The following is a 113,546-nucleotide window of genomic DNA, read 5'->3' as shown; positions in this document are numbered from 1 at the left end:
CGCTACGGTGCGAGGCATGCCGGACGCCGAAGACGTACGCCGTGTCGCCCTTGCTCTGCCGGACACGACGGAGAAGATCGCCTGGAACATGCCCACGTTCCGGGTCGCGGGGAAGATGTTCGCCACAGTGCCCGAGGACGAGACCTCCATCGCCGTGCGCTGCCCCAAGGAGGAGCGCGACGAACTGGCTCTCGCCGAGCCGGAGAAGTTCTGGATCGCCGACCACGAGGCGCAGTTCGCGTGGGTGCGGGTGCGGCTGTCCGCGCTGGAGGACGAGGGCGAACTGCACGACATCCTCGCCGACTCCTGGCGCCAGGCGGCCCCGCCTCGACTGCTCGACTCCCACCCCGAGTTGGGGCTGCCGACCGCGGACTGAAAACCCCTCGGGCGTTGTCGGTGCCGCGTGGCATGATCCGGAGTTGTTCGTGGTGGGCAGGCAGGCGGGTAGGTGGGCGGGGAGGGGAACGCGAGGGGATGGCAGGGGTGTCGTCGCAGCCGGGGTCGTCGGCGGACTCGGCGGGGGAAAGTGGTTCGTCGGGGGAGATCGGCTCACCGGGGTCTACTGGTTCATCGGATCGGTCCGCGACGGCTAGGGGGCAGCGGCCTGTCTGGTCGCGGGACTTCGGGTTGTTCTTCGTCGCCCGGGCCATTGCCCGTCTCGGCGACACCATGCTGCCGGTCGCTCTCGCGGCGGGCCTGCTCCAGCACGGGTACGGGGTGGGCGCGGTGGGTCTGGCGATGGCCTCGACGGCCGCCGCCTTCGCCGGGCTTGTCGTCTTCGGCGGGGTCATCGCAGACCGTTTCGACACGCAGAAGCTGATGATCGGCGCCGACCTGGTGCGCCTCGGCACACAGGCACTCGCGGCCGTGCTGTTCTACTCCGGTCACGTCGTCCTGTGGGAGGTCTGCGCGATCGGCTTCGCCAACGGCGTTGCGGGAGCCGTCTTCCAGCCCGGCGTCGCGAGCACGGTGCCCCGGCTCGCCTCCGACATCCAGGGCGCGAACGGCGCCATCCGCATCGCCGAGGCCGCCGCCCAACTCGCCGGCCCCGCCGCCGCTGGCCTGTTGGTCGGCTTCGCCTCGCCCGGTGGAGTCTTCGCCGCCCATGCCGCCACGTACGCGGTCAGCGCACTGTGCCTGCTGCTGCTCCGGCTGCCGCCGCTCGCCCCGGACAGCGGTCCGACCGGGCACGGCGGCAGCGCCTTCCGGGCCGATCTGGTCGAAGGCTGGCGGGAGTTCAGGTCGCGTACGTGGCTGTGGGGCGTGATTGCCGTCTGGTGCGTGTACATGATCGCCGTGTGGGGGCCGTCGGTTCCGCTGGTGGCGACGGAGGTGGTGCAGCAGCACGGCCCGCGCGCGTACGGCCTGGTCAACTCCGCGCTCGGTGCGGGCACGGTCGTCGGCGGACTCCTCGCCCTGCGCCTGAGACCCCGTCGCATGCTGCGGGCCGGCGCGATCTCCCTGTTCGTCTTCGCGTGCTTTCCGGCGAGCGTAGGGGCAGGCTTCGGCGTCCCCGCCATGGCGGTCGGCGCGGCCGTCGCCGGGGCCGGGATGTCGTTCTGGAGCGTGATGTGGGCGACCAGCGTGCAGACGCAGGTGCCGCCCGACGTCCTCAACCGCATCCACGCGTACGACGTGGCCGGCTCCCTCGCGATGATGCCGGTCGGCCAGGCCCTCGCGGGCCCCGCCGCCGCGGCACTCGGCGTCGGCCGGGTACTCCTCGTCGCCGGCGCGATCAGTCTGGCGATCCCGGTGGCGCTTCTCGCCGTACCGGCGATTCGGAACCTGGTGCGGGCGGATGCGCCGAGGGCGGGGGCGGGCATGCGGGGGACCCATGAGATCCATGAGACCCACGAGCGGGAGTGTCCGCAGCCGGGTTGATACGGGGAGGGGGCGGAAGGAGAGGGCTGGGTTCGTAGAGGGCTGGGTTCGTAGAGGGCTGGGTTCGTTGAGGGCTGGGTTCGGAGAGGCGAGGGCGGAGTTGGAGACGGCGGGCGTGTTCCTGTGTCCGGCGTCGGCGGCCGACCCCCTGAGTCCTCCCGTCCCGCCGCCTCAGGCGCTCACGCCCACCACCCGTCCCCCTCCCACGAACTCGCCGATCCGCTCCCGCAGCGACCGGGCGTCGAGCCCGTGCGCGGCCACGTGTTCCTCGGTGTGGCCGTAGCGCCGCAGTTCGCGGCGGCCGACGCCGAGGCCCAGCACGCGGTGGGGTACGTCGGTGAGGGCGTCGTTCGCCGCCGCCGTGGACGTACCGGCCAGGTACGGCTCGACGAGGACGACATCCGTCCCGGCCGTCTCCGTGGCGTGGCGCAGGGCGGCCGCGTCGAAGGGGCGGACGGTCGTGGCGTACAGGACGGTCGTGTCGAGCGCCTCGGTGGCGGCGAGGACGGCGTCCAGCGTCGGCCCGACGGCGACGACCACGCCGGACCTGCCCTCGCGGACGGTGTGGAACCGCGCCCCGTCGACCGCGCGCCCCACGGCGTTGGCCTGCACGGAGAGCCGGACGTACACCTTGTCGTCGCCCGCCGCGACCGCGTGCCGCAGCAGCGTCTCGGCCTCGTCCGGATGCCCGGGTACGTGCACGGTCCAGCCGTCCAAGGTGTCCAGCAGGGCGACGTCGCCGGGGGCCATGTGCGTGTAGCCGCCCGCTGGCCAGTCGAACGAGGCCGCCGCGCTCACCAGTACCGCGCCGACGTCCTGGTGCCCCAGGTCCAACTTCACCTGCTCGAAGGGCCGCTCGACGAGGAAACTGGCGAAGGTGTGCACGATCGGCCGCAGCCCGGTCAGCGCCAGCCCCGCGCCGGTGCCGATCAGCAACTGCTCGCGGATGCCGACGTTCACGACCCGGTCGGGGTGCCGCCGTTGGACCTCGGCGAAGGCGTCCCAGCCGATCTCTGCAAGGACGACCGCGACCCGCGGATCCTCGTCCAGCAGGCGGGAGACGACGGGGGCGAAACGGTCACGCATGGTGTCCATGGGAGCGGAACCCTTCTGGAGAATCAGGCGGCTGGAGCGGCTGGAGCGGCTGGAGCGGCTGGAGCGGCTGGACTGGTTGGGACGGCTGGACTGGTTGGGACGGCTGGGGCGGCGAATCAGGTGTTCTCGTTCTTCGGCTCCACGCGCGCCACGACCACGTGCGGTCGGCCGGGATGCGGAGCGGTGAACGCGGCGTACAGCGCTTCGTGATCACGCCCGTCGACGGTGACGGCGGACCAGCCCGCGGCCTCGAAACGGGCGGCGATACCGCCGGGCCTGGCATGGCTGGCGGAGGAGTTGTCGACGACGACGGTGTGCAGCCGCTCCAGGCCGGCGGGGCCGGCGAAGGCGATGGCCTCGTGGTTGCTGCCCTCGTCCAGTTCGGCGTCCCCGATCAGCACCCAGACCCGCGGCTCGTCGAGCCCTTGGGCGCGCAGCCCCAGTGCCGTACCGACGCCGATGGGCAGCCCGTGCCCGAGCGACCCGCTGCCGATCTCGGCGCCGGGCACGAGTACGCGGTCGGGGTGATGGCCGAGCGGGGAGTCGTACGAGCCGAACCCCGGCAACCACTCCACGGGTACGAAGCCCTTCGCGACGAGCACCGCGTAGTACGCCATCGGCCCGTGCCCCTTGGAGAGGAGGAAGCGGTCCCGTTCGGGGTCGTCCAGCTGTTTGGGTCCCACCCGCAGGACCTGGTCGTACAGCACCCACAGCACATCCAGCGTGGATGTCGCGGCAGGGCCGTGCTTCTCGTCGCCGGTCATCAGCCCCATGAGGTGGGGTAGGTCTGCGTATCCGTATGTACGCCGGTGTTCCTCGGTGATCGTCATGTGGACGATCGTGCAACCTCGACCAAACTTCAGGTCAAGCGCCCGCCGTTGTGCCGGGACAAAAGGCGTGCGCGACCACCGACCCGAGTGCGGTATTGTTTCCATGCGTGTTCGGCCGGGGGAAACCCCCAGGTCAGACGGGCACCGGGACGTGGCGCAGCTTGGTAGCGCACTTGACTGGGGGTCAAGGGGTCGCAGGTTCAAATCCTGTCGTCCCGACCAGCTTTGTTGCAGGTCGGAAGCCGTTCTCTCATTTGTGGGAGGGCGGCTTTTCGCGTTCTTGGAGGGCTGGTGGTCGCAATGTGGTCGCGGGCCGGGTTCGGGACTGGCTGGCGGTGGTGCAGAAGCCGGATGGGGCGGGGGAGCAGAGCCGGTTGAGGACTTCGCGGAGGCGTTGGATGTGGTCGCGTGGTGATCGCAGTCGCTTCAACCGGGCCTGCCGGTCGGCTTTGCGTTCGATCCGGGTGAGGGTGTGCTCAATGGTGTCGACGGCTTCGCGGGCGGCTTGCTGGGTGAGGTGGCTGTAGACGTTGGCCGTGGTGGACAGGATGGAGTGGCGCAGGGTCTTGGAGACCACGGTGAGCGGCACGCCGGCGGTGATGGTGAGGGTGGCGGCCAGGTGCCGCAGATCGTGAACGGTCACGCGGGGGACGCCGGCTTCTTCGGACAGGTGCCGGAGCCGGTCGAGGACGGTGCTGGGCCGCAGCGGCCGGCCGTCGGGCCGGCAGAAGACCAGTCCTCTGAAGGGGGCGCCCGGGTTGCTGTGGGTGCGGGCGCTGGAGCGCGCGCGGTGCCGGAGGACGGCGGCGACGCGGGGTGAGATGGCCACCCAGCTTTTGCTGGAGCGGGTCTTGGGCGGGGTGATGACGAGTTGGTTGTTGTCGATCGCGGAGAGCGTGCACCGCACGTAGAGAACCCGTTCGGTCAGGTGGACGTCGTCCCAGTGCAGGCCGAGGGCCTCGCCTTTGCGCAGGCCGGTGCCGATGAGGAACTCGAACGGGTCGGCCATGTCCGGGTCGGTCTGGTGGCAGTGCTGGAGGAAGCGGACCGCCTCGTCGGCGGTCCAGATCCGGCGTTCCGGCGCGGGCGGCCGACGCAGGGCCGGTGGGCTGGCCGGGTTGTGGGCGAGGCGGCGTTGGCGGACCGCGTCCCCCAGCGCGCTGGACAGGGTGGCCAGGCACCGGTAGAGGGTGGTGCGGCCGCGGCTGGCGGAGAGCTGACTGGTGACGAACGCGCTGATGTGCCGGTGCCTGAGATCGTCGAGCCCGAGGCTGCCGAAGGCGGGGACGAGATCGTTGTGCACGTAATCGCGGTAGCGGGCCATGGTCGTCGGCTTGAGCATCAGCGCCTTCGCCGCCAGCCAGGCGTTCAGGTAGTCGGCGACCGTCTGGTTCGGGTCGGCGTTGAACCCGCCGGTCTCGCCCTCCAGGAACGTCCGCAGTGCGGCCTGGGCGGCGTCGTGGCTGGTGAAGCCGCCTCGCCGGCCGGTGGTGCGGCGGTGTTGTGGGGCGGGGATGTCGACGGCGAAGGTCCACGTCCCGTGGTGAGTGCGGCGGCTCGGAAGCCTTCACCTGGATCACCTCTTCCACCTGACTCACCTTGATCGCCAAAGGGGCAGATGAAGGTCACAAGTGGGTCAGATTCGAGCGACGCCGATCGGCTGAGGAAGATGAGAGCGACGGTTCAGGGGGAGCAAGACGCCGCCAGTGGTGGCGCAGAGCGCGAGGCAGACGCGGGCCCGGATGTCGCGGACGCGGCAGGACTGTCGGCGGAACCCGCCCCGGACGATTACATGGAGCCGAACTGACATGGCCATGGGTTCGGGATGCCAACGCTATCGTGGGGATACGGCGCGGTGGAGAAGCAGCGGCCATGACCTCGGCGTACGACTACGGAGAACTGCACGAGCTCATCGATCGTCTGGAGCCCGAGCAGGCGGAGGTGCTGCGTCGTCACGCTCTGCGTCTGGTGAAGCCCGCACCGAGTCGGTTTCGGATACTGCGGAGCTTCGATGGCCCGGCGACCGATCTCGGTGCCCGGGCAAAGGACATCGCGCGGGCGGAGATCGGCGAGGACGATGCTGATCGTTGACACCGGACCACTTGGCGCCTTCCTCAACCGCAACGACCCTGATCACGAGCAGTGCGCCGAGCTACTGGAGTCGTACGACGGCGATCTCCTTGTCACTCCGTATGTGCTGACCGAATGCTGCTATCTGGTCGGGAAGCATCTGGGGGCCGAGGCTGAAGTCAACCTGGTGGAGTCTGTGGTCGGCGGTGATCTGGTGCAGGTGTTTTCCGACGCGCGGGACATGGCCCGGATCGCTGAGTTGATGTACCGCTACCGTGGCTTTCCGCTGCGTGTCGCGGATGCTTCGGTGGTCGCTGTGGCGGAGCGGCTGAAGCTGACGGATGTCGCGACGCTCGACCACCGGCACTTCCGGGCACTCGTGCCCGAGCACGTTCCTGCGTTCACGCTGCTTCCCTGAGGAGCTCTGCCTGGGCTTCCTCGCCCCCGTGGCCTGGGGGCGTTACCGGAGGCTGTGGCGGTCGAGGCGGTGGATGAGGCCGGGGCGGCGTTGGTGGTCCTCGCGCAGGCGGGTCAGGCGCTGGTCGAAGTCCATGTCACGTCCGGTGTGGGCGTAGGCGTCGCGCAGTTCCGCGAGGAGGGCGACGGCCTGGTCGTAGGCGTTGGTCTTTTTGGTGGCGATGTGTGCCTCGATCTGCTGCCAGGCGGACTCGGCTTCGCTCGCGAGGGCGGTCAGGTGCCGGGTGCGGGCTTCGGCTCGTTCGTGTTCGGCGTGCTGTCGGCGTTCGGTGCGCAGGGTGTGGGCGGCGTCCAGGAGGTGGGCGGCGGGCCGGCGTCCGGGAATCGCAGTGGGGATAGTGGTGCCGCGCAGGCGGTGCAGGAGTTCGGCGCGCACTCGCGGTTCGGGGCCGAGGGCGAGCCTCAGAAGCAGGGCGTCCTTCTCCTGCTCCGGGAGGGCGGCGATCAGCGGCGCGAGTTGCTTCTTCGTGGGATTGGCCGACTTCTTGGGCGCGGCGGGACTGGCCTGGGCCGCGGCCGTGAGCAGGTCGGCGTCGACGCGCAGGAAGTCCGCGAGCGCGCGTTGCGGGGCGGTCAATTCGCCGAGGCCGGCCGGGACGGGCGGTTCGGGGCAGGTCTCGTATTCCTCTTCTTCGTCGTCTTCGAGTTCCCAGGCGGCGAGCGCGGAGAGCCAGGCGAGGTAGAGGGGGCGCAGGTCGCCGGTGGCGAGTTCGTCGCGTACGCCGATCAGGGCGGCCAGTGAGTCGTCGGCGCCCTCGATCCAGTCGCCGCCTTCGTCCTCGCTGGTGAGATCGAGCAGAAGGTGGGTGCGGGTGGTCCAGGCGTCGATGTGGTGGTCGAGGCAGTACGGCTTCACCGTGGGCAAAGCCAGGGCCTGTTTGGGCAGGCGGAGTATCAGGCGGTGGGTGCCCCAGTTGGTGACGTACAGGTGGGCGTCGAAGTAGCGCTCGACCATGCGGCGCGGGTTCCCGCTCAGGTCACCCCAGTTGTAGGTGTTGGTGAAGCTGGTGGCGGTGATCCGGGCCCGGGTGGAGACGGCCCGCAACTGGTCCTGTTCCTCGCGGCTGAGCGGACGGTCGAGGGCCTGGAACTCGTAGTACTGGTACTCGCTCACACGGCGGACTTTATCGCCGCCGCGGGTGGGTGGGCTCGGACGGATAGTGGGCAAGGCGGCGGGAGCTGACCGGACGTCATGTCCCAGTACGACCACTCACCGGGCGCTGCCGTATGAGGTCACGGCTCCGGGCCGAACGTCGGCGGCCGACGCTTGGAAGAGGACTCGTCTGCCGTGGTCACCAACGCAGTCTCGCACCGGAGACGGTGGCGCTCGCAGTGCGTCATGGGGGTCACCTGGTCGAGTGCACAGCCGAGAACCTGGGGTAGTAGCCTCGCGGGCACGGCCGAGGCATGGACCGACCACGCGCTGAAGGCACTCCGCGCCGCCTGCCACACCGCCAACGGCCCGTCCCTGCTCGCCCTGCTGCGTATGCATGACCCCACCGGCGTGCTGCAGCAGTGCGGGGACGCACTCACCGCGGTCATTTCCCGGTCAGTGCCCGGCGCCCAGGAGACAGCGACCGAGTGCACCACCACCCTGCGCGAACGGGGCTGGCCCGGCGACGAGGTCCTCGCCCGGCAACTCGACACGGCGGTCGACGAGCGCGGCCTGCTCGTGGTCCGCCCCGATCTTCGCGTGGGCACCGACAGCGAACCTGTGCCGGACGCCCAGCACGCCGTGCGACAGGGCAAGCGCCTCGCCAAGAGCCTCGTGGCCAGTCTGCGCGGGCGGCGAATCCGGAACTACCGCCGCAGCAGTCTGGGAGTGGTGGCGACGCTGGGGCTGGGGCGGGGCATTTTCCAGTACAAGGGCATTGTCATCAAGGGACTTCCCGCCTGGCTGATGCACCGGGGCTATCACGTCCTGGCCGTGCCCACCTGGGAGCGCAAGATCCGTGTTCTGGCCGTCTGGCTCACCGCCGCCCCCTTCGGCCGGGATCTCGTCTCCCCCGCCTCAGTACAGCAGCCGCGGGACGCCTTCGTCACGAGCGACGAGGCGCAGGGCTTCGGCGCAGCCGGGCGAGTGAGGACACGGCGGCATGAACATGTGGGGTTCTTGTTTCCTGGGAACGTCGGGCTGACCACTGAGGGCCCGCTGCAGAGGGCCGGCTCGTCTTGCAGGCTCGTGCATGAGCGCCGATGGTGGGGCTTCCAGGCTCCGACAAAGTTGTGGCCCCAGTTCTGTCACAGGCACGGGGCGGCCCCGGTCCATGAAGCAGATGGAGCGGAGCAACGGAGGCCAAAGGATCATGTATCTCGAACGGTCTGCCACGGCACGTGACGACCTTGACGAAGCTGTTTCTGTCTTTGTGCAAAATCGGAGGCGTCTCTTCGGGATCGCCTACCGCATGCTCGGCAGCGCGGTCGAGGCCGAAGACGTGGTCCAGGAGGTGTGGCTGCGCTGGCAGAAAACCGATCGCTCGGTGGTGGTCAACCCGGTGGCCTTCCTCTCGAGCACCACGACCCGCCTGGCCATCAACGTCGCGCAGTCGGCGCGCGTGCGCCGGGAGACCTACATCGGACCGTGGCTGCCGGAGCCCGTCGACACGAGTTCGGACCCGGAGGTGGGGGCCCAGCGCGCGGAGGCCCTGGAGCTGGCTCTGCTGCTGGTGCTGGAGAAACTGACCGCCACCGAGCGCGCCGCATACGTACTGCGCGAGGCGTTCGACTACGCCTACGCCGAGATCGCCGAGATCCTCGAACTCAGCCCTGTCAACATACGGAAGATCGTGAGCCGTGCTCGCAGGCATCTGTCGCAAGAGCAGCGGGAGAGCGTGGACGCAGCCGAACACCGGCGCCTCCTCACCGTCTTCGTCTCAGCAGCTCAAACGGGCGATGTGGCATCACTGGAGGCCCTCCTCGTCCCCGATGCCGTCAGCCTGTCCGACGGCAACGGCATGCGGGGCTGCGCTCGCGTACCTGTGCTGGGCCGTGCACGTGTGGCCAAACTGTCGACCTATCGGCGGTTGTGGCGGGGAGCGGAGCCCCGGCTGGTCGACGCCAACGGCTGTACGGGAGTGATGGTCTACCGGGATGGCCAACCCACCGCGTTCATGACGGTGGCCGCCTCGAAGGAAGGCGTCTACAAGCTGATGTGGGTGTTCAGTCCGAGCAAGATTGCCGCCTTCCTCGACTCGCGTTCCCTCTTCGCAACTGCCACTGTCCCTGCGTCGGATGGTTCGTGACTGCGGCAGTGTGACGCTGTCTTTGCTGCTACGGACGGTTCCAGGACCGCAGTTTGTCGGGGTTGAGGATGACCCAGACCTGGGCGACGTGGTCGTCCGCGACGTCGAGGCTGATGACGGCGGCGACCTGGCGGTCGTAGCGGGCGACGAGGCCGGTGCGGCCGTTGACGGAATGGGTGGTCAGGCTGGTGCGGGGGCGGCGGGCCAGGAGTGTCAGCAGGCTTTGGGTGACCTGCCGGCTGCCATGGACCGGTCCGGTCAGCGCCCGCACCTTGCCACCACCGTCGAAGAACGCCGTGACGTCCGAGCGCAGCAACGAGGCGAGCCGTTCACCGTCCCCGGTGACACAGGCCTCGCGCACGGCGCGGGCGAGGGCGTCCTGCTGTTGTGCTGTCGTGGGCCGGGAGCGCTGCATGCGCAGCCAGTGCCGGGCCCGGTCGGCGAGTTCGGCGACCTCCGGCTCTGTGCGGCCCACGATGTCCGCGACGGTCCCGGGGGGCATCCCGAACGCGTGAAGCACGAATACCGCCCGCTCGGCCGGCGACAGCGACTCCAGCGCGTTGAGCACGACCCGGCCTGCCTCCTCCTCCGCGTCCGCCGGCTGTGTCGGGTGACCCTCCTCGTGCCCGGTCCCACTCCCGCCGGGCAGCACGAGGCGGCCCAGACAGATCCGCCCCGCGGTCTTCGTCAGCCAGGACCGGGGAACGGTGATCTGCCGACGTGCCGTGTCGGACAGCTCGTACCAGCGGCGATAGGTCTCATCGACAACGCTCTCCGCCGCACCCGGGCTGCCCAGCATCCAGTAGGCGACATCCAGCAGAAACCGACGCTCCTCCAACAGTTCCGCGATCGGCACCGCATCGCCCTGGTCCATACGGCACCCTCCCTCTCGCACGACCCTGCACGCATCAACGCCGACGACGTCGGCTCAACCCGTTAGACCGGGGACTCGCGGATCTCGTGACATGGGTCGGCGTGCCGGCCGCGCTGCTGCTCAGCGGGGTGTCATCGGCGTTCTCTGCGCGGAATGCGGCTGCGTGTCACACATGCACGGGTTGCCCGGTCTTGCCTGACAGCCCCCGCACTTCTTTCCCATGACTGCCGAACGAGGTGACCATGCCATGCATTGGCGCGAACGGGCAGCTTGCCTGCGCGTAGACCCTGAACTGTTCTTCCCCATTTCCAGCAGCGGTCCGACGCTTCGACAGGTCGACGAAGCCAAGGCCGTTTGCGGGCGTTGTCCTGTCATGGAGCAGTGCCTCGACTGGGCTGTGCGGGTGGGACAGGTGGAAGGCATATGGGGCGGAACGACGGATCGTGAACGCCGTGCGATGCGACGACGTAACCCTCTGCAAAAGCAAACCTGTTTGAGTGAGCTCTGATGGGAGGCAAAGGGGAAAGGGTTGCAGAGTGGGCCGACGGACGCCTGGGTGTGTACAGCCTGGTCAGAGCAAAAGTGCGCAGGGCTTTCCCGGATCACTGGTCGTTCATGCTGGGCGAAATCTGTCTCTACAGCTTCATCATCCTCATCATCACGGGTGTGTATCTGACGTTCTACTTCCATCCGTCGATGAAGGAGGTGGAGTACAACGGCAGCTACGCACCGCTGCGCGGCCAGATGGTGTCGGAGGCTTTCAATTCGACGATGCACATATCCTTCGACGTTCGTGGCGGTCTGTTGATCCGGCAGGCCCACCACTGGGCGGCACTGGTCTTCGTCGGCGCCATACTCGTCCACATGATGCGGGTGTTCTTCACGGGCGCCTTCCGCAAGCCTCGCGAACTCAACTGGCTGACCGGATTCCTGCTGCTGATCCTCGCCATGTTCGGAGGGTTGACGGGGTACGACCTTCCGTACGACCTCCTGTCCGGGACCGGCCTTGCTGTCGTGAACGGCACGATCCTTTCCATTCCGATCGTCGGAATGTACCTCTCGATGTTCCTCTTCGGAGGCGAGTTCCCGGGGAGCGAGCTCGTGGCACGCTTCAACACCATCCACGTGCTGGTCATCCCTGCCCTCATGGTGGGACTGCTTGCCGCCCATCTGATCCTGATGCTCTACCACAGGCACACGCAGTGCCCGGGTCGGGGACGGACCAACGAGAAAGTCGTGGGCCTGCCGATCGGGGTACGCGCAGTCAAGTCCGGGGGTATTTCTTCCTGGTCGCCGGTGTCATATTCGTCATCGCTTCAGTCGCACAGATCAACCCCGTCTGGCAGTACGGCCCCTACCGTCCCGACCAGGTTTCGGCCGGGTCGCAGCCGGACTGGTACATGGGCGTGGCGGACGGGATGCTGCGGGTGATGCCCGGCTGGGAAGTCGGCTTCTGGGGCCACATGCTGGCCCTGGACAACCTGATTCCGCTGGCGACAGGTGTTGGTCTCTTCCTTGCCCTGGGCGCATACCCGTTCATCGAGTCCTGGGTGACCGGCGACAAGCGGGGGCAGCACCTGCTTGACCGACCGCGCAACCGTCCGGTGCGAACGGCACTCGGTGTCGCAGGGTCAGTTTCTATCTCGTCGCCCTGATCGGCGCCGCGAACGACATCATTGCCATCCGCTTCCATGTCTCGGCCGAATCAGTGACGTGGGCGGTCCGTATCGGTCTTTTCGTCGTGCCGGTCATGGCCTACGTCATAACGAAACGGTGGGCGCTCGGCCTTCAGCGCAGTGACCGCGAAAAGGTGCTGCACGGCCGTGAAACCGGCGTCATCAAGCGCATGCCGAACGGCGAATTCGTCGAGGTGCACGAGCCGCTCAGCCAAGAACAACTCCACGCTCTTGTACAGCACGAGCAGTACAAGCCGATCGGTCCCGGCGCTGTGGATGGAGCGGGGGATCTGAACGCCGTGTTCCGCCTTGCTCAGCACCTGCGTGCCCGGCTCAGCGACAGGCTTTACGGCGAAGGCACGCAGATCGCCAAGCCAACTGCGCAGGAATACAAGGAGATCACCGACAAGCACCGGAACTGACCCGCCTTGCAGACGTGCCAAATGATGTGAAGGTGTGTCACACCTTCGGCGGTTGCCCGGTCATACAGGTGAGAAGCAGGCAAGAAATTCCGACCAAGGGAGTGCAGTGATGACCAAGCCCGTTCTTGAGCCCGCAGCGCAGGAACTCGCGGACGCGACGGCCAATCCGCCGTTTCTCTACGAGCTCGGCCCGGTGGGCGCCCGTAAGGTCCTGGACGATCTGCAGGCGGCGCCCGTGGAGGAGCCGGACGTGGAGGAGAAATGGATCACCGTGGCCGCCGAAGCAGGCGATGTGCAGGTGCGCATCGTCAAGCCGGTCGGCAGTCAGGGCCCACTGCCGGTCGTCCTGTACGTGCACGGGGGCGGCTGGGTCATCGGCAACGCCGGCACGCATGACCGTCTGGTGCGTGAGCTGGCTTTCGGGACGAACGCCGCCGTCGTGTTCGTCGAGTACGACCGTTCGCCGGAGGCCAAGTACCCGGTGGCGATCGAGCAGGCGTACGCGACCGCTCGGTGGATCACCGCGAAGGGCGCCGACGAAGGCCTGGACGCCTCGCGTCTGGCGGTGGCCGGCGACTCCGTCGGCGGCAACATGACGGCGGCACTGACCCTCATGGCCAAGCAGCGCGGTGACGTGACCTTCGTGCACCAGTCGCTGTACTACCCCGTCACGGACGCGGCCCAGGACAGCGAAAGCTACCGGGAGTTCGCGAACGGGCCCTACCTCACGGCGAAGGCCATGGCCTGGTTCTGGGACTGCTACACCACCGACCCCGCCCAGCGGGCCGAGATCACCGCCTCGCCGCTTCGGGCGAGCCTTGAGGAGTTGCAGGGGCTGCCGCCCGCGCTCGTCATCGTCGACGACCACGACGTACTGCGGGACGAGGGCGAGGCGTATGCGCGCAAGCTGATCCAGGCCGGGGTCTCCACGACGAGCGTCCGTATCAACGGCACCCTGCACGACTTCATGATGCTCAACCCCCTCCGGTCCACGCAGGCCACAACTGCCGCGGTCGAGCAGGCCGTTCAGACCCTGCGCGCCGCTCTGCACGGCAACTGACCGTCACGTACAGCGTTGTGCCGCACTCGCCTCGTCCGTCTGTCCGGACACGGCTGAATCCGCTGCCTCGAAAGGGCCCTTCATGAATCGTCGTTCGCTGTTCCGACGTGCTCGCACTCCTCTCTCCCTCATGGCAGCCGTCACGGTCGCCGCCGGCCTCCTCGCCGCGTCGGTCGGTCCGGCAAGCGCCGGCAAGGCCACTTCCTCGGCGCACCGCAAGCCGACCGTCGTCCTCGTTCACGGCGCCTTCGCCGACTCCACCAGCTGGAACGGTGTCGTCGAGCAGTTGAAGCGGCACGGCTATCCCGTGGTGGCCGCGGCCAATCCGCTGCGCGGGCTGAGCAGCGACGCCGCGTACATCAAGGACCTTCTGGCGAGCATCGACGGCCCCGTCGTGCTCGCCGGGCACTCCTATGGCGGATCGGTCATCAGCAACGCCGCGTACGGCGCCGGAAACGTCAAGGCCCTCGTGTACATCGCCGCCTTCGTACCCGAGAAGGGCGAGAGCGCGGGGGAGCTCGCGGCCAAGTTCCCGGGCAGCACGCTCGGCGAAGCTCTGCGCCCCGTTCCGGTCTCCCTCCCGGACGGCTCCGAGGGAACGGACCTTTACATCGAGCAGAGCAAGTTCCACTACCAGTTCGCCGCCGATGTCCCCGAGAACACCACGGACCTCATGGCGGTGACCCAACGTCCGGTGACCAGTGCCGCTCTGGAGGAGGGTGCCTCCGAACCGGCATGGAAGACCATCTCCTCCTGGGTGCTGGTGGCCACCGAGGACCTCAACATCCCGCCGCAGGCACAGAGGTTCATGGCCGAGCGCGCCCATGCGCACACGGTGGAAGTCCGGGCCTCGCACGCCGTGAGCGTCTCCCACCCCGACGCCGTCGCCGACATCATCGAGAAGGCGGCGCGGACGGTCCGCTGAGCGGCGTACACCACAGGGCGGGACGGCGAAAAGGCCGCCCCGCCCGTACGCCGCCCAGAGAGTGGGCTCGACGCAGATGGCGCCCGCGTCGCGGAGATGGTGGTGTACGGCTGCCTGGCCGGAGAAGTGAGTGCGGTGCGCTCGATCAGCTCGCGGCGAACGTACGAGGCGGCCGGAGTGCCGCTCTCGTGGTGCGTGGCGGAGCAGGCATCGGCAAGACCGCCCTGCTGGACCACCTCGTGGAGCGCACGGGCGGCGATTGCCGGGTCAATCGAGCCGGCGGCACCGAGGCCGAGATGGAGCTTCCGTTCGCCGGGCTGCACCAGCTCTGCGGATCCTTGCTCGACAGCGTCGACCACCTTCCCGGCCCACAACGCGACGCGCTCGGCGTCGCGTTCGGTCTTTCCAGAGGCGGGTCGCCGAACAGGTTTCTGCTCGGTCCGGCGGTACTCAGCCACTTGGCCGTCGTGGCCGAGGCACGGCCGTTGATCTGCCTGGTCGATGACGCCAATGGCTCGATCGGGCTTCGGCACAGGTTCTCGGATTTGTTGCGCGACGCGTTGTGGCGGAGTCGGTCGGCCTCGTCTTCGCGGTGCCAGAGCCGGAGGAGGGGCGTGCGTTCGAAGGGATTCCCGAGCTGATCGGCGGCGGCTTGAACGAGCGCGACGCTCGCTCCTTGCTGAACTCGGTGATGCCCGGGCCGATCGACGAGCGAGTCCGGAGCAGGATTCTCGCCGAAGCCCGAGGGAACCCTCTCGCTCTTCTGGAGTTGCCGCGCGGGTCGACGGTGGCCGACATGGCCGGTGGGTTCGCCCCGCCGGACGCGCAGCCGCTGGCGAGCCAGATCGAGCAGAGCTTCCTCGCACGGGTCCAGGCACTTCCGGCGGCGACGCAGCGAGTGCTGCTGATCGCCGCTGCCGAACCACTCGGGGATGTCACCTTGCTGAGGCGTGCTGCGGAGAGACTCGGGATCGGAACGGAGGCGGAGTCCCCGGCCCTGGCGGCGGAACTGATCGAGTTCGGTACGCGCGTACGGTTCCGTCATCCGCTGGTGCGCTCGGCGTCCTACCGCGCCGCGACCCTGACCGACCCGGAACGAGGTACACCGCGCCCTGGCCGAGGCCACCGACCCGGACTCGGATCCTGATCGTCGGGCCTGGCATGGCGCCCACGCGACAGTGGCCCGTGACGAGGTGGTGGCCGTCGAGTTGGTTCGATCGGCGGACCGGGCCCGAAACCGTGGCGGCGTCGCTGCGGCGGCGGCTTTCCTCGAGCGTGCGATGGAGCTGACACCCGACCCTGCTCTCCGCAGCACACGATCGCTGGAGGCCGCGGAGGCCAAGTTCGAAGCGGCGGCACCTGAAGCGGCGTATCAGCTGGCGATGGTTGAGGAGTTGGGGCCGCTCGACGACCTCCGGTGTGCCCGGCCGGCGCGGCTGCACGCTCAGATCGTTTTCGCCCGCAGCCGCGGCAGTGCGGCCACGCCCCTCTTCCTCGATGCGGCCAAACGCATCGAGCCACATGACGCTGTCCTTGCACGTGAGACCTATCTCGAGGCGCTCGCCGCGGCGATCTTCGCCGGCCGGCTCGACGGCGGGCACACCGTCAGGGAGGCCGCTGAGGCTGCCCAGGTCGCGCCCCGCGGACACAGCCCGCCGCGGCCGATGGATCTCCTCCTGGACGGGGTGTCGACACACTTCACCGGGGGCTACGCAGCGAGCGTGAAGCTGCTCCAGAAGGCCCTCCGGGCCTTCTGGACGGACACTTGGGGCGGGGAGGACGACATCGCACGCTGGCTCTGGCCGGCGTGCCCGGTGGCGCCCGAGCCCGTGGCGCCGGAGCTGTGGGACGACCAGGCGTGGCACGAGCCGACGAGCCGTGCGGTCCAACTGGCCCGCAATGCCGGCGCGCTCGGCGTCCTTCCCGTCGCGCTCGCCCATCGTGCGGGCGTACATCTGCAGGCCGGAGAATTCGCCACCGCGGCAGCCCTGATCGACGAGGCGGATGCGATCGCCCGGGCGACGGGCAGTGCCCCGATGAATTACACCTCCCTCATGCTCGTGGCCTGGCGTGACGATGAACGCCGGGCAATGAAGTCGATCGACGCCGGTATCCGCACTGCGACGGCCAAGGGAGAGGGACGGGCCCTGGGACTGACCGGCTATGTCACCGCTGTGCTGTACAACGGTCTGGGCCGGTACGACATCGCCCTCGACCATGCCCAACGGGCGTGTCAACACGAGGACCTGGGCTTCTTCGGCTGGTATCTCGTCGAGGTGGTGGAGGCGGGAGTTCGCAGCGACAACCGCGATGCGGCACTGACGCCGGGGCAACGTGCTGCGTACGTCCTGAGAGATGGTTTCGGCTACCCGTACGAGCGGATCTCCGAGCTCCTGCACGTCAGCGTCGTCAATGCGAGGCAACACGTCACACGCGCCCACACGCGTCTCACCGCCAGCCGTCGCAGGCAGCCGGTCGACTCCGCAGCGCATCGGCGACTCGTGCAGGAGTTCCTCGCGGCCGCTCGCTCCGGTGACCTCGCGCATTTGGAAAAAGTGCTGGTCACCGGGGCGAGCCACCAACGGTGACCTCTTACGACAAGTGTTCAGACTGTCTGGTCGGTCGGGCGGATCAGGATCTCGTTGACGGCGACGTGCTCGGGCTGGGTGACGGCATACAGGACTGCGTCGGCGATGTCCTCGGGCCGGAGGGTCCGCATGGACTCGGCCAGGTTCTTCGCCATGGCCTGTATGGACGGATCGGTGATGTGGCTGGTCAACTCCGTTGCGACGAACCCGGGTTCGACGACGATGACGCGTACGCCCTGCGCCGTGACCTCCTGCCGCAACGCCTCCGAGAAAGCGGTGATGCCGAACTTGGTGGCCGCGTACACGCCGCTTGCGGCCGTTGCCATACGTCCCGAGGTCGAGGAGACCTGCACCACGGCCCCCTTGCGCCGCAGCAGGTGAGGCAAGGCGGCATGGACCGCGTACATCGACCCGAGGAGGTTGGTGTCGACCATGCGCGTCCACTCCTCGGTGTCCGCGCCCAGGATCGGGCCGCTGAGCATGACGCCCGCGTTGTTCACCAGGATGTCGAGGGCTCCGAAGCGCTCGACGGTCGCAGCGACGGCGTCGCGCACCGACTCAGGGTCGGCGACGTCCAGTTGGAGGACCAGCATCTCGCCGGGGGCGTCCTGTGCGAGGGAACGCAGCCGGTCGGCCCGCCGGGCTGCGACGGCGACCCGGGCGCCCGCCTTCGACAGGGCGACTGCCGTGGCCTGGCCGATACCCGAGGACGCGCCGGTGACCAGGACGACCTTTCCTTCAAGGGTGTCGCTCACGTGTTTCTCCTAGGAATCCGTAAAAAAGGGAATGGGGAGCACCCGGCCGATCGTGTCGTCGGCCGGGTCGGAAAGAGCGGGGTGGCGCCTCTCCCGCCGGAAAGGGGCCACCCCGAGGGTCTACTTCTGCTGTGCGAGCCAGTCGGTGAACTTGGTCCCGGCGATGTGCGCGTCCGGTGCCGGCAGAAGCGTGTTCTCCTGCAACTCGGCGCCCCAGTACGTCGCCTGCGGGTCCGTGACGATTTTGCGGGGGTCGTTGTGGGCGGCGAGTCCCATGCGGATGAACTCCTCGAGCTCGAACGCCTCGGGACCGGCCACCTCCACCACACCGTTGACCGGGGCCCCGACAGCGGTGCGGCCGACAGCGGCGGCCACGTCGTCGGAGACGATGGGCTGGATCTTGGCGGCGGGCAGGCGCACGGTGTCGCCCTCGGTGACCCCGTCGGCGAGTCCCTTCGCGAACTCGAAGAACTGCGTCGCGTGGACGATGGAGTAAGGGATGCCGGACGCCTTGATCAGCTCTTCCTGGGCCTGCTTGGCACGGAAGTACCCGCTCCCCTGGAGGCGGTCGGTGCCGACCACGGACAGCGCCACGTGGTGCGTGACGCCGGCCTCGGTCTCCGCCTTGAGGAGGTTGGTCGTGGAGGTGCGGAAGAAGTCCATGACGGCCTCGTCCTCGAACGAGGGGGAGTTGGACACGTCGATCACGACCGATGCGCCCTGCAGGACGTCGGCCAGCCCCTCACCCGTCAGCGTGTTGACGCCGGTGTTGGGTGCCGCCGCGACCGCCTCGTGTCCGTGCTCGCCGAGCTTTGCGACCACCTTCGAGCCGATGAGCCCGGTTCCACCGATCACTACGACCTTCATGACGGATTCCTCTCGGAGTTTCCTGGAAAATTTCGGCCTTCATGAGAAGAGACCGGGCAGCGGACCTTCTTGTGACACGCGGATCGCGGAATCCGGCCTATTCGGCAAGTTTTCCTTCGGCCGAGACCTCTTCCATCAGAGAGAAAATCTCGTCGGGGACGGCCGGAATGCTCTCGCGGGTGATACCCGCCGTCGGGGACCACACGAGATTGACCTGCAGATCGGAATCCAGGTCGGGGTAGTCGCTGCGGTTGTGGCAGCCGCGGGTCTCGCGACGCTCCAGCGCCGCTTCGAGGGTGGCCCGGGCCGCCAGCGCGGCCGACTTGAGATCGAAGGCGTGCGCGAGGTCCTGATAGCCCGCGATGTCCGGGTGTACGCCGACGTCCTCCATCCTCTTCTCGATCCCCTCGAGTTCCGCCAGCCCGGCGCGCAGGCCCTCTTCGTCGCGTACGACTCCGGCATGCTCGGTCATGGTGTTGCGGATGGCGCGCTGCAGGGCGCGGACATTCTCCGCTCCGTCGGCCGCGAGTAGGCCGTCGACCTCCGCGCGGGCCTGCGCAACGGCCAACGCCGACCGCGGCTGCGCGGTGAGGGACTGCGAGTGGGCGGCGGCCGCCCGGCCGGTGAGACGGCCGTAGACCAGCAGCTCGATGAGGCTGTTCCCGCCGAGGCGATTGGCGCCGTGCAGCCCGCTCGACGCCTCACCGATGGCGTACAGGCCGCGTACGTCGGTGCTGTGGTCCTCGGGACGCACCCACACTCCGCCCATCGAGTAGTGCGCGGTGGGCGCGATCTCGATCGGTTCGCGGGTGATGTCCAGCATCTGCAGGTCCAGCAGGGTCTGGTAGACGCGGGGCAGACGCGTCATGACCGTCTGCCGGGGCAGGTGCGAGACGTCGAGCCACACACCTCCCTTGGGCGTGCCGCGCCCCTCCTTGATCTCCGTGTACGCGGCCAGGGCTACGCGGTCGCGGGTGGAGAGTTCCATGCGCTCGGGGTCGTAACGGGCCATGAAGCGCTCCCCGAGCGCGTTGCGCAGGATGCCGCCCTCACCGCGGGCGGCCTCGCTGACCAGGGTGCCGGCCGCGTTCTCCGGTTCGATGATGCCGGAGGGGTGGAACTGCACCAGCTCGGCGTCCCGCAGGCGGGCTCCGGCCTCCACGGCCAGGCGGAAGGAGTCGCCCGTGTTCTCGTCGCGCCGCGAGGAGGTGCGCCGCCAGATGCGGGTGTGGCCGCCCGCCGCGAGGATGACGGCGTCGGCGTGGATCAGGTAGCGCCTTCCGTTCGTGAGGTCGAAGCCGTAGGCACCGAAGACGGCGCCGTCGTGCACCAACAGCCGCGTGATGTAGACACCGTCGAGCACCGGGATGTGGAGCTGGTCCGCGCGCCGGATGAGCGTGCGCTGGATCTCCAGACCGGTGTAGTCGCCGGCGAAGGCGGTGCGCCGGAACTTGTGCGCGCCGAAGAAGCGCTGGGAGATCCGGCCGTCCTCTTCCCTGGCGAAGGCCATGCCGTAGCGCTCCAGGTCGTCTATGCCGCGGGCGGCGCCGTGGGTGACGATCTCCACGGTGCGGGGATCGGCGAGGAGGTAGCTCTCCTTGAGAGTGTCGGCGGCGTGTTGCTGCCAGCTGTCCTCGGGATCCATGGTGGCCAGCGCCGCGTTGATGCCTCCGGCCGCGAGTGCCGTATGGGCGTCTTCCCTGGGGCGTTTGCCGACGGCGAGGACGTCGATGCCGGCCTCGGCCAGTTCGATCGCCGCGCGCAGCCCGGCACCTCCGGTGCCGATCACCAGCACCATGGTGGCAATGCGTTGTTCTGTGACAGCCACGGTCCACTCCGATCGCCTGGGTCGTCACTCAGTACGACCGGGCGGTCCCGCGATCTGTGACAGCGTGGTGGTCGTCGGCGTTCCGCGCCGGGCCATCCTCGCGTAAGGGCAGAGCGAGGCGGCCTGCTCCAGGAGCGGCGCGGCGATCGCAGGGGCGACGCCCGGCCACCTGACCACCAGGTCGACGTGCAACAAGTAGCCGCCGTCTTCCGGATTCCGGCCGAACACCACGGTTGCCCCGACGGATATCCCGGTGGGGTCGAGCACCGCCTGCCGTGCCACGAGACTCAGCGCTCCGTGGAAGCAGGCGGCGAAGGCGGCGGCGAACAACTGCTCGGGGTTGGTTCCCCGACCGTCTCCTCCCAGTTCGGCAGGCATGCGCAGGTCGAGATCGAGACCTCCGTCGTCCGAGCGAGCTCTGCCCGAAGCCCGCCCGTGTGCCACTGCTCCGCCGGTCACCGTCACCGTCGTGGTGTAGAGGGGGGTGAAGGCCTCTCCCTCGAAGTCCTTCTCGGCGGACAGACCGGGCGGTCGGATCGGCTCGGTCACCGGGAGACTCCGTTGGTGCCGCAGCCCGCTGAACCGACTGTGCTGAATGCCATGTTGTGCGCGCCTTTGCGAAGTGGGGGTATCGGATCCGGGACGACCGGTTGACCGACGAGCACCCCTTCTTGTGACGCCGAGGGCGAGCTCGCTCCCTCAGTCGGCCAGCGAGGCCACGTAAGGCTTCAGTTTCGCCGGATTCATTACCCACATGATGCGTTCGACGCCTCGTGCCGAGACCTCGACGGACAACAGGGCCACAGCGTTTCCGTCGGCCGAGACGAGGACGGCCGGCCGGCCGTTGGCGTCCACCCAGCGAACGTCCGACTGAGGCCAGAAACGGGGAGCGAAGGCGGCAAGGTACCGGGAGACACGCAGACGTCCGACGACCGGAATCCTGCTTGCCCCGCGTATCCCGTTGCCGTCGGAGTAGCTGACTACGCCCGCCGTGAGAACGTCCTCGAGCACGGACAGGTCGCCGGTCTGTGCCGCGGCGAGGAACACCTCCATCAGCCGCCGGTGCGCAGCAGGGCTGACGGGCTCCCGGCGTTCCGCCGACAGGCGCTTGCGGGCACGGCTCACCAGCTGGCGCGTATTGGCCTCGCTCGTCTCCAGCATCTCCGCGATCTGCTGGTACGGGTAGTCGAAGGCTTCCCGCAGAATGTAGGCAGCCCGTTCCACGGGGTTCAGCTTCTCGAGAAGGAAGAGAACCGCCAGGTCGATTGCCTCGGCCCGCTCCGCGCCCAACTGCGGATCCGCCCTGGTGTCGACCGGCTCCGGCAGCCAGGGCCCGACGTACGACTCACGCCGCACCCTGGCGGACTGGGCGACGTTGATCGCCAGACGGGCGGTGGCCGTGGCCAGGAACGCCGCCGGCTCGCGAACGGCGGCGCGGTCGGTGTTCTGCCACCGCAGCCACGCCTCCTGGAGGATGTCCTCGGCCTCCACAGCGCTGCCGAGCACGCGATACGCGATGCCGAAAAGCCGGGGACGCGCCGCCAGGAAAACCCTCGCTGCCTCGTCGAGGGAGTTTGTGTCGTCCCCGGCGCCCATACGTGTCCTCCAGCTGAACGTCCCCCATGCTGCAAGCGCTTGCCCGCGGTGCAGCGATGGCCGACGCTAGCAGTCGGCCCGTGTCATCGCCGGTGAATCGTGCTGCCAGGACGGTGGCATCGGCCCGTTCCGGCAGCGGGGGAAAGCCGTACTCCTCCAGTTCGCCGATCACCTTCGCACGGGAGGCCGGCCAGGGCGCATGACGCGACCTGGGGTCGAGACAGGCAACGGTGTTGTGGCATATGGCCACGTCGGATACCCGGTGCAGCCCCGCCTCGTCGAGCAGATGAGGGTGCACGGTGACCCGCGACCTCAGGTCGGCGCTCAGGGACGCGAGGCGCGTCATCAGCGGAGTACGCATGGCACGTGCGGGCTCGACGGCGCGCACGGGAACCTGTGACTCCATGAGGCTCATCAGCGCATGGCGGCCTTCCTGGAGATGGGAGGAGGGGAGGAGGTCACCGCGGCGCGAGCCGCTGGGCGGGTCTCTTCCCGTCCGTTGCCGTCCATCGCCCCTTCACCCAGGACAGTGGGCGCGCCGATGTTGTGACACCGCCCAACGACGCCCCGCACGTTGAGCGGGCTTCGCGAAGGTGTGGATGCGGTCCGTTCGTGTCACAGATCCACCGTGCACTCGGTCATCACTGGGAAACGGTCATGGGACCTGGACGCGCCACCACGCGTGTGGCCAACGGTGTGCCGATCCCATGACGCTGTGGACTCATGGAGGTGGAACACGGTGTCGAACAAGGACTCAGTGCGCGGGACCGGCGTGGAGCCACGGTCGGAGGGGTGGAAGACGGCGGCGAAGATGTTGCAGGACGCCGCACCGATCTCCATCCCCGAGGGTGCCTCGGCGATGACCATTCATGTCGAGTGGGAGCCCGGAGACCCGGGAACTCCGCCGCACCGCCACTCGGGGCCGGCGTTCGGGTACGTCATCGAGGGTGCGGTCCGTTTCGAGCTCGAGGGCGAGCCCGAGCGCGTGGTCGAGTCCGGCGGGACGTTCTGGGAGCCAGGTGGCGACGTGATCCATTACCAGGACGGCAACGCGCTGACTGATGCGCGGACCCGGTTCGTCGTGACCATGATGTGCGCGCCGGGCAAGCCCATGCTCGAACTGGTCGATGAGCAGGAACTGGCCCAGCGGGCCCACCTGCGCGCCCCGCGGCCCACCGACTGACTTCCTGCTGCCTGCCCCCTCACAGGCCGGTTGTGAACGGTGCCCATCCGCTCCGTGGGAGGGCGTGCCAAGGCATGAGTGCCACCGATGTTGTGCACTGCATTGCGCGCCACTGACCGCCCTCACCATCCGGACCGCGCATGATGCGGCCGAATCAGCCGGGAACATCGACATGGGGTGGCCTCGGGCGCCCGGAACTGTCACGGATCGCATGGCTGCACGGTCTTGGTCGGTGACCGGACATCACCGTGTGTCCCGGCGGACGAAGCGGTGTCATTGCCGTCATCACCGCGAGACAACGCTCACTGGAGTCCCACGGCATTGACCGCCTGTCGGGGCGTGCCTCAGCTGTTGATTCGCCGCGAACGGGTCTGGACACCACCGGACCATGCGGTCAGCCGCTCAGCGCATCGAACGCCAAGAGGCCGGTCTCCGCACTTCTCGCTCGCGCCCACCCTCTTCGACAACCGAAGTGAGAACGTCTATGAATAACCCAGAACAGCTCGACATCGCCGAGGCGCCTTCGACCCCACGGATCGCGACAGTTGAAAGCCTTCGCGAGCACTTTCAGTGGGCGATCGAACTGGAACACGCCACTCTGCCGCCCTATCTCTGCGCCCTCTACTCGCTCGACCCGTCGCGGAACCCGGACGCCGTTCAGGTGGTGGCCGGCGTCTTCATCGAGGAGATGATCCACCTGGCGCTCGCGGCGAACCTCCTCAACGCGGTCGGCGGGCAACCTCGCCTGGACACACCGCAGGTGCTGCCGCCCCATCCCCGACCCCTGCCGCATGGCGACCGCTCGCTGGAGTTGTCACTTGTTCCGTTCGGCTCGGAGGCATTGGAGATGTTCCTCCGTCTCGAACAGCCGGCGCAGCCCGGTGCCCCGGCCGAGGGCGACAACTACGAGACGATCGGGCAGTTCTACGACGCGATAGAAGAAGGGCTGCGGCACCTGTGCGCTGAACTCGGCGAACGGGAGGTCTTCTGCGGTGACCCGGCTCGTCAGATCACCGCCGGGCCTTTCTCCCACACGGGCGGACAACTGAACGCGATCACCGATCTCGCTTCTGCCCTGGCGGCACTGGAGGAAATCGTCGAGCAGGGCGAAGGCACGGCACGCGGCCAAGTCTGGGACGGTGACCAGGACATCTTCCACCCCGACCGCGATGAGGTTTCCCACTACTACCGATTCCAGGAACTCAAGCTGGGCCGGCGATACCGGCGGGGTGACACGCCGCAGTCCGGCCCGACGGGTGAAGCGGTCGCAGTCGACCTCGCCGGTGTCCGTCCGATGCGCCCCAATCAGCGGATGGCGGATCACCCGGCGGGCAGTCCGATCCGTACGGCCCAGGAGGACTTCAACCGGGCGTACTGCGGACTGCTCCATCTACTGGAGCAGTCGTTCAACGGCAGTCCGAAGAAGCTCGGAGCCGCTACCGGCATGATGTATGCGCTCAAGGCACAGGCGCAGGGCCTGATGGAGATGCCCGACGGAGACGGCACAACAGCCGGACCGACCTTTGAGTACGTCGAACCCGAGTCCGACGTGTAGAGGCGCGACGGCAGGGTCAGACTGACACCGATCAGCCTGCCCCTGCCGTCGGTTCCTGGTCACGGAGTCCGCAACAGGAACGCGACCTTCGGTTACTCGACGAAGTAGGAGCGCCCTGCAACACCTGCAGGAAGTCACGAGGCCTGGCGAATGGCGTCCTTGTCGGCTTCGCCGATATTGATCGCAGTACGACGGCGTGGGTGGGGTTCGGAGAGTTGGCGACGGCTACCACCGCACGCCGTTCCAGGGCCGCAGCTCCTGCTCGGCCAGTTCCCGGAAGATCCAGCGGGTGCCCGCGCCGGCCGCCACGTCGAGGACGGCGCGCCCCACCGCCACGTGGTCCGGGGCGTTCCAGACAGGATGTGACCCGTGTTACTGAAGTCGGCCGTCACATTCCGATGGTCCGTCTCCGCGCCACGGGTCGGGGCGGCGCGGAGACGGACCGTACGGGGTTGGCCCGGGAGGCGCCGACTAGCCGAACTGGCCGGGCTGGTAGTCCCCGGCAGGCTGCTGGTTGATGACATTGATGCGGTTGTAGGCGTTGATGACGGCGATGAGGGAAATCAGCGCGACGAGCTGGTCCTCGTCGAAGTACTTGGCGGCGTTCGTCCAGGCCTCGTCGGTGACACTACCGGCTGCGTCGGCGATGCGGGTGCCCTGCTCCGCCAGCTCCAACGCGGCGCGCTCGGCGTCGGTGAACACCTTGGCCTCCCGCCACGCCGCGACCAGATGGAGGCGTTGCGGCGTCTCCCCGGCGGCCGCCGCGTCCTTGGTGTGCATGTCGGTGCAGAAGCCGCAGCTGTTGATCTGGCTCGCTCGAATCTTCACGAGCTCCTGGATCGTGGCCGGCAGCGATGAGTCCGAAACCGCTTTGCCGGCCGAGTTGATGTGCCTCAGCACCTTTCCCGCGAGGGGGTGGCTGAAGTAGTTGAGACGCGATTCCACGGTGATCTCCTTGCCGTGATTGCGGGATACACACCGTTGACCGGTTGCCTCGGTGATGTGTGACAGGAGGCTGCCGGGTATGACGCGCGTCTCATCCCACCCGCTCGTTGCCAGCGGCTCCAGTGAAGGCGAATTCCCCGGCAGGAGCTCAACGTCACGCGCCTCGCACTCGAAGCACTGACCAACCAGGCATCGGCGCACGGTGGTTCAACACCGCGCACACCGCCGAGAACCACCTGCGCACCCTCTTCACGAAGCTCGATATCAAGAGGCGCACTGAGCTGAACACCGAGCTCGCCGAGCTCACCGGAATCACGGTCATCAGCGGAAGGCGCCTCGTACGGTGACGAGGCTGCCCAGCGGAGGCCAGAGTTCACAGACTCCTTTACTCGGCCGAGTACGCTGAACACTGACCTCGAACTGGGGGTCAAGGGGTCGCAGGTTCAAATCCTGTCGTCCCGACGGTGTGAAGGGTCTTCACAGGCGAGAGCCTGCGGGGGCCCTTTCGCATGGGTCGGATTCCGGCTTCGAGGCTGAGCATGCCGCTCATCGGCAGTTTTACTCGAAAGCCGACGAAGAGGCCGTTGCTGGGTTTGGAGAAGATGACCGCAGGTCCGTCGGAGGCCTGGTCGCGGTTCCTGCGCCGAAAGCTCCTCTGCGACTGCGTACGTCACTTCAAACCACTCACGTGGCGGAGGACTCTTTGGCCAGCAGCGCCTGGGGGGCATACCGCAGCACGGTCTCGACCGCCTCGTGGCCCAGACGCCGACGCAGCCGCGGGACGAAGTCCCTGCCGAGCACGTCCATGCCCGGCCCGCCACCGTAGGCGCTGAGGGAGGACTTGCGTCCGACGTCGGTCCCCAAACAGATCTGGCCCAGTTTGCCGGCCTCGGCCATGCGCTCGATGAGGCCGAGGACAACCGAGTCCGGCCGGTACTTGATCCGCCCGATCGTGTCGTAGACGAGGTACGCGCCCCGGGCGATCAGGTCGAGGTGGAGTTCCGGATCGGGGTTGCGGTCGGTGTGGGCCAGCAGGACCCGTCCGGCCGGGACGCCGTGCTTGTCCAGGAGGTCCAGGGCGGCGTGCGCGGCGGTCCCGATCTCGGTGTGCACCGCCACGGGCACTCCCGTGCTCCGAGCCGCCGCCGCTCCCGCGGCGAACCAGCGCTCCTCGTGGCGGTCGATCCGGTGGTACGAGGCTCCGAGTTTGATGATGCCGGCCTTGTGGGGGCTTGGTATGGGGCGCGGAAAGGCCCAGTCGTGACTGTCCATGCCAACCCGCAGGTCGTCCAGGAGTACGTCGAGAAGCGTCTCGTCGTCGGCGTGGCGGGCCCAGTGGGCGGCCGGATAGTGCGCGCTGCGGTGGAAGCCGGTCGCGGCGACCACGTGGATCCCGCTCGTGCGGGAGGCCTCGGCGAGTTGGCCTGGGTGGCGTCCCAGGCCGACCGGTGTCAGGTCGACGACGGTACGAATGCCGCTTGCCGCGACACGCAGAAGCTCGGCCGCCGCCTTGTCCGTGTCGAGAAACTCGTCACCCGGGTTGACCGGGGTGCGCAGGAAGACGTGCTCGTGAGCATCCACCTCGCCGAGTTCGTGAACGGCGACAGGCCCCAGGACGGTCTCGACGACAGGCAAGGCTGTTTCTCCTTTCGGGTACCGCCCTCTTCGGTGCCCCTGCGAGGGGATCCGGCACGCGACCGGTGGTCCGAGCCGAAGCGGCTAGGCCAGTTCGATGTGGAACACGAACCGGGAACCCGCGTAACGGGATTCGGTGAGTTCGACGGGTGTGCCGTCAGCGGTGGTGATCAGTCGGCGCTCGACAAAAATGGGCGCACCGATGGGCAGGTCCAGGAGGGCGGCGTCGTCTTCGGTGGCGATGGCCGCTATCTGCGTTCCGGTCGCGCGCGTGGGGGTGAAACCCTTGTCGGTGAGCGCCTGATGGAGCGAGCCACGGGCCAGATCCTCGCCCAACAGCCAGGCGCAGGACGGTGGCAGGACGACGTTCTCGATCGCCATCGGCTGGTCGTCGGCCAACCGCAGCCGTCGTACATGAACGACGTTGGACTGGGGCGCGAGCCTGAGCGCGGTGATCTCCTCCTGACTGCCCACGCGCAGTTCACTTGTCAGGACAGTCGATGACACGGTCATGCCGCGCAGGGCCATCTCCTCGGTGAAGGAGCGCAGTTGGCCCATCTGGCGGTGGACCTGCGGTTCCCCGACGAAGGTGCCGACGCCGGAGATCCGGTAGATCACGCCTTCGCCGACCAGGCGCTGGGTCGCCTGCCTGACGGTCATCCGGCTGACTTGGAACAGATCGCACAGTTCCGCGTCGGACTCGATCTGGTCTCCGGGGTTCAGCCCCGCGATCCGACTGCGGATGTGCCGTTCGACTGCTTCATGTCGCGGCATGGGCCGCCGAGCCACGATTTCTCCTTTGTCTATACCGGTATACGCCTTGCAGCATAGGCCGTCTCTCGGTATGCGTCCACACCTGCCGCGCTCGATCGGAAGCGAAGATCAGCAAGTTCTGATGCTTGACGTGGTGCCGGTCGTCACCCTAGCGTCCGACTTGTATTACCTGTCTAGACATACAGCGACCTTCACTTCATACCCAGGGCCCCGCATCGCGTCGGGCCCGTCTCTTCCCTCGCACCGAGAGGTTTCCGCACGTGCCATCGTGGATCCGTACCGCAGTCGGGATCGTCGAGCAGATTGCCGAGTCCCAGGCCGGCGCCATCGAGGCCGCGGCCCAGATCGCCGCCAGGTCGATCGCCGACGACGGCGTCGTCTACACCTTCGGCACCGGTCATTCGCGCATGCCGGTGGAGGAGTTCTTTCCCCGCTACGGCTCCTACCCCGGTTTCCAGCCGTTGGTCGAGCTCTCGATGACGTTCCACACCCAGGTGGTGGGGGCCAACGGACAGCGGCAGGCGATGTTCATCGAGCGTGTCGAGGGGCTCGCCGACCAGATCTTGGCCAACTTCCGACTGCGCCCTTCGGACAGCATGTTCATCTTCAGTGTCAGTGGACTCAACGCCGTCCCCATCGAAATGGCGATGGGCGCGAAGAAGGCGGGCCTGCCGGTCATCGCGGCCACGTCGCTGCAGGAGACGCATGCCGCAGAGGCGCGGCATCCGAGCGGATCCCGGCTCGCCGACCACGCCGATGTCGTGATCGATCTGGGCTCGCCGGTCGGCGACGCCATCTGCCGGGTCCCCCGCCTGGACGTTCCGGTCGGCCCGGTCAGTACCTTCACCGCGATCGCCGTGGTCAACGAGATCAAGGTCCGGGTCGCCGAGCTGCTGGCCGAACGGGGCGCCATGCCGCCGGTCATCACCAGTTCCCGCCTGGTCGGCGCGGACCGCAGCAACGAGCTGTTCGAGGGCGCCTACCTCGAATTCGCCCGCCGCTCCGCCGCCGCTCTACGTACCGCGGACGGTGCACGGTGAAGCGCCTGCTGGTGGCCGGCGCTCAGGGCGGAATCGGCGCCGCGTGCGTCAACGCGGCGCGGGCCGCCGGTGCCCAGGTCTTCGAGGCCGACCGCGACACGTACGACGTCACCGTGTCCGCGGGTGCCGACGCGGCTGTGGCGCGAGCAGCCGAGGCACTGAACGGGCTCGACTGCATCGTGCACGCGGTGGGCATGTCCGGCCGGCGTCTCGGAGACGGGCCGGTGGACGAGTGCAGCGACGAGGCATGGCACGAAGTGCACCGGGTCGATCTCGACTCGGTGTTCTATCTGCTGCGCGCAGGCCTACGGCAGTTGTCCGGCTCGGGCGGGTCGATCGTCGTCATCGGCTCGGCCCTGGCGAGCACACTGGACGAGGACTTCCTCACTGCGGCCTACGCCAGCGCGAAGGGTGCCCTGGTCCCCCTGGTGCGCTCGGCCGCGTTCACCGGAGCCCCCAAGGGTGTGCGCGTCAACATCGTCGCGGCCGGCCTGGTGGACACCCCGATGGCCGCACGCGCCATGACCGATCCCGCGATCCAGGACCGGATGCCGCGGCTGATGCCGCTCGGTGCGCGGGCCTGCAGCCCCGACGAGATCGCCGACACCGCCCTGTGGCTGCTGTCGGACGCCTCCTCCCGCACCACCGGTGCGGTGGTCCCCGTAGACGGAGGGTGGCACCTGCGGTGAACAGCGCACGCATCGGTCAGGCGGAGGCCGAGCGGCATCCGCTGCTGTGGGACGGCGATGTGGTGGTCGTCGGCGGCGGGTCGGCGGGCTCCGCGGCAGCCGTCGCGGCCGCCCGTCGGGGCGCTTCCACCCTGCTCGTGGAGAGCGCCGCTCACCTGGGCGGCACCGGGGCAAGCGTCCTGGACACTTTCTACGGTTTCTACGCACCCGGCACGGGCGATCGCGTCGTCGGCGGCGTCGGCTGGGAGGTGTGCCAGGCGCTCACCGATCGCAAGGCGGCCTTCGAACGCCCCAACACCTACGGCGCGGGCACCGGCATCACCTACGATCCCGAGACGCTCAAACTCGTGTGGGACGAACTCACCGGCTCTGCCGGGGTGCGGGTCCTGTTCCACGCCCGTGCGTCACGGGTGGTGATGGAGGGGGAGAACGTCCTCGGAGTGGTCGTCGAGACGGTCGCCGGCCCCGGGCACATACGCGGCAGGGTGGTCGTCGACGCCAGCGGCGACGCCGACATCGTCTGGCGCGCGGGCGCGGCGCTGGAGCGGCCCGCCGAGGACCGCGTCGTGCAACCGCTCACCCAGACCTTCCGGCTCGCCGGTGTCGACGCCGCGGCGACCCCGACGGCGGAACTGCACCGGCTGATGTCTCTGCACGCGGACTCGGGAGCGTACGAACTGCCCCGGCGCGAAGGGTCCGTCCACCGGACCACCGAACCCGGGGTCGTCCACACCAACGTGACCCGTGTGAGCGGCGTCGACCCGACCGACCCGTGGCAGCTTTCGGCAGCCGAGCAGGAGGGACGCCGCCAGGTCGTCGAGTACACACGGTTCCTCAGAGAACAGGTCCCGGGGTATGAACGGGCTTTCCCCATCGCGTCCGCACCGCGCATCGGTGTGCGGGAGAGCCGCCGCCTGATCGGCGAGTACGTCCTGGGCAGGGAAGACGTCCTGACGGCGCGTCAGTTCGAGGACACCATCGCGCTCTGCGGCGCTCCGATCGAGGACCATGCCGCCGGGCAGCGGACGATCTGGCAGTACGTCGGCTCCGGTGACCGGACGCCCACCGGCCGCACCTACGGTGTGCCCTACCGATGCCTGCTCCCTCGCGGGGTCGACGCTCTGCTCGTTGCGGGCCGGTGCCTGTCGGCCACCCATGACGCCCACGCCTCGGTCCGTTCCATCGGGCAGTGCATGGCGATGGGGCAGGCCGCGGGGACGGCGGCGGCGCTGACGGTCGCCGCCGGATCCCGGCCCCGCGATGTGGACGCCGTCGAACTGCGTGAGCACCTCACAGCCGACGGCGCCCTGCTCTCACCCGGCTGAACCCCACTTCCGAGTCAAAAGGCTAGACAGGTCGTTGGCCTCCGCTGACGGCCCAGTCGAGGGCATCGTCGCATCGAACCAACCGCCAGGCTTGCAAATTCTTTACGTCCCGACTGATTGACTGAACGATTCGCGGCGGCCTAGCTTCCAATAAGTCTATACAGGCAGTACTGATCAGGGAGATCGCAATGGTCGCGACCGGGAGCGGTCCTCGCCCCGCAGGGTCCGCCCTGGGGGTGGACATCGGGGGCACGAACATCAAGTGGGTGCACCGCGCCGACGCGGCCGTCGTCGCGCGGGGCACACTGCCCACCCCGGCCGCCGGGCCGGCGCAGGTCGCCGCCGCCATCGCCGAGATCGCCGCCGCGCGCACCGTCGAGGCCATCGGCGTAGCACTGCCCGGCCATCTGAGCCCGGACCTGCGCTCCACCACCACGATCCCGAACATCGACGGCGACTGGCAGGGCTTCCCGCTGGCCGACATGCTCGAGCGCGCGACCGCGAAACCCGTCCTGCTGATGAATGACGCGCGCGCGTTCGCCTCGGCGGAACTCGCCCTGGGCGCCGCGCGCGGCCACAGCGACGTGGTGTTCATGACCATGGGCACCGGGATAGGCGGTGCGATCGCCCTGGGCGGCACCGTCCTGCGTGGTCCCGGGGACAGGATCGGCGAGATCGGGCACATGACCGCCGCGCCCGGCGGTGACCGTTGCGGATGCGGGGCCCGCGGCTGTCTGGAGACGGTGGCGGGCGGCCGGGCGCTGGCGACCGCCTGGTCCCGGGCCCTCGACTCTCGCGGGACCGGGAACCAGGACCGGTCGGCAACACCCGAGGACCTGGTCCAAGCCGCCCGGTCGGGCGACACCACGGCCCGGAAGATCCTCGACACCGCCGCCACGGCCGTGAGTACGGCGCTGGGGAGCGTACTGGCCCAACTCGGCCTCTCGACCGTCGTCGTGGGCGGCGGGGTCGCGCCCGCCTTCGACATGATGCGGCCGGCCGTCGAGCCGGTCCTGCGTGACCGTTGGCGACTGATCGGGCCGGTGACGCTCCTGGCCGCCGCGCTCGGTCCGTACGCCGGCGCAATGGGGGCGGCCCTGAACGCCACGGCGCAGCCCCTCGTCGTGCCTTCGGCGCCACCTCGGTTATCGGCGATCTGACGGCCTTTCGCACCCGTCAGCGGGCGTCGCCGCCCCGCGAAACGGCCTTGCGTCCCCGCCGGCGGGCGGTCCCGTCCGTCGACGCGGCGGCGACACGGCTCCGCCCACCGAAGGAATTCGTGCCCCTCAGCTCCCTCGCCCCTCCTGCCAAGCCGCCTCCCCACGCGCCTTCCGTGGCGCAGGATCCGGCGCTCTGTCCTCCGGCCGTCGTCCGCCCCGCTCGGCGGCCGGTTTCCATCACGCCCATCCCAGGACGGTTTCCCGATGATCGACGCGTTCGTCGACGACGGCCCGGTACAGAACGAACCGCGCCCCTCCGAGCGGTCCGAGCACACCGCGCAACAGCAGTGGTGGCGCACGGCCGTCATCTACGAGGTGTACGTCCGTAGCTTCCTCGACAGCACCGGGGACGGCATCGGTGACCTGGCCGGTGTCCGTGCGGGCCTGCCGTACCTCAAGCGACTCGGTGTCGACGGCATCTGGCTCAACCCGTTCTATCCCTCGCCGCAGTACGACCACGGCTACGACGTCGCCGACTACTGCGACGTGGACCCGGTCTACGGAGACCTGGCGGAGTTCGGCCGCCTGGTGGACGACGCGCACCGCCAGGGGTTCAAGGTGCTCATCGACATCGTCCCCAACCACTGCTCCAGCAAGCACCCGTGGTTCCTTCAGGCCCTGGCCGAAGGCCCGAAGGGCCAGGCCAGATCCCGCTTCCACTTCGCCGAGGGCCGCGGCACAGGTGGCGAACTGCCGCCCAACAACTGGCACTCCATGTTCGGCGGACCCGCCTGGACCCGGGTCACCGAGCCCGAGGGGACGCCGGGCCAGTGGTACCTGCACCTGTTCGGGCCGGAGCAACCCGACCTGAACTGGCGTAACCCCGAGGTCGGCGGCTACTTCGAGCAGGTGCTGCGGTTCTGGCTGGACCGCGGTGTCGACGGGTTCCGCATCGACGTGGCCACCGGCCTCTTCAAACATCCCGAACTGCCGGACTCCCCGGACCCGGCAGCCGACGCGCGGGCCCGCGACACGGTCAACCCCCTGGCGTGGAACCAGCCGGAGACGCACGGTGTCTGGCGCACCTGGCGCGCCGTCTGCGAGGAGTACACCGCACGGGACGGCATCGACCGGCTGCTCGTCGGGGAGGTGTCCGTACGTACCCCGGCCGAGCAGGCCGCCTATGTCCGCCCGGACGAGCTCCATCAGGCGTTCTTCTTCCACATGTTGACGGCCCCATGGGACGCCGCCGTCTTCCGCCGGGTCATCCAGGACGCCCTGCGGGACATCGCCGACACCGGCTCGACCATCACCTGGGTGCTCAACAACCACGACCAGGTCCGCACCGTCACCCGCTACGCGGCCGCGGCCCGCGCCCGCGCCGCCGCGCTGCTGATGCTCTCGCTGCCCGGCGCCGCCTACATCTACCAGGGCGAGGAGCTCGGTCTGCCGGAGGTCGTCGACCTGCCGGACGAGGTGCTCACCGACCCGATCTTCCACCGCAGCGGCAGCCGCGTGGGAATCCGCGACGGCTGCCGCGTACCACTGCCGTGGTCGGGGCACATGTCCCCGTTCGGTTTCACCTCGGGCGAAGGCGTCGCCAAGCCGTGGCTGCCCCAGCCCGCCTGGTTCGCCGCGCACACCACCGAACGGCTCATGGCCGACCCCGGTTCCTTCTGGCACCTCTACCACGACGCGCTTCGGCTGCGCGCGAGCCTGCCGTCGCTCGGCAACGGGACGCTGCGCTGGCTGGAGTCCCCGTCGCAGGTCCTGGCCTTCGTCCGCGGTGACGGGCTGGTGTGCGCCGTCAACTTCGGCGCTGTCCCTTGTCCCGCCCCGGTCCCCGGCACGCCGCTGCTCGCGAGCGGTCCCTGCTCGCCCGGGACCCTCCCCGGCAGCACCGCCGCCTGGTGGGCGGCCGACAGCCTCACGGGCTGACCCCGCTGTCCCTCGCCACAGGTTCCGTCCGTCGTCACATCTTCCGTTTCCGTCGCTACATGTTCCTTCCGTCTTTCACAAAGGAGTGACCCGATGAATGGCAGAGCGGCAGCACTGACGGCCGTGGCCGTCCTGGTGATGGGGGCCGCCGGGTGCGGCTCCTCGGACAACGGCGCCTCCGGCACCCCGGCGACCACCGGCGCCAAAGACGCCTCCACACTGAACCTGCCCGATCTCCACGGGCAGGAGGTGGAGGTGGCGGGCGTCTGGACCGGCGCCGAGCAGAAGAACTTCCTCAAGGTACTGGCCCGGTTCGACAAGCTGACGGGAGCGAAGACCACCTTCGTGCCCACCGGCGACAACGTGTCGACCTTCGTCGGCAGCAAGATCCAGGGCGGCTCTCCGCCGGACGTGGCTCTGCTGCCCCAGCCCGGCGTGCTCCAGCAGTTCGCCAAGGCCGGCTGGCTCAAGCCGCTCCAGCCGGCCGTGACCAAGGAGTTGGCCCAGAACTACAGCCAGGCCTGGCGCGACCTGGGCACGTACAAGGACAACCAGTACGGCGTGTTCTTCAAGGTCACCAACAAATCCCTGTTCTGGTACAACACCGCGGCCTGGGAGCAGGCCGGACTGACCGACACCCCCACCACCTGGGAGCAGTTGCTCAAGGACGGTCAGACACTCTCCGACTCCGGCACTCCTCCGTTCTCCATAGGCGCCGCCGACGGCTGGCTCGTCACCGACTGGTTCGAGAACATCTACCTCAGCCAGGCCGGCCCGGCCATGTACGACAAGTTGACGAAGCATCAGATCAAGTGGACCGACCCCTCGGTGACCAAGGCGCTGACCACGCTGGGCCAGATCTACGGCAGGCCCGATCTGATGGCTGGAGGCACACGGGGCGCGCTGCAGACCGACTTCCCCACTTCGGTCGACCAGGTCTTCGCCAAGCCGCCCAAGGCCGCGCTGGTCTACGAGGGTGAGTTCATCGCGACCAACATCACCCAGGAGACCACGGCCAAGGTCGGCACCGACGCCAAGGTCTTCCCCTTCCCTGCCGTGGACGGCGGTAAGGCACCAGTGCTGAGCAGCGGCGACGTCGCGGTCGCTCTCAAGGACGGCGAAGGCGCCCGGGCGCTGATGCGCTTCCTCGCCTCCCCGGAGGCGGCAGAGATCGCCGTTCAGCAAGGCGGTTTCCTGTCACCGAACAAGGCAGTCGGCTTCTCCAACTACCGCGACGCCACGGTACGGAACATCGCGAAGAACCTGATCAAGGCCGGCGACGACATCCGGTTCGACATGTCCGATCAGGCACCGGCCGCCTTCGGCGGAACGAAGGGGCAAGGAGAGTGGAAGGACCTGCAGGACTTCCTGGCCAAGCCCTCCGACGTCGCGGGCGCGCAGAAGCAGCTCGAAGCGGACGCCGCGAAGGCGTTCGCCAAAGCGGGCTGAGGCAGCCGTCATGTCACAGACCCTTACCCCTCCGTCCCCCGCCGCCCCCGCGGCGGCGGGGGCACCCGCCCACCGCGGGAGGAGGACGCCCCGAGGCCGTACGTGGATCGCGGCGCTCTTCCTACTGCCCGCGCTGATCCTGCTCGGCGCGCTCGTGGTGTATCCGATCGTGTGGTCGGTGATACGCAGTCTCTTCGGCCCCGACGGCTTCACCCACTACGTCGGACTGTCCAACTACACCGGCATCTTCACCGACCACCAGACCCTCGTCGCCATCAAGAACAACGCGATCTGGGTCGTGGTCGCACCCGTCGCGGCCACCGGACTGGGCCTGATCTTCGCCGTGCTCACCGAGCGGATCCGCTGGGGCACCGCCTTCAAACTGGTCGTCTTCATGCCAATGGCCATCTCCATGCTGGCCGCCGGCATCATCTTCCGGCTCGTCTACGACCAGGACCCCGGCAAGGGCGTGGCCAACGCGGTGGCAACCGGCGTCCACGACACCTTCTTCAAGGCATCGGCATACCCCGGAGCGCACCCCAGGGTGGCAGGCCCCGGCAGCACCCTGACCGGCCCGGTCGGCGGCCCCTACACCGGCAAATCCGTCAGCCCCGGTGACGGTCCGGCCGCGCTGGCTCTGGTCGGAGTCCAGCCCAGTACTCTGACCGGCGCGACGCAGGCCGCCGAGCCGAGCGCCTGCCCGTCGGGAGCCTTGTGCGGCACGGTCTGGCTGGACTTCCAGCCGGGCGGCGGCACCCCCGGGAAGATCGACCGGGGAGAGAAGGCGCTGGCCGGCGTGCGGGTCGAGGCTGTGCGCGACGGGCGCGTCCTCACCACGGTGACCGCGTCCAACGACGGCACATTCACTCTGCCCGCTGCCCGTATAGGCGCCTCGCCGATTCAACTCCGCCTGCCCGCGACGAACTTCACCGCCCAGTACGCGGGCGTCAACTGGCTCGGCCCTACCCTCGTCACCTGGTCGATCATCGGCGCCTACGTCTGGATGTGGACCGGCTTCGCCATGGTCCTGATCGCTGCCGGGCTGGCCGGGATCCCCCGCGAACTGCTGGAGGCCGCGCGTGTCGACGGCGCGAGGGAGTGGCAGGTCTTCCGCCGCATCACGGTGCCGCTCCTGGCGCCGGTGCTGGGTGTCGTACTGGTCACGCTGGTGATCAACGTGCTGAAGATCTTCGACCTGGTGTACGTCATCGCACCCGGCGCCAGTCAGCAGGACGCCAACGTGCTCGCCCTGCAGCTCTACCTGTCCTCCTTCGGCGGCGGCAACGACCAGGGTACCGGCAGCGCGCTCGCCGTACTCCTGCTCGCCCTGGTCGCGCCGGTCATGTTCCTCAACATCAAGCGGTTCCGAAAGGAGAAGTCACGGTGACAACCCTTCAGACCGCCCGGGCCGCGCAGACCGCCCGGTCAGCCTCCGGCCGCACGGGACCGGGCGCTGCCACCCGTGCGGCTCGCCGGCTCGCCGGCGGATCCACACGGCTGGTCCTGCTGGCTGTCGCCCTGTTCTGGCTGCTGCCCACCGTCGGTCTGCTGCTGTCCTCGCTGCGCGGGCCGCTGGACATCCAGTCGTCCGGCTGGTGGACGGTCCTCACCAAGCCCGCGCAACTGACCCTGCACAACTACACCAACCTGCTGGACAACTCGACGATCACGCATTCGTTCCTGAACAGTCTGCTGATCACCGTCCCTGCCACGCTACTGGTCGTGGTCGTCGGCTCACTCGCCGGATATGTCTTCGCGTGGGTCGAATTCCCGGGCCGGGACTGGGTTTTCCTGCTCATCGTCGGCCTGCTCGTGGTCCCCCTACAGGTCGCGCTGGTGCCCATCACCAGCCTGTTCGGGAAGCTCGGGATCTTCGGCAGCATCATCAGCGTCGTCCTCTTCCACGTCGCTTTCGGCCTGCCGTTCGCGATCTTCCTGCTACGGAACTTCTTCGCGGGTATCCCACGCGAACTGCTGGAGGCCGCCCGTCTCGACGGGGCGGGCGAGTTGTGGCTCTTCCTCCGAGTGGTGGTTCCGCTGGGCGGGCCCGGGATAGCTTCGCTCGGCATCTTCCAGTTCCTGTGGGTCTGGAACGACATGCTCGTCGCGCTCATCTTCGCCGACCCCGGCTCGGCCCCACTGACCGTGGCCCTGCAACAGCAGACCCGCCAGTTCGGCACCAATATCGACGTCCTGTCCTCCGGCGCCTTCCTCTCCATGATCATCCCGCTGGTCGTCTTCTTCGCCTTCCAGCGGCAGTTCGTCAACGGCGTCATGGCGGGAGCACTGAAGTAACCTGTGCCGCTCGAAAAGGCATCGCCGCAGGTGGAGGAGAACGGTGCCGACTCCGCCGAGCCTGTCACGTCTGTCGACGGCTTCGAGATTGGGGAGGGGGAGGACCCCTGGTTGCTGACGATCAACGTCACCATGATGCGCCTACGACAGGGATAAGGATCCCGACAACCCACCAAGCCCATCTGGGCTGTTGAGGCTCAGGGGGAGTGGGCAGGGGTGGCGATCTCCGACTTGCTGGCTCTTGGCCGAAGCGAGACGTTGGGAAGAGTCAGAGTTCGTTGCGATCCCCCTCGACGAGGGGGAGGCGGTGCGTGAGGCGACGAGGCTGTCCGGCGGAGGTCTGAGTGCGCAGACCCCTTTACTCGGCCGAGTACGCTGGGCAGTGACCTCGAAGAACGACCTTTCGCACGCCGCTCACGGATCACCCAACTGGGGGTCAAGGGGCCGCAGGTTCAAATCCTGTCGTCCCGACGGTGCGAAGGGTCTTCGCAGGCGAGAGTCTGCGGGGGCCCTTTTCGTGTGGGTCGGGCAGGGCCCGTCAGGTCAGTCGCCGAGGTGCTGTCACGATGTCGCCCATGACTTCCTGGGTCGACCACTTGAGGCCGGCCTTGGGGTCGCCGCCCATGAACGACAGGTCGCCGTGGTTCGCGCCCTTGAGGACGTAGCGGGTGCTGTCGACGCCCTTGGCGCGCAGCGTGTTGTACAGGGTCAGGGTCTGGCTGGGTGAGACCAGGCGGTCGTCGCTGCCGTGGAGGATCACGAAGGCGGGGTCGGAGGAGTCGGCGTAGGTGCTCGGGTCGGCTGCCGCGACGGCACCGGGGTCGTCCTTGAGGGGCTTCTTCGTGTCGAAGGCCTGGATCTCGCAGGCCTTCTCCAGGTCGACCTCGTCAAGACCGCGGAAGGCCTGGGCGCCCGCGCGCTGCGCGCCACGACCGCCGACGAGGTGCGTACCGCGCTGGCCGACACCCGTGACCACGACGGCCCGGTCGTTCTCGTCGTCCCCGTGATCCCGTACGCCGACCTGCCCGGCGCCGGCGTCTGGTGGGACGTGGCCGAGGGCGTCTTCGCCATGGCCCTGCACCTGACCAAGCGGCTGAAGCCGCTGACCGAGCTGGTACGGGACGGTCAGTGGGCGAAGCGCAACGCCGTACCGGTCGGCGATCTGGGCGGGGCCACCCTCGGCATCGTCGGCTACGGCCGTATCGGCCGTCGGGTGGGCGAGCTCGCCGCCGCCTTCGGGATGCGGACGCTCGCGTACGACCCGTTCGGCCCGCCACCGGCCGAGCTCGCCTGTGCCGACCTCGGTGAACTGGCCGAGTCCAGCGATGTGCTGACCCTGCACGCGCCGCTCGTCGAGGAGACCCGGCATCTCGTGGACGAGCGGCTGCTGGCCCGGATCAGGCCGGGAGCGATCCTGATCAACTGTGGTCGCGGTGGCCTGCTCGATGCCGATGCCGCCCTGGCCGCTCTGGAATCCGGACGGCTGTCCGGGGTAGGAATGGACGTGTTCGACCCCGAGCCGGCCCTCTACCACCCGCTGTTCGACCACCCGGACGTCGTCCTGACCCCGCACCTGATGGGCATGACGCGCCGGGCCATGACCCTCACCTTCGTCGACGCCGCCCGCGGTGTCGCGGATGTCCTCGCGGGCCGGCCACCGGCCGCGGTCGCCAACCCTGACTGGAACCACCGAAAGGCCACGGCATGACCACCTCACCGCTGAACCGGATCGCAGGCGCGCCCATCTCCTGGGGTGTCTGTGAAGTCCCCGGCTGGGGCTACCAGTTGACGCCCGAGCGGGTGCTCAACGAGATGCGCGAAGTCGGCCTGGCCGCCACCGAGTTCGGCCCCGAGGGCTTCCTGCCCGGTGAGCCCGACGCCATGGCCCGCACCCTCGCCGACCACGACCTGCACGCGGTGGGCGGCTTCACCCCGCTGCTGCTGCACGTGCCCGGACACGACCCGCTGCCCGAGGCCGAACAGCTCCTGGCGGGCTACGACGCCTCGAAGGCCGAGGTGCTGGTCCTGTCGGCCGTCACCGGCCAGGACGGCTACGACTCCCGCCCCGAGCTGGACGCCGACGGCTGGAAGCTGCTGCTGTCCAACCTCGACCGGCTGGCCGCGCTGGCCGCCGAACGCGGCGTACGCGCCGTCCTGCACCCGCACGTCGGCACGATGATCGAGAACGGCGACGAGGTCCGGCGCGTCCTGGAGCACTCGGCGATCTCGTTCTGCCTCGACACCGGCCACCTGCTCATCGGCGGCACCGACCCGGCGGAGCTGACCCGGCAGGCGCCCGAGCGCATCGCCCACACCCACATGAAGGACGTGGACGCCTCCCTCGCCGCCAAGGTGCAGGACGGACAGCTCAGCTACACCGACGCCGTGCGCAAGGGCATGTACCGCCCGCTGGGCGCCGGAGACGTGGACGTCGAGGCCATCGTCACCCACCTCAGCGCACGCGGCTACGACGGCTGGTACGTCCTGGAACAGGACACCATTCTGACCGAGGAGCCCACCGCGAAGGGGCCCGTCGAGGACGTGTGGGCCAGCGCAGAACACCTGCGCGCGGTGTTGCGCGGGGTCGCGTAGCCCGTATACGGGCCTGATGCGTTTTTTGATGTCTTCTGAGGGATTGACCGCCCTGTGCGGGGCACCCAAGAATGCCGAGGCTATTGGGTGCCGGGTCCTTTCCAAACATGAGGAATCCAGCAAACAGAAATGATGGCTGACGAATTTCTGGCCACGTGTTGGACCACCGCGGGCGACGCCGCTCCCGACCGGAAGGACCAGCGCAGTCCGCTGAACCTGCGGGAGCGCGTGGAAGCGGCGCGCGACGCCGGATTCACCGCCTTCGGGCTGCTGTACGTGGACCTGGTGGAGGCCGACCGGGAGTACGGGCTGGCCGGCCTCCGGTCGCTCTTCGCGGACAACGGGATCCAGCACATCGAGTTGGAGCTGCTGACCGACTGGTGGGCCGGCGGGCCCCGGCGGGCCGCGTCGGACGTCGTCCGCACCGACATGCTGGGGGCCATCGAGGCGCTCGGTGCACGCACCTTCAAGATCGGTCCCGACGTGACGGGCGAGCCCTGGGACCTCGACGTCTGGGCCAGGGAGTTCGCCGTGCTGGCCGCGCAGGCGGAGGGGGTGGGCGCCCGGCTCGGGGTCGAGCCCCTGCCCTGGTCCAACGGACCAGCCGGACCACCTGGTAGCTGCCGCCGACCGCCCAGTCCGGCTCGTCCGTGCCCCGGCCCACCCACACCAACCGACCCATCTCGCGGGCGCTGTCCGTGTCCGGGTTGGCTGTGCCGTCCTTGAAGCCCAGCAGGTTGCGCGGGGTGCCGGAGGCGCGCGGCGGGCTGGTGAAACCGTCCATGCGCCAGCGCACCTGCATGCCGCCGCGCGTGTGCCGGGCCATGTCCCGCAGGGCGTGCAGCACGGTGCCGGTGTCGTCGGCGTGCAGGTGCAGGCTCAAGTCCCCGTGGCACCACTCGGACTTGAGGTCGTCGTCGGGGAAGACCGGCATGGCGGTCAGGCGGCGCGGCTTGGACTTGCCGAGCCCGAACCGGTCGTCGAAGAGCGAGGCGCCCGCCCCGACGGTCACCGCCAGCGCGCCGGACGGGAGTTGGGCGCCCAGGATCCCGGAGTCGGCGGGCGGTCCGGTGACGCCCACCGGGTCGGGGGTGCCGCCCGCGGTCAACAGGCGTGCCCGGTCGGTGAGGGTGCGCAGCAGGTCGGCCAACTCGGTGCGGTTCTCCGCGGTCACGTCGAAGGAGGTGAACACGGTGCACCGGCGCGGCTTCGCTGTCGCGGACTGCTGGTGGGTGCCGTGGAAGGAGGCGACGGCGGAGGTGTCCGTCCCGGTGCCGGTCGCGGCCGTGGGCGAGGCCGCGCCGCCGGCGGCCAGCCCGGCACCCGCGAGGGCCGCGCCGCGCAGGAACCGGCGCCGGCCCACTCCGGCCGTCACCTCGCCCGTCTTGTCGCCCGCCTTCTCGCCGAACTCCTCGTGCGTATTCACACCGTCCTCCGCGGATCGAACAGGGTCGCCACCGAAGCCAGCCGCTCCACCAGATCGCCAAGGACCGCGTCGACGTCCTCGCGCCGCGTACGGCTCAACCGGTCCAGCGGAGTCCAGGCGCCGCCCCGGCGGAAGCCGTCGAGCGTGTCCTGGGCGCGGTCCAACTGCCCTTCCAGGGAGGGCAGTTCGGGGTACCGGGTAGCGAGGAGCGGGCGCAGTCGGGAGAGCACCTCGCGGGTGCCGTCCAGGTTGGCGCGGGCGGTGGCGAGGTTGCTGCCGCTGCCGTAGTCGGTCCGGCCGGTCAGCTCGAACTGCACGGCGTTCTCCAGGATCTCGTGCGCCCGCAGACCCAACTGCGCCGGGTTCATCCGGGTCTGCGCCCAGCTGTCGCGCAGCGCGGTCACCGCCTTCGCCAAGGCGGTCGCCGGGACTTTGAGCGCGCCGGCCGACCGGCCGTGCCACAGCCCGTACTCGACGCGGTGGAAGCCGACGAAGTCCTTGTCGTGCACCCCGTCGGGCAGCCCCGCGTCGGTGCCGTTGATCTCCCCGTCCGCGTCACCGAACGCGTCGTGCGCCGCCCCCAGCCGCTCGTACTCCAGATGCGCCGGCAGCCAGGCCGTCCGGGCGCCCGCGAGGTCGCCGCGATCGCGATCGCATCCCGCAGCTTCGCCGTCAGCCGTACGACGTCCGTGAGACCGCCGCCGATCCACTTCTGGTAGGCGAGGGCGGGTGGGATCAGGTCGTGCTCGGTGACCGGCGCCGCCGCCGGACCGCTGCGTCCCGTGCCGAGACGGACGGCCTGGTGACCGCGTCGGCGTCATCGGGCACGCACTTGAAGGCGTACGCGCCCTTGCCGAGGCGGACGGTCAGCGCACGGGTCGTGCCGGGGCCGATGTCCTCCACCTCGCCGTACACGGCCTTGCTGGTGGGGTTCTCCAGGTACACCTCGGCGGGACCGGCGGAGGTGTTGTGCAGGTCGAAGACCTGTTCCCCGGACGCCGGGTCGGTCCAGCCGCGACCGCAGTGGCCGGCGGACACCTCGACGGTGGTGTGCCGCAGCCCGTCATCGGCCGCGCGCGCCTGGCCCGGACTGTGCCGGGCCACCAGGACACCGGTCAGCGCGAGCACGAGAACGAGGACGAATGCCCCGGTCAGCCGGAGCGGGGTCACCTTGAGGCCGGAGAACGGCACCCGGACCTCCGAGGGTCGTACGTACGTGATCACCTCATGCTAGGAAGCAGATCGCGTCCGAACGGACGTCCAAAGGAATCCATGACCAAGAGTTCCCGCCCGGTTCACTCGGCCCGCGCGCGCACCTAGTCCCAGGACTCGAAGCCGGGGAGCGTGCCGGCCGGTACGGACAGGGACAGCGTGGTGGAGTCGACGTCGACCGCGGGCTCGGGGGCTCCGTGGATGATCGTCCGGGGCAGCAAGACCAGCGCGGTGGTGCCGGTCTCGGTCGCGGCCGGGCGCAGCTGGGCGCGGATGCCGTGCCGGTCGGCGAGCCGGCCGACCACGAACAGGCCCATGCGCTGGGAGATCGACACGTCCACGGTGGGCGGATTGGCCAGGCCGTGGTTGAGGTCCGCCAGCTCCGCCGGGGGCAGCCCGATGCCCTCGTCGTGGATCTCGACCATGGTCATGCCGTCGGGGAGCCCGGCCGCGGTGACGCGGACCTTCGAGTGCGGGGAGGAGTAGATCGTCGCGTTCTCCAGGAGCTCGGCGAGCAGGTGCACGAGGTCGGTCACGGCGGGGCCGTTGATCTCGGTCTCCGGGACGCCCGACAGCTCGATGCGCTCGTACTGCTCGACCTCCGCGGTCGCCGCCCGGATGACGTCGACCAGCGGGAGGGGGCGGTTCCACTGCTGGGTCGGTTCCTCGCCGCCGAGCACGAGGAGGTTCTCACCGTTGCGGCGCACCCGGGTGGCGACATGGTCCAGTTTGAAGAGGTTGGCCAACTGGTCCGAGTCGGTCTCCTTGCCCTCCAGGTTCGTGATGAGGGCGAGCTGACGCTCGATCAGGGATTGGTTGCGGCGGGCCAGGTTGGTGAAGATCGTGTTGAAGTTGCCCCGGACGATGGCCTGTTGGACGCCGATCCGGACGGCTTCGCGGTGGACGTGGTCGAAGGCGCGGGCGACCTCGCCGATCTCGTCCCGGGTGGTGATCGGAATGGGCTCGACCTGCCGGTCGACGCGCTCGGGGACACTCCGGGTGAGCCGGGCGAGTGTGGCCGGCAGCCGCTGCTCGGCGATGTCGTTGGCGGAGGCGCTGAGTTGGCGCATGCTCCTGCTCATCGTCCGGGCCACCCAGGAGGCGAGGAGCAGGGCGACCAGGATCGAGACGAGCACGAGTACGGCGTTGGTGATCGCCTCGCTGCGCGCGTCGTCGGCGATGTCGTGGGCGCCGGCCAGGGCGGTGTCGGTGAGGTTGACCTCGATGCCGCGGTAGGCGTCGAAGCCGAGGGTGGAGGCGGCGAAGAAGGACTCGGGTGTGATGCCCTGCGCGGCCAGCTCCGCGGCCGACTTGCCCGACCAGATCTCGCTGTTCATCTGCGCCAGGCTCGGCGGTGCGACGAAGGCCTCCCCGGCCGCCCGGGCCCGCTGGGCGGCCTGGGCGGTCTGCGCCTTTCCGCGCTGCTCGGCCGCGGCCAGGGCTTCCCGCAGCCGGGTCATGTCGTCGGCGGTGCCGGCTCCGGCGTACTCCTGGAGCGCGACCTGTTCGAGATAGACGTACGAGCTGAACGAGCCGAGCTGGGCCTGGAGTTCACCCGGGGCGAGGGTGCTGCGGTCCTCCACGAGGAGGTGGGTGCCGATGGAGCGGATCAGGGACTCGGCGGCCTGGGTGAGGGAGATGGCGTAGAGGGTGCGGCCGAAGCTCGCCTGGTTGCTGCTGCCGAAGCCCAGTTCGTTGGAGATCTCCATGAGCGGGTGCTGGAGGGCGTGGTAGCTCTCCTCCGTCCGCACTCCCTTGAGCTTGGAGGTGAAGGCGTCCGCGCGCACGGTCGGGAGCAACTGTTCGCCCGCGCGCACCAGTTGGACCCGACGGAGCAGTCCTGGGGTCTGCGGCATGCGGGCCACCGCCCGGTCGAACGCCACCGCGTCCGCGTCGGTGACCCGGCGGGCCCGGGTGACCGTGCTCGACGTCCTGTCGCCCTTCAGCAGGGGCGCGACCGAGACGTCCCGCTCGTTGATCGCGTCGCTCGCGTACCTGTTCGCCGTCTGGACCAACTCCGCCACCCGGACGGCGTCGTCGGCCGCCTGCCAGGTGTCCACCGAGTGCCGCACCCGGAGGCCGCCCAGCACGAGGGCGACGAGCACCGGGACGAGCAGGATGGCGTGCAGTTTGTGGGCCACGCGCCAGTTGCGGACGAAGAGCAGTCGACGGGCGGGGCGTGAGGTGGTGGGCAAGGTGGTCCTATCGGGTGCAGGATCGCCGGTGCGAGATGGTGCGGTCGGTGCGAGTCGATGCGGGACCGGCGCTGCGCGCACGGGCCTGAGCGATTTCTAGCACCGGGGGATCGTTTCTGAATGCGCTTTCTACGAAGTGGGGCGTCCGGCCTCCGGTCAGGACCAGGTCCATACCTGGTTGACGCTGCCCGCGCAGGCCCAGCCCTGGACCGGTTGGCCGTCCCGGCCGGAGGAGGCGGCCACCGCGTCCAGACAGGAGCCGCCCGCGGCGGTGACGAGCGTGTGGCCGCTGCCGAGCCGCCACCGCTGGGCGCTCTGTCCGTCGCAGTTCCTGGCCCGGACCCGCTGGCCGTTGCTGCCGATCGAGCCGGCGTCGGCGTCCAGACACAGGTGCGTGCCCCGATTGACGACCGTGTACTGGGAGCCCTGACCCGGCACGCGGTACAACGCCCACTTCTGCGTGGCCGCGCCCTCGCATCCCCATACCTGGACGCTCGCGCCGCGGACGTCCAGACACCGGGCGACATCAACGGTGTTGACGCTCTCGGTCACCGTCACGGCGCCGGTCCTGACGGGTCCGCGCGTCCCGGCGTACAGCAGCTTCTTGGTCCGCGTACCGACCTTGCCGTCGGCGGTGAGACCCACTTCGCGCTGGAAGGCCCGCACCGCGGCGACGGTCGACGCCCCGAACCGCCCGTCGATCGTGACGTGCAGTCCGTAGCCGTCGAGGAGGGTCTGGAGGGTCTTGACGCAGCCGCCCTGGCCGCCCGACACGATCTCGGCGAGACAGGCGGCGGCGCGTAGGTCCAGTGACCCGGGTTTCTGTGAGGGCGAGGCGCTCGGTGACTTGTCCACGGCCTGGTCGGCCTTCTGATCCGTTGCCGAGGGACTGGTCTTGGGCGCGCTCGGCGAACCGGCGGGCGGCGCGGCCGGGTCGTCCGGCGCGGCCGACGACGTGTCGGAGCCGGGGCCGGCCGCCACCGAGGGGCTGCCGCCCTGCTGGAGCAGCGCCGCGGCGGTGCCCCCGGCGACCAGGACGGCCGCCGCGGCGGCGCCCACCAACAGCTTGCGGCGCTTTCCGGGCGCGCCCGAGACCTTGGGCGTATCGGCGGCCTCCGGCGCGGCGGGCGCACCCGGGGGAGGCGCGGACGCCAAGGCGGCGGGCATGTCCCGCAGGGGCGCTCCCTTCGGCGTGGACCGGGGCGGTCTGCCGTCCGGAGCGTGTAACTGGTGGCCGATGGCGGTCCTGAACACCATGTCCGGTGACGGCCGCCGCTCCGGATCCTTGTCCAGGCAGGTGCGGATGAACGCGGCCAGCTCCGCGTCGACGGCCGCGACTTTGGCGAGGACCTTGTCCCGCGGCTCCTCGAAGGCCACCCGGTGCAGGATGTCCACGCCCGTGCCGTCGCCGAACGGCGCCTTCCCCGTGACGGCGAAGGTGAGCGCGGAGGCCAGCGAGAAGACGTCGGAGGCGGCGGTCACCTCCTGGCCCCTGACCTGCTCCGGGGACATGAAGGCGGGGGTTCCCACGTTCTGCCCGGTGGCGGTGATCGTGGTGCCGTCGGTGGCCTGGACGACGCCGAAGTCGATGACGCGGGCGCCGTCGGACGCCAGGATCACGTTGGACGGCTTGAGGTCACGGTGGACGATGCCCGCTCGCCAGATCGCCTCGACCGCGCGGCCCAGGTCGGCGAAGAGCCGCCAGGCCGCCGCCGCGTCGATCGGCCCGCGCGCCTCGATGGCCTCCGCGAGCGTGGGCCCGGGCACGAACTCGGTCGCGACCCATACGAGGTCCTCGTCGACGCCGCTGCCCAACAGCCGGACGATGTGTGCCCCTTGGACCCGGCCGAGCGACCCGACCTCGCGCTCGAAACGCTTCCGGAACAGCGGGTCCTCGGCGTACTCGGGCCGGATCACCTTGACGGCGACCGGGCCGCCCCCTGTGGTGTTCCGGCCCAGATAGACCCGGCCCATGCCGCCGCTGCCGAGCACGGACACCAGTTGATAGGGGCCGACCCGCCGGGGATCGTTCTTCCGCAGGGGCATCACGGGCGGCGGGTCCATGCCGGCCGCCGCATAGGCCAACTTCTCCGACCGGCTGCGGTCTTGGTCTGGCATGGGGTTCCTGGTCTCTCGCGTTACGCGTGGGACCGCGAGAGTAGCGCAGAAAATGTGTATCAACTGCACTTGTTATAAGGGTTGGTCGATGGGTCGGCCGGCACCGGTCCGCACCGGTGCCGGGGACCCCGAACCCTACGAGGAGCGCGCCTACTCGGCGTCGCGCGGCTTGTCCTCCTTGGCGGCGTCGCCCTCCGCGTCCGGCGTGCGCAGGTAACCCTGCAGTTCCAGCAGGCCGTTGGCGGGGCGGCCCTCGGAGTTCTGGCCGTTGAGGTTCTGGCGGACCGAGTCCAGGATCGTCAGACCCTGGGCGACCAGACCGGCCGCGATCTCGCCGAGGCCGTCCGCGCCGTTGAGGACATTTACGTTGGCGCCGGCCAGACCGCCCGCGGCCTCCTTCACGATCAGCGGGAGCTGGTCGATCAGCATCCGGTCGAGCGCGACCCGGTCGTACGAGGACGCCGCCTCGGCCTGGATCTTCATGCGCTCCGCCTCGGCGATGGCGAGCAGCTTGATCCGCTGGGCCTCGGCCTCGGCGGGCTTGACGATCTCGGCGACCAGCTGCTGCTGACGCAACTGGGCCTGGCGCTGGGCCAGTTCGGTCTGCGCGGCCAGCACCTCCTGCTGGGCGTGCGCCTGCGCCAGCGGACCCGCCTGGGCGGCCTGCGCCTGCGCACGGTCCACCTCGGCGGAGTACTCCGCCCTGACGACCGCGGTCTGCCGGGCGTACTCGGCCTGGTTGCGGGCCGCGACCTGCTCCGCCTCGACCGAGGCCTGCGTGGCCTGGGCCTGGGCGATCTGCGCCTGGCGCTGGATGGCCGCCTTGTGCGGCGCGGACATGGCCTCGATGTAGCCGACCTCGCCGTCGTCGATCGACTGGATCTGCAGCGAGTCCACGATCAGACCGATCTTCGCCATCTCGACCTTCGAGGTGTCCAGCACCTCCGCGGCGAGCTTCTGCCGCTCGGTGACGATCTCCTCGACCGTCATCGAGCCGATGATGGAACGCAGGTGGCCGGCGAAGATCCGGCCGGTCAGCACCGACATCTGGTCCTGGTCGGACAGGAAGCGCTGACCCGCGTTGATGATGCTCTCGGTGTCGTTGCCTACCTTGAACGCGATCACGGCGCGCACGTGCAGCGCGATGCCCTGCCTGGTCACACAGGTTTCGGTGACCTCGGCCTCGCACATCGACAGTGTGAGGAAGCGAGTCTTGCGGAAGACCGGGAGCACGAACTTTCCGTGCCCCGTGACCACCCGGAACGGCGCGCCCCCCAGACCCCGTCGCCCGCCCGAGATCAACATCGCCTCGTCGGGGGCGGGAACGCGGTAACCGAACATGTTGTACTCCTCAACCTGCGCCGTCGGCGTCGCCGTCCAGCGCGTCCAGTGGATCGACCCACTCGATGACGTCGACCTCGCGGCAACCGCGGGACTCGACCACGAGTACGGTGGCCCCCTTCGGAAGGGGCTGGGAGGACCAGGCGAGGAAGGTCTCGGAGCCGCCCCTGACCCGCACCAGGATCTCGCCGGGCCCCGCGGCTCCGCGCGTAGGGAGGAGCAACTCCCCGGTACAGCCGATCACGGCCTCGTCCTGCTGCATCGACGGCGGCCTCCCCTCGTTCTGGCCCTTGACCTCCGACGATAGTCCTCTCTCGGCCGGGGGCCTACGCCCCGGTAGGTTCCACCGTCATGGACATCCGCCGCACGCCTCGGCCGGAGCTGGCGGCGGATGTCGGAGCGGCCTGTGGCTTACTGGATCCATGCGCGACCACAGCGAGGCCCGACCGACGACTTCCGCGACGCCACCGGCCGTGCCACCGGCGGATCCCGCGACGCCACCGGCCGGATTTCCGCTCGGCTCCGCCACTACGATCGCGGAGCTGGAGCACGATCCGCACCCGCGTCTCGCGCTGCTGAGGGAGCGCGAACCGGTCTCCTGGATACCGGAGTTGGGCGGCTGGACGGTCACCCGCCGGGACCTCGCGATGCGCGTCATGCGCGACCCGGTCACCTTCACCGTGGACGACCCCCGCTTCTCCACCGCCCAGGTCGTCGGACCGAGCATGCTCTCGCTCGACGGGCCCGCGCACAAACGCCACCGGGAGCCCTTCACCGACCCCTTCCGGGTCCGGGACGTGCACACCCGCTTCAACGAGTTCGTCGAGCGGGAGAGCGGCCGCCTCGTCGACGCGATCAAGCCCCGGGGCAGCGCCGAACTGCGCCGGGAGGTCGCCGGGCCGCTCGCCGTCGCCGTCGTCGCCGAGTCCCTCGGCCTGCTCGGCGCGGACCCCAAGGAGGTCCTGACCTGGTACGACGCCATGGTGGGCGCGGTCTCCGACCTCACCGTGGGCGAACCGGCCGACCCCGCGGCCGGTGCCGCCTTCGCGCAGCTGGAAGCCAGCGTCGGGGCCACGGTCGCCGCCCGGAACGAGGGCTCCGTGCTGGTCGAGGCGGCCCGCGACGGGCGCCTCGCGCTGCCCGAGGTGGCCTCCAACGCGGCGGTGCTCATGTTCGGCGGGATCGAGACCACCGAGGGCATGATCACCAACGCCGTGCTGCACCTGCTGCGCGACCCGGCCCAACTCGCCCTCGTGCGTGCCGATCCCGAACTCGTCGACGCGGCCGTGGAGGAGTCGCTGCGCCTTGAACCCGCGGCGGCCGTGGTGGACCGCTACGCCACCGCCGACGTCGAACTCGGCGGCGCCCGCATCCGCCGCGGCGACCTCGTCAGCGTCTCGATCGCCGGCGCCAACCGCGACCCGGCCGTCTTCACCGACCCCGACCGCTTCGACCTGCGGCGCGACAACGCCCGCCTCCAGCTGGCCTTCGCCCACGGACCGCACTTCTGCCTCGGCGCGCACCTGGCCCGCCTGGAGACCACGGTCTGCATCCGCCACCTCCTGGACCGCCTGCCCGACCTGCACCTGGACCCGTCGGCGCCGGCCGAGGCGCGCGGCCTGGTCTTCCGCAAGCCGCAGGAGCTGCGGGTGCGCTGGACGGCGTAGGCATGCATAGGCAGGGGGCAGCACAGGGCGTCTCCCGAGAACCGTGTGATTGACTTACCGCCGTGTTGCACGAGTCGGTCTTCCGTACCGAGGAACTGCCGGTCGGCGACCGGTTCGAGGCGTGGACCGAGCGGTTGGGCCGCACCCACGCGCCCATGGAGCTGGACAGCGACCGCGCGGCCGACTACCGCGGACACCAGCGCCTGATCGGCCTCGGGGACGTCACGATCTGGCCCGCCACCTTCGACCAGCTCGTCTTCCGCCGCACCCCGAAGCTCGTACGGCAGTCCGACCCGGAGGTCTACCACCTCTCCCTGCTGCATCGCGGGGTGGGAGCGGCCAGTTGGGGCCGGGAGCACATCGCCTACGAGGTCGGCGACATCCACACCAACTGCTCGTCACGGGCGTACGAGATAGCCACCGGCTCCGAACCGGTCAGCATCGTCGGCATCGAAGTCCCGCGCACGCTGGTGGCGTTGCCCGCGCGCAGTGCGGACCGGGTGATCGGGTCCCGGATCTCGGGCCGGGAGGGGCTGGGCGCGCTACTGGCCCAGTTCCTCGGCCAGTTGGCCGCGGACACGAGTCCCTACGGGCCGTCGGACGCACCCCGGCTGGGCAACGTCGTCACCGATCTGGTCACCGCGCTCTTCGCCCACGCCCTGGACGCGGAGAGCCAGTTGACGCCGGAGACGCACAGCCGCGCGCTGACCCTGCGGATCAAGGACTTCATCCGGCGCCACCTCGGCGACCAGGACCTCACGCCCGCCCGGGTGGCCGCCGCGCACCACATCTCGCGCAGCTATCTGTACCGCCTCTTCCAGGCCGAGGGCATCGCCGTGTCCTCGTACATCCGCGACCGGCGCCTGGCCGGTGCCCGCCGCGACCTCGCCGACCCGGCGCTGAGCGCGCTGCCGGTGCATGCCGTGGCGGCCCGCTGGGGCTTCCCGCGGGCCGCCGAGTTCAGCCGCGCCTTCCGTACCGCGTACGGCGTCACACCGGGCGCCTTCCGCGACCAGGCGAGGTGCGGGGAGGACGGAAGCGCAGGCGGTGGACCCGGTGCCAACTAGATGTGGACCGTGGGCCAACGACAGGCGAGCCGCTGCCCACGCATGCTGGTGATCACCGCGGTGGACGTGCGCGGGACCGGGAACGTGCCAGGACCGTGGGGGAGTCCTGGCACCTCCCGCCCCGGACCGTGCGAGTCGGCCCTTGCCGAACGCGTCAGCCGGACAGACCCGTCACGCGTGAGTGCAGAGCGGCGCCGTATCGGGCGTAATCCTCGGTGAGTTGGCCGAGTGCCGGGACGAGGTCGGTGGCGGCGGGGCCGAAGAACTCCTCGGAGTCGGTGAGTTCGGTGCTGCCGTCCGGCTGAGGGTCGAGCACGAACGAGTGCCTGCCGAGGACCGCGTCGAGCGAGCCGCCCTCCCAGACCAGCCGACGCGGGGCCTCCGCATCGACGATCCGCATCGTGACGTGCTGTTCAGCGCCGTCGCCGCCCGAGACGCGGGCCGGAAGGTCCGCTCCGACCACGGCCTGTTGATCGGGCTTCGTGTCGAAGGCCAGCACCGGGTGCCACCGCGCGTACTCGTCGAACGCCACGAGCACGCGCCACACGTCCTCCACCGGAGCGGAAATCCTGGTCACCGCCGTGACGACAGGGGCTTCCATCACGGCACCAGCACGATCCGGCCGCGCAGGCCGCCCCGGGCCAGCCGGGCGTGGGCCTCGGCGGCCTGCGACAAGGAGTAGATCTGGCCGACCCGCGGTGTCAGCACGCCGACCTCGGCGAGTGCGGAGAGGTAGGCGAGACGGGTCGCGTCGGGGCCGGCGAAGGTGTGGCGTACGACCACGCCCCGCTCCGGCGCCGGCAGCACGTCGACCCGCACGCTCACGTAGATGCCGCCGTCGCGGACGGCCGCCAGCGCGGGGGCGCCGAGGGCCGCCGCGTCGAGCACGCCGTCCACGCCCTCCGGTACCAACCGGCGTACCGCCGCGCTCAGTTCCTCGTCGCGCGACACGAACCAGGTGGCGCCGCGATCGCGGAGGAACTCCTCGTCCTCCGGCCGCCCCTGCGCGACGATCCGCACGCCCCGCGTCCGGGCCAGCTCGACGGCGTAGCCGCCGACGGCACCCGCGGCGCCGGTGACGAGCAGGGTGCCGCGAGGAGGCAGGGGGAGATGGTCGAGGGCCAGGGAGGCGGTCATCGCGTTGAGCGGGATCGTCGCCGCGAGCGTCAGGGCCATGCCCTCGGGGGCGGGGGCGATGGAGTTGAGGTCGGTCACGAGGTATTCGGCCTGGGCCTTCGTGGGACGCACCACTGGGGCGTCGAACACGATCACCGGGGTTCCGACCTTGAGGAGGACGCCCGTGCCGACCGCGTCGATCGTCCCGGCGGCGTCCAGACCCAGACCGATGTACTCGACCTCGTCCAACGGCCCGAAGAATCCGCCCCACACAGCGGCGTCGGCGGGGTTGAGCCCGGCGGCCGCGACCTTGACACGGACCTCGAAGGGACCCGGTTCCGGGAGCGGGACCTCCACGATCTCGACGGCCTCGGGTCCACCGATCTTCTTCACGACTGCTGCGCGCATGATCTTCGCTCATCCCTTTGCATATCCGAACACTGTGGATGCTACGAACGCTAGGGGAGTTACGATCGATTGGTAAGTAGGCACTTTTTAGTGCGTTGCGCTCCTGACAGGAGAGATCGATGACCACCAAGGCGAAGCCGGCCCGCGAGATCGAGCCCGGCTCGTACGAGGCGTACATGCACGACTGTCCCGCGGTGGCCCTGCTCTCGACGATCAGCAACCGGTGGGTCAGCCTGACGATGTGCACCCTCGGGTCGTACGGGGATCCGATGCGGTACAGCCACATCAGCCGTGAGATCCCGGGCGTCAGCCAGAAGATGCTCACCCAGACCCTGCGCATGCTGGAGCGCGACGGCATGGTGAAGCGGACGGTCACACCGACCGTGCCGGTGCGCGTCGACTACGAGCTCACCCCGCTCGGGCAGGGCCTCTACGGCCTGCTGTCCCAGGTGCGCGACTGGGCCGCCGACAAGACCGACGAGGTCGACGGGGCGCGTGCGCGCTACGACACCCGGAAGGCCGATCCGGCAGGGGTGTAACGCACTTAAAAGTGCCTACTTACCAATCGACCGTAGCTCCCCTAGTGTTCGTAGTATTCGGCTCTCCTGTCGTTCAGGTTTGCAAAGACCGGCCGCTCGCTCAGGCCCCGTCGGACTCCCCGTCGGTCGGCCGGACCCGGTGCGGGATGCCGAGGGCGCACACCGCGCCGGTGAGGACCACCGCGACGCCGACCCACACCGCGGGGTGCAGCCCGTCGACGAACTGCCCGGGATCCCGCGTGCTGCCGTGCGCGACGAACACCGTGCTGAGTACGGCGATGCCGAGCGCGCCGCCGATCTCCCGGACGGTCGTGTTGGCGCCGGACGCCTTGCCGGCGTGCTCCTTGGCGACCGAGCCGAGGACGACCGCCGCCGTGGGCGCGAAGACGAAGCCCATGCCGATGCCGGCGACGATCATCGGGCCGATGAGGGACGAGTACGGGGTGTCGGTGTCGGTGACCAGGTTGATCCAGCCCAGGCCCACGCCCTGGAGGAAGAGGCCGAGTGCCATCAGCCGGCCGCCGCCGACCCTGTCGGTGAGCAGTCCGGCGACGGGGGCGACGAACATCGGCATCAGTGTCCAGGCCAGGGTGCGGACACCGGCCTCCAGCGGCGTGCGCGGCGGCACGATCTGGAGGTACTGCGCCAGCAGGAACAGGGAGCCGAAGACGCCGAAGTACATGGTCGCCGAGACGACGTTGGTAAGCGTGAAGGCCCGCACCCGGTAGAAGGACAGCGGCAGCATCGGCTCGGCCACCCGCGCCTCCCGGACCGCGAAGCCGGCCAGCAGCACGGCGCCGCCCGCGAACGTGCCGAGCACCTTGGCCGACGTCCAGCCATCCGGCTCGCCGTGCACGATCGCCCACACCACCGCGCACAGCCCGGTCGCCGCCAGCACGACGCCCACGAGGTCGAGCCGGGCCGCGGGCAGGGAGCTCTCCCGCAGGGCGAACAGCGCCAGCGGGATGGCGACGAGACAGACCGGCACGTTGATCCAGAAGATCCACTGCCAGTCCAGTCCCTCGACCACCGCACCGCCGACCACCGGGCCCATCGCGACGGCGAGTCCGCTCACCCCGGACCAGACGCCCAGCGCGAGCCCGCGCAGCCGGTCGGGCACCGCCTGGGAGAGCAGGGTCAGCGACAGGGGCATCACGGCCGCGGCGCCGAAGCCCTGGACCGTGCGGAAGGTGATCAACTCGGCGCTGGTGTCGGCCAGTCCGCAGCCGACGGAGGCCAGCGTGAACAGGGCGATGCCGATGACGAAGACCCGCCGTCGGCCGAACCGGTCGCCCAGCGCGGCACCGGTCATCAGCAGACAGGCGAAGCTGAGCACATAGGCGTTGACGAACCACTGCAGTTGCTGCGTGCTCGCCCGCAGGTCGACGGCGAGGGTGTGCAGGGCAGTGGAGACGACGAGGTTGTCGAGCGCGACCATGAACATGGGCACGCTGCAGGCCAGGATCGCGAGCCACAGCGGGGTGCGCCGGATGTCGGCGCGGGGCGGTGCGGTGACCGGCTCGGTGCGGGCCGGGTTCTGCTCGGACAGGGACATGGCAGGGGAATCTCCTAGCGCACGTGAAGACCGAGGGCCTACTTGTACAGAGGCTCGTTGCGGCTTCAACCGGACAGGGAGGACGTGCCTCGGCCGGAGAATCCGCCGGGACGGGGAAGCCGTCCCTCCGCCATGCATCCGTTGCGGGCCCGCCCGTGACCCCCGAGTCTTGGAGCGATGCCCGAATGCGAGGAGGCGGTCCAAGATGGCGGACAGCGGTACGACGGGCGCCGAGCGACAACGGCTGGCGGAGGCCGACGCGTCCCGGGCGCCCTGGCGCCGTTGGGGCCCCTATCTCAGCGAACGTCAGTGGGGGACCGTCCGCGAGGACTACAGCCCCGGCGGCGACGCCTGGTCGTACTTCACCCACGAGCAGGCGCGCTCCCGCGCCTACCGGTGGGGCGAGGACGGCATCGCCGGCGTCAGCGACGACAAACAGCGGCTGTGCTTCGCACTGGCCCTGTGGAACGGCCGCGACCCGATCCTCAAGGAGCGCCTGTTCGGCCTGACCAACACCGAGGGCAACCACGGCGAGGACGTCAAGGAGTGCTACTTCTACCTCGACTCGACGCCCACCCACTCGTACATGAAGTACCTCTACAAGTACCCCCAGGCCGCATACCCCTACGACGACCTGGTCGACACCAACCGCTCCCGCGGGCGCCGCGACTTCGAGTACGAACTCCTCGACACCGGCATCTTCGACGAGGACCGCTACTTCGACGTCTTCGTCGAGTACGCCAAGGCCGGCCCCGAGGACCTGCTGGTCGAGATCACCGCCCACAACCGCGGCCCCGACGAGGCCACCCTCCACCTGCTGCCGACCCTCTGGTTCCGCCACACCTGGTCCTGGGCCGGCGGCACGGCCGTCCCGAGCCTCGGCCTGGACGGGTCCGCGATCCGCGCCGAGCACGAGGAACTGGGCACGCGGCGCCTGTACTTCAGCGGCGGGACGCAAACCCTGTTCACCGAGAACGACACCAACAACGAGCGCGTCTTCGGCAGTTCGAACACCACCCCGTACGTCAAGGACGGCATCGACCGCCACGTTGTCCACGGCGAGACCGACGCCGTGAACCCGGCCCGGACCGGTACCAAGGCCTCCGTCCACCACGTGCTCAGCGTCCCCGGCGGCGAGAGCGTCACCGTCCGGCTGCGCCTGACCGACGCCCAACTCGACGACCCCTGGGCCGGGTTCGAGGACGTCATGGACGCGCGCCGGTCCGAGGCCGACGAGTTCTACGAGGACGTCCTGCCCGACGGCACGAGCGAGGACGAGCGACGGGTCGTCCGGCAGGCCCTCGCCGGAATGCTGTGGAGCAAGCAGTACTACTACCTCGACGTCGAGCGCTGGCTCGCCGAACACGGCGTCGACCCGCTCGGCGCCGACCCCGCCGTCCGCAACAGCGCCTGGTACCACATGGTCAACGACGAGGTCATGTCGATGCCGGACGCCTGGGAGTACCCCTGGTTCGCGGCCTGGGACCTCGCCTTCCACACCATCGCCCTGTCCATGGTCGACATCGGCTTCGCCAAGTCCCAGCTGGACCTGCTGCTGCGCCGCCTGTACCTGCACCCCAACGGTCAGATCCCCGCGTACGAATGGAACTTCGGCGACGTCAACCCGCCCGTGCACGCCTGGGCCGTGCTCTTCGTCTACGAGCTGGAGAAGCAGCGTACCGGCCGCGCCGACCGCGCCTTCCTGGAGAACGCCTTCCAGAAGCTGATGAAGAACTTCAGCTGGTGGCTCAACCGCAAGGACGTCGACGGCAACAACGTCTTCCAGGGCGGCTTCCTCGGCCTCGACAACATCGGCGTCTTCGACCGCAGCGCCCCCCTGCCCACCGGCGGCCACCTCGACCAGGCCGACGGCACCGCCTGGATGGCGCTGTACTGCCAGAACCTGCTGGAGATCGCGATAGAACTCGCCGTGGAGAACCCGGTCTACGTCGAGCAGGCCCAGACCCTCTTCGAGCACTTCGCGTGGATCGCCGTCGCCACCAACCGCATGGGCAAGGACAACGAGAGCCTCTGGGACGAGGAGGACGGCTTCTTCTACGACGTCCTGCGGCTGCCCGACGGCACCGCGACCCGCCTCAAGGTGCGCTCCCTCGTCGGCCTGATCCCGCTCGCGGCGACCAGCGTGGTGGGCGCCTGGTCCGACCGCCGCTTCCCCGAACTGGCCGCCGGAGCAAAGGAGTTCATAGAGCGCCACCCGGCCGTGGCGGCCATCGTCTCCGCCCAGCAGAACGTCGGCCCCGGCCAGGGCGGCCGATATCTGTTCGCGCTGTTCGGCGAGGACCGGCTGCGCCGCGTGCTGGCCCGCATGCTCGACGAGGACGAGTTCCTCGGCCCGCACGGCATCCGCTCACTGTCGAAGTACCACGCCGAACACCCCTACACCTTCGAGGTACATGGCGAGACGTACGGCGTCGGCTACCTCCCCGCCGAGTCCGACTCGGGCATGTTCGGCGGCAACTCCAACTGGCGCGGCCCGGTCTGGTTCCCCGTCAACATGCTGCTGATCCGCGCCCTGTTGAACCTGTACGCCTACCACGGCGACGACTTCACGGTGGAGTGCCCGACCGGCTCCGGCAAGCACCTCACCCTCTACCAGGTCGCCCGCGAGATCTCCGACCGCCTCACCTCCACCTTCCTCCAGGGACCCGACGGCCACCGACCGGTGCACGGCGCACAGGCCAAGTACGCCAAGGACCCGCACTGGAAGAACCTGGTCCTCTTCTACGAGTACTTCCACGGCGACAACGGCGCGGGCCTCGGCGCCTCCCACCAGACCGGCTGGACCGGCCTCGCCGCCGTCACCGCGACCCTGTTCCACGTCGTCGGTGAGGGCGACTGGGGCGCCCTGCGCGAGGAGCCGCTGTCATGACGGTGATCTACGAGATCAACGTCCTGATCTGGCTGGGCGAGTTGAGCGGACGGTACGGCCGCCGGATCACCCTGGGCGAGGTCCCCGGCGAGGCCTGGGACGAGGTCGCACGGCCCGGCGTCGACACCGTCTGGCTGATGGGCGTATGGGAACGCAGTCCCGCCGGCCTCGCCGTCGCTCTGCGCGACGAGTCCCTGCTCGCCTCCTTCCGAGACGCCCTGCCCGACCTCACCGAGGCGGACATCGCCGGATCCCCGTACTGTGTACGGAACTACGTGGTCGACGAGTCCCTCGGTGGGCCGACGGGCCTGGCCGAGGCCCGCGCCCAACTGGCCTCCCGAGGCCTGCGGTTGATCCTCGACCACGTCCCCAACCACGTGGCCCCCGACCATCCCTGGCTCACCGATCGCCCCGACTGCCTGGTCCGGGGCACCCCGGACGACCTCACCCGCTCGCCCGAGGCGTTCATCGAGGCAGGCGGACAGATCTACGCCCGCGGCCGGGACCCGTACTTCCCGCCCTGGCCGGACGTGGTCCAACTGAACGCCTTCAGCGACGCGTTGCGGGCGGCGGCGGTGGAGACGCTGGTGGCGATCGGCGATCAGGCGGACGGCGTGCGCTGCGACATGGCGATGCTGCTGATGAACGACGTGTTCGCCAAGACCTGGGGCGACCGGGCCGGAGCCCCGCCCGCGGAGGACTTCTGGCCGTACGTCATCCCGCGCGTCCGCGAACACCACCCGGACCTGCTCTTCGTCGCCGAGGCCTACTGGGACCTCGAATGGGCCCTCCAGCACCAGGGTTTCGACCACTGCTACGACAAACGGCTCTACGACCGGCTGCTGCACGAGGACGCCGAGTCCGTCCACGGCCACCTCCAGGCCGATCTCGCCTACCAGCGCGGCCTCGTCCGCTTCCTGGAGAACCACGACGAACCCCGCGCCGCCGCCACCCTCCCCGGCACCCGGGAGCGAGTCGCCGCCGTCACCGTCGCCACCCTGCCGGGCGCGACCCTCTGGCACGAGGGCCAGTTCGAGGGCCGCCGGGTCCGCCCACCGGTGTTCCTCTCCCGCCGCCCGCCCGAACCCGTCGACGAGGAACTGCGGGAGTTCTACGGCCGGTTGCTCCCGGCCGCCTTCGACGTGCGGGTCGGCGACTGGAGCCTGCTCACCTGCACGGGCTGGCCGGACAACGACACCCACCGCAACCTCCTCGCCTGGAGCTGGACCGGTCCCGACACCCGCCATGTCGTGGTCGTCAACGACTCGGACGCCCCCGCGCAGGGCCGCGTCCCCCTGCCCTGGTACGACCTCCAGGACCGCACCTGCCACCTCACCGACCTGCTGTCGGCGCAGTCGTTCGACCGCGACGGCACCGAACTGCTCTCCTCCGGCCTGTACGTGGACCTGCCGGGCCGCGGCTCCCACGTCCTGTGGGCGTGGTAGAAGCGGATCATGAAGATTTCCTCTGACCCCTCCCGCCGGACCGGTGTCCGATGACCGCAGGCATCGACACCCCGGACCGCCGCGGCCGCACCGGCCTGGACCGCACGGGCCTCGCCCTCACCGGCAACCCGCGCGTCAAGGTCCGGGACGTCCAACTGCTGTCCAGCCACTGGTACGTCGAGCGCGCCACGACCTTCGACCTCCAACTCGCCGACGGCACCTGGAGCACCCAGCAGCGCGAGACGCACGACCGCGGCAACGGCGCCACCATGCTGCTCTACGACGCCGACCGTGAAACCGTCCTGCTCACCCGGCAGTTCCGCTACCCGGTGTACGTCAACGGACACCCCGACGGCATGCTCGTCGAGACCCCGGGCGGACTCCTCGACGACGATGACGAACACCCCGAACTCGCCGTGCGCCGCGAGGTGGTGGAGGAGACCGGGCACACCATCGGCGAGGTCCGGCACGTCTTCGACGTCTACATGAGCCCCGGCTCGGTCACCGAACGCGTCAGCTTCTACGCCGCCGCCTACGGCCCCTCGACCCGCACCCACGAGGGCGGCGGCCTGGACGAGGAGGGCGAGGACATCGAGATCGTCGAACTGCCCTTCCGGCAGGCCCTGGAGATGATCCGCACCGGAGAGATCGCCGACGCCAAGACGATCATGCTGCTCCAGTGGGCGGCACTGGAAGGACCCTTCGCGAAGGCTTGACTTGAAGTGCGCTTCAAGATGGAGACTCCCGTTCGTGCCCGGACAACCGGGCGCGTACGGGAGGACCCACCATGAGGTACCGCACCATCGGAACCGATCCGGCCCACCGCCGCGAGGTGAGCGTGTTGGCCCTCGGCGCGATGCTCTTCGGCTCGCGGACGGACGAGGAGACGTCCTTCGCCGTGCTCGACCGGTACGTCGAGGCCGGCGGCAACTTCATCGACACGTCCGACAACTACGCCTTCTGGGAGGACGGCGGCCAGGGCGGCCAGAGCGAGGAACTCCTCGGCCGGTGGCGGCGCAGCCGCGGCATCGGCGACGAGATCGTCATCGCGACCAAGCTCGGCGCCCGCCCGCTCGCCCCCGGCACCGGCTACATCGACAACGGCGAGGGCCTGTCCGCCAAGGTCATCCGTGAGTCCGCCGAACGCAGCCGGGAACGCCTCGGCGTGGAGAAGCTGGACCTCCTCTACGCCCACATCGACGACCACACCGTGCCCCAGCGCGAGACCGTCGAAGGGTTCGCGGAGCTGGTCGCCGAGGGCACGGTGGGCCTCCTCGGCGTGAGCAACCAGGCGATCTGGCGGGTGGAGCGGGCCCGCGCGATCGCCGCCGCGGCCGGGCTGCCGGGCTACGAGGTGTTCCAGTACGCCCACAGCCACCTGCGCCCCCGCACCGACGTGCCCGAGGACCTGTTCCCCGACGGGAGCCTCGGCCACGCGGGCGCCGAACTGTTCAGCTACCTGCGGGCCGAGCCCGGCCTGACCCTGGTCGCGTACTCGCCGCTCCTGAAGGGCACCTACACCCACCCGGAGCGGCTGCCCGCGGACTTCGACCACCCGGGCACCCCCGCCCGCCTCGCTGTCCTGCACGAGGTGGCGCGCGAGACCGGGGCCACCGTCAACCAGGTCGTGCTGGCCTGGCAGTCGGGCGGGGAACTCCCGATCGTCCCGCTGGCGGGTGCCTCGTCGGTGGCCCAGCTGGAGGAGAACCTGGCCGGGATCGACCTGGAGCTCACACCGGAGCAGCGGGCCCGGCTGGACGCGGCCCACTGATCCGGGCCGGGCTGCCCGGCTACAGACCGCACCCCACATGGGCCAGCGCCTGCCTGAGCAGGACGCCGTGGCCGCCCGGCATCTCGCCCTGGACCGCGGCAGAGACGGCCTCCTGCGGGCTGAACCAGACCAGGTTCAGGGCGTCCTGCCGGGGCCGGCAGTCGCCGGTCACGGGCACGACGTAGGCCAGCGACACCGCGTGCTGGCGCGAGTCGTGGTACGGCGTGACGCCCTGGGTGGGGAAGTACTCGGCGACGGTGAAGGGCTGCAGGGAGGCCGGGATCCGGGGCAGCGCCACGGGTCCCAGGTCCTTCTCCAGGTGGCGCAGGAGCGCGTCCCGGACCCGCTCGTGGTGCAGCACCCGGCCGGAGACCAGGGTCCGGCTGACCGTCCCCTCCGGTCCCATGCGCAGCAGCAGGCCGACGCTGGTGACTTCGCCGCTGTCGTCGACGCGGACGGGCACCGCCTCGACGTACAGGATCGGCATACGGGCTCGTGCCATCTCCAGCTCGTCGGCGCTGAGCCAGCCTGGCGTGGTATCGGTCATGTCAGACATTGCTTGATCATACTTTCAGGAGGGGCCGGGCAGACGGTAGACCCGGCGAGCGTTGTCCGCGCCCGCCCACCGGGCGATCCGCAGGGCGTCGGGCAGGCTCAGCTCGTCGGCGTCCACCCGGTCCTGAAGCAGACCGGTCAGACCCCGCCGGAAGGCCAGCGCACCCAGACAGTAGAACTCAGCCAGACCGTACGCGTCCGAGCTGTACAGCAGTTTGCGGTACGGAGTGATCTCCATCGCCTCCGCCAGGACCGCGCCGGCCCGGGCCGGACCCACGTGGTGCAGGGTGAGCCCCACGTCGAGATACACCTGCTCGAACACAGCCGCGAGGTAGGCGGCCTGGCGCTGGTAGGGCCAACAGTGCAGCAGGAGCACCGGGATCGTGCCGGCGGTCAGGTGCAGCCAGTCGGTGAGGTGGGCGGGGTCACAGCGGTGCAGCCGGATGTCGTTGTCGCCGAATCCGACGTGCAGTTGGAGCGGCAGCCCGAGATCGACGGCGGTCCACAGCAGATGGCGTACGAGGACCGGGTCCGCCAGTCGGCCACCGGCCGCCAGCCAGCGCCGGGCCGCCTCGGTGACCTCGTCCGCCGAGGGCCGGGCCGGGTCCAGGTCGAAGCCGGTGCGGTAGGCGGCCACGGACTTCACCGCCACCACACCCGGCCGCCCCACCGCTTCCCGGGCGGCCGCACGGAACACGGCGGCGTACTCGGCGGGTTCGACGCCCTTCGCCGCCACCGCCTCGGCGACGCTCTCCAGCCGCACCACCTCGTACGCCGAGCCGCCCACGGTGTCCGCCAGTTCGGCGGGTGTGGTGAGCCGGTCCGGGGTGTACCCGGTGTCCACGCAGAACACGTCCGTCGAACCGGCGGCCAGGAAGCGGCGGTTGACCTCGCGCCAGCCCAACTCGGCGCGCCGCGCCAGGTAGTCGTCGATGGGTGCGTGCCTCGGCAGGTCGAGCAGGGGAGCGCAGTGGCGGCGTACCGACACGCCGACCGGGCTGTCGAAGGGCGAGATCCCCGGCCAGACGCCGCCTTCGGTGAGCAGCGCCTCGAAGTCCTCTCGGGGAAGGTCGGCAGTCACCACGCCGTGGCAGTGATGGTCCGTCAACTCCTGTGCGTCGAGCGCCGCTTGGATCGCGCCCATGTCAGTACTTCCAGCGGTAGGTGGCCGCCACCCGGTCGTCGTCCAGCCCGTCCACGGCGGCGATCTCGCCGAGGCGTACGGCGATCACCGCGTCCGCGAGGACCGGCCCCAGCGCGGCCCGCAACAGCTCGTCCTTGCGGAACTCCTCGACCGACTCGGCGAGCGAGACCGGCAGTCGGCGCACACCCCGGGCCGCCGCTTCCTCGGGGTCGAGACGGGCCGGATCTCCGGTGATCTCCTGAGGCAACGGCGCCGACGAGGCGAGACCGTCCAGTCCGGCCGCGATGACACCGGCGAACGCGAGATACGGGTTGGCGGCCAGGTCGACCGGCTTCACCTCCAGGTTGGCGGCCTGCTCGCGCAGGCCCGCCGTGCCGGTGACGACACGCACCGCGGCCTCCCGGGTCTCGCGGCCCCAGGCGGTGAACACCCCGGCCCACTGGGAGGGCTTGAGGCGCAGATAACTGGCGGGGCTCGGGGCGCTCAGTGCGGTGAGCGCCGGGAGCCGGCCGAGGACTCCGGCCACGAAGGACTCGGCGTCGGCCGTCATGCCGTACCGGCCCTCGCCCCCCGCGTGCAGGTTGACGCCGTCGCGCCAGGCGGAGAGGTGGAGGTGACCGCCGTTGCCGACACCCTCGGCGAAGACCGCGGGCGCGAACGAGACGACCAGCCCGTGCCGCCCCGCCACCGCCCGGATCGTCTGCCGGACCAGGACGCTGCGGTCGGCCGCGGCTACCGGGTCGAGCGCGCCCACCGAGACCTCGAACTGCCCGGCCGCGTACTCGGGATGGAGCTGCTCGACGTCCACGCCCTGCGCCGCGAACGCCGCCAGCAGGTCGGCGGTGTAGTCGCTGAGCTCGACCTGCCGGATCGCTCCGTACGCCGGGCCCGTGAGCGCCGGCGCGAACTCGCCGGTGGCGGACGGGCCTTGGCCGACGGCCCACTCGACCTCGACGGCGGCCTTGAAGGTGATGCCGTGCCGCTCGGCCGCCTCGGTGACGGTCCGGCGCAACACCGTACGACCGCACCCCGGATGCGGCTCGCCCTCCTGCGTGATCCGGTCGACCGGCGCCCAGGCCCAGCCGGGTTGCCCGGCCAGTACGGTCAGTTGGTCGAGGTCGGGGTACAGGCGCAGATCGCCGTCGGGGGAGCCGAGGACGTCGGTGGTGACGATGGAGTCGTTGGCGAGGAACGTGTCGAACACCGGGGACATGCCCACGCCCCAGGCCGCGGCGGAGGCGAGCTTCGCCGTCGGGACCGTCTTCACCCGGCCGATGCCCGCGGTGTCGACGTAGGCGAGGACGATCCCGTGCACCCCGCGCCCGGCCAGTTCGCCGCTCAGCGCGGTGGCCCGCTCGACGTCACCGGGGCGCCCGCCGGGGACGGGATCGGCAAGGGTGGTCATACGTTCTCCTCGACGGGTCGACCGGTGTGCTGGCCCGCGTCAGGGTTTCACGGCGATCGCGCCGAACTGCGGTACCACGGCGGGGGAGTCGGCCTCGGGACGCCAGCGCGAGCACGACACCAGGCCCGGCTCCAGGAGATCGAGGCCCTCGAAGAACGAGGCGACGTCCGCGCCGCCGCGGGCCGTGATCGGCGGCGTGGCGTTCTCGTTCCAGAACTTCATCGCCGGGATCTGGCCCTCGCCGCCGAGTTCGGCGTCGAAGGTCGGGTGGGTGAGGACCAGGAAGCTGCCCGAGGGGACCGTGGCCATGATCCGCCGGGCGATGTCCCGGGCCGCCTCGGTGTCGAGGACGAAGTTCAGGATGCCGAGCATCATCACGGCGACGGGCTCGGTGAAGTCCAGGGTCCCGGCGGCGCGTTCGAGGATCGCCTCCGGGTCGTGCACGTCGGCGTCGATGTAGTCGGTGCCGCCCTGGTCGGTGCCGGTCAGCAGGGTGCGGGCGTGGGCGAGCACGATCGGGTCGTTGTCGACGTAGACGATCCGTGACTCGGGCGCGATCCGCTGGGCGATCCCGTGCGTGTTGTCGGCGGTCGGCAGTCCGGTGCCGATGTCGAGGAACTGCCGCACCCCGCGCTCCTCCGTCAGGAACCGCACCGCCCTCTGCAGGAACCAGCGGTCCGCGCGGGCGATCTCCCGGATGATCGGGAACATCCCGGCGACCTGCTCGCCGACCTGCTGGTCGACCGCGTAGTTGTCCTTGCCGCCGATCCAGTAGTTCCACACGCGCGCGTTGTGCGCCACACCGGTGTTCAGCCTGGCCGGTCCGCCCGACGGGGTGTGGCTCTCACTCACGACTCTGCTCCTCCTCGCACCGCCTGCCGCCTTCGTCGCCATTGTGCCGCGCGGTGATCACGGTGTCCCGGGAATCGGGGACCAGGGAGCGGGGAACCGTCCTCAGTCGTCGTTGCCGGGGTCCGCGGCGGGCGTCTTCCCGGCCAGGACGTCCTTCAACCGCGGAGTGCCCTCCTTCACCGCGTCCTCGGCGGAGTCGGACTCGTCCCCGTCGAGGCCGCCGGCGGTGACGGTGATCGCGTCGTCACCGACGCGTACGGCCATGACGTCCAGGGTGAGCGTGGCGGCCGTGCCGTTCGTGGTGCCCTGCACCGTCACCCGCAGCCCCCGCCGGGCGTCGCCCTCCTTCGGCACCGAGGTCTCGATCACCTGGACCGTCCGCTTCCCGTCCTTGGCGTCGGTCGCGGTGAACTGGTCGCACTTGTCCGGCAGGCTCCCCAGCCAGGTCAGGGAGGCGGCCAGCGGGGCCCGGTCGTAGGCGGCGACCTGGTAGAGGAGACGGGAGTCGTCCTGCTCGAAGCCGGTGAGCGCGGACGCGCCCGCGGGCCTGCCCAGCAGATCGTCGTCGTAGAGGCCGTCGAGGAGCTTCTGGCAGTCGGCGGCGTTCGTCTTCGCGGTGAGGAGGTTCGCCACGTCGACCTTGCCGACGAGCAGCTTGTTCCGCCAGGTCGCCGCGTCGTCGACCTTCGTCCAGTCGTCCTCGATGTCCGCCTCGGTGATCAGCGCGGCCCGCGCCCCGGTCCCGGTCAGCCGGGCCGGCGCGGTGGACGTCCGCGCTGCCAGCGGGGAGGCGGCCCGGGCCTCGTCGGTGACGTCCGAGGCGCTGGAGCCGCCGTCGCCGTCGTCCGAGCAGGCCGCGGTGGTCAGCAGCGTGCCCGCGGCCAGCGCGGTGGCGAACGCACGGACGGGGAGGGACGCACGACGGGTCATGGCGGGTGCCTCCTGGAAGGGTCGGGTCTCCCCTCAGCGCACCACCGGGCCCACCGGCCCACCAGCGCACCGGACCGTACGGGTGACGCCCGAGCGGTCGCGGATGCGGGTCGGAGGCGCAGGTCACCGCGTGACCCGAACACCCCACCTGAGCCGTCCGCCGGACCTTGTCGCCCTGTCCGCCAAAGCCCGCCCGCCGACGACTGGTTGACGACATCACGATCGGCTACCGGTGAGTACCCCCACAGGTGACACGTGGGACGCCTGGGGTAACGTCCCCCGCGTCCGCAGGCCGGCGGTGTCGAAGGGGGCGGCTGACGCATGGAGATCCACCTGGCCGACGAAGGGGGCGCGGTGTCCGACGGTCCGCGCCTGGAGGCCCTGGCCCCCGAACCCCTGCTGACCCGTGACTACGAGACCCGCCCCGCGCTCGTCTACGAGCGGCTGCGCGACCTGCACGGCCCGGTGGCGCCGGTCGACCTGCTGGGCGTGCCCGCCTGGCTCGTGCTCGGCTACCGGGAGTCGCTCCAGGTGCTCCAGGACGACGCAGGCTGGCCGAAGGGCCTGGAGAACTGGCGGGCCCGCTCGGAGGGCCAGGTGCCCGCCGACTGGCCGCTCGGTCCGTCCCTTGAGGTCAACCACGTACTGATCCAGGGCGGCCCCGGCTATCCCGCGCTGCGCACCGCCTGGGACACCGCGCTCCGGCCCTTCCAGGACCCGCGCAACCCGCAGGCGAAGCGGCTCAAGGCGGCCGTCACCGGCTACGCCGACGAACTGATCACCCTGCTCGGGCAGGGCGGCGACACGGGCTCGGCCGACCTGTCCGCCCAGTTCTCCCGGCCGCTCCCGCTGATGGCGGCGAGTCACCTGCTCGGCTTCCCCGGCTCCCAGGGCGACGACGCCCTGATGGACATGTGGCGGGTGCTCGACGCAGGACCGGACGCGGAACCGGCCCTCGACCGGCTGCTGCACACGCTCAAGGAACTGGCCGCCTCGAAGATCGCGCGGCCCGCGGACGACTTCCCCTCCCACCTGGTGGCCGCCCACCCGGACCTCTCGGTCGACGAGCTGGCCCGGGAGCTGTTCATGCTGCTCGGCATGACCTCCGACCACGTCGGCATCCTCATCTCCAACACCGTCGTCGAGGTCATCTCCGGGGACGCCGACGGCGGGGTGCGCACCGCGCTGTCCGCCGGGATGGTCCGGGAGACCATGAACCGCGTGGTCATGCGCAAGCCGCCGCTGGTCAACTTCGTACCGAGGTTCGCCGCCGCGGACACGCGGCTCGGCCGGTACACCATCCACGCCGGCGACCCCGTGTGGGTCTCCTCCGCCGCCGCGCACGCCGATCCCCTCTTCGCCGACAGGACGGCACCCGGCACCTCCACCATCAGCAGCCGCGCCCACCTGTCCTGGGGCGCGGGCCGTCGCCAGTGCCCCGCCCGCGAGCTGGCCTCGACGATCGCGGCGGCCGGCGTCGGCCGCCTCTTCGAACGGTTCTCGAACCTCGAACTCGCCCTCCCCGTCGACCAACTGCCCTGGCGCTCCTCGCCGTTCATGCGCGGACTGCGCTCGCTGCCGGTCCGCTACGAACTGTCCGCTCCGGTCTCGTCGTACCCGCCGCCGCGCATGGCGGGCGCATCAGGTGCATCGGGTGTGCCGGACGCGCCAGACGGTCCCGACCAGAGCGCCAAGCGCAGGTCCTCACTGTGGCGGTATCTCACCGGACTCATCAGGTCGGGCGGCTGACCTGGGCGTCGACCGGCTCACGTAGGGTGGAGAAGCCGTCCGGACCGGGCGGCGGTGCCGTCCACCCCCACCGGAAGCAGGTCATGTCCTCCGCCCCCGCGCCCCTCGCCACCGACCTCCCCACCGGCCCCGCGGACATCCGGCTGATCGTCACCGACATGGACGGCACGCTCCTGGACGACGCCAAGCGGATGCCGTCCGGCCTCTGGGCGACCCTGGCCGAGCTGCGCCGGCGCGATGTGCTGTTCAGCCCGGCGAGCGGCCGCCAATACGCCACACTGGCGCGGGAGTTCGCCGAGGTGGCCGAGGGCATGGCGTTCATCGCGGAGAACGGCACCTATGTCGTGCGCGACGGCGTGGAGCTCGCCTCGGACCCGCTGACGCCCGGCGTGGTCGCCGAACTGGTGCGGACGGTACGGCAGTCGGTGGCCGACGGCGTGGACGTGGGGGCCGTGGTCTGCGGCAAGCGGTCCGCCTACGTCGAGCGGACGGACGAGCCCTTCTTGGCCCAGGTGCGCCCGTACTACGTCGAGCACCGGATCGTCGAGGACGCCACCGTGTTCGACGACGACGTCCTCAAGGTCGCCCTCTTCGACTTCGGCTCGGCCGCGCGGACCACCGCCCCGGCCCTCACCCGGTTCACCACGACCCACCAGGTCGTCGTCTCCGGCGAGCACTGGGTCGACGTCATGAACCCCACCGCCAACAAGGGCACCGCCCTGCGCCGCCTCCAGCGCGAACTGGGCATCACCCCCGCGCAGACCATGGTCTTCGGCGACTACCTCAACGACCTGGAGATGGTGGACGCCGCCGAGTGGTCCTTCGCCATGGCCAACGCCCACCCGGACGTCATCGCCAGGGCCCGCTACATAGCGCCGTCCAACAACGACAACGGCGTTCTGCGCACGATCGCGCACGTACTGTTCAATGGAGCTGCACACGTTCGGTCGTGAGGGGAGTGATCGTGTCTCCTGCCGCAGCGCCGCCCATGGGTGCCCGTATCCGGCGGGCGCGCCAAGCGAAGGGCATGGGTCTGCGTGCCCTGGCGCGGGAGATCGGTGTCTCCGCGAGCCTGGTCTCGCAGATCGAGACCGGCAAGAGCCAGCCGTCCGTGAGCACGCTGTACGCGATCACCACGGCTCTCGGGATCTCGATCGAGTCGCTCTTCGACGGCCGCGACGACATCGGTGCCTCCGCTCAGGTCGCCGCATCGGCAACGGCTTCCGCGATCCCCGGCACCGTCCTGCACGCCCTCGCCGCCTTCGCCGCCGACCCCGGCCGCCGCATCGGCCCGCTGGTCACCCCGGATGAACGGGAGACGCTGGAGCTGGACTCGGGCGTCGTGTGGGAGCGACTCGGCCATGTGCCCGGCGTGGACGTCGACTTCCTCCAGGTGACCTATCGGCCCGGCGGCTCCTCCTCCAGCTCCGGCGGCCTCATGCGGCACGCGGGCACCGAGTACGGCTGTCTGACCTCCGGCGAACTCGTCCTGACGCTCGGCTTCGACGAGTACACACTGGGCCCGGGCGACGCCGTGTGCTTCGAGTCGACGACCCCGCACCGCTACCGCAACGACGGCGAGGAGCCCGCCATCGGTGTCTGGTTCGTGTTCAGTAACACTTGACACTTCCGCGGTCCGGTCGTTCACTCCGAAGCAGGGGTGGTCGCCATGACGATCCGCACATTCGGACCCAACGCCGTCGACTGGGAAGAGCGCATCGACCTGGACCGGCTCCGCGGTGAGCGGCTGGCCCGGCTGCACGAGTCCCTGAACCGCTCCTCGCTCGGCGCGGTGCTCAGCTTCGACTTCGCCAACATCCGCTACATGACCGCCACGCACATCGGCACCTGGGCGATGGACAAGCTGATCCGCTTCGCGCTGCTGGTGCGCGGCGGTGAGCCGATCGTCTGGGACTTCGGATCCGCCGCCCGCCACCACCAGCTCTACAACCCGTGGTTGGACTACAGCGACGGCAAGGACGGTCCGCCCACCGGTGCCCGCGCCGGCATCTCCACCCTGCGCGGCGCCTTCCACCCGGACGCGGGCATCGCCGAGGACGTGGCCGCCAAGATCGCCAACGAGCTGCGCGAACACGGCCTGGCGGGCGAGCCGCTCGGCATCGACGTGGCCGAGATGCCGGTACTGGCCGCCCTGCGCGCAGAGGGCATCGATGTCGTCGACGGCCAACAGGTCTTCCTGGAGGCCCGCCGAACCAAGACCCGCGACGAGATATCCCTGCTCACCCAGGCCTGCGCGATGGTCGACGCGGCCTACGAGGAGCTGTACGGATTTCTGCGGCCCGGGGTGCGCGAGAACGAGTGCGTGGGACTGGTCAGCAAGGTCCTCTACGACCTCGGCAGCGAGTACGTCGAAGGCGTCAACGCCATATCGGGAGAACGCTGTTCACCCCACCCGCACGTCTACAGCGACCGACTGATCCGCCCCGGCGACCCCGCCTTCTTCGACATCCTGCACAGCCACCTCGGCTACCGCACCTGCTACTACCGCACCTTCGCCGTCGGCAGCGCCTCCGGTGCCCAGCGGGACGCGTACGTCCGCTGCCGGGAGTACATGGACCGGGCCATCGCCCTGGTCCGGCCCGGCGCCACCACCGCCGACATCGTCCAAGTCTGGCCGCGTGCCGAGGAGTTCGGGTTCGCCGACGAGACGGCGGCCTTCGCGCTGCAGTACGGCCACGGGGTCGGCCTGTCGATCTGGGAGAAGCCCATCTTCAGCCGGCTCGTCTCCCTCGACCACCCCGAAGTCCTCCAAGAGGGCATGGTGTTCGCCCTGGAGACCTACTGGCCCGCCGCCGACGGCTGGTCCGCGGCTCGTATCGAGGAGGAGATGGTCGTCACCGCCGACGGGTGCGAGGTCATCACCAAGTTCCCGGCCGAGGAACTGCTGGTCGCGGGCCGCAAGTACTGGACCGTCGGCGGTGAGCTCAACACCCGGCGCGAGTCGCAGTCCCACCTCAACACCGGCTTCGCGGACGGGACGCGCTGATGGACGCGGCCGAACTCCTCACCCGGTACGAGCAGATGGCCGTCATCCGCCGCACCGAGCGGGCCGCCCACGACCTGTTCCTGTCCGGCCTGGTCAAGGGCACCACCCATCTCGCCGCCGGACACGAGGCGATCGCCGTCGGCGCGAGCGCCGCCCTGCGCGACGACGACTACGTCTTCGCCACCTACCGCGGCCACCACCACGCGATGGCCCGGGGCGCCACGCCCGAGGAGTGCCTGGCCGAACTCATGAGCCGGGCCACGGGGTTGTGCGGGGGCAAGGGCGGCTCCATGCACCTCACCAAGGCGTCCACCGGCATGCTCGGCTCCTACGCGATCGTCGGCGCCCACCTCCCGATGGCGGTCGGCGCCGCCTGGTCGGCCCGCATGCGCGGCACCGGACAGCTGGCGGTCGCCTTCTTCGGCGACGGCGCCACCAACATCGGCGCCTTCCACGAGGCGCTCAACCTGGCCGCCGTATGGAAGCTGCCCGTGCTGTTCGTCTGCGAGAACAACCTCTACATGGAGTACACCCCGATCGCCGACGTCACGGCGGTGGCCCGCCCCGCGGCCGACCGGGCGTCCGCCTACGGGCTGCCCGGCGAGACCGTCGACGGCAATGACGTGGTCGCCGTCCGGGACGCGGTCGCCCGTCTCGCGCGGCGGGCCCGGGCAGGAGACGGGCCCGCCCTGCTGGAGGCCGAGACCTACCGGCACTTCGGGCACAGCCGTGCCGACCCGGCCGCCTACCGTCCGGCCGAGGAGGTCGAACGGTGGCTCAAGCACGACCCGTTGGACCTCGCACGCGGCCGGCTGGTCGAACTGGGCGTGGCCGAGGAGAGGGTCTCCGAGGCCGACGCACGCGCGCGTGACGTCGTGGCGCGGGCGGTCGAGGCGGCGAAGGCGGCGCCCGCGCCGGATCCGGGCACGGCGCTGACCGACGTATGGGCGGACGGGGGTGCCGCATGGCGGACGTGATCAGCTACCGGGAGGCGGTCGCCGAGGGCATCGCGCGCGAGATGCGCCGGGACCCGGCCGTCGTGTGCCTGGGGGAGGACATCGGGGCGGCCGGCGGGGTGTTCAAGACGACCGCCGGACTGTTCGAGGAGTTCGGGCCCGAGCGGGTGTGGGACACGCCGATCTCCGAACAGGCCATCGTGGGCGCGGCGATGGGCGCCGCGATGACCGGCATGCGGCCGGTCGCCGAGATCATGTTCTCCGACTTCCTGGCCTGTTGCTGGGACTACCTCGCCAACGAGATACCCAAGGTGCGGTACATGACGGGCGGTCAGGTCACCGTGCCGCTCGTCGTGCGCACCGCCAACGGCGGCGGCCTCGGCTTCGGCGCGCAGCACTCGCAGGCCACCGAGAACTGGGCGTTCACCGTCCCGGGCCTGAAGATCGCGGCACCGGCCACGCCCGCCGACGTCGTCGGCATGATGGCCGCGGCGATCCGCAGCGACGACCCGGTCGTCTTCTTCGAGCACAAGGGGCTGCTCGCGAGCAAAGGGGCGCCCGCGCCGCCCGGGCACCTCGTCGAACTGGGCCGCGCCGCCGTCGTCCGCGAAGGCGCCGACGTGACGTTGGTCGCCCTCGCCTCGATGGTGCGGGTGGCGCTGAAGGCGGCGGAACTCCTCGCGGCCGAGGGCATCGAGGCCGAAGTGATCGACCTGCGCTGCCTGGTGCCCCTGGACACCGCCACCGTCCTCGCCTCCCTCGGCCGGACCTCGCGGCTCGTCACCGTCGAGGAGAACCCGTACCAGGGCGGCTGGGGCGCCACGCTCGTGTCCGTCGTCGCCGACGAGGGGTTCGGCCTGCTGGACGCGCCGGTGCGCCGGGTGGCGGGGGAGTGCGTCCCGCTGCCGTTCGCGGACGCGCTGGAGGAGCGGGTCATCCCCACCGTCGACAAGGTCGTGGCGGCGGTCCGCCACCTCGCCGCCTACTGAGAATCCCCGACCTTCCCTGGGAGGAAGCGCGATGACCGATCGACTGCTCCTGCGCGCGGGCCACATCGTCTCCATGGACCCCGACATCGGGGACCTGCCCGAGGGGGACGTCCTGATCGAGGACGGCCAAATCGCCGCCGTGCAGCGGGAGATCAGCGCCGACGCCGAGATCCTCGACATGACCGGCCGCATCCTGATCCCCGGCTTCGTCGACACCCACCGGCACACCTGGGAGGCCTCGATCCGGGGCGTCGCCCCGAACGCCACCCTGGACGACTACTTCGTCGACATCCTCGACACCTTCGCCCCGCTCTACACCCCCGAGGACGTGTACGCGGCCAACCTCGCCGGCACCCTGGAATGCCTCAACGCCGGCATCACCACCCTCGTCGACTGGTCCCACATCAACAACACACCCGAGCACCCGGACGCCGCGATCCAGGCCCTCGCCGAGACCGGCATCCGCGCCCAGTACGCGTACGGCAGCGCCAACACCTCACTCGCCGACTACTGGTTCGAGAGCAAGATCGCCATCCCCGGCGACGATGTGCGGCGCATCCGCGACGCCCACTTCCCCTCCGACGACGGCCTGTTGACCATGGGCCTCGCCACCCGGGGCCCCGGCTTCTGCGTCAACGACGTCGTCACCGCCGAGTGGGCCCTCGCCCGCGACCTCGGCATCCCGATCACCGTGCACGTGGCGATGGGCCGCATGGCCGGCCGCTTCGGCATGGTCCAACAACTCCACGACCTGGGCCTGTTGGGCCCGGACACCACCTACGTCCACTGCTGCTACCTCAGCGACGAGGAGTGGCGGATGGTCGCCGACAGCGGCGGTACGGTGTCCATCGCGCCGCAGGTGGAGACGCAGATGGGGCACGGCTGGCCGCCCGTGATGAAGGCGATCGAGTACGGGCTGCGGCCCTCGCTGAGCATCGACGTCGTGACCACCGTGCCCGGCGACATGTTCACCCAGATCCGCGCGGCCTTCGGTGCCGAGCGGGCGCGCGTCAACGCCGCGAGCTGGCAGGCCGATGTGCCGGTGCCGGACACGATGTTGACGGCGCGTCAGATGTTGGAGGCGGCGACGCTGAGCGGCGCGCATGTCGCGGGACTGGAACACCGCACCGGTTCCCTGACCCCCGGCAAGCGCGCCGACGTCGTCGCCATCGACGCCACCGCGCTGAACGTCGCTCCGGTGCACGACGCGGTCACCGCGGTGACGCTGTCGGCCGACGTGTCCAACGTCGAGACCGTCATCGTCGACGGCGTGGTCCACAAGCGCGACGGCAGGCTGACAGCCGACGTCGCACGCGCCCGCAGGCTCGTCGAGGAGTCCCGCGACCGCCTTCTCGCGGCGAAGGAGGCGAAGTCGGCGGCATGACGAGGCACTTGGTGCGCAGGGCCGCCGACGCGCCCGAACTCCCTTACGACGTCCACGGACACCGGCGCCGCACGCTGGTCGGCGAGGACGACGGGAGCGTCCACACCGGCTTCGGCGTCTGCCAACTCCGGCCCGACGGTGCGGTGTCGGCGCATGTGCACTCCTACGAGGAGAGCTTCCACGTGCTCGACGGGACCGTGGCCCTTGACGTGCCCGAGGGCTCGTACCTCCTCGAAGAGGGTGACTACGGCCTCCTCCCGGCCGGTGTCCCGCACGCCTGGCGCGGCGCCGGGGACACCGCCGCCCGCTGGGCCGACATGCTGGCCCCGGTCCCGCGGGCGCGCTACGGCCACGACACCCAGTCCGTGCCCGCGCTGCCCGCCCGCGACCCTGTCCGTATCGACGTCCGCGACCCGCGCACCCGCTCCTTCGGCCACTTCGAACCGGCGCAGATGGACCCGGGGAAACAGTCCCAGGACCTCCTCGCGGTCTCGGCGAGCATGCGTACCGCGCTGCTGGTCTACAGCGGCATCACCGTGAAGATGATGGTCGACGGCGATCTCGGCGCGGTCGCCTCGACGATGTTCATGGTGCAGTACGCGCCCGACGGCGTCGCCGGCAGCCACGACCACCCCTTCGAGGAGACGTATCTGTTCCTGGAGGGGGAGGCGGAGGCGGTCTTCGACGGCGAGCGGTACCGTCTGGGGCCGGGCGACTGCGCCTGGGCGGGCGCCGGTTGTGTGCACGGCTTCGCCAACGCGGGCCAGGGGCCGCTGCGTTGGCTGGAGACGCAGGCACCGCAGCCGCCGTCCCGCCACTCCTACCGTTTCACCCGCGACTGGGACTACCTGAGAGAGGCCTTGGACCCATGAGCAGTGTGCTCGTCGTCGGCGGTACGTCCGGGATCGGCCGCGAGTTCGCCCGCGTCCGCGCGGAACGGGGTGACGAGGTCGTCCTCACCGGCCGTGACGCCCACCGCGCCGACACCGTAGCCAAGGAGATCGGCGCCCGCGGCCTCGCCCTCGATCTGTCCCGACCGCAGGAGATCGCCGGGGCGTTGGCCGATGTCGGACACGTCGACCACCTGGTGCTCGCCGGCGTCTCCCGCGACGAGAACCGGGTCACCGACTACGACATCGCCGCCGCCCTGCACCTCGTCACCCTCAAACTCGTCGGCTACACCGAGGTCGTGCACGTGGTGCGCCCGCGCATGGACGACGAGGGCGCGATCGTCCTCTTCGGCGGCCAGGCGAAGGAACGCCCGTACCCCGGCGCGACGACCGTGGCGACCGTCAACGCGGGGATACGGGGCCTGGTGCACACCCTCGCCGTCGAACTCGCCCCGATCCGCGTCAACGCCGTCCACCCGGGCGTCGTAGGAGACAGCCCCTACTGGCGGGCGAAGCCGGAGGAGGTCCTGGCCGGTCTGCGGGCCAAGACCCCGACCGGTCAACTCGCTACGGTGGCCGACGTGGTGGACGCCACGGACTTCCTGCTGCGCAACCGGTCGGTCAACGCGGTGGAGCTGAGCGTGGACGGAGGGTGGCTACTGGGGTGAGCGCGGGTCTTCAGCAGGCGTACTCGACCGCTGGGGTCCGTCAGTTGTCGCGCGGCCAGTTCTCCGCCTCGAACATCCACCGCTGCTTCTCCAGCTCGGCGGTGATCGAGATCAGCAGGTCCTGGGTGACCGGGTCGGGCTCGTCGGTCGCGGCGATGCGCTCACGCAGCCGGCCGATCGCCGTCCCCAGCGATTCCACCATCATCCCCACGACCTCGGTGTCCTGCACCCAGCCGTCCTTGGGACTCGGCAGCGTGAAGGCGGCCGCGATCGTCTCGGGGCGGCCGTCCGGCGAGATCCCGAGGGCCGCCGCGCGCTCCGCCACCGTGTCGGAGTAGGCGCGGGCGGTGTCGACCACCTCGTCCAGTTGCAGATGGATCGAGCGGAACCGCGGGCCCACGATGTTCCAGTGCGCCTGCTTGCCGATCAGTGAGATCCCGAGCAGATCCACCAGGGTGCCCTGCAGTGCGTCTCCGGCGATCCCGCGCGCCGGTTCGGGAAGCGTGCTCTTGATCTCGGTCATGCGTGCCTCTCCTTCTGGCGTCGTCCGCCGCTGTGTGGAGCGGCGGCGGCGATCTGCCCTGCGCGACCGCTCCTGGGGCGCGGGTGCCCGGAGTGAATCGGTGCAAACACGGCGTGGGTCAGCGGGGAGCCAGGACCCCGTCCAGGAAACGGGTCAGGTCGGCGAAGACCTCCGCCCGGTTGGTCTCGTGGAAGACCTCGTGCCGAGCACCGGCGTAGATGCGGGAGGTGAGGAGGCCGGAGCCGCGGAGTTCCTCGACGCCGACGCGGCTCCCGGCGAGCGGGACGAGCCGGTCGTCGTCCCCGTGCAGCCACAGCAGCGGCAGCCGGCCCACGGCACCGCTCTTGGACACGGTCTCCAGGGTGCGCGCGAACGCCTCCACCGTCGGCCGCTTCATCGGCCCGTGCCAGACCAGCGGATTCGCCGCGTACGCCGCCCCGACGGCGGGATCCCGGGAGAGCGCCGCCGGGCTGATCGGCGTGTCGGGGATCACGTCGTGGGCCAGCAGCCGCCCCGGCAGCGTCCAGTCGCCGATCACCGGCCCGGACAGCACGAGCGCGGCGAGCTCCTCGCCGTACCGCTGGGTGCAGCGGGCCGCGATCAGGCCGCCCATGGAGTGCCCGACCAGGACGACGGGTACGCCGGGGTACGCGGACCGGGCCAGGTCCGCCACGGCGTGCGCGTCGGTGACCACGTCCTCGAAGTCCTCGATCAGCACCCGCTCGCCCGCCGACCTGCCATGCCCGGCGTGGTCGGGCCCGAACACGACCCCGCCGTGCCCCACCAGCACTCCGGCCAGTTCCTCGTACCGCCCGATGTGCTCGCCGTACCCGTGCAGCACGAGGGCGATGTACCGGGGGCGCGTTCCGGGCCACTCGCTGACGACGATCCTGCCCTTGACGCCGTCCAGGACGTGCTCGCGGACGTCGGCCATGTCTCCTCCAGCTGCGTCGGCGAAGGTCCCGTGGGGATCTTCTCAGGGGTGGAGCGGAGGTCCACAGTCCGATACCGGCATTCCCGATACCCGGGGCGAGTGGTGAGAGGGTCGCGGGCGCGGCCGTGAGCCCGGCCGTGGTCACCGGTACGGACCATCCAGCGAGACGCTCCTTACGTCGGCCGTATACGTGCGCATAGCATCGGTGCTCGCATGAACACGATGACGCTCTGGCACATAACCGGCTGGGAGTTCGCCGCCCTCGCCGCGGCGGCTCTCCTCGTCGGCTTCTCGAAGACCGCGGTGAGCGGGGCCAACACGGTGAGCCTCGCGATCTTCGCGGCGGTCCTGCCCGCCCGCGCCTCCACCGGCGTACTCCTGCCGATCCTGATCGCCGGCGACGTGCTCGCGGTGATGACCTATCGGCGGCACGCCCACTGGCCGACGCTGTGGCGGCTGTTCCCGGCGGTCGCGGCGGGCGTGGTCGCCGGCACCTTGTTCCTGGTCTGGGCCGACGACCAGATCGTACGGACGTCGATCGGCGCGATCCTGCTGCTGATGGCCGGGGTGACGGTCTGGCGGCGGCGCACCGCGGAGTCCGACGCGGAACCGGACTCGGTGGCGACCAGGTCCGGCCGGATCAAGGCCCGCTCGTACGGCGTCCTCGGCGGCTTCACCACGATGGTCGCGAACGCGGGCGGTCCGGTGATGTCGATGTACCTGCTGTCCGCGGGCTTCCGCAAGCTGGGCTTCCTCGGGACCTCGGCCTTCTTCTTCCTGATCGTCAACGTCACCAAGGTGCCCTTCAGCGCCGGACTCGGTCTGATCGACGGCAACTCGCTGCTCCTTGACGCGGCACTCGTGGCATTCGTCGTGCCCGGTGCGTTGTTCGGCAAATGGGCTGTGAACCGAATCAACCAGCGACTCTTCGAACAACTCGTGATCGCGGCGACGGTCGTCGGAGGGCTTCAGCTGCTGCTGCGCTGACCCGACACCCGCCCGGCGACCTGCGCCGACGGCTCGGGAATGCGAAGGGGGGAGGCGTTGTTGGACAGGCTGTGATTGACATGCTCGGATCAGAGATCCGGAGTGTGGGCGAAGGGAGGACTTCATGGCACGCAGCAAGGCGCGTCCCGTGGTCACGCTGAGGTCGACGGCCGGAACCGGCATCACCTACGTGACCCGCAAGAACCGCCAGAACGACCCCGACCGGCTGGTCCTGCGCAAGTACGACCCGGTCGCGGCGGCGCACGTCGAGTTCCGCGAGACCCGCTGAACAACGGCTTGCCCGCGCGGCAGGAGCGGTGCGTCGAGCAGCACGCTCGACGCGCCGCCCGGCGTCCCCAGGAAGGAAATCCCATGAAGGCCCGCATCCACCCCGACACCCGGCTCGTCGTCTTCCGTGACCGTGCCGCGGACGTCTCGTTCCTGACCCGTTCCACCGCCCACTCGGCCAAGACGATCGAGTGGCAGGACGGCGGGACGTACCCCCTGATCGACGTCGAGATCTCCTCGGCGTCCCACCCCTTCTACACCGGCAACACCCGGGTCGTGGACACCGCCGGCCGCGTGGAGCGCTTCGAGCGCCGCTACGGCCGTGCGACCGCTACCCAGCGCTGACCTCGAATCGGCGCGTGTGACGAGGAGAGCAGAACCATGAAGGTACGCAATTCCCTGCGTTCGCTGAAGTCCAAGCCCGGCGCCCAGGTGGTCCGCCGACGGGGCGTGGTCTTCGTGATCAACAAGAAGGACCCCCGCTTCAAGGCCCGCCAGGGCTGACGACGGTACGGAGACGAAGTGGCCCCCCACGCACCTGCATGGGGGGCCACTCGCACGTCAGCACGTCAGCACGTCGGCTCGTCACAGCTCAGGGCGCGATCCCGACCCCCGGGATCCTGCTCCACGCCTTCTCCTGCGCCGCCGTCATCGCGGGCCACCGCAGCCCGCCCGGTCGCGGCCGCACGCGCGTGGCGTACGCGGCGGGGCGGAACCCGGGATCGTAGAAGCAGCCGGTGGCGTACGTCCGGTCGAAGGCGGCGCACGAGCCCGCGATCGACCGAGCCGTCGGCCGCTTGCCCGTCCGCACCCAACGGTCCAGCACCGAGATGTCGTTGGCGTACTCGGAGTCGCTCAGCGCACTGTGCTCCGACTCCCGGGTGAACGTCTGCACCAGGTACCGCTCCCGGCCGGCGCCCTCGGCCGTCGCCCGATAGGCCGCCTCGTGCTCCACGAACGCCGTCGGGTCGTCGATCGCGTGCATCGTCAGCACCGGGATCGACACCTTGCCGGTGAGATCACTGTCGTAGGACAGATCCCGTACGGCGGTAGGGTCCGCGGCGAACCGCTCGACGCCCGCGTTCAACGCCTTGTCGTCGTGCGAACCGGTGTACCGGACGCCCTTGTTGGAGAACGGGTTCCGGCCGCCGAGCCGGTCGCGGACGATGTCCCGGAAGGTGAACGTCGCGAACCGCAGATGCGACTCCAGCGTGCGCTCGGGGAGGCGGGTGACGGCGAGGATGTCGTCGAGGTTGCGCTGCTGCAGCGCGGTCCGCTCGGCGGCCGGCGAGTCGACTCCCGTGCACTCCTGGAGGCGTGCGCGCAGCCCGGCGGACGTCATCGTCGAGTCGGCACGCAGGCCCTGCCAGAGCGGGTACTGCGGCTCGGTCGGGCGGGGGTGGTTCTGGCAGTAGTACTGATAGACCACGCGCAGGTCGACGCGGTAGTCGTAACCCCGGGACCCGCCGCCGAGGACCCCGCTGGTGAGCAGCGCCCCGTCGTACCGCCCACGGGTCTTGCCGTACGTCTCGACGACCTTGGCGGCGACGTCCCCGCCCCACGACTGGCCGTGCACATACGTCCGCCGGGGCTTCCCGAACTCCCCGACGAACAACCGGCGTACGTTCTCGGTGTCCTCCGTGGCCATCCGGGTGCCGTAGCCGCCGCGCCGGTACGACGAGCCCGCCCAGGCGTACCCCTCGTCCACCATCACCGACCAGCGCGTCAGGTCGTCGACGCTGCGCTGCGGATCGGAGCTGGTGCCGAGGTCGGGGCCGCCGTGGGCGTGGACGACGAGGGAGCCGTTCCAGTCCTCGGGGACGGCGATGGCGTAGTAGGCGCCGTTCTTGTCCTGGCCGGTGTAGCAGGTGGCCTTGCCGACCAGTTCGGCCGGACAGGTCGCGGTCGCCGGGCGCGGGGCGTCCGCCCGGGCCGTCGGGGCTCCGCCGAGGGTGCCCAGAAGCGCGACCGCCGCACAGCCGACCACTCCCGCTCGACGCCATTCCCGTGCGCGCGTTCTCCAACCGTCCAAGGCGGCCCTCCTTGTCCATGCCGACGCGACGTTGCGTCTTGCGCGGCGATGCTAAGGAGGGAGTGGGCCGGGGAGCCATGGCGGAGATCGTTCTGTTCATAGTGTTCGGTGGGTCGACCGCGTCGGCGTCCCGGTGCGGCCTCCCCGTGGGCGGCCTCGTACGCTCGCTCCCATGTCCCCCCACGTCCTGATCCTCGGCGGCACCACCGAGGCCCGCGAGCTGGCCGCCGCCCTCGCGGCACGCCCCGGCGTGCGGGTCACGACGTCGTTGGCGGGGCGCGTGGCGCGGCCGGGTGTGCTGGACGGGGAGGTGCGGATCGGGGGGTTCGGCGGGGCGGCGGGGTTGGCCGACTGGCTGCGCGAGCAGCACGTGGACGCCGTCGTCGACGCCACGCATCCCTTCGCCGCCGCGATCACCGAGAACGCGGCGCGGGCCGCGGCGGTGACCGGGATGCCGGCGGTGGTGCTGCGCCGCCCGGGCTGGCGGGCCGGTCCCGCGGACCGTTGGCACATGGTGGCGTCATTGCCGGATGCCGCCGACGTGCTGTCGGGGTACGGCCGACGGGTGTTCCTGACCACGGGGCGACTGGGGCTGGCGGCCTTCGCCGGATTGACGGACCGTCACTTCCTCGTGCGGTCGGTGGAGCCGCCCGAACCGCCCATGCCGCCGGCCACCCAAGTGCTGCTGGCCCGGGGGCCGTTCACGGTCGCCGACGAGAGTGCTCTGCTGCGCGAGCACCGCATCGACGTACTCGTGACGAAGGACAGCGGGGGAGAGGCGACGGCCGCCAAGCTGACGGCCGCGCGCGAACTCGGCCTGCCCGTGGTGGTCGTACGACGGCCCCCGCTGCCGGAAGGTGTGCGCGCGGTGGTCGATGTGGCGGGCGTACTGGAACGGTTGGGGCTCAACTCGCCGTGAACGGAGGGGAAGACGGGATGGACGGGATCGCCCACGCCGGTTCCGGTGGGTCGATTCGACCTCCCCGTTCGACTTCCTACTTCGGCTCGCTCGACGCCAATTCCGGCTGCTTCTGCGGCAGTCCGTTGGTCAGGTCCTCGACCAGCAGGCGCTTGGCGATGGTGTCCACCGCTGCCCGCAGGTCGGTGCCGGACGGGCGGCCGACGTCCTGTTGCACCCGCTCCTCCAGCCACTTCCCCCAGGCCTCGCCGATGACCGAGGCCTCGCGTTCGCCCGCCGGGGTGTGGGAGAGCAGATAGCCGTCGCGGGTCAGATAGCCCTCCGAGACCATGCGGTCGAAGACCGGCAGCAGTACCTCCGGCGGCAGATGCCGGCGGCCGGCGATCAGCCCGAGGCTGGCGTGGCCCACCATCCGAGAGAACAACTCGACCTGCATCACGGCCCAGGCCCCGGCGACATCCAGTCGGGTGTCGGAATCCGTCATGATCCGCCGGGCGGTGCCGAGATCCGTACTGCCGATGATCTTCCCCACGGCCGCTTCGAGCAGCCGCTGCGAGTCCCCGCCGCGCGGCGACGCGAACCCTTCGCCCATGTCGGTGGATCCGGCCCGGGCGCTGTCGCGCAGTTGGACCTGTTTGAGGAACAGGGCGACCACGAACCCGACGGCCGCGACGGGCACGGTCCACAGGAAGACCGTCTGGATGGTGTCCGCGTAGGCGTTGATGATCGGCGTGGCCGCCGCCGAGGGCAGTTCGTGGAGGCCCTCCGGGCTGGTCGCCGCCTTGGTCAGGGTGGCCGGATCCGCGCCACCGGTCCGCGCCGCTTCGGCGACCCCGTCGGCGAGGTTCGGCTTGAGGGAGTTGGTGTAGATCGTGCCGAACACGGCGGTGCCGAAGGAACTGCCCAGCGTACGGAAGAAGGTGACGCCCGAGGTGGCGGTGCCGAGGTCGGTGTAGTCGACGGTGTTCTGCACGGCGATCGTCAGGACCTGCATGGACAGGCCGATCCCGGTGCCGAGCACGAACATGTACAGCGACTCCAGCCAGACCCCGCTGGACGGCCCCATGAGGGACATCAGGTACAGGCCGACGCCCATCACCAGGGAGCCGACGATGGGGAAGTAGCGGTACTGCCCGGTCTTGCTGACCACGTTGCCGCTGAAGATGGACGCGATCAGCAGCCCGATGATCATCGGCAGGGTCCGTACGCCGGAGATCGTGGCCGAGTCGCCGTCGACGTACTGCAGATAGGTCGGCAGATACGTCATCGCGCCGAGCATCGCGAAGCCGACGACGAAGCTGAGGATCGAGCAGACCGTGAACACCGGGTTGGCGAACAGCCGCATGGGCAGCATCGCTTCCTTGGCCCCGGTCTCCACCCAGCAGAACAGGCCCAGTGCGATGGTGCCGCCCACGAACAGCGTGATGATGGTCGCCGAACCCCACGCGTACTCGTTGCCGCCCCAACTGGTCGCCAGGATCAGCGCGCTCGCGCCGATCGCGACGAGCGCGATGCCCAGATAGTCGATGACGGGCCGGGACACCGACTTCACCACCGGGATGGTGCGGGCGGCCGCGGCCACCACGAGGATCGCGATCGGCACGTTGACGTAGAACGCCCAGCGCCAGGTCAGGTGGTCGGTGAACAGGCCGCCGAGCAGCGGTCCGATGACCGTGGCCACGCCGAACACCGCGCCGATCGCGCCCTGGTACTTGCCGCGTTCGCGCAGCGGGATGACGTCGGCGATCAGCGCCATGGCGGTCACCATGAGGCCACCGGCACCGATGCCCTGGACCGCCCGCCAGGCGATCAGCAGCGTCATGTTGGTGGCGAGACCGCACAGGAACGAGCCCGTGATGAAGACGATCGCCGAGACCTGGAAGACCACCTTGCGGCCGAACAGGTCGCCGAACTTGCCGACCAGCACGGTCGACACGGTCTCCGCGAGCAGGTACGCGGTCACCACCCAGGACATGTGCTCCGCGCCGCCCAGGTCCGACACGATCGTCGGCAGGGCCGTGCCCACGATCGTCTGGTCCAGGGCCGCCAGCAGCATGCCCAGCATGATCGTGACGAACACGACGTTGCGGCGGCGCGCGTCCAGCACCGGCGGCTGCGAGGCGGCGGGCGGTGCGGTGTCCTCGGTCACTGTCACGAGGTCACGATCGCACCGGGAAGTTACGCACGCACGCGATGCCGGTCCGCGCGGGTGGCAAAACGCGCCAATCGCGTCGCCGGCCGCACCACCGGCCTCACCGCCGGTCGGGATTCCGGCGCAGCAGATACGTGTCCATGATCCAGCCCTTGCGCTCCCTGGCCTCGGCCCGCAGCCGCTCGATCCGCGGACCGGCTTCGGCGATCGGACCGGAGGCGAGGATCTCGTCCGGGGTGCCTATGTACGCGCCCCAGTAGATGTCGATGTCCTGGTCGACGTACCGCCGAAAGGCCTGGTGCGCGTCGAGCATCACCACGACATCGTCCACCCCCTCCGGGAAACTCTCGGCGAGCCGCCGCCCGGTGGTGATCTGGACCGACCCGGCGACCCGGTTGAGCCCCGTCCGATGCCGGGCGACCAGCGCGGAGACGCTGCTGATCCCGGGCACGACGTCGTACTCGAAGGCCACCTCGCCCCGCTCCAGGATCTCCTCCAGGATCCCGAGCGTGCTGTCGTACAGCGCGGGATCCCCCCACACCAGGAACGCGCCGCTCTCCTCATCGCCCAGCTCCTCGGCGATGAGCCGCTGGTAGATGGCGGCACGGGCACTGCGCCAGTCCCCGACGGCGGGGGAGTACGCCGTACCCCCGGCGGCGCGGTCCCGCTCCGGATCGCGGGCCTCCACGACCCGGTACGACCCCTGCGGTATGTGCGCGTCGAGCATGTCCCGGCGGAGCTGCGTGAGGTCGCTCTTCACCTCGCCCTTGTCCAGGACGAAGAACACGTCCGTGCTCCGCAACGCCCTGACCGCCTGCAGGGTCAACTGGTCGGGGTCGCCCGCGCCGATACCGATGACATGAATCTTTCGCACGTCGTCGAGTCTGCCGCACGCCACTGACATCGCGTGCACCGCGTCCGCGCGGGGACCTGCGAGGACACCTACCCCCGCAACCGGGGCGCCCGCACCCCCGCGTCCACGTTCCCGCCGCCCGCCTCCACGTCGTCCGCCAACTCCCGAGCCCACGCGGCCAGCCCTGCGAGATCCATCTCGTACGGCCGCTGCCGTCCCGTGTCCGAGGCCCACTCCTCCACCGCTCCGGCGCCCCGCCGCAGCAGTCGGACGCCGCCCGTGAGGTTGCCGCGCGCGGCGTGCGTGAGGCCCACCGCGAGTTGGGCCAGCCCCCGCCACAGGGCCCGCTCCTCATCCGGCCCCGACTTCCAGGCGTCCTCGAACACCTCGTGCGCGTGGAAGGGCTTGCCGGCCGAGAGCAGCTCCTGCGCCTCGACGACGGACCGTTCCGGGGGACGTACGACCCCCTCGGGCTGCCGCTCCACCCCGTCAGCCCCGTAGGGCAGGGGCCGTCCGAGGCCGTCGCGCGGCCGGGCGTTGCGCGCCCGCCCGTCGCCGTCCCGGTCGCGCCGGTCGGTGGCCCCGTCCGGCGATGTGTCGCTGCCGCGTCCCGTAGTACCCATACACCAAGTGTCCCGCGCCCCATGCCCCCTTCGGGGCGGCCCCCGGCGTGCGGTAAGGTACGGTCCGCGTGATCACGCGCTTCGACGCGTGTGTCGCACCGGGACGTGGCGCAGCTTGGTAGCGCACTTGACTGGGGGTCAAGGGGTCGCAGGTTCAAATCCTGTCGTCCCGACGGTGCGAAGGGTCTTCGCAGGCGGTAAGCCTGTGAGGGCCCTTTTTTGCGTGCGTTGGCCCGGCTTCGCGGCCAAGCCGGGCCCGCCGACCGCCGCTCGCCGCCCGACCTCGCCGACAGCACGCTGCTGGATGTCGACCCTGAACCGCAGATGTCCCTCGGTGCCGTCGAGGTGGACATCCGTAACGACATCGCCTACAAGACCGTCGAGCTGCCCGGCGGGGAGTCGTGTGAGCTGAAGTACGACATCGTGCGGCCCGCCACCGACGAGCGGCTGCCGCTGGTCGTCTACCTTCCCGGGGGCGCGTTCCTCCGCTGCAACAAGGTCATGGCGTTCGAACTGCGCAGGCACGTCGCGAAGTCCGGGTTCGTCGTCGCCGGCGTCGAGTACCGGATCACGCCCGACGGCGCCACCTACCACGACACCATCCACGACGTCCGCGCCGCCCTCGCCCATCTGCGCCTGCACGCCGACGAGTTCGGGATCGACCCCAGTGCGGTCGCCGTGTGGGGGGAGTCGGCCGGCGGTCAGGTGGCGGCGCTGACGGGTGCCACGAACGGGCTGGCCGAGTTCGCCGAGGGCTCGGACCCGTCACCGCTGGGACAGGTGCAGGCCGTGATCGACGGCTTCGGCAGCTCCGAACTCTCGGCGATCGCCGACGACTTCGAGGAGGAGGCCCAGCTCCACTACCGGCACAAGCCCACCCACTTCTCGGCCTACCTCGGCAAGCCCGGTGCGCTGCTCCCGGACATCCCCGACGCGGTGCGCGCGGCGGATCCGGCCACCTACGCGACCGCTTCGGCACCGCCGTTCCTCCTCCTGCACGGCAGCGCGGATGTGATGGTCTCCCCGTCCCAGACGCAGTACGTGCACCAGGCGCTCCTCGCCGCCGGCGCCGACACCCGCTACGTCCTGAACGGCGCCAACCACGGCGATGTCGCTTTCCTCGGGCTCGTGGGCAGCGGGCTCCCCTGGTCCTCCGCCACCACGATGGGCATCATCACCGAGTTCCTTCACCGCCATCTGGACCACACCGACATAGCGGAATAGATCCGTATAGATCCGTAGAGATTCTCATGTATCGGCATGAGACCGCCTGGCCGCGCCCAACTCCGGTAAAAGAGTCGGGTGTTCGGGAAGACAGCTCCGTTCCCGAGTCGTTGAAGGCGGTGGCGCGGTCGGTGTGTGGCCATCCGAGGCGTGACCGCCCAAAGGCTTGTCCGAGCGGGGAAGAGCGGTGATCACGCGATGCGGGCGGTGCGGTTCCACGAGTACGGCGGGATCGATGTGCTGCGGGTGGAGGAGGTGGAGCGGCCGGTGCCCGGCGCCGGGCAGGTGCTGGTCGAGGTCCGCGCGGCCGGGATCCAGCCCGGCGAGGTGATGATCCGCGAGGGCGCGCGGCACGAACGCTGGCCCTCGACGTTCCCCTCCGGGCAGGGCAGCGATCTGGCCGGCGTCGTGGTGGAGGCCGGTCCGCAGGTGCGGGGCTTCGCGGTGGGCGACGAGGTCCTGGGCTTCACCCACGACAGAGCGAGCCACGCGGAGTTCGTCGCGGTCGACGACGTACAGCTGACCTCGCGTCCGGAGGGGCTGTCCTGGGACGTGGCCGGGTCGCTGTACGTGGCCGGCACGACCGCGTACGCCACCGTGTTCGCGGTGGACCCCGGTCCGGCCGACACGGTCGTCGTGTCCGGCGCGGCGGGCGGCGTCGGATCCCTTGCCGTGCAGCTCGCGCGGCGACGCGGCGCCACGGTGATCGGGCTGGCGGGCGAGCGCAACCACGCCTGGCTGAAGGAGCGCGGTGTCGTCCCGGTCGCGTACGGGGAGGGCGTGGCCGAACGGATCCGGCAGGCTTCCGGCGGCCAGGTCGACGCGTTCATCGACACGTTCGGCGACGGATACGTCGACCTGGCGGTGGAGTTGGGCGTGCGGCCCCAGCGGATCAACACGATCCGCGACTGGCAGGCCGCGGCCAGGGTCGGGGCGCGCACCTACGGCGAAGGCGCGGCGGCGTGCGCGGTCGTGATCGGCGAGTTGGCCCGACTCGCCGCGCGCGGCGAGCTGGAGGTCACGATCGCCCGCACCTACCCATTGGAGCAAGTGCGGGACGCCTTCCGCGAGTTGGAACGGCCGCACACCCACGGCAAGATCGTGCTCCGCCCCTAGAGGTTGTCCGTACCCGGTGGGGTGGTTGGTGCCGTGGTAAGCGAGGGGCGGCCGGCCGGGTCCGGGGACGAGCGGGGTCAGCGAACCGGTCCGGCGGTGCCCTTCCAGCGGTAGGTGGCGAAGGAGCCCGCCGGTACGGTCACCACGAACTTCCGTCCGCCGACGGCGACGCGGACCGTGCGGTCGGCACCGGAGCCGTTGCCGAGGACGGCGACGTAGCTGCTCCTGCCGGACCGGTAGACCACGTTGCTCACGCCGTTCTGCGCGGCGCTGGACTCCAGGCGTACGTCACCGGGTGAGAGGTATTTCGCGAACTGCCCCATGGCGTAGAGCTCGTCGCGGACTGTGAAGTCCTTCGTGTTCGTGTTCACCTTCACCAGCCGGTCCGGCCACTTGGTGGTCGCCGCGACCTCGTCCCAGTCGATGTTGTTGTCGCGGGCGGGTGTCCAGTGCAGCGTGCCGCCGTCCTGGTCGGTGGTCTGGGCCCACAGGATGTAGGAACCGGCGTCGAGTCGGAAGTAGTCGAGGATGGTCGACGGCGACAGGTCGCTCGTCTCCGTCATCTCGACCGGCTTGCCCGTCTGCTCGTAGGCGTCGCGCATGACGGTCGGGTCGCCCCAGTAGGGGTGGAAGGCGATGGCGTCGGCGGCCTTGCGCACCTGCTCGCCCTTGACCGAGCCGTCGGGGGCGTCGTCGAAGATGCGGTGGTAGTTCTTGGTCGCGGTGCTGTTGGGGTCGCGCCAGTCCCAGAAGTTGAAGTCGTGCACGTACAGCTGCGTCTTCAGCCGGGCCGACCTGAACTCCCGCTTCATCGCCAGGGCGAGCTTCTGCTGCTGGGCGACGCTGATGTCCATGGCGGGGTAGACGACGTCCATGCCGGGCTCGTTGAGCAGGGTCAGCGCGTCGACGCGGATGCCGTGCCGGGCGTACGCCTGGACGTACTTGACGTAGTAGCGGGCGAAGGCATCGATGCAGTCGTCGCGCAACTTGCCGACCTGGTAGTAGTCGGTGGCGCTGCCCGGCTTGAGCGCGACCTCGCCGGTGAACCGGTTGTTCGTCTTCATCCACGCCGGTGCGCTCCACGCCGACGCGAAGAACGTGGCGCGCGGGTTGTAGTGCTGGATGAGCTTGATCGTGTCGATGATGTGCAGGTCGGCGTCGCGCTGGATGGAGAAGTGCTTCAGGCCGAAGTCGTCCTTGACGCCCGCGGGCAGGTCGTCCTCCGACCAGAACGGCAGGTGCTCGATCAGGTCGGGGCTGCCGATCGTCAGCCGGAACCGGTCGAGGCCGGCGCCGTGCACGGGGTCGACGAGCAGCCGCACGGCCTCTCGGCGCTTCGCGGGCGTGAGCTTCCAGAGGTTGGACACGCTTGTCTCGTCCAGGGAGAAGCCGATGCCCTCGTACTTCTGCCGCAGGGCGTTCGGGTCGGCGACGACGGTGGCGTCGACCGGTCCCGATGCGGCGCCGCCCGTCCGTACGGCCGGCAGCGACTGCCAGGCGTGTGCCGCTCCGGCGGAGAAGGTGCCGGTCACGGCCGGGCCGTGGGCGTTCCGGTCCGCGTGGGCGGCCGGACCCGTGTCGACCAGCACGGACAGCGTCGTGGCCGCGACTGCCGCCATGGTCGTGAAAGAACGTCTCACAGCTCACAACTCCCCGCTTCGGCACCATCGTTGCGGGGCGATCCAAGCAATGTCCGTAGTGTTAAGTCAAGACTTGAATAAAGAGGTGATGCCTTTCCGGCCGAGCCGTCACGGCCCGCCCGGGAGGGCACGGCGCCGGTGGCCGCCACGCGATGCCCGGCAACGCCCACCCGCACAACCTGGCACTCACCAGGTGACGGCGACGTCGTTCACCTCACGGACCGGTCTCCGGCCGGCGTGTGGCGGGGCCACGGCCTTACGGGGACTTCATCGCGCGGAATCCGGAGTTCTTCGCGCGGACCGAGCGCCGGGTGGTGAGCTACTGGTCCTGCTACCACCGGTGGAAGTTCCCCCCAGGCTCAACTGCCCGAATCCGAACGGCGTTGCCTGATCGGTGACTTACTCTGCACCGCCGTGAAGAAGCCGGCGAGCGCGCGGGCGATCCGGGCGGGGGCGTTCTCCGTGGGGATGTGTCCCGCGTTCGGGATGCGTACGAGCGTGGTGTGCGGGATCTCCGCGGCGAACCGCTCCGCGTAGTCCACCTTCTCGAAGTCGTCGTCCTCGCCCCAGATCAGCAACTTCGGTGCTGTGGACCGTCGTAGCGCGGGGACGAGGTCGAGGGTGTAGCGGCTGTCGGCCGCGCTCGCCAGGGCCGTCCAGGAGCGGCGGACCCGCGAACTGGTCCACGGTTCCAGGTAGTCCGCGATCCGCTGTTCGGTGGCGGCATCGCCAAGCGTCGCCGTCACCGCTTGTCGGCGGGCAGCGAGGACGTCGTCGGCGGCGGCACCCGGGCCCCGGAACCGGGCCACGTGGGGCGCCGGCCAGGAGTCGTACGTCACCGAGTTGACCAAGGCCAGCCGGGACACGGCCAGTTGGCCGTGGACGAGGAGATGCTGGGCGACGGCCCCGCCGATGTCGTGGCCCGCCACGGCGATCGGCCCGTCGATCTTCAGCGCGGACGCGAAGCGTGCCACCCAGTCCGCGAGGGCCGGGACCGTGGCGGTCTCCGGAGTGAGCTCGCCTCCCGAGCGCCCCAGTCCGGGGAGATCGACCGCGATGGGCCGCAGCCCCGCCTCGGCGAGGTGGGCGAGGACCGGGAGCCAGACCCGGCTCCAGTACGTGCCGTGCAGCAGCAACACGGCCGGACCGCCCTGCTCCACGGCCAGGTAGCTGGCCGGCTCGCCGTCGACCTGGACTTCGGTCCTCGACACTCCCGTTTCGGTGATGTCACTCATGGGACCACTGTGACCGGGACCGCCCTCCCGTCCGAGAGTCCAGAAAGACGCCTGTGGGTACATTCCTGTCATGAACGTCCATCGAGTGGTGGCCCTGCTCAACGCGCCCCAGTCACCCTTCGAGCTCGCCTGTGCCGCGGAGGTCTTCGGCACCGCCCTGCCGGACGTGCCGCCCCGCTACAGCTTCCGGATCTGCGCCGAGCACCCCGGACCTCTGCGGACCACGGTCGGTTATGCGATGCACGTCGACTCGGGGCTCGCCGCCCTGCGGGACGCGGACACCGTGGTCGTCCCCGGCTGGCAGCCGCCCGGCGCACCGGTGCCGCCGACCGTCACCGAGGCCCTGCGGGCGGCCCACCGGCGCGGGGCGCGGATCGTCGCCGTCTGCACGGGCGCGTTCGTCCTCGCGCAGGCAGGACTGCTCGACGGCCGCCGCGCCACCACCCACTGGCGCGGCACCGCCCAACTCGCCGCCGCCTTCCCCGAAGTGCGGGTGGAATCGGACGTGTTGTACGTGGATCACGGCGACGTGGCGACCAGCGCCGGAACCGGCGCGGGCATCGACCTGTGTCTGCACCTCGTACGCTCCGACCACGGCGCCGCCCACGCCGCCCAGATCGCCCGGAACATGGTCCTGCCGCCGCACCGGGAGGGCAGCCAACTCCAGTACGCCGCACAGCCCGTGCCGGCCAAGGCGGACGAGTCACTGGCGCCACTGCTGGAGTGGGCCACCTCCCGGCTGGACGATTCCTAATGAGGATGTCAAGCGGTGTGTGTGACAGGCGGTGCTGCTTGGTAGCACCGTCCGTCACGCAGGAGAGCCCACAGGACGTTGACGCGTCGGCGTGCGAGGGCCATGACGGCTTGGCTGTGCCGTTTGCCTTCGGCTCGCTTGCGGTCGTAGAAGCGGCGGGATTCGTCGCAGCAGCGGATGCTAATCAACGCGGAGGTGTAGAAGACGCGTTGGACGCGGCGGTTGTAGCGGGTGGGCCGGTGCAGGTTGCCGCTGACCTTTCCGGAGTCGCGTGCGACGGGGGCGACGCCGGCGAATCCGGCGAGCCGGTCGGCGCTGTCGAAGGCGTTCAGGTCACCGCCGGTCGCGGCAAGGAATTCCGCCCCCAGCAGCGGCCCAATGCCAGGCATGCTGGCGATCACTTCGGCATGGCGGTGCTGACGAAACCGGCCCTCGATGAGTTTGTCCGTCTCGGCGATCTTGTCGTTGAGAGCCATCACCTCCTTCGCGATGGAGTGCACGACCTGGGCGGTCATCCGCTCTGCGGGCAGGGCGGTGTGCTGGCTCTCGGCGGCCTGGACGGCCTTGGCGGCGAGCTGGTCGGGGCGCACGACCTTGCGGTTGCGCAGCCAGGTGGTCAGCCGCCGGGTGCCGGCACGCCGGATGGCGGCCGGGGTCTGGTAACCGCTCAGCAGCACCAACGGGCCGACGTTGGTCAGGTCGAGCTCGCGCTCCAGGCCGGGGAAGATCTCGGTGAGATGGCCGCGGAGCCGGTTGATGGTCCGGGTGCGGTCGTCACTGAGATCGCGGCGGCGGCGTGTGAGGATCTTCAGCTCGGCCACCAGCTCGTCGGTGGGCCGCAGCGGCGCCAGGTCACGGCGGATGCGGGCCTGGTCGGCGATGACCGCCGCGTCCTTCGCGTCGGTCTTGCCGTCGCCCCGGTAGCCCTCCGAGGCACGGTTGACGGTCCGGCCGGGTATGTAGAGCAGCGGCTGGCCGTGGTTGAGCAGGATGGCGATCACCAGGGCGGCCCCGCCGTCCGCCAGGTCGATGCCCCAGGTGACTTCGTCACCCAGGTCGAGGACGTCAGCCAGGAGCTGCAGCAGCTCGGTCTCCTCGTTCGCCACGCGCCGCGACAGCAGCCGCTTGCCGGTGCCGTCGATCACCACGCAGTGGTGATGGGTCTTGCCAGCGTCGATACCGGCCCAGATCGCTGTCACTCGCTTCTCCGCAGGTCGCTTGTACACGGGTACCACGGACGACCTCGCTGTCGAGTCCCTACTGAGCGATCAGTACCGCAATTCCCAATGAGCAGCCGAGTCGTCGTGGGGCGCCGGGCGGCGAATCGTCCGAAGCCATACGAGCGGCACACGACTGAAAGCCACACCCGGCACCCCTGGGTGAGCCAACCCTACGAATGGCTCGCTCAGCCCGACCAACAACGTAGGGACCGACTGACCCTCGATCGGCTCGCCGAACGCGCCGGGCTGTCCAGCCGGACCCTGGCCCGGCGGTTCACCGAGCAGCTCGGCACCAGTCCGGGACAGTGGCTGCTCGCCCGGCGCCTCGACGCGGCACGGGTCCTGCTCGAACAGACCGACCTGCCGGTCGAAGCCGTCGCCACCCGGGTGGGACTCGCCTCGGCGGTCAACCTGCGCCGCCGTTTCCGGGCACACCTCGGCACCACACCCGGCGCCTACCGACGGACGTTCGGCGAGACCTGACGCCTCGGCTCAGGGCCTGACCAGCAGCTGGAAGTCGAACGCGTAGCGGGACGCCCGGTAGATGTGCCTCCCGTACTCGACCGGCCGGCCCGTGTCGTCGTACGCCGTGCGCTGCATGGTCAGCAGGGCGGCACCCGCCGTCTCGTCGAGGCGGGCCGCCTCCTCGGGGGTGGCGGAGCGGGCGCCGATGGTCTGACGGGCGCTGTGCAGGGTGATGCCGGCGGTGCGCATCATCCGGTACAGGCCGGTCGACTCCAGCCGGGCGCTGTCCAGTTCGAGGATGTTCGCGGGCAGGTAGTTGCACAGGAAGGCGACCGGCTGGCCGTGCGTGCAGCGCAGCCGCTCCAGGGCGACGACCTCGCTGCCCTCGGTGATGCCGAGCGCGGCGGCGACGTCCGCGGTCGCCGACTCGCGCTCGTTGCGCAGCACATCGGTGGTCGGCCCCTGGCCCGCCGCCTCCAAGTCGTCGTAGAGGCTGCTGAGTTCCAGCGGACGCTTGACCTGGCTGTGCACCACCTGCGTGCCGACCCCGCGGCGGCGCACCAACAGGCCCTTGTCGACGAGGGATTGGATGGCCTGGCGGACGGTGGGTCTGGACAGGCCCAGGCGCATCGAGAGATCGATCTCGTTGCCCAGGAGATTGCCCGGGGCGAGGATCCCGTGCTCGATCGCCGCCTCCAGCTGCTGTGCGAGCTGGTAGTACAGCGGCACCGGACTGCCCCGGTCCAGGGCGAAGTCCAGCGAGTGGAGCGCGGGGGCGGTCATGGCACGTGCGGGGTCGCCGGCCTTCGCCATGGAGGTACCTCCCTCGAAAGAGACCTGACGGCGGGTCAGGAGTGGCTGGGGAAACCGAGGTTGATGCCCGCGTCGGCCGGGTCCGGCCAGCGCGTGGTGATGACCTTCCCCTGGGTGTAGAAGGCGATGCCGTCATTGCCGTAGACGTGCAGGTCACCGAAGAGGGAGTCCTTCCAGCCGCCGAAGGAGTGGTAGCCGACGGGCACCGGGATCGGCACGTTCACGCCGACCATGCCCGCCTTGACCTCCAGCTGGAACCGGCGGGCGGCGCCGCCGTCGCGGGTGAAGATCGCGGTGCCGTTGCCCCAACGGGAGTCGTTGATCAGCTTGATGGCCTCGTCGTACGAGTCCGCGCGGACCACGACCAGGACCGGGCCGAAGATCTCGTCCTTGTACGCGTCCGCCGTCAGCGGCACCCGGTCCAGCAGCGATACGCCGAGGAAGAAGCCGTCCTCGTGGCCCTCGACCGAGAAGCCGGTGCCGTCGACCACGACCTCGGCGCCCTGCTCGGCGGCCGACGCGACGTACGAGGCCACCTTGTCGCGGTGCTCGCGCGTGATCAGCGGGCCCATCTCGGAGGCCGGGTCGTTGCCGGGGCCGATGCGCAGTTTGCCGGCGCGCTCGGCGATCTTGGCGACCAGCTCGTCACCGGTGTCGCCGACCGCGACCACGACGGACACGGCCATGCAGCGCTCGCCGGCCGAGCCGTAGGCCGCGTTGATCGCCTGGTCGGCGGCGAAGTCCAGGTCGGCGTCGGGCAGGACGAGCATGTGGTTCTTGGCGCCGCCCAGGGCCTGCACGCGCTTGCCGTGCTCAACCGCCTTGAGCTGGATGTACTTCGCGATCGGCGTCGAGCCGACGAAGGACACCGCCTCGATGTCCGGGTGCTCCAGGATGCGGTCGACGGCGACCTTGTCGCCCTGCACGACGTTCAGGACGCCGTCGGGCAGGCCCGCCTCGGAGGCGAGTTCGGCCAGCCGGAAGGACGCCGACGGGTCCTTCTCGCTGGGCTTGAGGACGAAGGTGTTGCCGGTCGCGATGGCGAGCGGGAACATCCACATCGGCACCATGGCCGGGAAGTTGAACGGCGTGATGCCGGCGACGACGCCGAGCGGCTGGCGGATCGAGGCCACGTCGACGCGGGTGGAGACCTGCGTCGACAGCTCGCCCTTCAGCTGGACGCTGATCCCGCAGGCCAGCTCCACGATCTCCATGCCGCGCGCGACCTCGCCCAGCGCGTCGGAGTGCACCTTGCCGTGCTCGGCGGTGATCAGCTCCGCGATCTCGTCGCGATGCGCGTCCAGCAGCTCGCGGTACTTGAAGAGGATCGCCGTGCGCTTGGCGAGCGAGGAGACACCCCAACTCTCGAACGCGGCCTTGGCGGAGGCGACGGCGGTGTCCACCTCGTCGACGGTCGCGAACGCGACCTGCTTGTCCTGCGCGCCGGTCGCCGGGTCGTACACGACGCCGTAGCGGCCGGAGTCGCCCTCGACGGGCTTGCCGCCTATCCAGTGCGTGATCGTCTTCATGGCGCGAAAGCCTTTCGGTGGAGGGGAGTTCAGAGGTGGCGGCGGCGGTCGGCGACCTGACGGTCGTACTCCTCGCGGGCCTGTACCGCGGCCTCGCGGGAGGCCGTCTCGGCGACCGGCACGTCCCACCAGGCCTCGGCCGGGGGAGCGGTCGGGGTGGCGGTGTCGGTCTCGACGTGGACACACGTCGGACGGTCGGAGGCGCGGGCCATGGCGAGCGCCTCGCGCAGTTCACTGACCGTCTTGGCGCGCAGGACGTCCATGCCGAGGCTGGCCGCGTTGGCGGCCAGGTCGACCGGGAGCGGGGCGCCGGAGAAGGTGCCGTCGGCGGCCCGGTAGCGGTAGGCGGTGCCGAAGCGCTCGCCGCCGACCGACTCGGAGAGGCCGCCGATGGAGGCGTAGCCGTGGTTCTGGATGAGCAGGAGGTTGACCGGCAGGCCCTCCTGGACGGCTGTGACGATCTCGGTCGGCATCATCAGGTAGGTGCCGTCGCCGACCAGCGCCCATACGGGCGTGTCGGGCGTGGCCTGCTGGACGCCGATCGCGGCCGGGATCTCGTAGCCCATGCAGGAGTAGCCGTACTCCAGGTGGTACTGGCGCGGGCTGCGCGAGCGCCACAGTTTGTGCAGGTCGCCGGGGAGCGAGCCGGCCGCGTTGATCACCACGTCGTCGTCACCGACGACCGAGTCGAGGGCGCCGAGCACCTGGGTCTGGGTCGGTACGGCGTTCTCGTCGGCGGCGGTGAAAGCGGCGTCAACAACCTGTTCCCAGCGGTCCTTGCCCGCACGGTAGGCGGCCTCGTAAACCGAGTTCACACGGTGACCGGACAGCGCCTCCGTCAACGCTGTGAGCCCCGCCCTCGCGTCGCAGACGAGCGTGCGCGCAGCCAGCTTGTGGGCGTCGAACGCGGTGATGTTCAGGTTGACGAACCGCACGTCCGGGTTCTGGAAGAGCGTGTGGGAGGCGGTGGTGAAGTCCGTGTAGCGGGTGCCGACGCCGATCACCAGGTCCGCGGTGCGCGCGATGTCGTCGCTGACCTCCGTGCCGGTGTGGCCGATGCCGCCGAGGTCCGCCGGGTGGTCGTACCGCAGCGAGCCCTTGCCCGCCTGGGTGGAGGCGACCGGGATACCGGTGGCGTCCACGAGGGCCTTGAGGGCCTCCTCCGCCTTGCTGTGGTGGACCCCGCCGCCCGCCACGATCAGCGGACGCTCGGCGGCCCGGATCGCGGCCACGGCCTCCGCCAGCTCGTAGGGGTCCGGCGCGGGACGCCGTACGTGCCACACGCGCTCGGCGAAGAACTCCTCCGGCCAGTCGTACGCCTCCGCCTGCACGTCCTGCGGGAGCGCCAGCGTCACCGCGCCGGTCTCGACGGGGTCGGTGAGCACGCGCATGGCGTTCAGCGCGGAGGGGATCAGGGCTTCGGGGCGGGTGACGCGGTCGAAGTAGCGGGAGACCGGGCGCAGGGTGTCGTTGACCGACAGGTCCGCCTCGACCGGGTGCTCCAGCTGCTGGAGGAGCGGGTCGGCGGCGCGGGTGGCGAAGTAGTCGCCCGGCAGGAGCAGCACCGGCAGGCGGTTGATGGTGGCGAGGGCGGCGCCCGTCACCAGGTTGGTGGCGCCGGGGCCGATCGACGTCGTCACGGCCTGCGCGGACAGGCGGTCCAGCTGGCGGGCGTAGCCGACGGCCGCGTGCACCATGGCCTGCTCGTTGCGGCCCTGGTGGTAGGGCATGGTGTCCTCGCCCGCCTCCAGGAGGGCCTGGCCGACCCCGGCAACGTTGCCATGGCCGAAGATGCCCCAGGTGCCGGCGATCAGCCGGTGCCGTACGCCGTCGCGCTCGGTGTACTGGACGGACAGGAACTGGACCAGGGCCTGGGCGACGGTCAGACGGCGGGTGCGGGTGCTCATCAGGACTTCTCCGGTGCCGTGTAGAGGGGGAGTCGGGGGTCGACCGGTTGCTCCGGCCAGGTGTCGCGGACCCAGGCGTGGTCCGGGTGGTCGCCGATCAGCCAGGTGCGGTCGGGCTCGGGACCCGCCATGACGTTCAGGTAGTACATGTGGTGGCCGGGCACGGCCATCGACGGTCCGTGCCAGCCGTCGGGGATCAACACGACGTCTCCGCCGCGCACTTCGGCCAGGACGTCCGTGCCCCGTCCCTGCCCGGAGGGGGAGACGCGCTGGTAGCCGAGGCCGGGGATGCCCTCGTGGTCGGCGAACTCGAAGTAGTAGACCTCTTCGAGGACGGACTCCTCGCCGGGCCGGTCCTCGTCGTGCTTGTGCGGCGGGAAGGACGACCAGTTGCCGCCCGGGGTGAGCACCTCGACGGCGATGAGCTTGTCGCACTCGAACACGCCCGCCGCGCCGAAGTTGTTGACCTGCCGGGAGGAGTTGCCGGTGCCGCGCAGCTCCACCGGCACCGCGGACGCCGGTCCGTAGCGGGCGGGCAGCCGGCGGGTGCAGCGCGCGCCGTTGAGCGCGAACCGCCCGCCGCCGGCCGACATGACGGTCGCGCGGGCGTCCCGTGGCACGTAGGCGAAGTCGCTCACCGAGGTGAACACGCTGTCGCGACCGGTGAGTTGGAAGGTGTCGTGGCCGAAGTCGTCGGCGGCGGCGACCGTGCAGCCCCCGCTGAGCGGGATGACGATCCACTCGCTGTCGCCGGTGTCGAAGGTGTGGCTGCCGCCCGGCGGCAGCTCCAGCACCCGCAGGCTGGAGTAGCCCCAGCCGGCCTTCTCCGGCGTGATGTCCACGACGTACGGGCCGCCGAGGGCCTTTCCTGCGGGAAGGTGATACGTCATTGCGTTCCTCCGTGTCACGACCGGCACGTCACAGCAGACCGACGGCCGTGTCGACCGCCGTCTCCACAGTGCCCTCGGCCGGGTAGAGCAGCGAGCGGCCGACGACCATGCCCTGCACGGTGGGCAGCCGCAGGGCCTTGCGCCAGCGTTCGTACGCGCCTTCCTGGTCCTCGCCCACCTCGCCGCCGAGCAGCACGGCCGGCAGCGTGGAGGTCTCCAGGACCTCGCCCATGTCGTCCGGGTCGTCGGTGACGGGGAGCTTGAGCCAGGTGTAGGCGGAGCTGCCGCCGAGGCCCGAGGCGATGGCGACCGACTTGGTGACGGCCTCGGCGGAGAGGTCGTTGCGGACCCTGCCGTCGGTCCGGCGGGAGATGAACGGCTCGACGAATACGGGGAGTCGGCGGGCCGCCATGTCGTCGATGGCCCGCGCGGTGGTCTCCAGGGTGGTGAGCGAGCCGGGATCGGTGTAGTCGATACGGACGAGGAGCTTGCCCGCGTCGAAGCGCAGCCGCTCGATGTCCTCGGCGCGGTGGCCGGTGAAGCGGTCGTCCATCTCGAAGACGGCGCCCGCCAGGCCGCCGCGGTTCATGGAGCCCATGACGACCTTGTTCTCCAGCACCCCGAGCAGCAGGAGGTCGTCGAGGATGTCGGCGGTGGCCAGCACCCCGTCGACGCCGGGGCGGGAGAGCGCGATGCAGAGACGTTCCAGCAGATCCGCCCGGTTGGCCATGGCCAGGCGGCGGTCGCCCACGCCCAGCGCGCCGCGGGCCGGGTGGTCGGCGGCCACGATCATCAGGCGGCCGCTGTCGCCGAGCAGCGGGCGGCGCACGCGCCGGGCGGCGGCTTCGGCGACGGCCTCGGGGTGCCGGGCTCTGACCGTGACGAGGTCGGGGATGCTGATGGACAAGGCAGAGCTCCGTTTCAGGCGGTGGCGCGCGCGAGGAGGCCGTCGACCTCGGCTTCGGTGGGCATCGCGGAGGAACAGGCGAGCCGGGAGGCGACGAGGGCGCCGGCCGCGTTGGCGTAGCGCATGGTTTCGGCCAACTCCCAGCCGGACAGCAGCCCGTGGACGAGCGAGCCGCCGAAGGCGTCGCCGGCGCCGAGTCCGTTGACCACCTCGACGGGCACCGGCGGCACCTCGGCGGTGGTGCCGTCGCGGTGCACGGCCAGCACGCCCTTGGGGCCCTGCTTGACGACGGCGAGCTCCACGCCCGCGGCCAGCAGCGCATCCGCGCAGGCCCGCGGCTCGCGGACGCCGGTGGCGATCTCGCACTCGTCGAGATTGCCGACCGCGACCGTCGCGTGACGCAGTGCTTCCTCGTAGTACGGGCGGGCCTCTTCGGGGTCGCGCCAGAACATCGGGCGCCAGTCGAGGTCGAAGACCGTGGTGCCCGACTTGTCGCGGGCCTTCAGGGCGGCGAGTGTGGCGGAGCGGCTGGGCTCCTCGCTCAGGCCGGTGCCGGTGATCCAGAAGACGCGGGCCGCCCGGATCGCCCAGAAGTCCAGCTCCTCGGTGTGAATCTCCAGGTCAGGAGCCTTAGGCTGCCGGTAGAAGTAAAGAGGGAAGTCATCCGGCGGGAAGATCTCGCAGAAGGTCACCGGTGTCGGGTACGCGGCGACGGACGTCACCCAGCGGTCGTCGACGCCGAACTCCTTGAGCGCCTCGTGCAGATAGGTGCCGAAGGGGTCGTCACCGGTGCGGGTGATCACCGCCGTGTTCCGGCCGAGCCGGGCGGCGGCGACCGCCACGTTGGCGGCCGAACCGCCGAGGAATTTGCCGAAGGTCTCGACCTGGGCCAGGCCCACACCTACCTGAAGGGGGTAGAGATCGACTCCGATACGGCCCATAGTGATCAGGTCGATGGGCTGGACTGACTGGGCCATGTGCGACGCTCCTCGGGCTGTACTGGGGATGCGGGCCCCAGAGGACCTCCGCCTCCCAGGTGTAGGCCTCTGGAGCCGATGCTGTCAATAGTTTGTACTGACATTCGGACCTGCTTGTGAAATGATGTCTTAACAAAGTATTGACAGTGGGCGCGCCACGGGATTGGATCCCGTCCCAGTACTTCTGCCGTATTTGCGGCGCACGACCCGGACATGCCAAGATCCCGGGCCCCGGATCTTTGAGATCCCTCTCCCTTTCCCCCGCAAGCACAGTGAGGTGCCAGGAAAGATGGACCGCTCCACTCACCACCGCTCCCGCAGAATCGTCCCCGTAGTGGCGGTCGCCGCGGCAGCCGCGCTGACCCTCGCCGGCTGCTCCAGCAGCTCCGGGGGCAAGAAGTCCGAAGAAGGTGGGTCGGGCGCCTCGGCGGGCAAGGCCACCACACCTCGTATGACGGTCGCTCTCGTGACGCACCAGTCGCCCGGTGACACCTTCTGGGACATCGTCCGCAAGGGCGCCGAGGCCGCCGCGGCCAAGGACAACATCAAGCTGATCTACTCGGCCGACCCGAACGCGGGCAACCAGGCCAACCTGGTGCAGAACGCGATCGACCAGAAGGTCGACGGCATCGCGATCACCCTCGCCAAGCCGGACGCCATGAAGGACGTCGTGAAGAAGGCGACGGCCGCGAAGATACCCGTGGTCGGCCTCAACTCCGGTGTCAGCGACTGGCAGAAGCTCGGCCTGATGGAGTTCTTCGGCCAGGACGAGACGGTGGCGGGCGAGGCGTTCGGCAAGAAGCTGAACGAGCTGGGTGCCAAGCACACGGTCTGTGTCGTCCAGGAGCAGGGCAACGTCGGCCTGACCCAGCGCTGCAACGGCCTCAAGGAGACCTTCTCCGGCAAGACCGACGTCCTCTACGTCAACGGCACCGACATGCCGTCCGTGAAGTCGACGATCACCGCCAAGCTCAAGACGGACTCGTCCATCGACTACGTCGCCACGCTCGGCGCCCCGTTCGCGTTGACGGCCGCGCAGTCGGTGACCGACGCGGGCAGCAAGGCGAAGGTCGCGACCTTCGACCTGAACAAGGACCTCACCACGGCCATCAGCAAGGGCACGATCCAGTTCGCGGTCGACCAGCAGCCGTACCTGCAGGGTTACTTGGCGATCGACTCGCTGTGGCTCTACAAGAACAACGGCAACTACATGGGCGGCGGCGAGCAGCCGGTGCTGACCGGTCCCGCGTTCGTCGACAAGTCCAACGTCGAAGCGGTGGCGGCGTTCGCCGCGAAGGGCACCCGGTGATCAGTATGACCCAGCACGCCGAGCCGGCGGTGGACACACCGCCGGCCCCCGGCCCCAAAGAGGCCGACGGCAGGACCTCCCAACGCCCGCTGGTCTTCAAGCTGTTGGCGCGCCCCGAGGTGGGTGTCTTCCTCGGCGCCGCCGCCGTCTACGTCTTCTTCCTGATCGCCGCACCCCCGGTGCGCGACGGCAGTTCGATGGCGACGGTGCTGTACCAGTCGTCGACGATCGGCATCATGGCGCTGCCGGTGGCGCTGCTGATGATCGGCGGCGAGTTCGACCTGTCGTCCGGCGTCGCGGTCATCACCTCGGCGCTCACCGCGAGCATGCTCAGCTACCAACTCACCATGAACGTGTGGGTCGGTGTCATCGTCGCGCTGCTCGTGTCGCTGGCGGTCGGTGCGTTCAACGGCTGGATGGTCGTCAAGACCGGGTTGCCCAGCTTCCTGGTCACCCTGGGCACGTTCCTGATCCTCCAGGGTGTGAACCTCGCGGTGACCAAGCTGGTCACCACCAACGTGGCCACCGACGACATCAGCAACATGGACGGCTTCGGCCAGGCCAAGAAGATCTTCGCGTCGTCCTTCGACATCGGTGGCGTCCAGGTGAAGATCACGGTCTTCTACTGGCTGGTCTTCGCGGCGATCGCCACCTGGATCCTGCTGCGCACCAAGTACGGCAACTGGATCTTCGCGGTCGGCGGCAACAAGGACAGCGCCCGAGCCGTCGGTGTCCCGGTCACCTTCACCAAGATCTCGCTGTTCATGCTGGTCGGCTTCGGCGCCTGGTTCGTCGGCATGCACCAGCTCTTCACCTTCAACACCGTGCAGTCGGGCGAGGGCGTCGGCCAGGAGCTGATCTACATCGCGGCGGCCGTCATCGGCGGCTGTCTGCTGACCGGTGGTTACGGCTCGGCGATCGGCCCGGTCTTCGGTGCCTTCATGTTCGGCATGGTCAACCAGGGCATCGTCTTCGCCGGCTGGAACCCGGACTGGTTCAAGGCCTTCCTCGGCGTGATGCTGCTGGGCGCCGTGCTCATCAACTTGTGGGTCCGCCAGTCGGCGACCCGGAGGTGACCCCATGACATCCATGAACAAGGCCGGCACCCACGGCGAGATCATCCAGGACACGGTCCCCGAGGAGGGGGCGAAGGACGCGCCGATCGTCGAACTGCGCAACGCGGGCAAGTCCTACGGCAACATCCGTGCCCTGCACGGCGTCGACCTCCAGGTCTTCCCCGGCCAGGTCACCTGCGTGCTGGGTGACAACGGCGCGGGCAAGTCGACCCTCATCAAAATCATCTCGGGCCTGCATCAGCACACCGAGGGCGAGTTCCTCGTCGACGGCGTCCCGGTGCGCTTCTCCACCCCGCGCGAGGCCCTCGACAAGGGCATCGCCACGGTCTACCAGGATCTGGCGACGGTGCCGTTGATGCCGGTGTGGCGCAACTTCTTCCTCGGTTCGGAGATGACGAAGGGCCCGTGGCCGGTACGGCGTCTCGACATCGACCGGATGAAGAAGACCGCCGACCACGAGCTGCGTGAGATGGGCATCATCCTGGACGACCTGGAGCAGCCCATCGGCACGCTCTCCGGTGGCCAGCGTCAGTGTGTGGCGATCGCCCGCGCCGTGTATTTCGGTGCCCGTGTGCTGATCCTGGACGAGCCGACCGCCGCTCTCGGCGTCAAGCAGTCCGGCGTCGTGTTGAAGTACGTCGCCGCCGCCCGTGAGCGTGGTCTGGGCGTCATCTTCATCACGCACAACCCGCACCACGCCTACATGGTCGGCGACCACTTCAGCGTGCTGCGCCTGGGCACCATGGAACTCTCCGCCTCGCGTGCCGAGGTCAGTCTCGAAGAGCTGACCAACCACATGGCCGGTGGTACCGAACTCGCCGCTCTCAAGCACGAGTTGTCCCAGGTTCGTGGTGTGGACGTCGACGAGCTGCCGGAAGCGAAGGACCTCGGCGCACCCGTGGCGACCGCGTCCGAAGGGAAATCCTGAGATGGCGAACGCCCTGGACCGCATCAGGGTCGGCTCCGCCCCCGACTCCTGGGGTGTCTGGTTCCCCGACGACCCGCAACAGGTGCCCTGGGAACGCTTCCTGGACGAGGTCGCCCAGGCCGGTTACCCGTGGATCGAGCTGGGCCCGTACGGCTATCTGCCGACCGACCCGGCCCGCCTCACCGACGAGATCGCCAAGCGCGAGCTCAAGGTCTCGGCCGGCACGGTCTTCACCGGCCTGCACCGCGGCCCGTCCGTCTGGGAGTCCACCTGGGAGCACGTGAGCCAAGTGGCCGCGCTCACCCAGGCGATGGACGCGAAGCACCTCGTCGTCATCCCGTCCTTCTGGCGCGACGACAAGACCGCCGAGATCCTGGAGCCGCCGGAGCTGACCGGCGAGCAGTGGGCCCATCTGACCAAGGGCATGGAACGGCTCGGCCACGAGGTGAAGGAGGCGTACGGCCTCGACATCGTCGTGCACCCGCACGCCGACACCCACATCGACACCGAGGACCACGTCGAGCGCTTCCTCGACTCGACCGACTCCGAACTGGTCAACCTCTGCCTGGACACCGGTCATTACGCCTACTGCGGCGGCGACAGCGTCAAGCTGATCGAGACCTACGGCGAGCGCATCGGCTACCTCCACCTCAAGCAGGTCGACCCGGAGATCCTCGCCGACGTCGTCGCGAACGAGGTGCCGTTCGGGCCAGCCGTGCAGCGCGGTGTGATGTGCGAACCGCCCACCGGAGTACCGGAGTTGGGGCCGGTCCTGGAGGCCGCGCAGAAGCTCGGCGTGGAGCTGTTCGCCATCGTCGAGCAGGACATGTACCCGTGCGAGCCGGACCGACCACTGCCCATCGCGGAGCGCACCCGCAAGTTCCTGAGGTCCTGCGGCGCCTGACCACCCGAGGGGGACGACCATGGCTCAGCGTGGAACGCTAGGAGTGGCCGTCGTCGGCACCGGCAAGATGGGCGCCGACCACGTCCGCCGTATCCAGGAAGTCACCAGCGGAGCCCGGGTTGCCGCCGTGGTGGACGTCGACGCGGAGCGCGCGAAGGCCGTCGCCGCCCGGGCCGACGGCTGCACCGCGTACACCGACCCGGCCGCCGCGATGGCGGCGGCCGACGTCGACGCCGTCCTGATCGCCTCGCCGGGGCCCGCCCACGAGGCGGCGCTGCTGACGGCGTTCGAGCACGGCCTGCCCGTGCTGTGCGAGAAGCCGCTCACCCCGGACGCGGCCTCGGCGCTCCGCGTGCTGGAGGCCGAGCGGAAGGTGGGGCGGCGGCTGGTCCAGGTGGGCTTCATGCGGCGCTACGACGCCGAGTACCTGAGACTCAAGTCTCTGCTGGAGACAGGCCAGTTGGGCAGGCCCCTCATGCTCCACAACCGGCACCGCAACGTCGCCTCGGCGCCCGACTGGCGCAGCGAGATGCTGATCAACGACTCCGTCGTGCACGAGATGGACGTGACCCGCTGGCTGCTCGGCCAGGAGATCACGGCGGTGACGGTGCTGTGCCCGAGACCGTCCGCGAACGCCCCGGACGCCCTGCGGGACCCGCAGTTCGTCGTCTTCGAGACGGACGGCGGTGCCGTCGTCGACGTCGAGATCTTCGTCAACTGCGGCTTCGGCTACCAGGTCCAGGCCGAGGTGGTCTGCGAACGGGGCACCGCCCGCATCGGCGAGGGCCACGCCATGGTCACCAACATGGCCGGCCGCTGGGGCGGCACCATCGCCCAGGACTTCACCGAACGCTTCGCCGACGCCTACGACCGCGAACTCCAGACCTGGGTCGACGCCACCCGCGCCGATGAGGTCATCGGCCCCAGCGTCTGGGACGGGTACGCGGTGGCGGCCGTCTGTGAGGCGGGGGTGCGGTCGCTGGAGGAGGGCGGCCGGGCGGAGGTGGAGCTGGTGGAGCGCCCGGGGCTGTACGCCTGACGGCATCTGGCCGATCAAGTCAGGGCCGCACGCAACTTCCTTGCGCCCTCGGCCGTCCTTTGATTGACGGCTGGGGGCTGCGGATGGGTGTGCTGCGGATGGTGCTGCCGCTGCCGCGCGCGGTGGCCCGGGTGGCGCCGGGTGCGGGACGGCCGCTGCTCGGTGCGACGCTGCTGCGCTGCCTCACGCCCAACTGGGTGCTGCTGCGACCGCCGCCGACGGCACGCCGGGTGGCGTGGGCGGCGGAGGCGGTCACCCTGTACCGGTCGATCGGCGCGGAGAACCGCCCGGACGAGCTGGCCCGCGCCCTGCTGCTGCACGGCCAGGCGCTGCTGCTGGCGGAGCGGCACGAGGAGGCGGTCGCCGAGGTGGACGCCTCGCTGGCCGTGCCGGGCGCACGACCGTCCCCGGCCCAGACCGCGAGCGCCCTGCGCACCCGGGCACAGGCCCTCCTGGACGGCGGCAGGGCGGAAGAAGCCCTCGCCCCGGCCCACGAGTGCGTGGAGCGGTACCGCCGCGCCCCACTCCCGGCCCGCCGTGACCGAGCGCTGGGCGGGCTGTCGGCCGCACAGCTCACCCTCGCGCTGGTGCTGGGCCAGCTCGGTCGCACCGCCGAGTCGGTGGCGGTGTACGAGGAGTGCGCCGAGCTCCTGCGAGCCATGTCCGTACGCCAGTTGGGACGGGCCACGTTGACCCGGCCGAGGGTGTTCGTGGAACTGGTCGACGGACTCGGGGCTCTCGGCCGCCACGAGGAGGCACTGGCGCTCGGCGCGGAGGCGGAGGAGGCCCTTCAGGGACCGGTCGCGTGGGTCGGCCCGGAACTCGTCCAGTACCTGCGCGTACGGCTCCGCACGGCCCTGGCCCGCAGCCGCCTCGCCACGGGCCGGACCGCCGAGGCACGCGCCACGGCCGAGGAAGCGGTCACGCAGGCCCGCAAGGCGGTCGAGCGCCACCCGCTGCGCGGGCCGCTCTGGTTGGTCGACGCGTTGGGCTGTCTGGCCTCGGTCCTCCGCGAAGTGAAGGCGCGCGAGGACGAGTTGGGCGTCCGACGGGAGCTGGTGGACGCCTACGCGCGGCTCGCGGCCGACCGCTCGACGGACTACGAGCCGTACCTCGTCGACGCTCTGGCCGCTCTTGCCGCCGTGCACGAGGCCCTCGGCGAGCACCCCGAGACCGTCGCCGCGACCGAGCGGGGCGTGGCCGTCCTACGGCGCCTGGTGGACCTCGATCCGGCGCGCTTCGAGCCCCATCTCGCCCGCTGGCTGGCCGACTTGAGCATCGGCCAACAGGACGCCGGTGAGACGGAGCCCGCGGTGGCGACCGCCCGGGAGGCGCTGACCCTCACCCGCCGGCTGGCCGAGTCCGACTGGGCGACGTACGCCCCTCTGACGGCACGTCAACTCCGGGTCCTGGGCGCCGCCTTGCGTCGCGTCGGCGACCACGCGGGAGCCGTGGCGAGCCACGGGGAGGCCGAGGCCCTCCTGCGTGACGTGGTGGAGCACGCCGGCGGCGACGTCGACCGGCACGTGTCCGACCTCGCCCGGACCCGTCTCCTGCTGGGCCGGGCGCTCCGGAGGGCCGCCACGGCCGACGGCACCGCCGAGGCCGTACCGGCCCTACGCTCGTTGCTCGCGCTCACCCACCGCACGGACGCCACCGGCGTCCACGCCACCTGCGTCACGGCCTTCGCCGAGGCGCGGGGGGAGTATCAGGACGACGTCGTACGGGAGTGGGAGCGGACGACCGGGCAGCCGTACCCCACGTTCGTCTACCGTCCGATGACCGACCTCGGCCGCGGCTCGAAGCCCGCCGCCCGATAGCACTCGTCGATCAGCGTCATCGTCGCCACCGCGTCGTCCGCGTCCAGCGGCAACGGCTCGCCGCCGCGTACTCGCGCCGCGAACGCCTCCAGTTGGTACGTGTACGAGGACCGTGTGCCGAGCCGTTCCGTGCGCTCGCCCTTCGCCGTGCGTACGACGATCCGGTCGTCGAGGTGGGGGAGGACGAAGTTCGGGGCGCTCGCCTCGCCCTCGGTGCCGACGATCCGGCAGCTCATCTCCAGTTCGTCGTACGCCATGTGGCAGCGGGCGATGCCGGTGGCCCCGTCGGGGTACTCCAGTTCGGCGTCCAGCCACTCGTCGACCCCGGGTGCACTCGCCCGCTCGCCGCCCCGTGCGGAGACGAGCCGTGGGGCGCCGCCCGCCCAGGGGGCGAGGCCGCGCAGGGCGTGCAGGCTGTAGCAGCCCAGGTCCATCACGGCGCCGCCGGCGAGGGGGAGGGACCAGCGCGGGTCGGTGTCGGGCGGCGCGGGGATCGCGACCAGCGCCTCGACCCGTCGCAGCTCCCCGATCTCGCCGCTCGCGAGGATCTCGTGCAGGCGTCGGGTGACCGGGTGGAAGAGGTAGTGGAAGGCCTCCATGAAGACCGTGCCGGTCTTCGCCGCCGCCTCCCGGACCTCGGCCGCCTCCTCGGCGTTGCTCGCCGACGGCTTCTCCGACAGGACGTGCTTGCCTGCCGCGAGGGCGGCGAGGTTCCACGGGCCGTGCAGCCCGTTGGCGAGCGGGTTGTAGACCACCTCCACCTCGGGGTCGGCCAGCAGGTCGGCGTAGGAGTCCGCGACCCGCTCCACGCCGTGCTCGGCCGCGAAGGCCTCGGCGCGGGAGCGGTCGCGCGCGGCGACCGCGACCAGGCGGTGGCCGGTCGCGCCGGCCGGGTCGACGAGTGCGCGCTCGGTGATCCGCGCGGCTCCCAGGATTCCGATGCGCAGGGGTTCCCGGACCGGTTCGCTCATGGCTGCGGCTCCTCTTCGAGGGTGACGGCGGTGCCGTAGGAAGGTTCCGGGCGCCGAAGGCCGGTCCTGCGCCCGGAACGTGTGTGGGGCCCCGGGTCAGGCGCCGCGGACCTCGACGATCGTCACCGGGCGGTGCTCCTGCAGGGAGAGCGTGCAGGCGTCGGCGATCCAGCCGGCCTCCAGGGCGTCCGCCACCGTGCAGGGGGAGGTGCGGGTGCCCGCCACGACCTCGGTGAACGCGGTGAGTTCGGCGCGATAGGCCGCTGTGAAGCGGTCCATGAAGAAGTCGTACGGAGTGCCCGCCGGGAAGGTCACGCCGGGCTCGACCGAGCGCAGCGGGAGCCGGTCCTCCAGGCCCACGGCGATGGTGTCGTCGAAGCCGTGGATCTCCATGCGGACGTCGTAACCCCGGCCGTTGTGGCGGGAGTTGGAGACCACCGCGATCGTGCCGTCGTCGAGGGTGAGGATCGCGCCGGTGGTGTCGGCGTCGCCCGCCTCCTTGATGTAGTCGGCACCCCGGTTGCCGCCGACCGCGTACACCTCGGTCACCTCGCGGCCGGTCACCCAGCGGATGATGTCGAAGTCGTGCACCGAGCAGTCCCGGAAGATGCCACCGGAGGCGGCGATGTACGCGGCCGGCGGCGGCGCCGGGTCCAGCGTGGTCGAGCGGACCGTGTGCAGCTTGCCCAGTTCGCCGGACTGGACGGCCGCCCGCGCGACGACGAAACCGGCGTCGAAGCGGCGGTTGTAGCCGATCTGGATCGGCACGTCGCTGCCCTCGACGGCCTTGAGGACCTGCACGCCCTCGGCCATGGTCTTGGCGACCGGCTTCTCGCAGAAGACGGGGATACCGGCCTCGACGGCGGCCAGGATCAGGCCCGGGTGGGCGTCGGTCGCGGCGGCGATCACCACACCGTCCACCCCGGCGGCCAGCACGGCCTCGGGCGAGTCCGCGACCTCGGCGCCGAAGCGCTCGGCGGCCTTCTTGGCGGCCTCCGCGAACGGATCGGCCACGACGAGCGACTCGACCGCGTCGAGTCCGGAGAGGGTCTCGGCGTGGAAGGCGCCGATGCGGCCGAGGCCGAGGATTCCGATACGCATGAGGGTGCTGCTCCTTGGAAGTGCGGGTTTCTTGCGGGGAGGGATCAGTCGAGGGCGCCGAGGACGTTCTGGTCCCAGTCGAGCACCGAACCGGTGACCACGCCCGATCGGTCCGACAGCAGGAAGACCACGAAGTCGGCGATCTCGTCCGGCTGGCCGAGCTTGCCCATCGGCAGCTTGGCCGCGGCCTCCTCGCGCCAGCCGTCCTCGGCGCCGTGGAAGGCCTTCTGTGTGGCGTCCTCGCCCTCGGTCGCCGTCCAGCCGATGTTCAGGTCGTTGATCCGGATCCGGTCCCAGCGGTGCGCGTGGGCGGCGTTGCGGGTCAGCCCCGCCAGACCGGCCTTGGCCGCGGAGTACGCCGCCAGGTTGGGCGGGCCGCCGTGGGCGCAGTTGGAGCCGATGTTGACGATCGTGCCGGGCGCCTTGCGGCCGAGCATGTCGGCGACCGCCGCCTGCATGGCGAAGAAGGGCGCCTTGAGGTTGATCGCGATGTGCTTGTCGAACAGCTCCGGCGTGGTCTCGAGGAGCGAGCCCCGGGAGGTGAGCCCGGCCGAGTTGACCAGGCAGTCGACGCGACCGTAGGCGGCGACGACGTCACCCACGGCGGTCGTCGCCTGCTCGGCGTCCGCGAGGTCGGCGCGGATGAACATCGCCTTGCCGCCGGCCGCCGTCAGCTCGCCCACCAGCTCCTCGCCCGGTGCCGGGCGCCGCCCGGTCACGGCCACGACCGCGCCCTCGCGGACCGCGGCCCGGGCGATCGCGGCGCCCACACCCTGGCTGCCGCCGTTGACCAGCACGACCTTGTCGTCTAGAAGGCCCATGATTCTCCTCAGCTCTCGCGCCGCTCGGCGCAGGCCCGCAGCTCGTCGCGCAGAGCCCGGGGTGTCCATGTCTCGCGCAGCGCCCGCCGCACCACGTCCGCCTGGGAGGGCGGGGCGAGGCCGTCGACGGGTGGGTCGCTGTCGAGGTTGGTCGGGAAGGGGTAGCCCTCGGCGCTCGCGGCGATCACGTTCTCCAGCCACTCCTCGCCGACGCCCTCGGCACGGCGCCGGAGCAGGGCGGGGAACACGGCGTTCGCGACCGCCTCGCGGTCCACCGTCTCCATGGCCCGCCCGAACGCGGAGGACACCTGGAGCAGGTTGGCCGCGCGCCGGATGTCCGCGGACCGGTTGGTGCCGGCCGCGTGGAACAGTGCGGGGTTGAAGAAGGCCGCGTCGCCCTTGGCGAGCGGAAGCTGCACGTGGTGCGCCTCGAAGTAGGCCCGGAACTCCGGGAGCCGCCACGCCAGGTAGCCCGGCTCGTACTTCTGGGAGTGCGGCAGGTACATCGTCGGCCCGGACTCGACCGGCATGTCGCAGTGCGCCACCGCGCCCTGGAGGGTCAGCACGGGGGAGAGGGCGTGCACGTGCGCCGGATAGGCGGCCGCGGCCTCGTTGGACAGGAAGCCCAGGTGGTAGTCCCGGTGCACGGTCTGTGCCGCGCCGCCCGGGTTGACCACGTTGACCTGCGAGGTGACCTGGTAGCCCGGGCCCAGCCAGGCGGCCGAGACCAGCGCCACCATGTCGTTCGCGTAGTAGTCGGCGAACGCCTCGGGGTCGTACAGGGCCGCCTTCTCCAGCGCGTTCCACACCCGGTCGTTGGCGCCCGGCTTCGCGAAGTGGTCGCCGGCGCTCACGCCCGAGGCACGCTGCTCGGCGATCAGCGCGTCGAACACGGTGCTCAGCCCGTCGACCACGGACAGGTCGGGGAAGGCGCCCTTCAGGACCACGATGCCGGGCCCGTCGGCGAGCGCCCGGACGAGTTCGTCCTCGACGGCGGCCGGTTCCTCGGTCTTGCGCAGGAGGCCGCTGTCGTAGACCAGGACGTCGCGCTCGACGCCGGTGGCGTACGGGTACTCGGCGAGGTCGGTGACCGTCTCGGCGAGGGTGCGGAATGCGTTGAGATCGCAGTCCTGCTCGGACAGCCGCGCACGGCTGCGGACGGAAATGAAGGACATCGTCGTCCTCTCGGAAACGGAGTGACCCAGCTCTGTCATTCTTGTCAGTACAAACCCCTCGAACAACCAGCAGGCAGCCATCAAAAACCCTTCAAGGAGTCGTCCGTGGGTCACCCCTTCCCGATCCGCGAGATCGCACGTCAGGCGGGTCTGAGCGAGGCCACGGTGGACCGGGTGCTGAACGGCCGGGGCGGGGTCCGGGAGAGCACCCAGCGCGAGGTCCGGCAGGCGATAGCCGACCTGGACCGGCAGCGCACCCAGGTCCGGCTGGTCGGCCGCACCTTCATGATCGACATCGTGATGCAGACGCCCGACCGCTTCTCCACCGCGATACGCGGCGCCCTGGAGGCGGAACTCCCCTCCCTGCACCCGGCCGTCGTCCGCTCGCGCTTCCACTTCCGCGAGACCGGCCCGGTGCAGGAACTCACCCGGACCCTGGACCGCATCGGCCGGCGGGGCTCGCAGGGCGTGATCCTCAAGGCGCCCGACGTCCCCGAGGTCACCGCCGCCGTGGCCCGGCTCGCGGAGGCCGGCATCCCCGTCGTCACCCTGGTGACCGACCTGCCCGCCACCGCCCGGCTCGCCTACGTCGGCATCGACAACCGGGCCGCCGGCGCGACCGCCGCGTACCTCATGGGCCAGTGGCTCGGCGACCGCCCCGGCAATGTCCTCACCAGTCTCAGCAGCGGCTTCTTCCGCAACGAGGAGGAGCGCGAGATGGGCTTCCGCAGCGCGATGCGCACCCGCTACCCCGAGCGCGCCCTGGTCGAGATCGCCGAGGGCCAGGGCCTGGACGCCACCCAGTACGACCTCGTACGGGCGGCGCTGGAACGCGACCCGGACATCCGGGCCGTCTACTCCATCGGCGGCGGCAACAACGCCACCCTCAGGGCCTTCGAGGACCTGGGCCGCGAGTGCGCGGTGTTCGTCGCGCACGACCTCGACCACGACAACACCCGGCTGCTGCGCGCGCACCGCCTGTCCGCCGTCCTCCACCACGACCTGCGCCAGGACATGCGGGAGGCCTGCCACATCGTGATGCGCGCCAACGGCGCCCTGCCGCCCGCCGGACCGACCCTGCCGTCCTCGATCCAGGTCGTCACGCCCTACAACCTGCCGTCACAGGCGGCGAGTTGAGGGGACGGGTTGAGGGGACGGGAGTGACCATGAGGACCGAACAGGTCGAGATCGAAGGCGTCAGGCTGCTCGCCACGCTCACTGTGGGCGGCGAACTCGGACTGCTCGCGCTGCACGGCAGCAACGAAGGCGGTACGGCGGAACTCGCAGGGTCCGTGGCGGGACGCTGCGACGCCACCAGTCTGGTCTTCACACAGCCCGGCGTCCGGCAGCCGGTGCACATCCCGTCCCCGCGCATGGCGGTGGAACACTGCGCGCTCCTGCGGGACTTCCTGGCCCATGTCGAGCTGGTGGTCTCCCTGCACGGCCACATGCGACCCGCGGCGCCGCGATCCATCTTCCTCGGCGGCGGGAATCGGCCCGCGGCGCGGCTTCTCGCCGATGGATTCGGCGCCCTGCGGCCGGAGTTCGAGGCGGTCACCGACCTCGACGAGATCCCCGTGGCCCTGCGCGGCCAGCACGCCAGGAACCCGGTGAACCTGGCCCGCAGGGGAGGCGTTCAGGTGGAACTCCCGCTCGCGGCCAGGACCCGGCGGCGGGGGTGGGTCCCGGGCGTCCCGGACGCTCCGCCGCCGTCCGTCGCCGACGCGCTGGCCAAGGGCGTGGAGTTGCTGGCGACCCTGCCCGGATCCGGACCTAAGTCCGGCCCTACGCCTGGACGTTGACCCAGGACCCGCTCTCCGCCGACCGCACCATCGCGTCCACCACGGCGGCGCTGTGCACCGCGTCCGGCAGCGTGGCCCCGTACGCGCCGCCCTCCGCGATGGAGCGCAGGAAGCGGTGGGCCTCGATCACCTTGAGGTCGTCGTAGCCCATGGCGTTGGCCGCGCCCGGCTGGAAGGCGGCGAACTCGCCGTCGCCCGGGCCGACGTAGACCGTGCTGACGGGCTGGTCCTGGTAGTCGGTGCCGCGGCTGACGCCCAGCTCGTTCATCCGGCGGAAGTCCCAGGACACCGCGCCCTCGGTGCCGTGCACCTCGAAGCCGTAGTTGTTCTGCTCGCCGACCGAGACCCGGCAGGCCTCCAGGACACCGCGGGCGCCGGAGGCGAAGCGCAGCAGGCAGCTGACGTAGTCCTCGTTCTCGACCGGGCCGAGCTCGCCGCCCGTGGCCCGGGTGTGGCCGGCGGTGGCGCCGGTGGGGCGGGCCCGCTCCGGGATGAAGACGGCCGTGTCGGCGATCAGGGAGGCGATGTCGCCGAGCAGGTACCGGGCCAGGTCGGCGCCGTGCGAGG

100 protein-coding genes, 2 tRNA genes and 7 pseudogenes (1 of these 109 cut by a window edge) are annotated in these 113,546 nt (G+C 70.2%); 60 read left to right on the top strand and 49 right to left on the bottom strand.

Annotated elements, in window-relative coordinates; genetic code table 11:
* The first annotated feature begins 16 nt into the window (after positions 1-16).
* Both M2283_RS00805 and M2283_RS00800 read left to right on the top strand, forming a co-directional pair.
* Positions 17-376 (top strand): MmcQ/YjbR family DNA-binding protein, encoded by a 360-nt coding sequence (locus tag M2283_RS00805; RefSeq protein WP_280873929.1) that lies wholly within the window; start codon positions 17-19, stop codon positions 374-376.
* Positions 377-474: 98 nt separating this feature from the next.
* Positions 475-1,881: an MFS transporter gene (locus M2283_RS00800; RefSeq protein ID WP_280873928.1), complete on the top strand. Its 1,407-nt coding sequence runs from the start codon at positions 475-477 to the stop codon at positions 1,879-1,881.
* A 171-nt stretch (positions 1,882-2,052) separates the two neighbouring features.
* Here the strand turns inward: M2283_RS00800 and M2283_RS00795 are convergent, their stop codons facing one another.
* A complete protein-coding gene (locus tag M2283_RS00795; protein WP_280873927.1) occupies positions 2,053-2,976 on the bottom strand; it encodes a transketolase family protein in 924 nt (307 codons plus the stop codon).
* A gap of 116 nt (positions 2,977-3,092) precedes the next feature.
* Positions 3,093-3,806: a transketolase gene (locus M2283_RS00790; protein WP_280873926.1), complete on the bottom strand. Its 714-nt coding sequence runs from the start codon at positions 3,804-3,806 to the stop codon at positions 3,093-3,095.
* Positions 3,807-3,951: 145 nt separating this feature from the next.
* Between M2283_RS00790 and M2283_RS00785 the strand changes: the two genes are divergently transcribed.
* Positions 3,952-4,028, top strand: a tRNA-Pro gene (locus M2283_RS00785).
* Positions 4,029-4,056: 28 nt separating this feature from the next.
* Here the strand turns inward: M2283_RS00785 and M2283_RS00780 are convergent.
* Positions 4,057-5,235: a tyrosine-type recombinase/integrase gene (locus M2283_RS00780; RefSeq protein ID WP_280874674.1), complete on the bottom strand. Its 1,179-nt coding sequence runs from the start codon at positions 5,233-5,235 to the stop codon at positions 4,057-4,059.
* Positions 5,236-5,678: 443 nt separating this feature from the next.
* Between M2283_RS00780 and M2283_RS00775 the strand changes: the two genes are divergently transcribed.
* Complete coding sequence (locus M2283_RS00775) at positions 5,679-5,897, top strand: hypothetical protein (protein ID WP_280873925.1); 219 nt, start codon at positions 5,679-5,681, stop codon at positions 5,895-5,897.
* Positions 5,884-6,294 carry a type II toxin-antitoxin system VapC family toxin gene (locus tag M2283_RS00770; protein WP_280873924.1) on the top strand — a complete coding sequence of 137 codons (411 nt, stop codon included), beginning with the start codon at positions 5,884-5,886 and terminating at the stop codon, positions 6,292-6,294. The genes M2283_RS00775 and M2283_RS00770 overlap by 14 nt, the downstream gene beginning before the upstream one ends.
* Before the next feature lie 42 nt (positions 6,295-6,336).
* On the opposite strand, the gene M2283_RS00765 is transcribed toward M2283_RS00770, so the two are convergent.
* On the bottom strand, positions 6,337-7,467 hold the full coding sequence (locus M2283_RS00765) for a hypothetical protein (RefSeq protein WP_280873923.1): 1,131 nt from the start codon (positions 7,465-7,467) through the stop codon (positions 6,337-6,339).
* A gap of 492 nt (positions 7,468-7,959) precedes the next feature.
* On the opposite strand from M2283_RS00765, the pseudogene M2283_RS00760 reads away from it, so the two are divergent.
* Together M2283_RS00760 and M2283_RS00755 are read left to right on the top strand one after the other, a co-directional pair.
* Positions 7,960-8,406 (top strand): annotated as a pseudogene (locus M2283_RS00760) (NAD(P)/FAD-dependent oxidoreductase); the annotation flags it as partial.
* 253 nt (positions 8,407-8,659) lie between these two features.
* Positions 8,660-9,595, top strand: a complete 936-nt coding sequence (locus M2283_RS00755) for a sigma-70 family RNA polymerase sigma factor (protein ID WP_280873922.1) — start codon at positions 8,660-8,662, stop codon at positions 9,593-9,595.
* 28 nt (positions 9,596-9,623) lie between these two features.
* On the opposite strand, the gene M2283_RS00750 is transcribed toward M2283_RS00755, so the two are convergent.
* Positions 9,624-10,469, bottom strand: coding sequence for a sigma factor (locus M2283_RS00750; protein ID WP_280873921.1), 846 nt, complete (start codon positions 10,467-10,469; stop codon positions 9,624-9,626).
* 247 nt (positions 10,470-10,716) lie between these two features.
* Between M2283_RS00750 and M2283_RS00745 the strand changes: the two genes are divergently transcribed.
* The 7 genes and pseudogenes from M2283_RS00745 to M2283_RS00715 all read left to right on the top strand — a co-directional run bounded on the left by M2283_RS00745 (position 10,717) and on the right by M2283_RS00715 (position 17,140).
* On the top strand, positions 10,717-10,977 hold the full coding sequence (locus M2283_RS00745; protein WP_280874673.1) for a WhiB family transcriptional regulator: 261 nt from the start codon (positions 10,717-10,719) through the stop codon (positions 10,975-10,977).
* Positions 10,977-12,567: pseudogene (gene qcrB / locus M2283_RS00740) on the top strand (cytochrome bc1 complex cytochrome b subunit). The gene M2283_RS00745 and the pseudogene qcrB overlap by 1 nt, the downstream one beginning before the upstream one ends.
* 109 nt (positions 12,568-12,676) lie before the next feature.
* Positions 12,677-13,627: an alpha/beta hydrolase gene (locus tag M2283_RS00735; protein WP_280873920.1), complete on the top strand. Its 951-nt coding sequence runs from the start codon at positions 12,677-12,679 to the stop codon at positions 13,625-13,627.
* Positions 13,628-13,709: 82 nt separating this feature from the next.
* Complete coding sequence (locus M2283_RS00730; RefSeq protein ID WP_280873919.1) at positions 13,710-14,552, top strand: alpha/beta fold hydrolase; 843 nt, start codon at positions 13,710-13,712, stop codon at positions 14,550-14,552.
* On the top strand, positions 14,549-15,193 hold the full coding sequence (locus M2283_RS00725) for an ATP-binding protein (protein WP_280874671.1): 645 nt from the start codon (positions 14,549-14,551) through the stop codon (positions 15,191-15,193). The genes M2283_RS00730 and M2283_RS00725 overlap by 4 nt, the downstream gene beginning before the upstream one ends.
* Positions 15,194-15,228: 35 nt before the next feature.
* Complete coding sequence (locus tag M2283_RS00720; protein WP_280873918.1) at positions 15,229-15,699, top strand: hypothetical protein; 471 nt, start codon at positions 15,229-15,231, stop codon at positions 15,697-15,699.
* 31 nt (positions 15,700-15,730) lie between these two features.
* Complete coding sequence (locus M2283_RS00715) at positions 15,731-17,140, top strand: sigma factor-like helix-turn-helix DNA-binding protein (protein WP_280873917.1); 1,410 nt, start codon at positions 15,731-15,733, stop codon at positions 17,138-17,140.
* A 17-nt stretch (positions 17,141-17,157) separates the two neighbouring features.
* Here the strand turns inward: M2283_RS00715 and M2283_RS00710 are convergent, their stop codons facing one another.
* The 5 genes from M2283_RS00710 to M2283_RS00690 form a co-directional block, all read right to left on the bottom strand.
* The gene (locus tag M2283_RS00710; protein WP_280873916.1) at positions 17,158-17,895 is read right to left on the bottom strand and encodes an SDR family NAD(P)-dependent oxidoreductase; all 738 of its coding nucleotides are present in this window, start codon (positions 17,893-17,895) and stop codon (positions 17,158-17,160) included.
* Positions 17,896-18,015: 120 nt separating this feature from the next.
* A complete protein-coding gene (locus tag M2283_RS00705; protein WP_280873915.1) occupies positions 18,016-18,762 on the bottom strand; it encodes an SDR family oxidoreductase in 747 nt (248 codons plus the stop codon).
* 97 nt (positions 18,763-18,859) lie between these two features.
* A complete protein-coding gene (locus M2283_RS00700; RefSeq protein ID WP_280874670.1) occupies positions 18,860-20,560 on the bottom strand; it encodes an L-aspartate oxidase in 1,701 nt (566 codons plus the stop codon).
* A gap of 54 nt (positions 20,561-20,614) precedes the next feature.
* On the bottom strand, positions 20,615-21,139 hold the full coding sequence (locus M2283_RS00695; protein WP_280873914.1) for an Ohr family peroxiredoxin: 525 nt from the start codon (positions 21,137-21,139) through the stop codon (positions 20,615-20,617).
* A gap of 150 nt (positions 21,140-21,289) precedes the next feature.
* Positions 21,290-22,186: an RNA polymerase sigma-70 factor gene (locus M2283_RS00690; protein WP_280873913.1), complete on the bottom strand. Its 897-nt coding sequence runs from the start codon at positions 22,184-22,186 to the stop codon at positions 21,290-21,292.
* Positions 22,187-22,997: 811 nt separating this feature from the next.
* On the opposite strand from M2283_RS00690, the gene M2283_RS00685 reads away from it, so the two are divergent.
* On the top strand, positions 22,998-23,369 hold the full coding sequence (locus M2283_RS00685) for a cupin domain-containing protein (RefSeq protein WP_280874669.1): 372 nt from the start codon (positions 22,998-23,000) through the stop codon (positions 23,367-23,369).
* A gap of 388 nt (positions 23,370-23,757) precedes the next feature.
* Positions 23,758-24,924, top strand: coding sequence for a ferritin-like domain-containing protein (locus M2283_RS00680; RefSeq protein WP_280873912.1), 1,167 nt, complete (start codon positions 23,758-23,760; stop codon positions 24,922-24,924).
* A gap of 190 nt (positions 24,925-25,114) precedes the next feature.
* Here the strand turns inward: M2283_RS00680 and M2283_RS00675 are convergent.
* The 4 genes and pseudogenes from M2283_RS00675 to M2283_RS00660 all read right to left on the bottom strand — a co-directional run.
* Positions 25,115-25,278 (bottom strand): annotated as a pseudogene (locus M2283_RS00675) (PIG-L family deacetylase); the annotation flags it as partial.
* A 117-nt stretch (positions 25,279-25,395) separates the two neighbouring features.
* Entirely contained in the window at positions 25,396-25,869 is a 474-nt protein-coding gene (locus tag M2283_RS00670) for a carboxymuconolactone decarboxylase family protein (protein ID WP_280873911.1), read from the bottom strand.
* Positions 25,870-26,553: 684 nt separating this feature from the next.
* Positions 26,554-27,504: a phosphotriesterase family protein gene (locus tag M2283_RS00665; RefSeq protein WP_280873910.1), complete on the bottom strand. Its 951-nt coding sequence runs from the start codon at positions 27,502-27,504 to the stop codon at positions 26,554-26,556.
* An 84-nt stretch (positions 27,505-27,588) separates the two neighbouring features.
* Positions 27,589-28,293, bottom strand: a complete 705-nt coding sequence (locus M2283_RS00660) for a GntR family transcriptional regulator (RefSeq protein ID WP_280873909.1) — start codon at positions 28,291-28,293, stop codon at positions 27,589-27,591.
* Between the two features lie 245 nt (positions 28,294-28,538).
* Here M2283_RS00660 and M2283_RS00655 point away from each other — a divergent pair, with 245 nt between their 5' ends.
* The 8 genes from M2283_RS00655 (at position 28,539) to M2283_RS00620 (ending at position 38,174) form a co-directional block, all read left to right on the top strand.
* Positions 28,539-29,318, top strand: coding sequence for an SIS domain-containing protein (locus M2283_RS00655; protein ID WP_280873908.1), 780 nt, complete (start codon positions 28,539-28,541; stop codon positions 29,316-29,318).
* Positions 29,315-30,007, top strand: a complete 693-nt coding sequence (locus tag M2283_RS00650) for an SDR family oxidoreductase (RefSeq protein WP_280873907.1) — start codon at positions 29,315-29,317, stop codon at positions 30,005-30,007. The genes M2283_RS00655 and M2283_RS00650 overlap by 4 nt, the downstream gene beginning before the upstream one ends.
* Positions 30,004-31,332: an FAD-dependent oxidoreductase gene (locus M2283_RS00645; protein ID WP_280873906.1), complete on the top strand. Its 1,329-nt coding sequence runs from the start codon at positions 30,004-30,006 to the stop codon at positions 31,330-31,332. The genes M2283_RS00650 and M2283_RS00645 overlap by 4 nt, the downstream gene beginning before the upstream one ends.
* 188 nt (positions 31,333-31,520) lie before the next feature.
* Entirely contained in the window at positions 31,521-32,492 is a 972-nt protein-coding gene (locus tag M2283_RS00640; protein ID WP_280873905.1) for an ROK family protein, read from the top strand.
* Positions 32,493-32,756: 264 nt separating this feature from the next.
* Positions 32,757-34,430, top strand: coding sequence for a glycoside hydrolase family 13 protein (locus M2283_RS00635; protein WP_280873904.1), 1,674 nt, complete (start codon positions 32,757-32,759; stop codon positions 34,428-34,430).
* Between the two features lie 93 nt (positions 34,431-34,523).
* A complete protein-coding gene (locus tag M2283_RS00630) occupies positions 34,524-35,879 on the top strand; it encodes an ABC transporter substrate-binding protein (protein ID WP_280873903.1) in 1,356 nt (451 codons plus the stop codon).
* Between the two features lie 10 nt (positions 35,880-35,889).
* Positions 35,890-37,266, top strand: a complete 1,377-nt coding sequence (locus tag M2283_RS00625; protein WP_280873902.1) for a carbohydrate ABC transporter permease — start codon at positions 35,890-35,892, stop codon at positions 37,264-37,266.
* The gene (locus M2283_RS00620; RefSeq protein ID WP_280873901.1) at positions 37,263-38,174 is read left to right on the top strand and encodes a carbohydrate ABC transporter permease; all 912 of its coding nucleotides are present in this window, start codon (positions 37,263-37,265) and stop codon (positions 38,172-38,174) included. The genes M2283_RS00625 and M2283_RS00620 overlap by 4 nt, the downstream gene beginning before the upstream one ends.
* 538 nt (positions 38,175-38,712) lie before the next feature.
* On the opposite strand, the gene M2283_RS00615 is transcribed toward M2283_RS00620, so the two are convergent.
* Complete coding sequence (locus M2283_RS00615) at positions 38,713-39,150, bottom strand: prolyl oligopeptidase family serine peptidase (RefSeq protein WP_280873900.1); 438 nt, start codon at positions 39,148-39,150, stop codon at positions 38,713-38,715.
* Between M2283_RS00615 and M2283_RS00610 the strand changes: the two genes are divergently transcribed.
* Complete coding sequence (locus M2283_RS00610; RefSeq protein WP_280873899.1) at positions 39,118-39,882, top strand: NAD(P)-dependent oxidoreductase; 765 nt, start codon at positions 39,118-39,120, stop codon at positions 39,880-39,882. The two genes, M2283_RS00615 and M2283_RS00610, sit on opposite strands and share 33 nt — an antisense overlap.
* Positions 39,879-40,766: a sugar phosphate isomerase/epimerase family protein gene (locus M2283_RS00605; RefSeq protein ID WP_280873898.1), complete on the top strand. Its 888-nt coding sequence runs from the start codon at positions 39,879-39,881 to the stop codon at positions 40,764-40,766. The genes M2283_RS00610 and M2283_RS00605 overlap by 4 nt, the downstream gene beginning before the upstream one ends.
* A 595-nt stretch (positions 40,767-41,361) precedes the next feature.
* Here the strand turns inward: M2283_RS00605 and M2283_RS00600 are convergent.
* The 6 genes and pseudogenes from M2283_RS00600 to M2283_RS00575 form a co-directional block, all read right to left on the bottom strand.
* Positions 41,362-42,141, bottom strand: a pseudogene (locus tag M2283_RS00600) (Dyp-type peroxidase); the annotation flags it as partial.
* Positions 42,142-42,188: 47 nt separating this feature from the next.
* Positions 42,189-43,383: pseudogene (locus M2283_RS00595) on the bottom strand (EfeM/EfeO family lipoprotein).
* Positions 43,384-43,508: 125 nt separating this feature from the next.
* The gene (locus M2283_RS00590; RefSeq protein ID WP_280873897.1) at positions 43,509-45,599 is read right to left on the bottom strand and encodes a sensor histidine kinase; all 2,091 of its coding nucleotides are present in this window, start codon (positions 45,597-45,599) and stop codon (positions 43,509-43,511) included.
* Positions 45,600-45,755: 156 nt separating this feature from the next.
* A complete protein-coding gene (locus M2283_RS00585) occupies positions 45,756-47,717 on the bottom strand; it encodes a protein kinase domain-containing protein (protein WP_280873896.1) in 1,962 nt (653 codons plus the stop codon).
* 150 nt (positions 47,718-47,867) lie between these two features.
* Positions 47,868-49,058, bottom strand: coding sequence for an SPFH domain-containing protein (locus M2283_RS00580; protein WP_280873895.1), 1,191 nt, complete (start codon positions 49,056-49,058; stop codon positions 47,868-47,870).
* A 10-nt stretch (positions 49,059-49,068) separates the two neighbouring features.
* Positions 49,069-49,320, bottom strand: coding sequence for a hypothetical protein (locus M2283_RS00575; RefSeq protein ID WP_280873894.1), 252 nt, complete (start codon positions 49,318-49,320; stop codon positions 49,069-49,071).
* 160 nt (positions 49,321-49,480) lie between these two features.
* Between M2283_RS00575 and M2283_RS00570 the strand changes: the two genes are divergently transcribed.
* Positions 49,481-50,725: a cytochrome P450 gene (locus tag M2283_RS00570; protein WP_280873893.1), complete on the top strand. Its 1,245-nt coding sequence runs from the start codon at positions 49,481-49,483 to the stop codon at positions 50,723-50,725.
* A 62-nt stretch (positions 50,726-50,787) separates the two neighbouring features.
* Complete coding sequence (locus M2283_RS00565) at positions 50,788-51,792, top strand: helix-turn-helix domain-containing protein (RefSeq protein ID WP_280873892.1); 1,005 nt, start codon at positions 50,788-50,790, stop codon at positions 51,790-51,792.
* Positions 51,793-51,946: 154 nt separating this feature from the next.
* On the opposite strand, the gene M2283_RS00560 is transcribed toward M2283_RS00565, so the two are convergent.
* Positions 51,947-52,369, bottom strand: a complete 423-nt coding sequence (locus tag M2283_RS00560; protein WP_280873891.1) for an SRPBCC domain-containing protein — start codon at positions 52,367-52,369, stop codon at positions 51,947-51,949.
* A gap of 23 nt (positions 52,370-52,392) precedes the next feature.
* Positions 52,393-53,316 (bottom strand): NADP-dependent oxidoreductase, encoded by a 924-nt coding sequence (locus tag M2283_RS00555; RefSeq protein ID WP_280873890.1) that lies wholly within the window; start codon positions 53,314-53,316, stop codon positions 52,393-52,395.
* A gap of 119 nt (positions 53,317-53,435) precedes the next feature.
* On the opposite strand from M2283_RS00555, the gene M2283_RS00550 reads away from it, so the two are divergent.
* Entirely contained in the window at positions 53,436-53,855 is a 420-nt protein-coding gene (locus M2283_RS00550) for a winged helix-turn-helix transcriptional regulator (protein WP_280873889.1), read from the top strand.
* A 100-nt stretch (positions 53,856-53,955) separates the two neighbouring features.
* Here M2283_RS00550 and M2283_RS00545 read toward each other — a convergent pair whose 3' ends face one another.
* On the bottom strand, positions 53,956-55,410 hold the full coding sequence (locus tag M2283_RS00545) for an MFS transporter (protein ID WP_280873888.1): 1,455 nt from the start codon (positions 55,408-55,410) through the stop codon (positions 53,956-53,958).
* A 205-nt stretch (positions 55,411-55,615) separates the two neighbouring features.
* Here M2283_RS00545 and M2283_RS00540 point away from each other — a divergent pair, with 205 nt between their 5' ends.
* The 4 genes from M2283_RS00540 to M2283_RS00525 all read left to right on the top strand — a co-directional run bounded on the left by M2283_RS00540 (position 55,616) and on the right by M2283_RS00525 (position 61,516).
* Positions 55,616-58,300: an MGH1-like glycoside hydrolase domain-containing protein gene (locus M2283_RS00540; RefSeq protein ID WP_280873887.1), complete on the top strand. Its 2,685-nt coding sequence runs from the start codon at positions 55,616-55,618 to the stop codon at positions 58,298-58,300.
* Complete coding sequence (locus tag M2283_RS00535; RefSeq protein WP_280873886.1) at positions 58,297-59,745, top strand: alpha-amylase family glycosyl hydrolase; 1,449 nt, start codon at positions 58,297-58,299, stop codon at positions 59,743-59,745. Before M2283_RS00540 ends, M2283_RS00535 begins: the two co-directional genes overlap by 4 nt.
* A 50-nt stretch (positions 59,746-59,795) precedes the next feature.
* Entirely contained in the window at positions 59,796-60,461 is a 666-nt protein-coding gene (locus M2283_RS00530; RefSeq protein WP_280873885.1) for an NUDIX domain-containing protein, read from the top strand.
* Positions 60,462-60,532: 71 nt separating this feature from the next.
* A complete protein-coding gene (locus M2283_RS00525; protein ID WP_280873884.1) occupies positions 60,533-61,516 on the top strand; it encodes an aldo/keto reductase in 984 nt (327 codons plus the stop codon).
* Between the two features lie 19 nt (positions 61,517-61,535).
* Here the strand turns inward: M2283_RS00525 and M2283_RS00520 are convergent, their stop codons facing one another.
* The 5 genes from M2283_RS00520 to M2283_RS00500 form a co-directional block, all read right to left on the bottom strand.
* Positions 61,536-62,072 (bottom strand): NUDIX hydrolase family protein, encoded by a 537-nt coding sequence (locus M2283_RS00520; RefSeq protein ID WP_280873883.1) that lies wholly within the window; start codon positions 62,070-62,072, stop codon positions 61,536-61,538.
* A gap of 15 nt (positions 62,073-62,087) precedes the next feature.
* Positions 62,088-63,215, bottom strand: a complete 1,128-nt coding sequence (locus M2283_RS00515; RefSeq protein ID WP_280873882.1) for an amidohydrolase family protein — start codon at positions 63,213-63,215, stop codon at positions 62,088-62,090.
* Position 63,216: 1 nt separating this feature from the next.
* Entirely contained in the window at positions 63,217-64,620 is a 1,404-nt protein-coding gene (locus tag M2283_RS00510; protein ID WP_280873881.1) for a glutamine synthetase family protein, read from the bottom strand.
* Between the two features lie 39 nt (positions 64,621-64,659).
* Positions 64,660-65,472, bottom strand: a complete 813-nt coding sequence (locus tag M2283_RS00505; protein WP_280873880.1) for an SAM-dependent methyltransferase — start codon at positions 65,470-65,472, stop codon at positions 64,660-64,662.
* 102 nt (positions 65,473-65,574) lie between these two features.
* Positions 65,575-66,402, bottom strand: coding sequence for a hypothetical protein (locus M2283_RS00500; RefSeq protein WP_280873879.1), 828 nt, complete (start codon positions 66,400-66,402; stop codon positions 65,575-65,577).
* Between the two features lie 321 nt (positions 66,403-66,723).
* On the opposite strand from M2283_RS00500, the gene M2283_RS00495 reads away from it, so the two are divergent.
* The 9 genes from M2283_RS00495 to M2283_RS00455 all read left to right on the top strand — a co-directional run bounded on the left by M2283_RS00495 (position 66,724) and on the right by M2283_RS00455 (position 76,045).
* Positions 66,724-68,151 carry a cytochrome P450 gene (locus M2283_RS00495; RefSeq protein WP_280873878.1) on the top strand — a complete coding sequence of 476 codons (1,428 nt, stop codon included), beginning with the start codon at positions 66,724-66,726 and terminating at the stop codon, positions 68,149-68,151.
* A gap of 83 nt (positions 68,152-68,234) precedes the next feature.
* Complete coding sequence (locus M2283_RS00490; RefSeq protein ID WP_280873877.1) at positions 68,235-69,104, top strand: Cof-type HAD-IIB family hydrolase; 870 nt, start codon at positions 68,235-68,237, stop codon at positions 69,102-69,104.
* 11 nt (positions 69,105-69,115) lie between these two features.
* The gene (locus M2283_RS00485) at positions 69,116-69,775 is read left to right on the top strand and encodes a helix-turn-helix domain-containing protein (protein ID WP_280873876.1); all 660 of its coding nucleotides are present in this window, start codon (positions 69,116-69,118) and stop codon (positions 69,773-69,775) included.
* A gap of 45 nt (positions 69,776-69,820) precedes the next feature.
* Entirely contained in the window at positions 69,821-71,158 is a 1,338-nt protein-coding gene (locus tag M2283_RS00480) for a M24 family metallopeptidase (RefSeq protein WP_280873875.1), read from the top strand.
* The gene (locus M2283_RS00475; RefSeq protein WP_280873874.1) at positions 71,158-72,135 is read left to right on the top strand and encodes a thiamine pyrophosphate-dependent dehydrogenase E1 component subunit alpha; all 978 of its coding nucleotides are present in this window, start codon (positions 71,158-71,160) and stop codon (positions 72,133-72,135) included. Before M2283_RS00480 ends, M2283_RS00475 begins: the two co-directional genes overlap by 1 nt.
* Complete coding sequence (locus M2283_RS00470; protein WP_280873873.1) at positions 72,123-73,103, top strand: alpha-ketoacid dehydrogenase subunit beta; 981 nt, start codon at positions 72,123-72,125, stop codon at positions 73,101-73,103. Before M2283_RS00475 ends, M2283_RS00470 begins: the two co-directional genes overlap by 13 nt.
* 31 nt (positions 73,104-73,134) lie before the next feature.
* The gene (locus M2283_RS00465; RefSeq protein WP_280873872.1) at positions 73,135-74,487 is read left to right on the top strand and encodes an amidohydrolase family protein; all 1,353 of its coding nucleotides are present in this window, start codon (positions 73,135-73,137) and stop codon (positions 74,485-74,487) included.
* Entirely contained in the window at positions 74,484-75,359 is an 876-nt protein-coding gene (locus M2283_RS00460; RefSeq protein ID WP_280873871.1) for a cupin domain-containing protein, read from the top strand. Before M2283_RS00465 ends, M2283_RS00460 begins: the two co-directional genes overlap by 4 nt.
* Complete coding sequence (locus tag M2283_RS00455) at positions 75,356-76,045, top strand: SDR family NAD(P)-dependent oxidoreductase (RefSeq protein WP_280873870.1); 690 nt, start codon at positions 75,356-75,358, stop codon at positions 76,043-76,045. Before M2283_RS00460 ends, M2283_RS00455 begins: the two co-directional genes overlap by 4 nt.
* A 40-nt stretch (positions 76,046-76,085) precedes the next feature.
* Here the strand turns inward: M2283_RS00455 and M2283_RS00450 are convergent, their stop codons facing one another.
* Positions 76,086-76,568: a Dps family protein gene (locus M2283_RS00450; protein ID WP_280873869.1), complete on the bottom strand. Its 483-nt coding sequence runs from the start codon at positions 76,566-76,568 to the stop codon at positions 76,086-76,088.
* A gap of 118 nt (positions 76,569-76,686) precedes the next feature.
* Positions 76,687-77,502: an alpha/beta fold hydrolase gene (locus M2283_RS00445; protein ID WP_280873868.1), complete on the bottom strand. Its 816-nt coding sequence runs from the start codon at positions 77,500-77,502 to the stop codon at positions 76,687-76,689.
* Positions 77,503-77,715: 213 nt separating this feature from the next.
* Between M2283_RS00445 and M2283_RS00440 the strand changes: the two genes are divergently transcribed.
* The 4 genes from M2283_RS00440 to ykgO all read left to right on the top strand — a co-directional run bounded on the left by M2283_RS00440 (position 77,716) and on the right by ykgO (position 79,281).
* Positions 77,716-78,489, top strand: a complete 774-nt coding sequence (locus M2283_RS00440; RefSeq protein WP_280873867.1) for a sulfite exporter TauE/SafE family protein — start codon at positions 77,716-77,718, stop codon at positions 78,487-78,489.
* A 124-nt stretch (positions 78,490-78,613) separates the two neighbouring features.
* Positions 78,614-78,778 (top strand): 50S ribosomal protein L33, encoded by a 165-nt coding sequence (gene rpmG, locus M2283_RS00435; protein WP_124002108.1) that lies wholly within the window; start codon positions 78,614-78,616, stop codon positions 78,776-78,778.
* A gap of 83 nt (positions 78,779-78,861) precedes the next feature.
* Positions 78,862-79,122, top strand: a complete 261-nt coding sequence (locus M2283_RS00430; RefSeq protein WP_280873866.1) for a type B 50S ribosomal protein L31 — start codon at positions 78,862-78,864, stop codon at positions 79,120-79,122.
* A 36-nt stretch (positions 79,123-79,158) separates the two neighbouring features.
* Positions 79,159-79,281, top strand: a complete 123-nt coding sequence (gene ykgO / locus M2283_RS00425) for a type B 50S ribosomal protein L36 (protein ID WP_248775818.1) — start codon at positions 79,159-79,161, stop codon at positions 79,279-79,281.
* A gap of 88 nt (positions 79,282-79,369) precedes the next feature.
* Here ykgO and M2283_RS00420 read toward each other — a convergent pair whose 3' ends face one another.
* Complete coding sequence (locus tag M2283_RS00420; RefSeq protein ID WP_432423003.1) at positions 79,370-80,809, bottom strand: hypothetical protein; 1,440 nt, start codon at positions 80,807-80,809, stop codon at positions 79,370-79,372.
* A gap of 172 nt (positions 80,810-80,981) precedes the next feature.
* On the opposite strand from M2283_RS00420, the gene M2283_RS00415 reads away from it, so the two are divergent.
* Entirely contained in the window at positions 80,982-81,728 is a 747-nt protein-coding gene (locus tag M2283_RS00415) for a cobalt-precorrin-6A reductase (protein ID WP_280873864.1), read from the top strand.
* 76 nt (positions 81,729-81,804) lie between these two features.
* On the opposite strand, the gene M2283_RS00410 is transcribed toward M2283_RS00415, so the two are convergent.
* From M2283_RS00410 to M2283_RS00400, 3 genes are all read right to left on the bottom strand, one after another.
* Positions 81,805-83,883 carry an MDR family MFS transporter gene (locus tag M2283_RS00410; RefSeq protein WP_280873863.1) on the bottom strand — a complete coding sequence of 693 codons (2,079 nt, stop codon included), beginning with the start codon at positions 83,881-83,883 and terminating at the stop codon, positions 81,805-81,807.
* A 97-nt stretch (positions 83,884-83,980) separates the two neighbouring features.
* Positions 83,981-84,754 (bottom strand): precorrin-6A synthase (deacetylating), encoded by a 774-nt coding sequence (gene cobF / locus M2283_RS00405; protein ID WP_280873862.1) that lies wholly within the window; start codon positions 84,752-84,754, stop codon positions 83,981-83,983.
* 68 nt (positions 84,755-84,822) lie between these two features.
* On the bottom strand, positions 84,823-85,356 hold the full coding sequence (locus M2283_RS00400; protein ID WP_280873861.1) for a DUF309 domain-containing protein: 534 nt from the start codon (positions 85,354-85,356) through the stop codon (positions 84,823-84,825).
* Between the two features lie 99 nt (positions 85,357-85,455).
* On the opposite strand from M2283_RS00400, the gene M2283_RS00395 reads away from it, so the two are divergent.
* The 3 genes from M2283_RS00395 (at position 85,456) to M2283_RS00385 (ending at position 87,696) form a co-directional block, all read left to right on the top strand.
* A tRNA-Pro gene (locus M2283_RS00395) sits at positions 85,456-85,529 on the top strand.
* 55 nt (positions 85,530-85,584) lie between these two features.
* Positions 85,585-86,580, top strand: coding sequence for an alpha/beta hydrolase (locus tag M2283_RS00390; RefSeq protein WP_280873860.1), 996 nt, complete (start codon positions 85,585-85,587; stop codon positions 86,578-86,580).
* 198 nt (positions 86,581-86,778) lie between these two features.
* Positions 86,779-87,696 (top strand): NADP-dependent oxidoreductase, encoded by a 918-nt coding sequence (locus tag M2283_RS00385; protein WP_280874667.1) that lies wholly within the window; start codon positions 86,779-86,781, stop codon positions 87,694-87,696.
* 77 nt (positions 87,697-87,773) lie between these two features.
* On the opposite strand, the gene M2283_RS00380 is transcribed toward M2283_RS00385, so the two are convergent.
* Complete coding sequence (locus tag M2283_RS00380; protein WP_280873859.1) at positions 87,774-89,336, bottom strand: glycoside hydrolase family 30 protein; 1,563 nt, start codon at positions 89,334-89,336, stop codon at positions 87,774-87,776.
* 359 nt (positions 89,337-89,695) lie between these two features.
* A complete protein-coding gene (locus tag M2283_RS00375) occupies positions 89,696-90,571 on the bottom strand; it encodes an alpha/beta fold hydrolase (protein WP_280873858.1) in 876 nt (291 codons plus the stop codon).
* A 70-nt stretch (positions 90,572-90,641) separates the two neighbouring features.
* Between M2283_RS00375 and M2283_RS00370 the strand changes: the two are divergent.
* Positions 90,642-91,316 (top strand): annotated as a pseudogene (locus M2283_RS00370) (DJ-1/PfpI family protein); the annotation flags it as partial.
* Between the two features lie 17 nt (positions 91,317-91,333).
* On the opposite strand, the gene M2283_RS00365 reads toward M2283_RS00370, so the two are convergent.
* Positions 91,334-92,524: an IS110 family transposase gene (locus M2283_RS00365; RefSeq protein WP_280873857.1), complete on the bottom strand. Its 1,191-nt coding sequence runs from the start codon at positions 92,522-92,524 to the stop codon at positions 91,334-91,336.
* Between the two features lie 231 nt (positions 92,525-92,755).
* Between M2283_RS00365 and M2283_RS00360 the strand changes: the two are divergent.
* Positions 92,756-93,028 (top strand): annotated as a pseudogene (locus M2283_RS00360) (helix-turn-helix domain-containing protein); the annotation flags it as partial.
* A 9-nt stretch (positions 93,029-93,037) separates the two neighbouring features.
* On the opposite strand, the gene M2283_RS00355 reads toward M2283_RS00360, so the two are convergent.
* The 6 genes from M2283_RS00355 to iolC are packed head-to-tail and all read right to left on the bottom strand — an operon-like array spanning position 93,038 to position 100,033.
* The gene (locus M2283_RS00355; protein ID WP_280873856.1) at positions 93,038-93,823 is read right to left on the bottom strand and encodes a GntR family transcriptional regulator; all 786 of its coding nucleotides are present in this window, start codon (positions 93,821-93,823) and stop codon (positions 93,038-93,040) included.
* 35 nt (positions 93,824-93,858) lie between these two features.
* A complete protein-coding gene (locus tag M2283_RS00350) occupies positions 93,859-95,352 on the bottom strand; it encodes a CoA-acylating methylmalonate-semialdehyde dehydrogenase (protein WP_280873855.1) in 1,494 nt (497 codons plus the stop codon).
* Positions 95,353-95,381: 29 nt separating this feature from the next.
* Positions 95,382-97,259, bottom strand: coding sequence for a 3D-(3,5/4)-trihydroxycyclohexane-1,2-dione acylhydrolase (decyclizing) (gene iolD, locus M2283_RS00345; RefSeq protein WP_280873853.1), 1,878 nt, complete (start codon positions 97,257-97,259; stop codon positions 95,382-95,384).
* Positions 97,259-98,149, bottom strand: coding sequence for a 5-deoxy-glucuronate isomerase (iolB, locus tag M2283_RS00340; protein ID WP_280873852.1), 891 nt, complete (start codon positions 98,147-98,149; stop codon positions 97,259-97,261). The genes iolD and iolB overlap by 1 nt, the downstream gene beginning before the upstream one ends.
* Before the next feature lie 28 nt (positions 98,150-98,177).
* The gene (locus tag M2283_RS00335) at positions 98,178-99,056 is read right to left on the bottom strand and encodes a Cgl0159 family (beta/alpha)8-fold protein (RefSeq protein WP_280873851.1); all 879 of its coding nucleotides are present in this window, start codon (positions 99,054-99,056) and stop codon (positions 98,178-98,180) included.
* Positions 99,057-99,070: 14 nt separating this feature from the next.
* Positions 99,071-100,033: a 5-dehydro-2-deoxygluconokinase gene (gene iolC / locus M2283_RS00330; protein ID WP_280873850.1), complete on the bottom strand. Its 963-nt coding sequence runs from the start codon at positions 100,031-100,033 to the stop codon at positions 99,071-99,073.
* A gap of 289 nt (positions 100,034-100,322) precedes the next feature.
* Between iolC and M2283_RS00325 the strand changes: the two genes are divergently transcribed.
* The 6 genes from M2283_RS00325 to M2283_RS00300 all read left to right on the top strand — a co-directional run bounded on the left by M2283_RS00325 (position 100,323) and on the right by M2283_RS00300 (position 107,109).
* A complete protein-coding gene (locus tag M2283_RS00325) occupies positions 100,323-101,342 on the top strand; it encodes a sugar ABC transporter substrate-binding protein (protein WP_280873849.1) in 1,020 nt (339 codons plus the stop codon).
* Complete coding sequence (locus M2283_RS00320; RefSeq protein WP_280874666.1) at positions 101,342-102,418, top strand: ABC transporter permease; 1,077 nt, start codon at positions 101,342-101,344, stop codon at positions 102,416-102,418. Before M2283_RS00325 ends, M2283_RS00320 begins: the two co-directional genes overlap by 1 nt.
* A 4-nt stretch (positions 102,419-102,422) precedes the next feature.
* Positions 102,423-103,346, top strand: coding sequence for an ATP-binding cassette domain-containing protein (locus M2283_RS00315; protein WP_280873848.1), 924 nt, complete (start codon positions 102,423-102,425; stop codon positions 103,344-103,346).
* Between the two features lies 1 nt (position 103,347).
* Positions 103,348-104,250 (top strand): sugar phosphate isomerase/epimerase family protein, encoded by a 903-nt coding sequence (locus M2283_RS00310; protein ID WP_280873847.1) that lies wholly within the window; start codon positions 103,348-103,350, stop codon positions 104,248-104,250.
* 19 nt (positions 104,251-104,269) lie between these two features.
* Positions 104,270-105,289, top strand: coding sequence for a Gfo/Idh/MocA family protein (locus M2283_RS00305; RefSeq protein WP_280873846.1), 1,020 nt, complete (start codon positions 104,270-104,272; stop codon positions 105,287-105,289).
* Between the two features lie 83 nt (positions 105,290-105,372).
* On the top strand, positions 105,373-107,109 hold the full coding sequence (locus M2283_RS00300) for a tetratricopeptide repeat protein (protein WP_280873845.1): 1,737 nt from the start codon (positions 105,373-105,375) through the stop codon (positions 107,107-107,109).
* Here M2283_RS00300 and M2283_RS00295 read toward each other — a convergent pair.
* The 4 genes from M2283_RS00295 to M2283_RS00280 all read right to left on the bottom strand — a co-directional run bounded on the left by M2283_RS00295 (position 107,058) and on the right by M2283_RS00280 (position 111,177).
* On the bottom strand, positions 107,058-108,080 hold the full coding sequence (locus tag M2283_RS00295; RefSeq protein ID WP_280873844.1) for a Gfo/Idh/MocA family protein: 1,023 nt from the start codon (positions 108,078-108,080) through the stop codon (positions 107,058-107,060). The two genes, M2283_RS00300 and M2283_RS00295, sit on opposite strands and share 52 nt — an antisense overlap.
* Positions 108,081-108,176: 96 nt before the next feature.
* Positions 108,177-109,181 (bottom strand): Gfo/Idh/MocA family protein, encoded by a 1,005-nt coding sequence (locus M2283_RS00290; protein WP_280873843.1) that lies wholly within the window; start codon positions 109,179-109,181, stop codon positions 108,177-108,179.
* 44 nt (positions 109,182-109,225) lie between these two features.
* Positions 109,226-110,002 carry an SDR family oxidoreductase gene (locus M2283_RS00285; protein ID WP_280873842.1) on the bottom strand — a complete coding sequence of 259 codons (777 nt, stop codon included), beginning with the start codon at positions 110,000-110,002 and terminating at the stop codon, positions 109,226-109,228.
* 8 nt (positions 110,003-110,010) lie between these two features.
* Complete coding sequence (locus M2283_RS00280; protein WP_280873841.1) at positions 110,011-111,177, bottom strand: phytanoyl-CoA dioxygenase family protein; 1,167 nt, start codon at positions 111,175-111,177, stop codon at positions 110,011-110,013.
* A 105-nt stretch (positions 111,178-111,282) separates the two neighbouring features.
* On the opposite strand from M2283_RS00280, the gene M2283_RS00275 reads away from it, so the two are divergent.
* Both M2283_RS00275 and M2283_RS00270 read left to right on the top strand, forming a co-directional pair.
* Positions 111,283-112,314 carry a LacI family DNA-binding transcriptional regulator gene (locus tag M2283_RS00275; protein ID WP_280873840.1) on the top strand — a complete coding sequence of 344 codons (1,032 nt, stop codon included), beginning with the start codon at positions 111,283-111,285 and terminating at the stop codon, positions 112,312-112,314.
* 29 nt (positions 112,315-112,343) lie between these two features.
* The gene (locus M2283_RS00270) at positions 112,344-112,979 is read left to right on the top strand and encodes a poly-gamma-glutamate hydrolase family protein (protein ID WP_280873839.1); all 636 of its coding nucleotides are present in this window, start codon (positions 112,344-112,346) and stop codon (positions 112,977-112,979) included.
* Here the strand turns inward: M2283_RS00270 and M2283_RS00265 are convergent.
* Positions 112,963-113,546, bottom strand: the 3' portion of a protein-coding gene (locus tag M2283_RS00265) for a Gfo/Idh/MocA family protein (RefSeq protein WP_280873838.1). Its footprint extends 574 nt past the window's final position; the window shows 584 of its 1,158 coding nt (coding positions 575-1,158); its start codon lies beyond the right edge, outside the window — the gene reads right to left on this strand; it ends in the stop codon at positions 112,963-112,965. The genes M2283_RS00270 and M2283_RS00265 overlap by 17 nt on opposite strands.

It is taken from the genome of Streptomyces pseudovenezuelae, from assembly GCF_029892565.1.
Classification (GTDB): Bacteria; Actinomycetota; Actinomycetes; order Streptomycetales; family Streptomycetaceae; genus Streptomyces; species Streptomyces pseudovenezuelae_A.
Note: the sequence above shows the minus strand (reverse complement) of the source record. Positions and strands in the feature narration are given on the sequence as shown.

Excerpts from the sequence above, each read along its gene's own strand:
- M2283_RS00745 (WP_280874673.1), top strand. The coding sequence starts at position 10,717 with ATGCATTGGCGCGAACGGGCAGCTTGCCTGCGCGTAGACCCTGAACTG.
- M2283_RS00325 (WP_280873849.1), top strand. The coding sequence starts at position 100,323 with ATGGACCGCTCCACTCACCACCGCTCCCGCAGAATCGTCCCCGTAGTG.
- M2283_RS00635 (WP_280873904.1), top strand. The coding sequence starts at position 32,757 with ATGATCGACGCGTTCGTCGACGACGGCCCGGTACAGAACGAACCGCGC.
- M2283_RS00775 (WP_280873925.1), top strand. The coding sequence starts at position 5,679 with ATGACCTCGGCGTACGACTACGGAGAACTGCACGAGCTCATCGATCGT.
- M2283_RS00605 (WP_280873898.1), top strand. The coding sequence starts at position 39,879 with ATGACCACCTCACCGCTGAACCGGATCGCAGGCGCGCCCATCTCCTGG.
- M2283_RS00450 (WP_280873869.1), bottom strand. The coding sequence starts at position 76,568 with ATGACCGAGATCAAGAGCACGCTTCCCGAACCGGCGCGCGGGATCGCC.
- M2283_RS00495 (WP_280873878.1), top strand. The coding sequence starts at position 66,724 with ATGGAGATCCACCTGGCCGACGAAGGGGGCGCGGTGTCCGACGGTCCG.
- M2283_RS00630 (WP_280873903.1), top strand. The coding sequence starts at position 34,524 with ATGAATGGCAGAGCGGCAGCACTGACGGCCGTGGCCGTCCTGGTGATG.
- M2283_RS00475 (WP_280873874.1), top strand. The coding sequence starts at position 71,158 with ATGGACGCGGCCGAACTCCTCACCCGGTACGAGCAGATGGCCGTCATC.
- M2283_RS00770 (WP_280873924.1), top strand. The coding sequence starts at position 5,884 with ATGCTGATCGTTGACACCGGACCACTTGGCGCCTTCCTCAACCGCAAC.
- M2283_RS00400 (WP_280873861.1), bottom strand. The coding sequence starts at position 85,356 with ATGGGTACTACGGGACGCGGCAGCGACACATCGCCGGACGGGGCCACC.
- M2283_RS00350 (WP_280873855.1), bottom strand. The coding sequence starts at position 95,352 with ATGAAGACGATCACGCACTGGATAGGCGGCAAGCCCGTCGAGGGCGAC.
- rpmG (WP_124002108.1), top strand. The coding sequence starts at position 78,614 with ATGGCACGCAGCAAGGCGCGTCCCGTGGTCACGCTGAGGTCGACGGCC.
- M2283_RS00510 (WP_280873881.1), bottom strand. The coding sequence starts at position 64,620 with ATGACCACCCTTGCCGATCCCGTCCCCGGCGGGCGCCCCGGTGACGTC.
- M2283_RS00430 (WP_280873866.1), top strand. The coding sequence starts at position 78,862 with ATGAAGGCCCGCATCCACCCCGACACCCGGCTCGTCGTCTTCCGTGAC.
- M2283_RS00375 (WP_280873858.1), bottom strand. The coding sequence starts at position 90,571 with ATGAGTGACATCACCGAAACGGGAGTGTCGAGGACCGAAGTCCAGGTC.
- M2283_RS00555 (WP_280873890.1), bottom strand. The coding sequence starts at position 53,316 with ATGCGCGCAGCAGTCGTGAAGAAGATCGGTGGACCCGAGGCCGTCGAG.
- M2283_RS00700 (WP_280874670.1), bottom strand. The coding sequence starts at position 20,560 with ATGGTGCTGGTGATCGGCACCGGAGGTGCCGGGCTGCGCGCGGCGATC.
- M2283_RS00305 (WP_280873846.1), top strand. The coding sequence starts at position 104,270 with ATGGCTCAGCGTGGAACGCTAGGAGTGGCCGTCGTCGGCACCGGCAAG.
- M2283_RS00535 (WP_280873886.1), top strand. The coding sequence starts at position 58,297 with ATGACGGTGATCTACGAGATCAACGTCCTGATCTGGCTGGGCGAGTTG.
- M2283_RS00585 (WP_280873896.1), bottom strand. The coding sequence starts at position 47,717 with ATGCCAGACCAAGACCGCAGCCGGTCGGAGAAGTTGGCCTATGCGGCG.
- M2283_RS00440 (WP_280873867.1), top strand. The coding sequence starts at position 77,716 with ATGAACACGATGACGCTCTGGCACATAACCGGCTGGGAGTTCGCCGCC.
- M2283_RS00285 (WP_280873842.1), bottom strand. The coding sequence starts at position 110,002 with ATGGGCCTTCTAGACGACAAGGTCGTGCTGGTCAACGGCGGCAGCCAG.
- M2283_RS00515 (WP_280873882.1), bottom strand. The coding sequence starts at position 63,215 with ATGGGCGCGATCCAAGCGGCGCTCGACGCACAGGAGTTGACGGACCAT.
- M2283_RS00545 (WP_280873888.1), bottom strand. The coding sequence starts at position 55,410 with ATGTCCCTGTCCGAGCAGAACCCGGCCCGCACCGAGCCGGTCACCGCA.
- M2283_RS00705 (WP_280873915.1), bottom strand. The coding sequence starts at position 18,762 with ATGAAGGTCGTAGTGATCGGTGGAACCGGGCTCATCGGCTCGAAGGTG.
- M2283_RS00445 (WP_280873868.1), bottom strand. The coding sequence starts at position 77,502 with ATGGCCGACGTCCGCGAGCACGTCCTGGACGGCGTCAAGGGCAGGATC.
- M2283_RS00465 (WP_280873872.1), top strand. The coding sequence starts at position 73,135 with ATGACCGATCGACTGCTCCTGCGCGCGGGCCACATCGTCTCCATGGAC.
- M2283_RS00385 (WP_280874667.1), top strand. The coding sequence starts at position 86,779 with ATGCGGGCGGTGCGGTTCCACGAGTACGGCGGGATCGATGTGCTGCGG.
- M2283_RS00680 (WP_280873912.1), top strand. The coding sequence starts at position 23,758 with ATGCGGTCAGCCGCTCAGCGCATCGAACGCCAAGAGGCCGGTCTCCGC.
- ykgO (WP_248775818.1), top strand. The coding sequence starts at position 79,159 with ATGAAGGTACGCAATTCCCTGCGTTCGCTGAAGTCCAAGCCCGGCGCC.
- M2283_RS00500 (WP_280873879.1), bottom strand. The coding sequence starts at position 66,402 with ATGACCCGTCGTGCGTCCCTCCCCGTCCGTGCGTTCGCCACCGCGCTG.
- M2283_RS00730 (WP_280873919.1), top strand. The coding sequence starts at position 13,710 with ATGAATCGTCGTTCGCTGTTCCGACGTGCTCGCACTCCTCTCTCCCTC.
- M2283_RS00805 (WP_280873929.1), top strand. The coding sequence starts at position 17 with ATGCCGGACGCCGAAGACGTACGCCGTGTCGCCCTTGCTCTGCCGGAC.
- M2283_RS00690 (WP_280873913.1), bottom strand. The coding sequence starts at position 22,186 with ATGGGCGCCGGGGACGACACAAACTCCCTCGACGAGGCAGCGAGGGTT.
- iolD (WP_280873853.1), bottom strand. The coding sequence starts at position 97,259 with ATGAGCACCCGCACCCGCCGTCTGACCGTCGCCCAGGCCCTGGTCCAG.
- M2283_RS00750 (WP_280873921.1), bottom strand. The coding sequence starts at position 10,469 with ATGGACCAGGGCGATGCGGTGCCGATCGCGGAACTGTTGGAGGAGCGT.
- M2283_RS00530 (WP_280873885.1), top strand. The coding sequence starts at position 59,796 with ATGACCGCAGGCATCGACACCCCGGACCGCCGCGGCCGCACCGGCCTG.
- M2283_RS00300 (WP_280873845.1), top strand. The coding sequence starts at position 105,373 with ATGGGTGTGCTGCGGATGGTGCTGCCGCTGCCGCGCGCGGTGGCCCGG.
- M2283_RS00310 (WP_280873847.1), top strand. The coding sequence starts at position 103,348 with ATGGCGAACGCCCTGGACCGCATCAGGGTCGGCTCCGCCCCCGACTCC.
- M2283_RS00290 (WP_280873843.1), bottom strand. The coding sequence starts at position 109,181 with ATGCGTATCGGAATCCTCGGCCTCGGCCGCATCGGCGCCTTCCACGCC.
- M2283_RS00280 (WP_280873841.1), bottom strand. The coding sequence starts at position 111,177 with ATGTCCTTCATTTCCGTCCGCAGCCGTGCGCGGCTGTCCGAGCAGGAC.
- M2283_RS00685 (WP_280874669.1), top strand. The coding sequence starts at position 22,998 with ATGTTGCAGGACGCCGCACCGATCTCCATCCCCGAGGGTGCCTCGGCG.
- iolC (WP_280873850.1), bottom strand. The coding sequence starts at position 100,033 with ATGGCCCAGTCAGTCCAGCCCATCGACCTGATCACTATGGGCCGTATC.
- M2283_RS00790 (WP_280873926.1), bottom strand. The coding sequence starts at position 3,806 with ATGACGATCACCGAGGAACACCGGCGTACATACGGATACGCAGACCTA.
- M2283_RS00295 (WP_280873844.1), bottom strand. The coding sequence starts at position 108,080 with ATGAGCGAACCGGTCCGGGAACCCCTGCGCATCGGAATCCTGGGAGCC.
- M2283_RS00755 (WP_280873922.1), top strand. The coding sequence starts at position 8,660 with ATGTATCTCGAACGGTCTGCCACGGCACGTGACGACCTTGACGAAGCT.
- M2283_RS00460 (WP_280873871.1), top strand. The coding sequence starts at position 74,484 with ATGACGAGGCACTTGGTGCGCAGGGCCGCCGACGCGCCCGAACTCCCT.
- M2283_RS00520 (WP_280873883.1), bottom strand. The coding sequence starts at position 62,072 with ATGTCTGACATGACCGATACCACGCCAGGCTGGCTCAGCGCCGACGAG.
- M2283_RS00415 (WP_280873864.1), top strand. The coding sequence starts at position 80,982 with ATGTCCCCCCACGTCCTGATCCTCGGCGGCACCACCGAGGCCCGCGAG.
- M2283_RS00575 (WP_280873894.1), bottom strand. The coding sequence starts at position 49,320 with ATGCAGCAGGACGAGGCCGTGATCGGCTGTACCGGGGAGTTGCTCCTC.
- M2283_RS00455 (WP_280873870.1), top strand. The coding sequence starts at position 75,356 with ATGAGCAGTGTGCTCGTCGTCGGCGGTACGTCCGGGATCGGCCGCGAG.
- M2283_RS00490 (WP_280873877.1), top strand. The coding sequence starts at position 68,235 with ATGTCCTCCGCCCCCGCGCCCCTCGCCACCGACCTCCCCACCGGCCCC.
- M2283_RS00525 (WP_280873884.1), top strand. The coding sequence starts at position 60,533 with ATGAGGTACCGCACCATCGGAACCGATCCGGCCCACCGCCGCGAGGTG.
- M2283_RS00580 (WP_280873895.1), bottom strand. The coding sequence starts at position 49,058 with ATGTTCGGTTACCGCGTTCCCGCCCCCGACGAGGCGATGTTGATCTCG.
- M2283_RS00270 (WP_280873839.1), top strand. The coding sequence starts at position 112,344 with ATGAGGACCGAACAGGTCGAGATCGAAGGCGTCAGGCTGCTCGCCACG.
- M2283_RS00640 (WP_280873905.1), top strand. The coding sequence starts at position 31,521 with ATGGTCGCGACCGGGAGCGGTCCTCGCCCCGCAGGGTCCGCCCTGGGG.
- M2283_RS00735 (WP_280873920.1), top strand. The coding sequence starts at position 12,677 with ATGACCAAGCCCGTTCTTGAGCCCGCAGCGCAGGAACTCGCGGACGCG.
- M2283_RS00470 (WP_280873873.1), top strand. The coding sequence starts at position 72,123 with ATGGCGGACGTGATCAGCTACCGGGAGGCGGTCGCCGAGGGCATCGCG.
- M2283_RS00355 (WP_280873856.1), bottom strand. The coding sequence starts at position 93,823 with ATGGCGAAGGCCGGCGACCCCGCACGTGCCATGACCGCCCCCGCGCTC.
- M2283_RS00795 (WP_280873927.1), bottom strand. The coding sequence starts at position 2,976 with ATGGACACCATGCGTGACCGTTTCGCCCCCGTCGTCTCCCGCCTGCTG.
- M2283_RS00480 (WP_280873875.1), top strand. The coding sequence starts at position 69,821 with ATGACGATCCGCACATTCGGACCCAACGCCGTCGACTGGGAAGAGCGC.
- M2283_RS00550 (WP_280873889.1), top strand. The coding sequence starts at position 53,436 with ATGACCACCAAGGCGAAGCCGGCCCGCGAGATCGAGCCCGGCTCGTAC.
- M2283_RS00800 (WP_280873928.1), top strand. The coding sequence starts at position 475 with ATGGCAGGGGTGTCGTCGCAGCCGGGGTCGTCGGCGGACTCGGCGGGG.
- M2283_RS00625 (WP_280873902.1), top strand. The coding sequence starts at position 35,890 with ATGTCACAGACCCTTACCCCTCCGTCCCCCGCCGCCCCCGCGGCGGCG.
- M2283_RS00315 (WP_280873848.1), top strand. The coding sequence starts at position 102,423 with ATGACATCCATGAACAAGGCCGGCACCCACGGCGAGATCATCCAGGAC.
- M2283_RS00540 (WP_280873887.1), top strand. The coding sequence starts at position 55,616 with ATGGCGGACAGCGGTACGACGGGCGCCGAGCGACAACGGCTGGCGGAG.
- iolB (WP_280873852.1), bottom strand. The coding sequence starts at position 98,149 with ATGACGTATCACCTTCCCGCAGGAAAGGCCCTCGGCGGCCCGTACGTC.
- M2283_RS00570 (WP_280873893.1), top strand. The coding sequence starts at position 49,481 with ATGCGCGACCACAGCGAGGCCCGACCGACGACTTCCGCGACGCCACCG.